Raw genomic sequence first — 88,097 nt, forward strand, 5'->3', positions numbered from 1 at the left:
GCAGATCAACGCCAAGCTGGCCATCCTCGACGTGACCCTGAAGAACCGCACGGCGCAGTCGCCCGACCTGTTCGCGGGCACCTTCACCGTCGGGCTCAAGCCCGTGGGCCGGATCGGGCTGCGGGAACTCGCCGACGCCGGTGACCTGGTGGAGACCTCGTTGCACGCCAAGGCGGCCATCGACTGGCGCTTCACCGTGACGCCCGGGTCGCCGATGCTCCCGGGGCTGTTCGGTGACTTCCACGTGGCCTGGGACCTCACCAAGGGCGGCGCCCCCGACCCGGCGAACCTGAACATCGCCTTCACGAACGTGAACCTGGAGGCCGGTGACTTCTTCCGCACCGTCCTCGGCCCGGTGGTGACCCAGGTCAAGCGGCTCACCGATCCGGTCAGGCCGGTGGTCGACCAGCTCTACGCGCCGATCCCGGTGCTCTCGGACCTGAGCCGGGCCGCGGGCGGCGACGACGTGAACCTGATGACGATCGCCAAGAAGTTCAACACCCTGGGCGGCAACAGCACGACGCAGTTCATCGAGCGGATGACCGAGATCCTCAAGCTGGTCTCCTCCCTGCCCGACTGCCGGGGCGAGTTGCACATCCCCATCGGCGGCTTCACGGTGGTCGGCGACAGGGCGCTCACCACCGAGAACTCGCCGGACGTGGCGGACTCGCTGATCACGGATGTGGCCCCGGAGACGGACGACCTGTTCGCGGCGCTCGACGAGGGCGCCAGGAGCTGCGCCAAGGGCAAGGCGGCGAGCGACGCCGAGCAGGGACCGCTGAAGCACTCCAAGAGCGCCGGCTTCAGCTTCCCCGTGCTCGACAACGCCGGCCGGTCGATCTTCAGCCTGCTCATGGGCAAGGACGTGGAGCTGGTCGAGTACGACTCGGGCCCGCTGCGTCTGGGCTTCACCTACAGCCAGTCCTTCGGCCCGGTGTACGCGCCGCCGCCCATCATGGTCGTCATCTCCGGCACCGCCGGGGTCGAGGCGCGGATCAAGGCGGGCTTCGACACGTACGGCATCCGCAAGGCGATCGAGCAGGGAGAGGCCGACCTCCAGGTCCTCGACAGCCTCTACCTGAAGACCACCGACGAACGCGGCCGGCCCCTACCGGCGATCAAGCTGTACGGACAACTCGAGGCCGGAGCGGCGGTCGACCTGCTGCTGGTCAAGGCGGGCGTGAGCGGCGGCGTCTCCCTGGCCATCTCGATGCTCTGGGCCGATCCGACCAACGACGGCAAGTTCAGGTTCCACGAGTTCACCGGCGTCCTGCTGCGCAACCCGCTGTGCCTGTTCACCATGGACGGCAAGCTCAAGGTCTATCTCAAGGCCTGGGTGGAGATCGGGATCTCGATCTTCAAGAAGCGGTTCGACTGGACGATCGTCGAGGCCACGCTGCTCGACTTCTCGGCCAAACCGAAGTGCGACGAGGATCCGCCCAAGCTCGCCACCGTCAGCGGCGAGGCGCTGGTGCTGCACATCGGGCCGATGCGCCCGGCCAGAGGCGGCAGCACGGCGGGGCCCAGCGACGACGCCGAGCAATGGACCGTCAGCCAGCTCCCCGGCGACGAGGGGTTCGTGGTCAGCGCGCTCGGCGTACGCGAGGAGCACCGTACGGCGGGACTCGACCGGGTGCTGGCGGACGGCCGCGGCGCGAAGGGCAGCCTGCGGCTCGTCTTCCAGGGCTACGCCGACGCGTCGGGCAAGCCGTACCCGTTCGACCGGAAGGTCGTCGCGTTCGGCGGTGAGGGAGACGACCTGATCCTGGCCGGCGCGGGAACCAACGTGGTGGACGGTGGCAAGGGCGACGACCAGATCACCAGCGCCGACCAGTACGACGAGCGGGGCAGGACGGTCGCGATCGTGGCCGGCGGCCCCGGCGACGACTACCTGACCGTGGGCGGCGCGGGCGGCTGGGTGGCCGGAGACGGCCGCCTCACCCCCGCCACCCGGAAGGTCGGCACGGTCGAGGTCGCCGACTGGACCGCCGACGGCCTGCCCGGCGAGCCCGCCGACGGCTCCGGCGACGGCGACGACCGGATCGCCGCCGGGCTCGGCAGGAACCGGCTGTGGGGGAACGGCGGGGACGACACGCTCAGCGTGGCGTCCGACAGCCCGCTGGCCGCCACCGACCCGTCGCCCCGCTACCGCGCCCAGCCGAGCCTGCTGGTCGGCGGGCCCGGCAGCGACACCCTCACCGGCGGATCCGCCGGCGACGAGATCTACACGGGACCGCGCGAGGAGACCGAACCCGACGGCGCGGGACCCGCCGACACCGGCCCCAACTACGTCGACACCGGCGCGGGCGCTGACACGGTGTACGGCGGGCAGGCCGTCGACCTGGTCGCCGGGCACTCCCTGCCCGGCGAGACGGTGAAGATCATCGGAGGTGGCGGCGACGACGTGCTCGCGGGCGGTCACGGCAAGGACGAGATCTTCGGTGGCCCCGGAGACGACTGGGTGATCGCCGAGCCGTCCGACGTCGGCGAGGCCGAGGGCCGCGACGACTACGGCCCGGCCAGGCGGGTACGGCACCTGCCGCTGCCCGCGGGCGTCGAGCCGTCGGTCAAGCTGCTGGTCGGCGGCGACGGCGACGACCACATCGTGGGCGGCGACGGCGGCGCGACGATCTTCGGCGACAGGCGGCGCGCCGAGCCCTGCGAGGAGACCGACGGGAACGGCGACGGCCGCGACCTCATCCTCGGAGGCTCAGGAAAGGAGACCGTCTCGGCCGGCGGCGGAGCCGACCGGGTCGAGGCCGGTGCCGGAGACGACCGGATCTGCGGCGAGCGGGGCGACGACCACCTGTCCGGAGGGGCGGGCGACGACTCGATCAGCGGCGGCTCAGGCAAGGACACCGCCTACGGCGACGACGGGGCCGACGAGGTGGCCGGCGGCTCCGGCGACGACACGCTTTACGGCGGCGCGCAGGACGACACGGTCCTCGGCGAAGCGGGCGAGGACGTCGCGTTCGGCGGCTCCGGCGACGACCTGGTCATCGGCGGCAGCCGTACGGCGGGCAAGGCCGACGGAGGCGACACGCTCTACGGCGACGCCGGAGCGGACCGGCTGGTCGGTGACAACGGCGACGCCACCGGTTCCTTCGACCTGGACGGGACGCCGGAGGACGCCGGTGGCCCCGACGTGATCCACGGCGGCGACGGCGCCGACATCGCCTTCGGCGGGATCGGGGCCGACGAGGTGCACGGCGACGCCGGTGACGACCACCTCGAAGGAGGCAACGGCGCCGACCGGGTGCTCGGCGAGGACGGAGAGGACGAACTCGTCGGCGGCGGCTCCGGGCCGCACCCCGACGCGGGCGACACCCTGCTCGGCGGCGAGGGACCGGACGTGATCGCCGGTGACAACGCGGTCCTGAGCACGTCCGGCACGGCGACCCCGGTCGCGGCACGGGCCGGCCAGCTCCGCACGCATCGGGTGGAACTGCTCGCGGGCGGCTCCGGCGCGGACGTCGCCGACGGTGGCGCGGGCAACGACGCGATCTTCGGGCAGGGCGGCGCCGACCGGCTGCGCGGCCAGGCGGGCGACGACTACGCCGAGGGCGGCCAGGGAGTCGACTGGGTCGAGGGTGACCAGGGCGACGACGACGTGGTGGGCGGCTCGCACACGGCGACGGCCGACGACGACGACGCGCTGTTCGGCGGTCCGGGCGACGACGTCGTCCTGGGAGACAACGCCCTGGTGACGCCGGCGGGTGAGCCCACCCGGGCCACGGTCAGGTCCGGATCGGCCGGCAAGCCCATGACACCGCGCGCGGTCACGCTCCTGGGCGGCGGTTCGGGCGGCGACCGCATCTCCGGTGGGTCGGGTGTGGACGTCCTGTGGGGGCAGGACGGTGACGACTACATCTCCGGCGGCGCCCAGGGCGACTATGTCGAGGGCGGCGGCGGCGCGGACCAGATCCGCGGCGACCTCCCGCTGTCGGCCGAGTCCACCCAGACCACCAGCGAGCCGCTCGCCGACCCCGGCTGGAAGGGCGCCGCGAGCGAGCCAGCGGAGCTGGAGGGCGAGGACGCCACACCCGGCCAGGACGACCTGATCGGCGGCTCGGCCAAGCCGGGCGCGGCCGACAAGGCCGACGCGATCGAGGGCGGTGGCGCGGCCGACGTGCTGCTCGGCGACAACGGCTCGCTCGTACGCACGCTCACCGAGAGCGGCGAGCGCGTCTACACCGAGCGCTACGCGGCGGGGCAGGCGCCCGCCGACGCGACGCGCAGCCGTACGCACGATCCGGCACTGCCGGGAGAGTCCACCAGGTTCTGCACGCAGGCCCAGGCGACGTGCGAGCCGGAAGGCGCCTTCGGGGCCGACCGCCTGTACGGCGACGCGGGCGACGACGGGCTGTGGGGACAGGACGGCGACGACCGCCTGTACGGCGGAGCGGGCGACGACGACATGTTCGGCGAGCTCGGCGACGACGAGATGGACGGCGGCGAGGGCGAGGACGCCATTCTCGGCGACCGCGGCGGCGTGGTGAACGAGCGCATCGACGCCGGGGACGCCCAGCGGCTCGGCTTCACGGTCAGCCTCAACGCCCCGCCGAAGGAGACCTACCGCGGCTTCCCGCTCGGCTCCTACGACCGTCGCGCGGACCTGCTGCACGACGCGGACGGTGACACCTGGGTGAGCGCCGCCATGCCGTACGACGGGTTCGCCAAGGGCGGCGACGACCGCATGCGTGGCGGGCCGGGACGCGACAGCATGCACGGCGGCGCGGGCGACGATCTGATCAACGGCGACAGCGGCGGCGACGAGGTCTTCGGCGACGACGGCGCGGACGTCATCTGGGGTGGCAAGGGCTGCGACCCGGTCCTCGACGCGGCGACCGCCGACTGCCTCAGCGACGGCGTGTTCGACCCGGCGGCCCGGGGCACCGGCGACCGCTTCGTCGACCACGTCTTCGGTGGCGCCGGGGCGGACCTGCTCGACTACAACCCGCGCGGTTCCTTCCCGGACGAGTGCGCCCCCGGCCGGATGCCGGACGGCACGCTCACCACCGTCGTCGACCCCTGCCTCTGGTTCCGGATGACCGACAAGGACAACGCCTCCGTCATCGACGACCAGCACCACCAGGGCGTCGACTGGCAGTACGGCGGAGCGGACCGGGACGTGCTGCAGGGCGACCGGACCGCCAACGGGCCGAACCCGGGCGACAAGATGATCGACTGGAACGGCTCGTTCAACCTCTACACCCACTGCGGCCCGGCCAACGGCGGGCACAACATCGTCCGCCAGCACTCCCCGGCGATGCTCGACTTCCTGGCCAAGGTGGCCTGGGGAGCGGGCGCGGGGCGCGGCGCGGGTGACGCCTCGGGGGCGCGGGAGCTGGCGATCCCCACAGGCGACAGCGGCTCGCCGTATCCCACCTCACCCGGACACTTCGACTCGCCCGTGGCCTGCGCGGGCTGATCAGGAGACACGCATGTTACGCCGACTGACGGCCGCCGCCCTGGTGGCCGCGGGGATCGCCGCGGGACTCACCGCGGCGGCCCCCGCCCCGGCCCTCGCGGGGCCTCCTCCGTGCGATCCGGGCGACTGCTTCACCGTGACCGTGTCGCTCGACCGGGCTCCGGCCGTGGGGCAGAGCGCGACACTCAGCGTCGAGGTGGTCGCCAAGCAGGACGTGCCGGACGCCACGACGACCATCGAGTTGCCGGAGACCCTGCGGTGGGTGCGCCCGCCGGCCGGGCTCGACCGCGCGGCGGCGACGATCGGGCGCAGCCCCGTGGACCGGGCCCGCCGTACCGAGCGGGTCCGGCGCGGCAAGCCGGTCCGCTACGAGGGCGTGGTCACCGCGGTCGCGCCCGGCCCCGCCTCGGTCCGCGTCCAGGCGCGGGACGGTCGGCCCGGCCCGAGCAGCGATGGCCTGGCCTATCTCACGATCGGCGCGGAGTCGTCGATCTTCGGCATGCCGCCGGCCGACGGCGAGCGCCGCGCGGCGGCGCCGCCGGAGCAGCGGACGTCTCTGGCGAAGGACACGTGCGCGCACGGGCGCGTCACTTACGTCAAAGCGGAGGACGGCTCGGTCGGAGGCGTGCCCATGGCGCAGGTCTACGGGTACGACACCGACGCCGACGGCAGCAAGGACAATCTCGGGTGGACCATGACGGACGCCGCCGGCGAATACAAGCTGTGCTTCCCCGGCACCGATGAGGACGGCACCGGCCAGGACCTCTCCATCGAGGTCAGCGCGACGGGCGACTACTGGCGGGTGGTGAATCCCGGCGTCAAGGACCCGCTCGACCCCGCCTACTACGGCGACAGCGCGGTGACCAACGACGTCCCCATCGGCACCGACCAGACGACCATCGACTTCCAGAGCGCGCCCGGCAGCCCGCTCGAAGGCGCGTTCCGGGTCTTCACCGCCGCCTACGACACCTGGAAGGCGTACACCGGCTGGCTGAACGTGCCCGGGAACGACTGCTGGAAGACCGGCCAGGCGAACTGCCAGTCGGTGCTCATCTACTGGGCACCCGACAGCGCCTCCGGCTCCTACTACTGCCTGGGCGCCAGCCAAAAATGCTCAGCGCGCTTCGAGATCCACCTGAACGCGGTGGAGGAGTTGCGCAAGATGACGGTGGCCCACGAGCTGGGGCACTTCATCATGGACTACACCTACGGCTCCTTCCCGCCGGCCCCTGACTGTGATCTTCACTGGATGCGCACGCCCACGAGCCCCGGCTGCGCCTGGACGGAGGGATGGGCCGACTGGGTGGCGGTCCAGACCTACGCCGACACGCACTTCCGCTGGGGCGACGTGGCCTCGATCAATCTGGAGGGCCCGCGCTGGTTCAGCGAGGAGTGGCCGCAGGCGTCCTACTCCGACAAGACGGAGGGCCGCGTCGCGGGTGTCCTCCTGGACCTGGCCGATTTCGGGCCGCGCAACGAGAGGTACTGGGACACCTCCAGCCTGGGACCCGTGGGTGTCGTGGCCGCCTTCACCAAGGCGCCGGCCAACGACATCCACGAGTTCATGAAGCTGATCGAGCCGGCGGACGCGCTCGACGCGAGCTCGACGGCCTTCCAGAACGCCATCTACCCCGAACGCTTCGAGCAGCTCAACGACAGGCAGCCGGAGTACCGGCCCGCGAACGTTCCGCTCCACCAGCGCTACACCTCGACCCCCGACAGGTGGTCCGTGGTGGCGACGGCCCCCTCCCTGGCGGACGGCGACGACGTCGACCTAAAGGTGGCCCAGGCCGCCGATCCTGAGTCGGCCGTCACCAGCTCGGAATGGGGCATCTCCGGCCCGGATTTCGTCGCCGTGCAGCCGGTCCCGGACCGCAAGCTCTACCAGGCCGACGTCACCTCCGGCACCGACTATCAGGAGGCCATGACGGAGGTGGTCACGGCGCCGGCCGACCACCTGGAGAAGGGCACGCCCATGGAGTTCACGATGGGCGCCGACCGGCTGGTGGAGATCCGTACGACGAGGATCGAGCAGGGCGTGCCCGCGACGATCACCGTGGTGCCGCGCAACGGGCAGGACTTCGACCTCTTCGTGCTGGCGCCGGACTCGACCAGGTGGGCCCTGCCGCGCTCCAGCGCCCGCCGTTCCACCAGCGGCGGGCCGAACAAGATCGAGCGGGTCACCATCGCGGATCCGAAGGTGGCCGGCGTCTACGCCGTCGTCGTGATCAGGAGGAGCGGCGCGGGAGGGCTCACCCTGGTGCACACGTGATCCCTGCGGGACCCGGGACGGAAGCACGCGCCGGGCGGGCTTCCTGATCCGACCTCGGCGAACGAGGTGATGCGCGACCGATGAGGCGGCGGAGCTCCACGAGCTCCGCCGCCTCGAACGTGCGGGGGCCGGATCGCCGCACCCGTTCGTGTGCCGCAGCGCGGCAGAAGCGAGGTGAGAATGCGTTCGGAAATAGCGACGTACATGCTCTGACGTGGGTTCCGAGTATGCTACAAGTGAATTTCAAGGGCTATTACAAGTGGATTTCAAGCGCTCCCTCGAAAAATCCCCCCTGACAGCAGGAAACGGGCTCCGGGAACAGGGGGAGGCGGATTGAGAGCTCGCTCGGGTCACCCCGCCTTACTACGCGACATCGTCACCGCCGAACTCGCCCGCGCCGGCGCGGCCGGCTGGTCGATCAACGAGAACGACTCCTGGTGCCAGGTCACGCCGGATGCCTATCCTATGCCCGACCAGGGCTGGAAACTGCACGTTTCGGCGACGATGCTCTCCGCCCCCGTCGTGCTCTCCTGCGTTTCCGGGATTCTGGTCCAAGCCGGATGCGCCTTCAAGTTCCCCGTAGGGCTGACCGAATACTGGAATTTCCTCGAACCTCACTGCAGTCGTGCGCAGGCCGGTAAATTCATCACCGTTTACCCGTGTGACGACGCCGAATCGGTACGGCTCGCCGCGCTGCTCGACGAGGCGACCCGCGGTCTTCCCGGCCCGGCGATCCTCTCCGACCTTCCATATCGGCCCGGCGGAATCGTGCATTACCGCTATGGCGCCTTCCGCGGGCACCGGGTGCTGGGGAACGACGGATTCTACGAAGTCCGGCTGCGGTCCCCGGCCGGGGAATTCGTGCTCGACGAACGGCGTCCGCGGTTCTCCCCGCCGCCGTTCGCGACCTGCCCGTTCGAACCGCCGCCTGCTCGACCGGCCGCGGCCTCGGTGCTCCTGAACGACCGGTTCATGGTGCGCCAGGCCGTACGGCACGCGAGCCGGGGCGGCGTGTACTACGCCGACGACACCTCGACCGGACGCGAGGTGGTCATCAAGGAAGGCCGGCCGCACGCGTGCGGCGATCTGCGCGGCGTCGACGCCGCCGACCGGATCGCGGCCGAGCGTGTGCGGTTGCGGGAGATGGCGTCGAGCGGGATCGTGCCGGCCCTCGTGGACTTCTTCGAGCAGGGCGGGCACGCCTTCCTGGTCGAGGAACGCCTGCCCGGCGTCACGTTGCAGCGCTGGGTTCACCAGCGCGTGGGGCCGCTCGGCGACACCGGGTTCGGCCTCGAAGCGGCGCGGGCGCTGCCTCTGGTCACCCGCCTCGTCGGCCTGCTCCGGGCGGCGCACGAGCGGGAGCGGACACTCGGCGACTTCTCTCCGAACAACATCATGGTGCTGCCCGACGGCGAGCTGCGGCTCATCGACCTGGAGCACGCCGCCGCGCCGGGGGACATCGTCCTGGTCGGCGGCACCGCCGGATACCTGGCGCCCGAGCTCGCGGATCAGGTCGGGGAGCTCCGGCCCGTGCCGGGGGAGAGCGCCGACCGCTACAGCCTGGGCGCGATGGCGTACTTCTGCGCCGTCGGCGGGCACCTGGAGCCGCCGGGCCTCGCCCGGGTCGCCGACGTCGCCACGGCCAATCCCACCCTGGCTTTGCTGCGCCCCCTCGTCGAGGGGCTGCTGGCGGCGGAGCCGGAGCGGCGCTGGTCGCTGGACGCCTGCGACCGGTTCCTGGCCGGGCTCACCCCGGGGCAGGCGGTCCCCGGGGCCGCGTCCCTGCCGCCCGGCAGGACCGCCCAGCTGACCGACCGGCTGATCGACGACGGGCTCGCGCATCTGGTCGAGACGATGGACGTGAGTGAGGGCAGCCCGTCACCCTGGCCCAACGTCACCGACGGCATCGAGGCGGATCCGTGCTCGATCAACGGCGGCGCGGCGGGCATCCTGGGCGTGCTCACCCTGGCCATGCGGACGGCGCCGACCGGGGACGCGGTCGCCGCCCTCTGCCGGTGGCTGCGGCGGCGGCTGGAGGACGAGGACACCTGGCGGCCGGGCCTGTACTTCGGCCGCTCCGGAGCACTGTGGGCGCTTCACGACGCGGCGACCGTGACCGGCGACGCCGAGACGGCCACGTTCGCCGTACGGGCGGCGAGGCTGCTGCCGACCGAGACCCCCAGTCCGGACGTGACGCACGGGCTGGCCGGCTGTGGCATGGCGGTCCTGCACCTGGCGTCGCGGTCAGCCGATCCGGGCCTGCGGGAACGCGCCGAGCGGATCTTCCACAACCTGCACGAGGCACGGTCGTACCTGGACGGGCACCCCCAGTGGCCGACGCCGGACTCCTTCGACTCCGGGCTGGCCGGGGCGAACCACTTCGGCTTCGCGCACGGCATCGCCGGGATCGGCACCGCGCTGCTCCACGCGAGCCGCGCCCTCTCCCGGCCGGACTGGATGGCGACGGTGCACGAGATCGCCCGGACCTTCACCGCGTACGCCGACGTGGACGGGGACACCGCCTGGTGGCCGACCCTGCGCGAGGAGCCGGAGACGGTACGGCCCCGCCGGCCGTACTGGTGCAGCGGCTCGTCGGGAATCGGCACCTTCCTGGTGCGGTACTGGAAGGCCACCGGTGATCCGGCGTCCCTGGACCTGGCCCGCAAGGCGGCGACGGCCGTGCACCGTACCCGATGGCAGTCAGGGCCGGCGCCGTGCCACGGGCTGCCCGGCGACGGGGAGTTCCTCCTGGACCTCGCCGACCTGACCGGTGAGGACCGCTACCGCCGATGGGCGCTGGATCTGGCGGGCTGCCTGGAGCTCGGCGCGGTCGACCGCGCCGGCCGGCTGCTCGTCCCCGGTCCCTTCGGGGACTTCGCACCGACGTTCCTGGGAGGTACGGCGGGCACGCTCGCCTTCCTCCTCCGGCTGCGCCACCGCCACCCGCGGATGTGGCTGCCGGACGACACTCCGGGACTCGCCGCTTCCGACCGGGGGCGGTGACACAGAGACCGGGCCGTCCACAAGGGGGCCCGGCGGCTACGGAAGGGGAAGACCATGTCCTTCAACGTCGAGGACCTGCAGGCGCTGCCGGAGATCGAGGCCGGTGACAGGGAGGCCGTGCGGCTGACCAACTGCAGGACCACCACCGGCTGCACCTTCGAAGCCTGATCCCCATGGCCCCGCCTGCCCGTATGGGTGGGCGGGGCCATGCCCGTCTGCCTGGTCGCCCGAAGTTCGCCGAGGTCGCCCGAGGTTCCCCGAAGGTCCCGAGGTCCCGAGGTCCCCGAAGTTCCCCCAGACAAGGACAGGTGCCGCCGTGCCCGACAGCTCCGGCCCCGCCGCGGAGGCCACGCCGTACCCGCCCGCCTCCTCGGCGCCGAGGACCTGGCGCAGGGTCGCACGGTTGTTCCGGCCCCACCGGCCCGCCGTCCTGCTCGTTCTCGTGCTCGTCGCAGCCTTCTCCGCGTTCAACGCCGCCGTTCCGCTGCTGAGCCAGGTGGTCATCGACCGGGCGCTCTTCGGGCCCGGCGGCCCCGACCTTCCGCTGCTCGCCGGGCTCGCCGCGCTGGCGGCGGCCGCGGCCTGCGCGGTCGGCGCGGTGGATCTCGGACAGACCTGGGTGTCGGCCCGAACGGCGCAACGGGTGGTGCGTTCGCTGCGCGAGGAGATGTACGACCGCCTCCAGCGCATGCCCCTCGACTTCTTCGCCACGACGAGGGGCGGCGAGATCCAGTCGCGTCTGTCAGGTGACACGGCCCAGGTCGAGCACGCGATCAAGGACACACTTCCCGGCGTGCTCGCCGGCGTGCTGGGGTTCGTCGTGGCGGGCGTCGCGATGGTCGCGCTGTCCCCGCCGCTCGCCGGCGCGGCGGTGGTTCTCGCACCCGTCGCCTTCTGGGTGTCCTCCCGTTCGGGACGGGCACTCAAGAAGCTGTCCGGTGTCAGCCAGCAGGCCAGGGCGGAGCTGTCCTCGATCGCCGCGGAGCGACTGTCCCTGGGGGCCGTGATCCTGACCCGGGTGCACGGCAGGAGCGAGGACGAGCGTGCCGCCTTCGCGGCGGAGAGCGGCCGTCTCGCACGGCTGCAGGTGCGCTCGGGGTTGGCGGCCCAACTGGTGCTGAGTGTGGCGCATGTCTTCTTCGTGCTCACCCCCTACCTGGTGTTCCTGACGGCGGGGCTGACCCGAGAGATGACACCCGGCACGCTTCTCGCCTTCATCGTGTTGCAGTCGAGGCTGTACCAGCCGCTGGGGCAGATCCTGCAGATCTCCGCCGAGCTGCGGTCCGTCCAGGGTGCCTTCGAGAGGGTCTTCGAGTACCTCGACCTCAGGCCGGAGGCGCGGGAACGGGAGGCGCGGGAACGGGAGGCGCGGGAACCGGAGGCGCGGGAACCGGAGGCGCGGGAACGGGAGGCGCGGGAACGGGAGGCGCGGGAACCGGAGGCGCGGGAACGGGAGGCGCGGGAACGGGAGGCGCGGGAACGGGAGGCGCGGGAACGGGAGGCGCGGGAACGGGAGGCGCGGGAACCGGAGATCCACCGGCACTGGCCGGGCGCGATGGCCGTACGGGGCGTCGCCTTCAGCTACCCCGTCGCGCGCGCTCCGGGCGGTGAACAGGGCGCTGAAGAGGGCGCTGAAGAGGGCGGTGAACAGCGCGGTGAACAGGGTGGTGAACAGCGGCATGGACAGGGCCGCGAACCGGGCACTGATCACGGGCATGCGGCGCTGCGCGAGGTGGGCATCGACATACCGGCCGGGTCCACCGTGCTGGTCGTCGGGCCGAGCGGCTCCGGCAAGAGCACGCTCGGTCACCTGCTGGCCGGGCTGCGTCGCCCCACGGAGGGGTCGGTCGTGATCGACGGCACGGAGGTGCGGGGCCCGCTCCCCGGACGGCTCTGCATCGTGCCCCAGGACCCCTTCCTCTTCCAGGGCTCGGTCGCGGAGAACCTGCGGTACGCCGATCCCGGCGCCTCACCGGAGGAACTGGTACGCGTCTGCGAGATCACCCGGATCCATGAGCGGATCATGGCCCTTCCCGGCGGCTACGAGGCACGGGTGGGGGAGCGCGGGGCGCTGTTCTCGGGTGGTGAGCGGCAACGCGTCGCGCTGGCGCGCGCCCTCCTGGCCGACGCGTCCGTGCTCGTGCTGGACGAGGCGACCTCCGCGCTCGATCCCCTGACCGAGGCGGAGGTCGTCGAGGCGATACTGGCCGAGCGCAGGGGCCGGACCACCGTGGTGATCACTCACAGGTTCGGCGTCCTCGATTCCTTCGACACCGTCGTCGCGCTGGAGCGGGGCCGGGTGGCGGAGCAGGGCGCGCCCGGGGACCTGCGCGGCGAGCCGCACGGGTTGTACGCCCGGATGGTCCGCGCGCAGACGGGCGCCGCCCGCTGATCACGTGCCACCCGCGTGATGCCACCCGAGCGGGTCAGGGGACGCGCATGGGTGGCCGGCGGGCCCAGGTGGCCCACCGCCAGAGCCATTCGAGGGGGCCCTGCCGGAATCGGCGCAGCCAGAGGGTGGACCACAGCCACTGGGCGGTGAGGATGACGGCGGCGATCAACAGCACCGTCGTCACGGACCAGCTTTCCGGCGGGCCGCCGAGAAGGTGACCGGCCGCCAGGGCGAGGAGCGTGGCGGTCAGGTAGTTGGTCAGCGCCATCCGGCCCAGCGGTGCGAAGACGGTCCGCAGCGCCGGTCGAAGCGGCGTCCTGAGCAGGACCAGCAGGGCGCACACGTACACGCCCGCGAGCAGCAGGCCCGCCCCGGCCATCAAGACGCTGAAGCCCGGGTCGCCGGATCGCGACCCCGCCTGCCACCACAGGACCGGCGCCGCCCCCGCCGCGAGGACCAGGCCCAGCACGACCGGTACCCGGGTGGACCGCTCGATCCGGTCGATCACCCCGTACCGGGTCAGTGCCGAGCCCAGCAGGAACAGCCCGGGGACCAGCGCGAAGAAGCCGCCCCCGAGGATCAGCGACGTCGCGATGAGCGCGGCGGCGAGGCCGGCCACGGCCCACCGTGGCAGCCAGGTCGAGGGCAGCAGCACCAGCAGGCCGACGACGGCGTAGATCGTCAGGATGTCGCCGCGCCACAGCACGAACATGTGCACCAGCCCGATCGCGAGCAGCACCAGGAGCCGGCGCAGCAGGAGCAGTCGCGGGCGGGCGGCGCGGTCCGCGGCGGAGTCGAGCAGCAGCGAGAACCCGACACCGAACAGCAGGGAGAAGATCGGAAAGAAGCGCTGCTCGACGAGCAGCCCCATCCACGCAGCCCCGGTTGTCTCCGGCCCCTTCACGGCGATGACGCCGACGGCGTTTATCGGCTGGATGTTGGCCAGCAGGATCCCGCACAGCGCGAACCCGCGCACCACGTCGAGCGCGGCGATCCGCGGTCGGCCGTGGGAGGCCGTCGCGGTGCCTTCCCTGTCGTCGTGGCGCACGCGGGAACGCCGGTCCCCTTGGGGGTGATCGGGCCGATGACCCGGCTCCACGGGATGTCCGGGTAGCGGTCGGTCAGCGCCTGGCGGCTGCCGCGGCGCCTGGTCGGGCCCTCCGCTTCCAGCACGGGAGGAAGAGTTTCCATGTGACATGGGGCCTCATCCTGCGGGCCCGGACGGGTGGGGGCATCGGCCGAAAGCGCGGTTCGCCGCCGCGAGGATCGTACTTTCGGCCGGTTCGGCGCGGGAAGAGATCTCATAGCCTCGACGATGTGAATGTGCGGGAGTGGGCCACCGGGCGGGCCGGGATCGCGGCCGACATCGGGCTCGGCGCGCTGTTCGCGGCATTGCTCGCCTTCTGGGCGTCACGGATCGCGGAGAGCTGGGGCGGCGGCTACTGGCTGTTCGACTGCGCCGCCGGGGCGGTGGTGTGCGTGATCGCGATGGCGCGCCGGCGCCACAGGGCGTGGGCGGCGGTCGCGGGCCTGGCCGTCGCGGCGGCGGCGATCCTGACCGCCCGGTTCGCGGCCCTGCCCGCCGAGCCCGGCCCCGCCATGGCCGTGGCCCTGTCCGTGCTCGTCGGCTCCGCGGTCAGAGCGCTCCCGGCCCTGACCGCCTGCGCCGTCGCGGCCGGAGGGTTCGCGGTGGTCCTCGGCAGCCTGTTCACCGCACACGCGCTCTCCTCCGGAGTCCCGACGGTGACGGTGCTGAACGGCGCGGGATGGCTCTGCGCCCTCATGATCGGGGCGGCCCCGCGGCTGTTCGACGCGCGACGGCGGGCCATCGCCGAGAAGGTCCGCCGCGACGAGCGCCTGGCACTGGCCAGAGAACTGCACGATGTCGTCGCCCACCACATCACCGGCATCGTGGTCCAGGCCCAGGCCGCCCAGCTTGTCGCCCGCAAGCACCCCGAGAAGGTGGACGGGTCCTTCGCGGGCATCGAGGCCGCCGGCTCCGACGCGCTGGCCGCGATGCGCCGGGTCGTGGGCCTGCTGCGCGACGCCGACGACGCGGCGCCCGCCACGCCCGGCCCCGAGGGGCTCAGCGAACTGGTCGAACGCTTCGACGGTTACGGTCAGGGCCGGGCGGTCCACCTGCGGCTTCCCGACGACGACGACCGGTCGGGGTGGCCGCCCGAAGTGACCAGCACCGTCTACCGGGTCGTCCAGGAGTCGCTGACCAACGTCTCCCGCCACGCCCCGCAGGCTCGCTCGGTCATGGTCAGCGTCGACCGAGATCGGGACGTCGTCACCGTCGAGGTCGTCGACGACGCGCCGCCTGGGCCGGCCCGCTACCACCACCGCGGGGGGTACGGCCTGGTCGGGATGCGCGAGCGCCTGGAGGCACTCGGCGGCACGCTGGTCGCCGGGCCGCGCTCCGGGGCCGGCTGGTCCGTGCGCGCCACACTGCCCGTCGCCGCGCGGGAGCGCGGATGACCATCAGAGTCCTGGTGGCCGACGATCAGGCGATGATCCGTAGCGGCCTGCGGCTCATCCTGGAGGACCAGCCCGACATCAGCGTGGTCGCCGAGGCCGCAGACGGCGCCGAGGCGGTCGACCTGGCCCGGCGGCTGCGCCCGGACGTGTGCCTGGTGGACATCCGGATGCCCCGCCTCGACGGCATCGAGGTCACCCGCGCGCTGGCCGGCCCGGGGGTGCCGGACCCGCTCCGGGTGGTCGTGGTCACCACCTTCGATCTCGACGAGTACGTTCAGGGCGCGCTGCGCGGGGGAGCGGTCGGCTTCGTCCTGAAGGACGCCGGTCCCGCGCTGCTCGTCGAGGCCGTCCGGGCCGCGAACGCCGGAGACGCCCTGATCTCACCGTCGGTCACCCTGCGCCTGCTGCGCCACCTCACGGCCGCCGGAGCCCCGGCCGCACGCGGGCCCGCGCGGCCGCTGTCCGAACGGGAGATCGAGGTCGTCCGGGCCATCGCCAGGGGCCGTACCAACCAGGAGATCGCCGCCGAGCTGTTCATCTCGCTGAGCACCGTCAAGAGCCACCTGTCCGGCATCCAGGCGAAGCTCGGGGTGCGCAACCGGGTGGAGATCGCCGCCTGGGCCTGGGAGAACCGCATGATGGGCGGCGGGTAGCGCGGGCGAGGAGCCCACGAGGTTCCCTGCCTGACCGGCGGTTGACCTGTCCGGGTAAAGAATCCTTTGTCCTGTTTGTCACTTTATGTCCGTATGTGTACCTTAGGTCCACTATCGGAGTACGTACCGACGACTGTGTCGTCACCTGTGTTGCCGTTTCGTTGCCCGGACCGTGCGTCGCCGACGGGGAGTCTTTCCCGTCTTGACGGCGCGTGGGCCGCCTCATCCGCTCCCAGCGGAGCCGGGGACCCATCTCCCGGGGTGAATCGACACGCCAGCCCGCGCTGCGTGCCGTAGGGCACCTCCCCGCCCGAACCCGTCAGCTGACCCGGTAGGCGGCATGGAAGCAAGGAGTCGATCCCTTCATGCCCACGCATCGACCTGCCCCTTCTTCGAAGAACCCCGGCCGGCGCCGTCTGGCCGTGGGGTAGAACACGCCGCCCTCCGCGGGGGGACCGGGTGCGACGGCGCGTGACCCTGACACCCGCTCACCACGCGGACCCCACTCCCCACGGCAGTCCCCAAGCAATGCCTCATAGGAGAAACCAGCATGTCCCTCACCCGTACATTCCGAGTTCTGACCGCGACCGGTCTCCTGGCCACCGTGTCCACCACCGCCGCCCTGGTCCTGTCCAGCCCGGCGCACTCCACCCCGGACGGCCCCGCCCCCGCCGCCCAGGCGGCCGAGGGGAAGGCCTCGCCGCTCATCTACGGCGAGGACGTCTCCGGCCACGAGCCCACGCATGACTGGAGCTCCAGCCCGGCCCACTTCGGCATCGTCAAGGCCACCGAGGGCCTGACCTGGCGCGACGACTCCTTCGCCCGGCACTGGCGCGAGCTGGGCAAGAAGGGCATCGTCCGCGGCGCCTACCACTTCGCCCGCACCTACAACGACCCCATCGCCGAAGCCGACCACTTCCTGTCGGTGGTGAACGCGCAGCCCAGCAAGCCCGGCGACCTGCTGGTGCTCGACCTGGAGACCTCCGACGGCCTGTCCGTCTCGCACGTCAACAACTGGGCCAAGACCTGGCTGGCCTACGTGAAGAAGAAGACCGGCGCGACGCCGCTGATCTACACCGGCTGGAACTTCGCCGAGACCTACGGTCGCGGGCTGTCCGAGTACCCCCTGTGGGTGGCGCACTACAGCAAGGCCAAGGGTGAGGTCACCCCGCCCGCCGACTGGAAGAGCTGGGCCATCCACCAGTACACCGAGACGCCGATCGACCAGAACGTCTCCGCGTTGACCGCCGACCAGCTGCGCGCCCTGGGCCGCCCCGCCGCCAAGGCGTAGCCGACCGGGCTTCCGCCCGCCGTCCTCCGTACGGGGCCGAACGGCCGTCCCGAATGCGGAATCGGCGAGCGGAAGCACCGGGCGCCTCGACGATCGAGCGCTTCTCCTGAATCCCCGGCGGGCGCGCATGGTTCGAGCGCCTGCCGGGGAACGGACAGCTCAGACGACTCGACCAGAGCCATCTCGGTCAGGCGTCGGCCAGGCGCGTACTGCCGGGGCGGTTCGCAACCCCGAGAAGCTCCGGCCTTGGACGGTGGGGCCACGGCACCAGCCAGTGCCCTTCCCGTCAATCTTCTCGTCAGGGCTTGGCCAGTGGGATGATCCTGCGGTATTTGCCGCCGGCCGACCGCTCGGGTGGCTCTTCGGCGCGCTCGAGCGTGATGTGGTCGACCTTGTGCTCGGTCAGCAAATGAGCGATCTCGTCGCGCACCGTCTGCCACACGCTGTCGGGGTCGGTGCCGTCCGCGGGCTTCAGGCGCACCCGCAGCGTGGTGGGCGTCGTCTGGACGAGCTGGAACTGCTCGATGCCGGGAAGACGGTCCAGCAAGGTGCCGAAGGCCATGGGGGAGATGCCGATGTGCTCGCCGCGGCCGGTGGGGAAGGAAAGCATCTCGGCCGCGCGGCCCTGCACCTGAACAGCGGGTAGTGGGCTGCCGCACGGACAGGGGTCGGGACGCAGCAGGACGTTGTCGCCCAGGTTGTAGCGCAGGATCGGCTGGGCCCGGTTGGCGAGGTTGCTCAGCAGGACCGTGTGCGACGGCTGACCAGGGGGGACAGGCCGGTAGTCGGCGTCGACCGGCTCCAGCACGGCCCAGTCGCTGTTGACGTGAAGCCAGTTCTGCGCGCAGCCGTAGGAGAGGAAGCCGCACTCTGTGGCGGCGTAGGCGGAGCGGATCTCGGCGTGGAACGCGTCGGCGATCCGGGTACGGTTCTCTGCCGTCAGCGCTTCACCACCGGCGATGATCACCCCTGGGCGGATGCGCAGGCGGCCGGCTTCCTGCTCCCCGGCCAACAACCCGAGCATGCTCGCGAAGCCGGTGAGGGAGCTGGGGTTGTATCGGTTGAGCTCGGCGGCCAGTTCCGGCAGCGGCTGGTGTATCGAGAATTCTCTCAGCATCCAGCTGAGCCGTGGGTGGTCCCGGCGGAACCGCGCCGCCCCGGCGACGGTGGCGAAGTGGCCGCCGGGTGCGGAGACGATCGCGGTACGGCCGGCGCCGCGCAGGAGACGGATGACCTGGCCGATGCCCAGCCCGCCGCGGGCGCGCTGCCCGACGGCGGTGTGCACGGCCACACTCCGCTCGTCCAGCAGAAAGATGCCGCGCAGCCCGCTGGTGCCGGAGGTGGTGACCAGGAGATACCGCCCCTGAAACCACTCACCCACGAGTGTGGGGTCGTCCACGAACGCCCGGGCCTTCTCGAGCGTCACATTCCGGTCGGTGACCCAGTCGTCGAAGCGGGCCATCAGCGTCTTCTTGTCGGTGACCGGGAGTAGCGCCGGGTCGTCGATCTCTTCCGGTAGCTCCCGGTACAACTCGCGGAAGTACGGCGAGTGGGCGCGGGCGTAGGCCACGATCTCGGTCAAACGGGCGCGTTGCCGCTGGGCGATCGCCGCGGGGCCCTGCCGCAGAGCGCGTCGTGCGTCACGGGCGAGCTGTCGCGCGTTTTCCGTCATGATGGGCTGTTCCTTCCCTCGATGAGCGGACGCCGGTTGTGTCGGATCATCCCATTCGGCACGGATCATCGGGGTGCTAGCCGGGGAAACGGATGAAGGCGGGCGGGACGTGGTCGACCAGCCACACACCGTTCGCGCTGACGCGGAACTCGTGTCCCGCCGCCCGCATCGCGGCGGCGTCCACCGTCAGCACGACCGGCCTGCCCCTGCGTGCTCCGACTCTCGTCGCCGTCTCCCGGTCGGGGGACAGGTGGACGTGATGACGGCTCATCGGCCGCACCCCCTCGGCCCGGATCGCGGCCACATTTCGCGCGACCGTGCCGTGATAGAGGAGTGCGGGCGGCGTGGTCACCGGCAGATCGAGGTCGACGGGGACGGAGTGGCCCTGACTGGCCCGGATCCGTTCCCCCTGGATCACGTACCGTCGCTTGTCGTTGTCCGCGACGACCCGCTCCAGCTCCGCTCGCGAGATCGGGAACCCGTGCGCGGCCGAGGCGGCCAGCAGTGCCTCGACGTCCACCCAGCCGTTCGCGTCCAGCTCGACGCCGATCCGCTCCGGCTGGTGCCGCAGGTGCTTCGCCAGATACTTCGAGACCCGCACCAGGCGCCGTTCGTCCATCGTGTCCTCGCCAGATCGTGGCCGGAGCAATGTTCCGGTGCCGGGGGTGGCCATCGGGTGGGCCGGAGACGCGCCCGGAGCCCCCTTCTCGATCCTCGCACCGTCCGCGCGCGCGGACGGATGGCGCACACCGTTTTCCCTTCGGGCCGGTCACGCCCGCTTTCCTCCGGGCGGATCACGCCCGCTTTCCTCCGGGCAGGCCGGGCCGCGCGAGACGTCTCCTCCGGGCAGATCACGCCCGCGAAGCGCGACACGCTGCTCCGGAAGCGGCGGAGTGCCGGGAACCGCTCGCCGCGGACCTCTCAGAGCGATGACGCCGTGATCGGCTCGCCCGCCTCGTTCGGAGGCGAGGGCACGTGCTCTCTGCGGCGCGACAGGGCGGCCAGCCCGGCGAGCCAGCCGAGCGCGACCCCCCACACAAGCCCCGTGACCAGCGCTCCCCCCACGTATCCGGCGTAGGCGCCGAGGCTCGCGGACGCCGTCTGCGCCAGCACGATGCCACGCAGCAGGTCGGCGAGCACGGCACCGGCCAGGAACGCGCCCCACGTTCTCCAGAAGCCGCCGCGTGCGAGGGCCACCAGGGCGACGAGCACGAGCGCCGCCGCGCTGTCGGTGAGCGCAATGAGCCACGTCGTCTCGCCGACAGGGAGGAACCGCAGGCCGGGGAGCCCGGACGGCAGGCCGAGCGCGGCGGGCACGGCCAGGTAGCCGACCCGGGTGACCAGCGAGACGCCGAACAGGCCGAACGCGGTGACGATCAGCAGGGTGACGATCGCAGGCAGACTGTTGCGAGCATGGCTCATGTTCGGCATGCTAGCCGCGTCCACGTTTCCGGCGGAAGCCCCACGGAGATCAGATGAAGAGAGCTCGGTGGATCGTGTCCCTCGCCGCGGTGGCCGTCCTGGTCGGCGGCGTCCTCTCGGCGACCAGGAACGCGCCGGAGCCGAGCACCCGCTTCATCACCGACGATCAGGGCAGAGCGCTCATCCTGCGCGGGTTCAACACGGCGGGCAGCGCCAAGAGCACCCCGGACGCCCTGCCCGAGCTCACCGAGGCGGACATCGACCGCGAGTACGGGGACATGGGGACGAACTTCGTCCGCTTCCTCATCCAGTGGCGCGCGGTGGAACCCCAGCCCGGCGTCTATGACACGAAATATCTGGACAAGGTGGCCGAGCGGGTCCGCTGGTACGGCAAGCGTGGATACCACGTCCTGCTGGACATGCATCAGGACCTGTGGGGCAGCGGCATCACCCCGACCGGCACCGCGGGCAACGGCGCCCCCGTGTGGGCGACCCACCTCGACGGGCTCCCGGTCGGCACCGACCAGCCCACCTGGGAGATGTACTACCTGGAGCCGGGCGTCATCCGCGCCTTCGACCACTTCTGGAACACCACAGGCGAGCATCCGGAACTGATGGACCACTACGCCAAGGCGTGGAAGGCGGTCGCCGCCAGGTTCAGGGACGATCCCGGGGTCCTCGGCTACGACCTGATGAACGAGCCGTGGGGCGGCTCCGTCCAGGGCCCGCAGTTCGAGACCGGCCCCCTGGCCGCCCTCTACCGCAGGTCGATCGCCGAGATCCGGTCCGTGGACCGGGACAGCTGGATCTTCCTGGAGCCGCAGGCGGTGGGCGTCAACTGGGGCCTGCCCTCGGCGCTCCCGTACTTCGACGACCCCCGGGACGGACAGCCCCGCATCGCCTTCGCCCCGCACCTGTACCCGCTGCCCCTCGACCTGGGCGAGGACTACACCGCGGGGTCGAAGGAATGGACCGATCGCACGCTCGGCTGGTGGCGCGAGAACGTGTTGCGCACGGCGGACCGGCTCCGCGCCCCGGTGCTGCTGGGCGAGTTCGGCCTGGACATGTCCAGGCCCGGCGCGAGCGACCTGGTGGACCGGGTCGTCCGGCTCGGCGAGCGGTCGGGCATGGGCATGGCGTACTGGTCCAGGGACCCCGGAACCTGGGGACCGTACGACGAGGGCGGCAGGGCCACTCCCTTGGTCGCCGCCTACGCCAGGCCCTACCCACGGGCGATCGGCGGCGTCCCGGTGAGCATCGACTCCGACCAGCGCTCACTGACCCTGACCTTCGACGGCGACGACACCGGCCCGACCGAGATCTACCTGCCCGCCGCCGGCTTCCCCGACGGGGGCAGGGCCTCGGAAGGCGAGGCCACCTGGGACGCGGCCAGGCGCATCCTGACCGTCACGACCAGGACGTCCGGGCGGATCACCCTCACGATCACCCCCACGTAGCGGGACGGCTGACGCTCGCCCGGTCCAGACGGCCCCTCGGGCGGTTTTGTCGGAGACGATCTCTAGCGTCTGCGGCATGACGACTGCGACGCAGGCGTGTACCGACGTCTGTCCCTCCACGCTCGCCGGATCCCCGCTGGGACTGTCCGCCTCCGGCGGCCGCGCGCTGCCGCTCTCCCACGCCCACCCGCGCCTCTTCGACGGCCCGGCGACCGCCGTCGCGGCCCGGATCGCCGCCCGAGCCGCCGTGGAGGTGGCCGCGTGAGCTCCTGGGAGAGCGTCCGGGAGGCCATCGCCCGCGGCGACGCCGCTCGAACGGCGGCCGAGGTGCTGCGCCTCGACGCGGCGGGATGCCGCGAGGTGGCCCGCGAGTTGCCCGGCCACATCGGCTCCGCCAGGAAGGACGCCCAGGAACGCTACGAGCGCCGCCAGGCCGAGGCGAGCCGGGCCGAGGAGCGGGCCATGAAGGCGTTCGTCCGCGCGGAGATGGCCCGAGGCCTCTCCAGCGACGACGCGCACGAGAGCTGGTGGACGGGGGAGCGTGTGCGCCGACACGACCACTGGGTCGACTGGAGTGAGCGCGAGAACTGGATCGAGCCCATGCGGGTCGCCGGCGCGGGCACGCTCGGCGGCGCGGCGGCCGTCGCGACCTGGCTCTACCGGCGAGACTTCGCCCGCTGGCGGACGGAGGCCGACCTCGGCCCGCTGCTGACGGTCATCGCCGCCCGCCCGCCGGAGTGGCAGGCCGACCTCGCCGTCCGGCTGGCCCTGCGCCTGCGCGGCAGCCGGGCACAGGCCAGGGACGACAGCGCGGAACTGGCGCTGGAACTCCTGCGCCGCACCGGAGCCGTCCCGCCCGACCATGATCCGCTCGTGGTCGCCTGGGTATCCGCCCCGCCCGACCTGGAGCGCGACCCGCTGACCGAGCACCTGGTCCCCCGGATCTTCGCGGCCGAGGGCGTGGGCCGGGCACTGCGAGAGGACCGGCTCGACCCGCCCGAATGGGCCCGGAACGGGCACTCCTGGCTGCGTTCGCTCCGCGACCTGGCCGACGCGGGCCGGGTCAGCCGCGACCTGCTGGTCGACGGTTGCGTCCGGCGGTTCCTGCTCGGCGGCGGTGCCGCCGACCTGCGTTTCTTCGCCCGCCTGCACGACCTGCTCGACCCGGCTCCCGGCCCGGAACGCTCCCGCGACTACCTGCGGCTGTTGCCCGCCGCGCCGGGGCCGGTGGCCGAGCTGGCGCTGAGGCGACTGCGCCGCGCCGGCGGCCTGACCGGCGAAGAGGTCAACGAGGCGGTGGAGGCGCTGCTGTTCCGACCCGAGGGCAAGCTGGTGCGTGCCGGGCTGACCCTGCTCGACCAGGCGGCCCGCGACGCCGGCGGCGACCTCGACCATCTGGCGCCCGCTCTCGCCTCGGCGTTCCTGTCCGTGTCGTACGAGGTCCAGGAGCGATCGGTACGGCTGGCCGTCAAGCACGCCGGACGCTTCTCGCCGGTCGGCGCCGAGGCCGTGCGCGAGGCGGCGACCATGCTGCCCGCGGACCTGGCGGCGCGGCTGTCCGAGGCGTACGGCGAGGTGGACTCGCCGCCGGTGGAGGACGACGACTTCCAGGCCGTCCCGCTCCCGTCGTTCGAGGCACCCGCCCGTGAGCCGTTCCCTCCGGCGCTCGACGACCTGGCCGGCACGTACGGCCGGCTGCGCGACGGCGTCGCCTTCGAACGCTGGCTCGACGGCTTCGTTCGCCACCCGGAGGCCAGGAATGCGCCGCGCGGCCGGGACGGCCGGAACAAGCTGTACGGCCACCGCCACTGGTCCCACCTCGGACAATGGGCCGAGGCGCTGCTGCGCGAGGCCGCCTTCCCCGGCCAGGAACCGCCCGTTCCCGAGGAGCACGAGGAGCAGGAGGAGCAGCAGGAACCGCGTGACCGGCTGCCCGATCCGCGTACCGTCTCACCGCCGCACCGGGCCATGCTGCTGCGCTGCGCCGAGATCCACGCCGCCCTGAAAGCCGGGGCGCTCCCGCCGTACCTGCTGGCCACACCGACCCTCACCTCGGGCCACCTCGACCCCGCCGAGCTGGTCACCCGCCTGGAGGGCTACGAACGGGCGGGCCTGCGGGCGCTGCCCGCCGACCTGCAGCAGGCGCTGCTGCGCCTGCCCCGGGGGGTTGATCCCGCCGTGACGGACCGCGCGGGGAGGCTGACCTCCGAGGCGGGGACCACGCTGGCGCGCTGGCTGAAGGAACGGCCCGAGCCCGAGACGCGCGTGGACTGGTCCCACGCCGGCGGCGACTACACCCACGACCAGCAGCCGGGGAGACACACCCCCACGCTGCACCCCCGCATCCGGCTGGAGCCGACGGGACTGGCATTGGTCGACGCGCTCCTGGCCGACCCGCCCTCCTCCCGCTGGGACGAGCACGGCGCCTACATGTCGCACTGGCGGCTCCTGCTGCCCTCGGACCGGGAGGCGGTGGCCATGCATCTCCTGCCGCACCTGCTCGACGCCTGGGACCGGCCCGGCCACTTCCACCAGTACGTGGCCGAGCTGTTCCACCAGGACGGGCCGGCCGGTGAGGGGCTGGCGTTGCTGGTCGCCGCCCTGCTGGCCGAGCGCGGCTGGTTCCAGTCGCCTGAACGCGGCCAGGACCTGCTGCTGCGGGCGGCCGCAGACGGCAGCCTGTCCGCCGTGGAGTGCGGCAGGCAGCTCGGCCTCACCCTTCGCCGGGCCTCCGCCAAGCTGAACCACGTGACGTCGTCTCTGGAGGACTGCGCGAGGAAGGGCGCGCACCGGGAGGTGTGGGAGGTCATGACCGGCTTGCTGCCCGTCTACCTGCCGGGGCCGGGTGAGCGCCCGCACTCCGGCCACACCCAGGCGCTCACCTTCGCCGTCGAGGCCGCCCGCTGGGCGGACGCGCGCGGCACGATCCCGATGATCGCCGAGATCGCCGCGCGCGAGGGGACGAGCGGATTCGTCCGTACGGCCCGGCGCCTGCACCAGCGGCTCGATCCGAGTCAGGAGCCGGAGGGACAGGGGGAGATCCGGGGGCGGGGAGCGGGCCTCCTCTCCTGACGCCGGCGTGAGCGGACGCCGTCCGGATGGTCGTGGCGGTGTCCGACAGGGTGTGGCCGAGTCGGCGTTCCGTGTCCAGTTCGCGTCGTGGCCGGTCGTGTGTTGCGAACTTTTGCGGCGGCTTACGGAAGTGACCGCAAGAATCCGTACTGCAGCCGCAAGGGAACGGCACATCTACGTAACTCCTTCACAAAACCTTGTGGGGCCTAGTGCGGGGGACTTACTGTCACCTCACCCTCAGGGCGTCCGCTCCGCCTCGAGCGTTTTCAGGTGTTCACCCCCCACAGAAACGAGCATTCGATGTCACGGAGCATCACAGGAGGTTCGGCTTCAGCGAGATGGTCCGGCGGGCCGTCGCGCAGGGCCGCGGTGGCGGTCGCGACGGTGACCGCGGTCGCCGTCGGGTTCGGCGTCGCGCTCGGCGGTACGGCCCTCGCCGACAAGGGCGCGGCCGGCGCTTCGCCTCCCATGGTGACCCGCGCCGCGATCGACCCGTCGCTCGTCACGGGCCGGGGCGCCGATGTCGGCTTCGTCGAGCAGGAGGCGGAGGACGCCACGACGAACGGCACGATCATCGGCCCGGACCGTACCGCGTACACGCTGGCCGCGGAGGCGTCCGGCCGCAAGGCGGTCACGCTGGCACCGGGACAGTACGTCGAGTTCACGCTGCCGAAGGCGGCCAACGCGATCACCGTGCGGTACAGCGTCCCGGACGCACCGGGCGGGGGCGGCATCACCGCGCCGCTCGACGTCACGGTGAACGGCAGGAGCCGGTCCACCATGACCCTCACGTCGCGGTACGCGTGGCTGTACAACCAGTATCCGTTCACGAACGACCCGAACGCCGATCTGCTGCACCCCGACTGGTGGATCACCGAGTGCTCCTGCGTGCCGGCGGCCACGACCCCCGCCCCGGCGATCACGAAGCCGTTCCGCCCGAACCACTTCTACGACGAGCAGCGCCTCCTACTCGGCAGGACGTACCGCGCGGGTGACAAGGTGCGGCTCACGGTGCCCGCCGGGAGCAACGCCGCCTGGACGGTCATCGACCTGCTCGACTCGGAGCTCGTCGGCCCGCCCCACGTCAGGGTCGTCGCGGCGAACGTGCTGGCGTTCGGCGCCGACCCGCTCGGCCGGCGCGACTCCGCGGGCGCCTTCGGCAAGGCGATCGCCTTCGCGAAACGTCAGCACCTCAGGGTCTACATCCCGCCGGGCACCTACCAGGTGAACCGCCACATCATCGTCGACGACGTGACGATCGAGGGCGCAGGCAGCTGGTACACGATCGTCAGGGGCCGCGAGGTCACGCTCGGCACCCCCGCTCCCGACGGCTCCGTGCACACCGGCGTCGGCTTCTACGGCAAGGACGCCTCAGCCGGGGGCAGCAGGAACGTCCACCTGTCCGGCTTCGCGATCGAGGGCGACGTCCGCGAGCGCGTCGACACCGACCAGGTGAACGGAATCGGCGGGGCGATGAGCGACTCGACCATCGACGGCCTGCACATCCGGCACACCAAGGTGGGCATGTGGTTCGACGGGCCGATGACGAACCTGCGGATCACGAACAACGTCATCGTCGACCAGATCGCCGACGGCCTCAACTTCCACACCGGCGTCACGAACTCGGTCGTCTCGAACAACTTCATCCGCAACTCGGGTGACGACGGCCTCGCCATGTGGTCCGAGAAGACCGCCGACGCCGGCAACACGTTCGACCACAACACGGTGCAGACGCCGGTGCTCGCGAACGGCATCGCCATCTACGGCGGCACGGACAACACCGTCTCGAACAACCTCATCGCCGACCCGATCCGTGAGGGCAGCGCCATCCAGGTCGGGTCCCGCTTCGGAGCGGAGGCGTTCACCGGACACCTGCGGATCGCGAACAACACCACGGTCCGCGCCGGCACCTACGAGCTGAACTGGAACATCGGCCTGGGAGCCATCTGGTTCTACGCGCTCGAGAAGAACATCGACGCGGACATCCAGGTGGTCGGGGACCACTTCCTCGACAACACCCACAACGCGATCATGCTGGTCAGCGACTGGCCGGTGAAGGACCTGTACTCGATCACGAATGTCCACTTCAAGGACATCAGGGTCGACGGCACGGGCACGTCGGTGGTGAGCGCGCGCGTGAAGGGGGGCGCTTCCTTCGAGAACGTGGACGCGCGCAACGTCGGCGCGGTCGGGGTCAACAACTGCGGGTCGTTCAACTTCCCGCCCACCGGTTCGGAGTTCTCGCTGACGGACCTCGGCGGGAACGACGGCGGCGGCACCACCGGGCCCTGGCTCGCCCCGTGGGTCCTGCCGAACACCATCACCTGCGACGACCGTCCGCCGGTCGTCGCGCCGCCTGCCCCGTCCCCCTGGTGAGACTCCGCCAGGGCACGTACCGGCCGGGCCGTCGCGTCAGAAGGGGAACGTCCGGTCCTGGTCGCGTACGGTGACCCACTGGAGTTCGCAGAACTCCTCGGCGGCGAAGCCGAGCCCGAACCGCCCCCAGCCGCTGTCCTTGACACCGCCGAACGGCATGTGCGGCTCGTCGTTGACGGGTTGGTCGTTCACGTGGACGATGCCGGCGTCCAGCCTCGACGCCAGCCGCAGTCCGCGATGGGCGTCGCCCGTGATGATCGAGGCGGCCAGGCCGAGGTCCGACGCGTTCGCGCGGGTGACCGCGTCCTCGGCCGAGTCGACGGCCTCCACGATCACGACCGGGCCGAAGGTCTCGCCCTGCGCGATCTCGGCCTCGTCGGGGACGTCGGTGAGCACGGTGGCCGGGTAGCACGGTGGCGCGGGGACGCCACCGGCCAGAACGCGGGCGCCGAGCTCGACGGCCTCCTTGACGCGGCGATCCAGGAGGGCCAGGGCCCATTCGTTGATCACCGGACCGACGACGGTCGCCGGGTCGGACGGGTCACCGGTCGGCAGGTTCGCCACCTTCGCGGCGAACCGCGCGTTGAACTCCTCGGCCAGCGGACGTTCGACATACACGCGTCTCGCGCACATGCACACCTGCCCCTGATGCATGAAGGCGCCATAGGCCGAGGCGTTCACGGCGTACTCGACGTCGGCGTCGCGCACGACGATGAGCGGGTTCTGGCCGCTGAGCTGGAGCACGACGCGCTTCAGGTGCCTCCCGGCCTTCTCGGCGAGACGCCGTCCCGTCGGCGTCGACCCGGTGAAGTTGATCCGCTTGACGAGGGGGCTCGCGAGCATCGTGTCGCCCACGACGCCGGCTTCGCCCGGCGCGTGGGTGACGACGTTGAACGTTCCCGGGGGCAGGCCGGCCTCCTGGAGGATCTCCGCCCAGAGGGCGCCGCCCGTGTAGGGGGATTCCTCCGAGGGTTTCAGCACGACCGTGTTCCCCAGGGCGAGCGGCCCGACGACGGCCCGGCCGGACAGGGTGAGGGAGGCGTTCCACGGCGCTATCGCCGCGACCACGCCCACCGGACGGCGGACGGCCATCGCCTGGGTGCCCTCGACGTCCGACGGCAGCAGGTGCCCGGTCGGCTGGTAGGCCAGCTGGGCGGCCTGACGGAGAAGCTTCAGCGCGAAGCCGATCTGGACGTCGCCGAAGTGGCGACCGCACCCGGTCTCCGCGGCGAGGGCGCCGAGAACCTCGGTGCGGCGGCCTTCGAGGATGTCGGCCGCGCGCAGGAAGATCTGTTGCCGCCGCCAGGGCGGCGCGCCGGCCCAGCCGCCGAACGCCAGGTGAGCCGCGGTGATCGCCCGTTGCGTGTCCTCGCCGTCGCCGGCGGCGACCTCGCTGAGCACCTCGCCGGACCAGGGGGAGCGGTTCTGGTACGAGCGGCCGGAGTCGGAGGCCACCCAGTCGCCGCCGATGAAGTGTCCGATGTGCCTCTTCTGCCAGGCACTCCCGATGCGCTCCACTCGGGGCATATAGCTCGTTTCTCCTCGTTGCAGTGGTTTGTGCGGTTGTGCCGTCCAGGGGCCGCCCCGGGGGAAGGCCGTGGCGCCGTCCAGTCGAGAAGCGTTCACGCGATCGGACCGGCGGTCAATGCACCGTTCGAGTAGTTAAAACGGTATGCCCGTATTCTGACGTTCGTGACCGTTGACAAGACGCCCCACCCCCGCGGTCGCGCGACGACCGAGACCTCCGCTTCCTTCTCCGTGTCCCTGGAGCGCGGCCTGCGCATCCTGTCCGCCTTCAGCGGGAACCGCTCCGTGCTGGGGATCGCCGATCTGGCGCGGGCCGTCGGGCTCAACAAGAGCACGACGTACCGGTACGTCGCCACCCTGACCACGCTGGAGTACATCCAACAGGATCCGGACACCAAGAAGTACTTCCTCGGCCCCCGGGTGGTCGATCTCGGGTTCGCGGCGATCGACTCCATGGATCTCACGCGGGTCGCCGCCCCCTTGCTCCAGGCCCTGGCCGACGACACGGGGTTCACGGTCAGCATGGGACTGTGCGACGGGCCGGACGTCGTCTACGTGGACAGGAGGCGCAGCGGCCGGCGCAGCTCCCTCGCCATGGACCTCAACCTGCACGTCGGTTCCCGGCTGCCCGCCTACTGCACGTCCATGGGCAAGGTACTGCTGGCGTACAAGGACCCGGCGACGCTCCGCCAGATCCTCGACCGCACCGACATGGCACGCCGGGGACCCAAGACGATCACGAACCGCGAGCAGCTGATGACGGCCCTCGCCAAGGTGCGTCAAAGCGGTGTAGCGGCCAACGACGAGGAGCTCGCCCCGGGTCTGCGGTCGTTCGCGGCGCCGGTGCGGGACCGTTCGGGCGAGGTCGTCGCGGCGGTCAACGTCGCCGTCCATCTGACCGTCGCGCCGACCTCCATCGAGGCGCTGGCGGGACGTCTCGAACCGGGCCTCCGGCGGGCGGCCGCCGAGATCTCGAGGCGCCTCGGATACCGGCCGCTGCCGTAGGTCGCGTCTGACGAACCAAGCCCTGCCGCGCACGGCCCACTCCCTGGCCGCGTTCGAAGAAAGCAAATCGCGTTCGAACTTCTGGAACACCCTGTTGCTCCCGTGTTAACGGGCCCGTACGGTCAGGTCCACTTCCCGGCACCGAGGGTCCGGTGCCGTTCCCGGCCACGAGGTGGCCGAGCGATCTCGGACGACTTACCCATCCCCTGAGCAACCCCGGTGTTCCGAAGGCGCGCGAAGCACGCCCATGGACACCGTCGACACAAGGAGTCTGCGTGAGCGACGCTTCCATGGGCGGCATGGACCGCCGTTCCTTCCTCAGCACGATCGGTCTCGGCGCCGCCGCCGTCGGCGGCACCTCCCTGCTGAGCGCCTGCGGCGGGCTGAAGGGGACGGGCACCTCGTCGTCCGACGTACTCAAGATCGGCTACGTCAGCCCCCAGACCGGTCCGCTGGCCGGCTTCGCCACCGCCGACAACTTCGTGGTCAAGCAGATCCAGGAGGCGATCAAGAACGGCTTCACCGCCGGCGGCAAGAAGCGCAGGATCGAGATCGTCGTCAAGGACACGCAGTCCAACCCGAACCGTGCCACCGAGGTCACCCGGCAGCTCATCAACAGCGACAAGGTGGACCTGATCGTCGGGTCCTCCACGCCCGACACCACCAACCCCGTCGCCGACCAGTGCGAGGCCAACAAGATCCCCAACGTCACCACGATCGCCCCGTGGGAGGCGTGGTTCCACGGCCGGGGCGGCAAGTCGGGCGAGGGCTTCACGTACACGACGCTGTTCTTCTTCGGCATGCAGGAGTTCGCCGACTGCTTCTTCCCGATGTGGGAGCGCATGGACGTCTCCAACAAGAACGTCGCGGCACTGTGGCCCAACGACACCGACGCCAACGCGTTCCGGCAGGGCCTCGGCCCGATGATGGAGAAGTCCGGCTACCGCCCGATCGACGGCGGCGCCTACCAGGACGGCGCGACCGACTTCACCGCCCAGATCGCGAAGTTCAAGGAATCGGGCGCCGAGCTGTTCACCTGCACCCCGATCCCTCCGGACTTCCAGACCTTCTGGAAGCAGGCGCAGCAGCAGGGCTTCAAGCCCAAGCTGGCCACCGTCGCGAAGGTCATGCTGTTTCCGTCGGAGGCCGAGGCGCTCGGCTCGCTGGCCGACAACATCGCCACCGACTTCTGGTGGAGCCCGGCGCACCCCTACACGTCCGTCCTGGACGGGAGGACCGCCAAGCAGCTCGCCGACGACTTCGCCGCGTCCACGGGCAAGCAGTGGACCCAGGCCCTCGGCTCGGTGTACTCGCTGTTCGAGATCGCGATCCAGGCGTTCAAGGACGCCGATGACCCCAAGGACCGTGATGAGGTCGCCTCCAAGCTGCGCTCCATGAAGATCAACTGCATGAGCGGCAACCTGGACTTCACCGCGGGACCGGAGCCCGGCATCGCGATTCAGCACCCGGTCGGCGGCCAGTGGCGCAAGGGCGAGAAGTTCCCCTGGGACGTCGTGATCGTGGACAACACGCCGAACAAGGCCGTCCCGGTCGGCGGCGACCTCCTGCCCACCCACGCCTGATGGGCGAGCCACTGCTGCGCCTCGACGACATCACCAAGAGCTTCGGCAAGGTGACCGTCGCCAGGGACCTCACGCTCTCGGTCCAGCCGGGTGAGGCGCTCGGGATCGTGGGCCCGAACGGAGCCGGCAAGTCCAGCCTGTTCGCGATGATCTCCGGTGACCTCCGCCCGGACAGCGGTGCGGTGTGGTTCGAGGGGCGGGAGGTCACCGACGTCCCGCCCCACGCCCGGACACGCGCCGGCATCGGCCGTACCTACCAGGTGCCCCGCCCCTTCGAGCACCTGACCGTATTCGAGAACGTGCTGGTGTGCGGCTACCAGGGAGCCGCGCTCAAGGGCAAGGAGGCATGGGCGCACACCATGGGGGTGCTCGACCGCACCGGCCTGGCCGACCTGGCCAACACCCCCGCGGGACGACTCGCGCTGCTTCAGCGCAAGCGCCTCGAGGTGGCCCGCGCCCTGGGCACGGGCCCCCGGCTCCTTCTGCTGGACGAGGTCGCGGGCGGGCTGACCGAGCCGGAGGTGCTCGAACTCGTCGAGGTCGTGAAACACCTGCACGCCGAGGGCCTCGCCATCGTGTGGATCGAGCATGTCGTGCACGCGCTGGTCAAGACCGTCGGACGGATGGTCTGCCTCGCCGGTGGCGACGTGATCGCGGATGACGAGCCGATGCGGGTGCTCGCCGACCCGAAGGTGCGCGAGCTCTACCTGGGCGGCGGTCCGGAGGCCGACATGGCCGATGGCACGGCGGATGACAGAGTCGATGACAGGGCTGATGGCACGGCCGATGACAGAGCCGATGACAGGGCCGATGAGGAGACGACGTCATGACGCTGCTCTCCATCCGTGACCTCACCGTGCACCATGGGCAGCTCCGCGCGGTGGACGGTCTCAGCCTGGAGGTCGCGAAGGGCGAGGTCCTCGCGATCATCGGGGCCAACGGCGCGGGCAAGTCCACGCTGTTGCGCGCCCTGGCCGGGCTGAACCCCCCGACCTCGGGAACCGTTCACCTCGGCGGCCGCGACATCACCCGCCTCCCCGCCCACAAGCGGGTGTCCGAAGGAGTCGCCCTGGTGCCGGAGGGCCGGCGGCTGTTCCGGTCCCTCACGGTCGAGGAGAACCTGCTGACCGGCACCTACCGGAAGCGGCCCGGCCCCTGGACGGTCGCCCGCGTACACGAACTGTTCCCGTGGATGGCCGACCGGCGCAGGCAGAGCGCCTCGCAGCTGTCGGGCGGCGAGCAGCAGGCGGTGGCGATCGGCAGGGCGCTGCTGTCCAACCCCGACCTGCTGCTCATCGACGAGCTGTCCCTGGGCCTCGCGCCGGTGATCGTGCGCCGTATCTACGAGGTGCTCCCGGACATCGTCGGCACCGGCACCACCGCACTGATCGTCGAACAGGACGTCTCGCAGGCCATACGGGTGGCGGATCGGGTGCACTGCCTGCTGGAAGGCCGGTCCGTACTCGAAGGGCGGCCCGCGGACCTGACCGCCGAGCAGGTGGAGCACGCGTACTTCGGTATCGGAGCGGCGCTCCCGGCCGGGCAGGCAGGAGAGGGACAACTGACATGAACTGGCTCAACGCCGTCATCCAAGGGCTGATGCTCGGCGGCCTCTACGCGCTGTTCGCGACCGGCCTGTCGCTGATGTTCGGCGTCATGCGGATCGTCAACCTCGGGCACGGCGACCTCGCGGTGGTCGCGTCGTTCCTGGCTCTGGCCCTGATCAGCGGAACGGGACTGCCTCTGTGGATCGTGCTGGTGGTGACCGTCCCGCTTTTCGCGGTGCTCGGCTACCTGACCCAGCGGGTGCTGCTGCAACGCAGCCTGTCCTCCGGACCGCTGGCCACGCTGCTCGTCACGTTCGGCCTCTCCATCGTGCTGCAGAACGTGCTGCTGGAGATCTTCTCCGCCGACACGCGCACCCTGGACGGAGGCTCGTTCGCCACGGGCTCGTTCGAGCTCACCGGCTCGATCTCCGTCGGCTACCTCTCGCTGACGACGTTCCTGTTGGCCGTCGTCGTCCTGGTCGGCATCCAGATGTTCCTGTCGCGTACCGGCCTCGGGCGGATGCTGCGCGCGTCCTCCGACGATCGCGAGACCGCGAACCTGGTGGGTGCCGACAGCCGTCACATCTACGGCATCGCGACCGCCATCGCGTTCGCGACCGTGGCCCTCGCCGGCCTGATGTTCGGGATGCGCTCGTCGTTCGACCCGTCGATCGGCCCGTCGCGGCTGATCTTCGCCTTCGAGGCGGTCGTCATCGGCGGGCTCGGGTCCCCGTGGGGGACGCTGCTCGGCGGCATGGTCCTCGGCGTCACGCAGTCGGTGGGCGCGCAGATCGACCCCGCGCTGACCCTGCTCGCCGGACACCTCGTCTTCCTCGCCGTGCTGGCCTTCCGGCCGCAGGGCCTGATCGCAGGACGGACCGTATGACGATCTCCCAGACGCTGATCTCACGCGCGGCGGCGGCCGTGGACGTGAGCCGCTCGGCCCGGTCCTCGAAGCCGTCGGCCGTCGTCATGCTGGTCGCCGTCGTGGTCCTCGTGGCGCTTCCGTTCCTGGTGTTCACCAACGTCACCGACACGATGGTCAACCTTTTCGTGCTGATCGCGCTGGCGAGCATGTGGAACCTGCTCGCCGGGTTCGGCGGCCTGGTCTCGGTGGGCCAGCAGGCGTACATCGGCATCGGCGCCTACAGCGTCATCGCTCTGGCCGACCAGGGGGTCTCGCCGTTCCTCGCGGTCCCGCTCGCCGCGGTCACCTGCGTGATCTTCGCACTGCCCACCTCGTGGCTGGCCTTCCGGCTGCGCGGCGACTACTTCGCCGTCGGGACCTGGGTGATCGCCGAGGTCTACCGGCTCCTGGTCGTACGCGTCGACAGTCTCGGCGGCGCCAGCGGCAAGGGCCTGGCCGGGCTCTCCGGCATCGACCAGACCTTCCGGGGAGCGCTGACCTACTGGATCGCGCTCGCGCTCGCGCTGGCGACGATCGCCGGGTGCTACCTGCTGCTGCGCGGGCGGCTCGGTCTCGCGCTCATGGCGGTGCGCGACGAGGAGACGGCCGCGAGTTCCGTCGGAATCGACGTACGGCGGGCCAAGCGCATGGTCTACCTCGTGTCCGCCGCCGGCTGCGGCGCGGCCGGCGGGGTGATCACGGTGAGCTCGCTCAGCGTCAACCCGGATGCCATCTTCAGCGTGCAGTGGTCGGCGTACATGATCTTCATCGTCGTGATCGGCGGCATCGGCTACATCGAGGGTCCGCTGCTCGGTGCGGTGATCTTCTTCGCGTTGCAGCAGCTGCTGGCCGACTACGGCTCGTGGTACCTGGTGCTCCTGGGCGCCGTCGGCATCGCCGCCGCGCTCTGGCTCCCGCGCGGGCTGTGGGGCCTGGTGCGCGACCGGACCGGCCTGAGCCTGTTCCCCGTCGGCTACTTCGTCCGGGAGCGTGGTGCCGATGCCGCCTCACGTTGAGACGGCCGCGGCCGCCGCGGCCGCCATCGCCGCCGGTGAGCTGTCCCCCGTCGACCTGGCCGAGCGGATGCTGGCCACGATCGAGACCACCGAGCCGCACCTCCACGCGTACGCCACGGTGACGGCCGACGAGGCCCGCGCCCAGGCGGCCGGTCTCGCCGACGAGCTGGCCCGCGGCCTGCGGCGCGGCCCGCTGCACGGCATCCCCGTCGGGATCAAGGACCTGATCGACACGGCGGGCGTACGCACCGGCTACGGGTCGCCCAGGTTCACCGGCCACGTGCCGGCGCGGGACGCGAGCGCGGTGATCCGGCTGCGGGACGCGGGGGTCGTGGTCCTCGGCAAGCACACCACGCACGAGCTGGCGTGGGGAGGGCGCACGGACAGCGCGTTCTTCGGCCCCACCCACAACCCGTACCGCCGGGGCCGCATCCCCGGCGGCTCCTCCGGCGGATCGGCGGCCTCCGTCGTCGCCGGCAGCTCTCTGGGGGCGCTCGGGTCGGACACGGCCGGCAGCGTGCGCATCCCGGCCGCGCTCAGCGGCTGCGTCGGGTTCAAGCCGAGCCGCGGCCGCGTCCCGCTCGACGGGGTGCTGCCCCTCGCCCCGTCGCTGGACCACCTCGGCGTCCTGGCGCGCACCGTGGACGACGCCGCGCTGCTGATGACCGGGATCGCCGCGCCGGCGCCGGCCGACCCGCCCGCGGACCTGCGGGTCGGCTGGCTCGGCGGCTGGTACGACGCGGTGCTCGCCCCGGAGGTGCGCGAGGCGCTCGCGGCCACCCGGGCCCGGATCGAGGACCACGGGGCGCGCGTGGAGGACGTCGTCATCCCCGGCGAGGAGCTGATGCCGCAGGCCGTGCTCGCCAGGATCCTCGGCGAGGCCGGTGCCTTCCACCGGTCCGCGTTCGAGCGGGACCCCGCCGGGTTCGGGCCGGACATCGCCGAGCTGATGCGGATGGCTCCGCCCGGCGACGAGGAGGTCGAGCGGCACGAGGCCGCGGTCCGCCGCCTCGTGGCCGCACTGCACCGGGCGCTCGCCTCGTACGACGTCCTGGCCGGCGCCACGGTGCCGGTGACGGCGCCCGCCATCGGCGCGATGACCCTCACCGTCGACGGGCGGGAGTGGCCCGTCGAGCTGGTGCTGACCCGGCTCACCTCGCCGTTCAACGCCGCGGGGCTGCCCGCGGTCTCGGTGCCGGTGGCGCTGGCCGGCGGTCTGCCGGTCGGCCTGCAGCTCGCCGGTGCCGCCATGCGCGACGACGTCGTCCTCGACGCCGCGCGCCTGGTCGAGCGGCTGACCCCGCCGCTGCCGCGACCCGCGATCCACGAAGGAGGAACCCGATGAGGGTGACCGCCGCGGTCGTCGACGAGCTCGACGGCCCGTTCCACATCGAGGAGCTCGAACTCGACGAGCCAGGACCGGGCGAGGCCCTGGTGAAGATCGTCGCCTCGGGGATCTGCCACACCGACGCGATCACGCGGCAGGGGGATCTGCCGATGCCGTTCCCCGGCGTGCTGGGCCACGAGGGCGCGGGGGAGGTGGTGGCCGTGGGCGACGGGGTCACCGCCGTACGACCCGGTGACCACGTGGTCATCGGCTGGCCGTCGTGCGGCACCTGCCGCAACTGCCGGGACGGGGAGCCGCGTTACTGCGCCCGCCTCGGTGAGGCGCTCTGCGGGGGCGGGCGGCTGCTCGGCCCGCGTGCCGGACAGACCGCGCTGCGCCGGCCCGACGGGCCACCGGTGCACAGCCACTTCTTCGGCCAGTCCTCGTTCTCGACGTACGCCCTCACCTGGGCCGAGGCCCTGGTCGTGGTCCCCCAGGACGCGCCCCTGGAGCTGCTCGGCCCGCTCGCCTGCGGCATCTCCACCGGGGCCGGGGCGGTGCTGAACACGCTCAAGCCCCGGCCCGGATCGAGTCTCGTGGTGTACGGCGTCGGCGCGGTCGGCCTGGCCGCGGTGATGGCCGCCCGGCTCTCCCCGGCCACGAGGATCATCGCCGTCGACCGGCACCCGGCCCGGCTCGTCCTGGCGGAGGAGTTCGGCGCCACCCACACCGTCAACGCCGACGAGGCCGATCCGGTGGCCGAGGTGCACCGGATCTGCGACGGCCCGGCCGACTACTCGCTGGAGTGCACCGGCGTCATCCCCGTCGTACGCCAGGCTGCCGACAGCGTCGGGATGCTCGGAACCTGCGTGCTCATCGGCGGGGCACCGGCGGGCGCGGAGTTCAGCCTCGACCACCTGTCGACGCTGTGGGGCCGGCGGGTGATCGGCACGCTCGGCGGCAGCGGACGCAGCGAGACGCTCATCGGCACCCTCGTCGAGCTGCACCGGCAGGGACGCTTCCCGTTCGACCGGCTGGTCCGGTTCTACGACCTGGCCGACATCGACGAGGCGCTCGCGGCCAGCCACCGGGGCGACGTGCTGAAACCCGTTCTGCGCATGAGCCACTGAAGACTAGAGGAAAGGACGCCCGCTGTGGGACTTCTCGACAGCGTCGACTGGCAGGGCAACATCTTCAAGAACGGCGAGTGGACCGCCGGACGCGGAGGCGACTACGCGGTCGTCGAGCCCGCGACCGGGAGGGAGCTCGGCCGGATGGGGCGGGCGACCCCCGAGGACGTCGCCGAGGCCGGTGTGACCGCCGCGCGGGCGCAGAGGGAGTGGGCGGCGCTGCCGCACACCGCGCGTGCCGCCGTACTGCGCAGGGCCGGGGATCTCTGGCAGAAGCACGCCGAGGAGATCAGCGGCTGGAACATCCGCGAGGTCGGCGCGGTTCCCGGGATGGCCGGGTTCGCGCTGCACGTCGCGGCAGAGGAGTGCTACGAGGCATCCTCTCTGCCCGGCCGGGCGATCGGCGAGGTCCTGCCGTCGGAGGAGCCGCGGCTGTCCATGGCACGCCGGATGCCGGCGGGCGTGGTCAGCGTGATCTCGCCGTTCAACGTGCCGATCATCCTCGGCATCCGGTCGGTCGCCCCGGCGCTCGCGCTCGGCAACGCGGTCATCCTCAAGCCGGACCCGCGCACCGCGGTCACCGGCGGAACGCTGATGGCGCGCGTCTTCGAGGAGGCCGGCCTGCCGCCCGGCGTCCTGCAGATGTTGCCCGGCGGCGCCGACGTCGGCGAGGCCGTGGTCACCGATCCGAGCATCCGGGTCATCTCGTTCACCGGCTCGACCCCCGTGGGCCGCCGGATCGGCGAGCTCGCGGGCCGGCACCTCAAGCGCGCGCACCTCGAACTCGGCGGCAACTCCGCGCTGCTGGTGCTCGACGACGCGGACGTGGACGCGGCGGTGAACCTGGCCGCGTGGGGATCGTTCTTCCACCAGGGCCAGATCTGCATGACGACCGGCCGTCACCTGGTCTCCGACCGGCTGTACGACGAGTTCGTGGAGCGTCTGGCGGAGAAGGCCGGCGCGTTGCCGGTCGGCGACCCGGCGTCCGGCGAGGTCGCGCTGGGACCGGTCATCGACGCGGGCCAGCGCGACAAGATCCACCGCATGGTCACGGCCAGCGCCGACCAGGGCGCGAGGGTCGCCGCCGGCGGATCCTATGAGCAGCTCTTCTACCGGCCCACGGTGCTGGCCGACGTCCCGCTCACCGCGCCCGCCTTCGCCGACGAGGTGTTCGGCCCTGTCGCCCCGGTCACCCGGGTGTCCTCGGTCGAGGAGGCGGTCGAGTTGGCCGGTGCCAGCGAGTACGGGCTCTCCCTCGGCATCGTGACCCGCGACGTGATGCACGGGCTCGCGGTCGCCGAGCGGATCCCCACCGGCATCGTGCACATCAACGACCAGACCGTGAACGACGAGGCCAACGCGCCGTTCGGCGGCGTACGCGCCTCCGGCACCGGGTCCCGGTTCGGCGGCGCCGCGGCGAACGTCGAGGCGTTCACCGAGACCCGCTGGATCACGATGCGCGGCAAGCCGGCGCAGTACCCGTTCTGACCTCACCTGCCCCGAGAGCAGGTGCCGGTCAGGCCGGCCAGGCGCCGCCTCGGTGTCACCGGTCATCGATCCGGGCGAGCTTGTCGGGGTTGGTGACGGAGTAGATTCCGCGCACGCGGTGGCTGTCGGGAGTCAGGTCCAGTACCAGGACGGCGATCGGGGAAGCGCTGTCGAAGAGCACCGCGGAAGGATCGCCGTTGACTCGCCGGTAGCGGACGACGAGGTCGCGCGCGTTGGCGGCGACGGTCAGCAGGGTTCGGGCGACGGCGTCGCGTCCGCGGACGGGGTGCAGGCTGGTGGCCGGGCCCTTCCCGCCACCGTCGGTCCACAGTGTCACATCTGGCGCGAGGACCTGGAGGAGGGCCTTCAGGTCGCCGCCGAGCGCGGCGGACAGGAACCGTTCGGTCACCTCGCGGCGCAGGCGAGGGTCGGCGTGGTAGCGGGGGCGTCGGGCGTGGACGTGTTCGCGGGCGCGGTGCGCGAGCTGGCGTACCGCGGCGGGGCTGCGGCCGAGCAGGCCGGCGATTTCGGTGTGGGCGTAGCCGAACACCTCGTGCAGCACGAAGACGGCGCGCTCGGCCGGGGTGAGGGTCTCCAGCACCACGAGCAGCGCCATCGAGGCGGAGTCGGCCCTGACCGCGGCGTCGGCGGCGTCGGCGGCGTCGCCGGCGCCGCCGGCGCCGCTGGTGTCCGCCAGCGGGGTGACGACCGGCTCGGGCAACCATTGCCCGACATACGTTTCCCGCCGCCGGTCGATCTCCGCTCGCCTGGCCAGGGCTTGGTTCACCGCGACCCGTACCAGGTAGGCGCGGGGGTTGTCGACTCGCTCGGCGTTCGCCGCCCGGGTCCGGGTCGCCCAGGACAGCCAGGTCTCCTGCAGCACGTCGTCGGTGTCGGCGACGCTGCCGAGGATGTTGTAGACGACCGAGAACAGCAGTTCCCGGTGGCCGACGAAGATCTGCGTGGCGTGGTCGGCCGCCGCGACGTCGGCTGCCTGCCCCTCGGTCATGGTGGAGGCCTCCTTTCCAGGTTCGCATGGTGAGAGGTACGCCGACCGCGGGAGTGTGACACGAGTGAGGGCACATGTGATCTATGTCTCCCGACGTGGTTGTCGTGTCACACTCGCGGACCTGTCCCGCCTCTTGGGTCGCGTAACCGCCGGGGCGGCCCCGCCTCGGCGATCCACGCCGACCAGGAGGACCGATGCGTACCCTGATCCGTGATGTGCGAGTGTTCGACGGTGAACGGACCGTCCCGAGGGCCGACGTCCTCGTCGACGGGGACCGGATCGCCGAACCCGACGGCCGCCCCGCCGACGTCGAGGTCGACGGGTCCGGCAGGACCCTGCTTCCCGGGCTGATCGACGCGCACACCCACATCTTCGACGGCAGCCTCGCCCAGGCGCTGACCTTCGGCGTCACCACCGAGTTGGACATGTTCTGCCTGCCCGGCAACCTCGCCCGCCAGCGTGAGCTGGCCGCCGGCGACGACGAGGTGGCGGACCTGCGCAGCGCCGGGATGCTCGCCACCGCGCCGGGTGGGCACCCCAGTCAGCTGATGGCCGGGTTCGACACCTCGACGCTGGAAGCGTTCGGTGATGCCGTCGGCGGGTTCGACACGGTCGCGGACCCCGGGCAGGCCAAGCGGTTCGTCGAGGCGCGGCTGACCGAGGGAATCGACTACCTGAAGATCGTGATCGACGACGGTGCGGTGCACGGCGCCCGGCTGCCGGCGCTGACGCCACGGATCGTGGCCGCGCTGGTCGAGGCCGCCCACGCCAACGGGCTGACCACCATCGCCCACGCGATCACCGTACGGGAGGCCACGCTCGCGCTGGACGCCGGCATCGACGGCCTGGCCCACGTGTACGCCGACGCCGGGCCCGACGACCCGGCCGGGCACGAGCTCGCCGCCCGGATCGCCGCGCAGGGCGTGTTCGTGGTCACCACGTTGGCGTACTTCGAGGCGATCAGCGGGCAGGCGGAAGCGGCGGACCACGCGCTGCCCGGCTGCGCCGACAACGCCGTCCACGCCGCCCGGACCCTGCACCGAGCCGGAGTACCGCTGCTGGCCGGCACCGATGCCAACCCGTTCGCCCCCGTACACGGCGCCGCCATGCACCGCGAACTCTCCCTGCTCACCGAAGCCGGGCTCAGCGACGAGGAGGCGCTCGCTGCGGCCACCAGCGTGCCCGCCCGCCACTTCGGGCTGGCCGACCGCGGCCACGTCGCCCCCGGACGACGCGCCGACCTTCTGCTCGTCGACGGCGACCCGACCCGCGACATCACCGCCATCGCCGCGATCGCCGAGGTGTGGCGCCGCGGCGTCCGCCAACGCCGCTAGCCGCAGGCATGAAACCCTGCGAGACCGGCCACGGGTGGCCGTGGCCGGTCATCGCGCCGGGTCGTCCTTACAGGTCGGTGGCGATGATCTTTTCGATGTTCCGCTCGGCGAGTGCCGTGATGGTGACGAACGGGTTGACGGTGGTGTTGCCGGGGATCAGCGAGCCGTCGATGACGTACAACCCGGGATATCCGGCGAGGCGGCCGTAGTTGTCGGTGGCCTTGTTCAGAACCGCGCCGCCGAGCGGGTGGTACGTGAGGTGGTCGCCCCAGATCTTGTAGACGCCGAAGAGGTCGGTCCGGTAGATCGTCCCCTCCTTGGCGTTGATCTTGTCGAAGATAGTCTTGGCCATGTCGATGGCCGGCTGCTTCCAGGAGGTCTGCCAGTTCAGGTCCACCGTTCCCGTGGCGGCGTTCCAGGAGAACTGGGCGCGGTGCGGATTGTTGGTGATCGACAGGTAGAACGAGGCGTACGTCTCGATCCCGGTGGGCAGTGGCGCGACCTCGGCGAAGGCGCCGCCGGCGGCCCAGTTGTCGATGCCGCCGCAGGGGATGGTCGACTGGAGCTTGCCGGTCGGGTCCCACAGGTGGTTGGCGCGGCCGCACATGACGTTGCCGTTGTCGCCCCAGCCCTTGCCGATCTCGTCGTTCAGGTCGGGCAGCACGCCGGTGGCCTTCAGCTTGACCAGGAGCTTGCTGGTGCCGACGCTGCCCGCGGCGAAGAACACCTTGTCCGCGGTCACGGTCTTGGTGGCGGTGGTGGCACCACTGGTGTCGATCTGCTCGATGACGACCGTGTAGCCGCCGCCGGCCGTCGGAGCGACCGAGGTGACCTTGTGCAGCGCCGAGACGGTGACCTTGCCGGTGGCCTTGGCCTGGGCGATGTAGGTCTTCTGCAGCGACTTCTTGCCGTGGTTGTTGCCGTAGAGGATCTCGCCGTCCAGCGCCGACTTGGTGACGGTCCCGGCCGCCTCCTGCTTCATGTAGTCCCAGTCGTACACGTCGGGCACGAAGACGAACGGGAAGCCGGAACGCTGGGCGTGTTTGCGGCCGACCCTGGCGTACTGGTAGCAGGCGGTGGAGTCGAACCAGGCCGGGTCGACGGTGCCGACCCCGAGCCCGGCGTTGGCGCGCGGGTAGTAGACGTCGTACATCTCGTCGGGGTTCACCGACGGGAGGATGGCGGCGAAGTTCTCGCGCTTGGGGGTGACCGCCATGCCGCCGTTGACCAGCGAACCGCCCCCGACGCCGCGGCCCTGGTAGACCGTGATGCCGCTGAACTCCTCGGCGTCCAGGACCCCGGTGTAGCGGGAGATGTCCTTGTCGATCGGGTATCCGAGGAAGTAGTTGAGCGGCGCCTTGGTCCTGGTACGCAGCCAGTAGGACCGGTGGTCCGGCGAGAGCGTGTTACAGAAGATCTTGCCGTCGGCGCCGGGGGTGTCCCACGCCATGCCCATCTCGATCATGTGGACGTCGACGCCGGCTTGGGCGAGACGCAGGGCGGCGACGGAGCCGCCGTATCCGGTGCCGATCACCAGGGCGGGGACGTGCGCTCCGGTGGCGATCGAAGCGGTCGCGGAGGCGGCCTGTGCGTGGGCTGCGGGAGCGCGGCCGGTGAGGGCCGCGAGTCCCAAGAGAGAACCGGTTCCAGCGATGAATCCACGGCGTGAGACGCCCTTGGAATCAGAACCGGCCGACGCGCTGTCACTCATGCGAGGTTCCTCACTCTCAACCAAAGGAGAACGGGTTCTACATATCGGGTTGCGCCTTGGGGGATGGGTGACGTGTGTCCGGAGTGCCGCGGGTCGTCTACCGCCTGTCCGAGGGAGAGCGACCGCTGGGCAGCATGCACACGGTGTCGAGGCCCAGCACGTGGTTGAGCCGGCCGAACGCCAGCCAGGAGCCGATGCACATGCTCAGCTCCACGATCTCGACCTGGCTGTAGTGCGCGGTCATCCGCGTCCAGAACTCGTCGTCGAGGTTGTGGTGGTCCAGGGCGTACCGCTCGGCGTACTCGGCGGCCAGCCGGGTGCGGTCGTCGAAGGCGTCGGTGGTGCGCCACCGGGTCACCGCGTCGGCGAACTCCTCCTCGACCTTCTGCCCGTCCCGTTCCGTCCGCCAGTCGAGGCAGAAGACGCACCCGTTGATCTGCGCGATCCGCAGCCGCGCGGCCTCGAACTCGCGGAGCCCGAGGGTCGTGTGGGCGTACACCGCCAGCGAGAGTTTCGAGGCGGCGACCCCGATGCCGGGGACCATCTCGCCCCACACGTACTCGATCGCGTCCCTTCCGTCCGGGATGTCGATTCTCATGATCGTTTCCTTCCGAGCCTGCCGACCGCGGGGCGCAGCGGGACGTCGAGCGCGTCGTAGAGTCCGGGCTCGGCCGCCACGAGCCAGTCGACGGCGCTCACCAGCCGGCCGACCGCGGTGGCGTTCCCGCCCGCGGACCGGTTGCCGCCCTCGTCGGTGGCCTCGACCGTGACCTCGATGCGCGGGCGGCCCTCGATGATCACCCGATGCGCGCCCTCGCCGTCGGGCGGCGTCGGCCAGTCCGGCGCGCAGGACGGGTGGATGCGGGTGACGTGCTCGATGACGATGCGCGGCTCGCCCTCGACGATGCCCTGCACCTCGAACCGGACCGCGCCCTGGGTGCCTGCCTCGAAATCGCCCATCGTCGCGGTGCCCACCGTGGCGGCGAGCGGGCGCCGATCCAGCGTCTCCCGGATCTCGTCGAGTTCGACGCCGAGAGCCCTCGCCATCAGTCGTACCTGGCCGCCCCACACCATGGTCGGGACCGTCGGCGCGATCATCGGCGGCTCGTAGTCCATCGGCTGGCCCATGCCGACCAGGTAGCGGACCGAGTCGGGCTGGTCGTAGGTGGAGTAGTCGAAGATCTCCTGGCAGCGGACCACGTCCACGGTGGTGCCGAGTCCGCTGATCAGCAGTGGCAGCACGTCGTTGCCCCAGCCGGGGTCGACGCCGGAGACGAACAGCGAGCCGCCCCCGTCGGCGATGGCGGCCAGCACCGGTTCCCGCAGCTCCGGCGGGGCGTTTCGCTGGTCGTAGAGCGCGTACAGCGAGGGTGTGACGACGACGGCTCCGGCTCGGATCGCCCTGACGATGTCGGCGAGGGCCTCGTCGGGGCGGATGTCGCCGGACGCCGCGTAGACCACGGCGCGGGGGCCGGTGGCCAGAACCGCGTCGATGTCATCCGTCGCCGCGACGCCCAGACGGTGGTCGAGCCCGCCGAGATCGCCCGCGTCGCGGCCGACCTTGGCGGGATCGTGGACGAGGACGGCCGTGAGTTCCAGTGCCGGATGGGCCTCGACGGCACGGATGGCCGCGCGGCCCACGTTGCCGGTACCCCAGACAATTGTGGACACCATGGGCGGAGGGTAACAAGCGCTTGTTCAACTGTATAGGGCCCCCGCTCGCCCCCTGGCGTACCGCTTCGGGGCCCTGCGGCGGGTGGCGACAACGGGTGTCGAACGGCGGTGACGCGGGCGCGATCCGTTCCCGGGCAGGACGAACTCCGCGCCTGTACGGCGACGCCGTCCGCGCAGGTCACCGGGCCTGCCCGGTTCCTCCCGACTCGCGGGCGCCCCGCCGGGGGAGGGGTCCGGCGGCGCTGCCCCGCGAGGTGCCCGCTGTGTCTACTCGTCCGACCGGACGCCCTCCCGCGCCGGAGCGACCTGATGTGCCTCCGGGGCGGTCAGGGTGGCCATCGCGCGATCCGGTTCCCAGTGGGCGCGGAGCGAGGTGATCGCACCCGCGTCGTCGACGGTGTAAATGATCACGCAGTCGACCGTCATGGTCGTGCCGCCGTCCAGCGTCATGGTGATGGAGGCGACGTTGGCGCAGGACGGCCCGTTGGCGAAGGAGTCCCTGACGTGGAAGTGGAACTCCCGCACCGAGCCGACATGGGCGTCCCAGAACGTCGCGATCTCGTCGTGCCCGCGGTGCCCCTTTCCCTCGGGATCGAGCATCGAGGGGCCGACGGGATCCTCCACGAGAGCGTCCGGGGCGAACAGGCTCAGCCACTCCGCCCTGCGTCCGGCGGTGACCGCGCCCATGGACGCCCACGACGCCCGGCGCGCGGCGTGGTCGCCGTCCGGCGCCTCCCAGGTGACAGCGGGGGAATCGATCATATATGAACTGTAACCTGTTCTTGTTTCTGGGTTAAGGGGTGACTTTGGAGATCACCGACTCGGCGAAGCGCTCAAGGTGCTCGATCTTCTTGGCCAGTGGTTCGGTGTCCGGACCCTTGATGTACGGAGCGCGGAAACCGACGATCACGTCGGTGACGCCCTTGTCGGCCAGTCGTCGCACCCCGTCCACGGTGTACGCGTCGAAGGAGATCACGTGGACCTCGAAGGGCCGGTCGGCCGTGCCCTCCTCGGCGCGCAGGGCGGCCAGCCTGGTCAGCAGCGCGTCCAACTCGGCGGCGTCGCCTCCGCCGTGCATCCAGCCGTCGCCGAGTCGCGCGGCCCGGCGCAGCGCCGCGTCGCTGTGCCCGCCGACCAGGATCGGGATCGGCTCGGTGGGGGCGGGAGACATCTTCACCGGCGGCAGGTCGTAGAACTCGCCGTGGTACTCGAAGTAGTCGCCGCTGGTCAGACCGCGGACCACCTCGATCGCCTCGTCCATCCGCCTGCCGCGCCGCGACCACGGCACCCCCATCAGCGCGAAGTCCTCGGGCCACGGGCTGAGCCCGACGCCCAGGCTCAGCCGGTTGCCGGTCAGGTAGGCGATCGAGCTCGCCTGCTTGGCGACCAGCGCCGGCGGCCGGACCGGCAGCTTGAGCACGAACGGCGTGAACCGGATCGTCGAGGTCACCGCTCCCATGGCCGCGACCAGGATGAACGTCTCGATGAAGCTCTTGTCCTCCAGGAACTCCCGGCCGCCGTCCGCGGTGTACGGATAGCTCGTGGCGGACTCCTTCGGGTAGGCGAGAGAGTCCGCCACGCTCATGCTCGCGTACCCGGCGGCCTCGGCGGCCTGGGCCAGCGGGAGGTAGTACGACGGATCGGTCATGGCCTCGGCATAGGTGAAGCGCATGGAAGCCGAGCGTAATAGAACCGGTTCCATTTTAGAAGCTCGGAGTGCCGGAAAGCCGCCGCGACGCGTCGTCAGAAGGCCGGAGCGGTGTGGACCGGGCGGCCCTCGACGTAGGTGGCCAGCACCGACGTCTCGGCGATCTCGCCCGCCGGGATCGAGAAGGGATCGCGGTCGGCGACCACCAGGTCGGCGAGCTTGCCCTCCTCGATCGTTCCGGTCCGGGTGTCCAGGTGGTTCACCCGCGCGGTGCCGATCGTGTAGGCGGCCAACGCGGCCGTCAGGCTCAGGCGCTGCTCCGGCAGGAACACCTCCGCGCCCTCGCCAGGAGGCGTGCGGTTGACCGCGACGTGGATGCCGAGGAACGGGTCGGGACTGCTGACCGGCCAGTCGCTGCCCGCCGCGAGCGAAGCGCCCGCGCGGGCCAGATCCCCGAAGGGGTACTGCCAGCCCGCCCGTTCCGGGCCGAGGAACGGAATGGTCAGCTCGTCCATCTGCGGCTCGTGCGCCGCCCACAGCGGCTGCAGGTTCGCGGTGATCCCGAGGGCGGCGAACCGCGGCACGTCGTCAGGATGCACGACCTGCAGGTGGGCGATGTGGTGGCGGTTGTCGTTCACGCCGCCCGCGGCCCGCGCCGCCTCGAACGCGTCCAGCGCCTCGCGGGCCGCCCGGTCACCGACCGCGTGCACGTGAATCTGGAAACCCTCGGCGTCCAGGCGGGTGACGTACGCGCGCAGCGCCGACGGGTCGACGAAGCTGAGCCCCTGGTTACCGGTCCCGCAGCCGCAGCCGTCCAGATAGCTGGAGGTCATCGCGGCGGTGAAGTTCTCCGCCACACCGTCCTGCATGATCTTGACGCTGGAGGCGCGGAACCGGCCCGCGCCGCACCTGCGCCCGAGCAACTCGGGGATCTGGTCCTCACCCCTTTCGCGGTCCCACCAGAGCGCGCCGACCACCCGGGCGGTGAGCAGCCCCGACTCGGCCGCCGCCAGGTACGCCCGCTGGACCTTCTCGTCGACCATCGCGTCCTGCCAGGCGGTGACGCCGGCCGAGTGCAGCCGCCGCTGGCCGGCCTGGAGGGCGCGCAGCATCATGTCCGCGGTCGCCTCGGGGACGTGCCGGCCGACCAGGGCGGACGCGCCTTCGTGGAGCGTGCCCTGCGGGCTGCCGTCGGCCTCCCTCTCGATGCGCCCGTCGACCGGGTCCGGAGTGCCCGCGTCGATGCCGCACAGCTCCAGGGCCCTGGTGTTGACCCAGGCTCCGTGACCGTCCCGGTTGATCAGGTGGACGGGCCGGTCAGGGACCACCGCGTCCAGCAGGTGCCTGCTCGGCGTCCCGCCGGGGAACCACTCCATGGACCAGCCGCCTCCGCTGATCCATTCCGTGCCGGGGTTCGCCTCCGCGTACGCGCGGACGGCGGCGACCGCCTCGCCGGCGTCGCCGGCGTCGTGCAGGTCGCACCTGATCATGGTGAGGCCGGCGAGGACCGGATGGACGTGGGCGTCCTGGAAGCCGGGCAGCAGGGCTCGGCCGACCAGGTCGACGACCTCGGTGGCCGCGCCGATCAGCGGCCGGACGTCCGGGTCCTCGCCGACGGCGACGATCCGGCCGTCGCGGACGGCGACCGCCGTGGCCGTGGCGCGGGACGGTCCGAGCATGCGCACCGGACCTCCGCGGAAGACGAGGTCGGCGGGGGTGGTCATGCGACATTCTCCTTGGGATGAGAGCAGAGGATCAGAGCGTTTCGGGGCGGAAGGCCCACGGGCGGACCCGCTCAACAGCGGCGCCGACGTCGAAGACGGTCGCGTCGTCGTAGCTGCGGCCGACGATCTGCACCCCGGTCGGCACACCGCCCGAGGCGCGGCCGGACGGGACGTTGAGCACCGGGCAGCGGCTGGCGATGTTGAAGACCGGCGTCAGCGCGTATTCCAGGTAGTTGTCGAGCTCCACGCCGTTCACGGACAACTTGGTGTCGACGTACTCCTCGCCCGCGCGCAGGCCCGGCGCCCCTGTGGTCGGGCAGATCAGCGCGTCGTAGCGGTCGAGCAGCTCGCCGATGGGCCGGTAGATCGCCGCCTCCATCTCCAGCCCGGTCAGGAAGGCGCCGGGCTCCTCCATCGCCCGCGCGGCGTCGGCGGCGAAAGCGAGGGCGTAGGGGTTGAGCAGGTCGCCGTACTCGGCCGCGACCCGGGTGACCATGGGGCCGAAGATGGCGCCGAAGTGGATGAAGACGGCCGTGAAGACGTCGGCGCGGCGCAGCCCGACCTCGACTTCCTCGACGATCGCCCCGGCCTCCCGCAGGGCGTCGGCGACGGCCTTGGTGTTGGCCGCGATCTCCGGCTCGATCGGCCAGTCGCCCAGGTTCGGCGCGTACGCGACGCGCAGGCCGGTCACGTCGCCGAGCCGCTCGGGGATGTGCACGGCGGGGCGGAGGGAGACCACGTCATGGGGGTGCGGGCCGACGATGACGTTCTGCATGAGCGCGCAGTCGGCGACCGTGCGGGCCATCGGCCCGTCGTGGCAGTAATGGTCGAGGTTGAACGGCGCCATCGCGGGCACCCGGCCGTAGGGCGGCTTGTAGCCGACCGTGCCGGTGTTGGCGGCGGGCAGCCGGATCGAGCCGCCGATGTCGGAGCCGGTGGCGAGCGTGGCCGTACCGGAGGCGAGCGCCGCGCCCGAGCCGCCCGAGGAGCCGCCGGGCGAGTAGTCCAGGTTCCACGGGTTGCGGGTGACGCCCCACAGCTTGGAGTGGGTGAAGCCCGCGCAGCAGAACTCGGGTGTGGTGGTGCGGGCGTGCACGATGCCGCCCGCGGCCAGCAGCCGCTCGATGACCGGGTGGGTCACGTCGGCGATGTGGTCGGCGTAGGCGAGCGAGCCGTCCGAGGCGATCCGTCCGGCGATCGGCTGCTCGTCCTTCGCCGCCACGGGGATGCCCTCAAGCGGGCGTGCCGAGCCGTCGCGGTAGGCGTCCTCGGCCTGCTTGGCCTGGAGGAGGGCCTCCTCGAAGGTGCGCTCGCTGAGCGCGTTGACCCGCGGCTCGACGGTCTCGGCGCGTTCGATGACGGCGGTCATCAGCTCGACGGGGGACAGCTCGCGGGACCGGAACAGCCGCAGGGCCTCGGTCGCGGGCAGGTAGGCGAGGTCGGTCACGGGGTGACACTCCTTCTCGTGGGGGCGGCGTCAGGGTCGTGTCGCGCGGGTTCGGCGGCGGCCGAGGGGGCCGGCGCCTCCCGCAGCGCGGTCGCGAGGGCGCGCCGGTCGGCGGCGATCTGGGCGGGGTCCCAGCCGGGTCGCGGCACGGAGTGCAGCAACAGGCGGGTGTACGGATGCTCGGGGGCGGCCAGCACGTCCCGGGTGGGCCCCGACTCGACCACGCGTCCCTGGTAGAGCACGAGGATGTCGTCGGCGATGTGCCGGACGAGTGCCAGGTTGTGCGTGACGAACAGGTAGCCGACGCCGGTGTCGCGGCGGATCTCCGCCAGCAGGTCGAGGATCTGGGCCTGGATGGACACGTCGAGGGCGGCGGTCGCCTCGTCCAGGATCAGTACCTTCGGCTCCGTCGCCAGCGCGCGGGCGATGGCGACCCGCTGGCGCTGGCCGCCGGACAGCCGCCTGGGCAGCGCGTCCGCCTCCCGCTCGCCGAGGCCGACCCGCTCCAGCAGCTCGTCGCGGCGGGCCCGCCGTTCCCGCGGGCTCATCCCGAAGTGCAGGCGCAGCGGTTCCTCGACGCACTGCGCGACGCTGACGCGGGGGTCGAGCGAAAGGTAGGGGTCCTGGAAGACCATCTGGAGCTCTCGGGCACGGGCCAGCCGGGTCGCCTTGCCGCGGGCCACGTTCGAGCGGTCCCGCCCGACGACGCGGATCCGGCCGGAGTCCGGCCGCTCAAGGCCGACGAGCATCCGCGCGGTCGTCGTCTTCCCTGACCCCGACTCGCCCACGATGGCCAGGGAGCCGCCGGGCTTCAGCGAGAAGGAGACGTCGTCGACGGCCACATGGCCGCCGAACGACTTGCGCAGGTTCTCGACCTCCAGCGCGTACTCAGTCATGGATCAGCTCCTCCGCGCGCAGGCAGGCCACCTGGGCTGCGTCGATCTCCCGCTGGACGGGTTCGTCCTCCGTGCAGCCGGGCCGGGCGTGGGCGCAGCGGGCCGCGAAGGCGCATCCGTCCGGGGCCTCGGCGAGTGACACCGGACGTCCGGGGACGCCGTGCGGCGGCTGGTCCGACTCCAGCCGCGGGGTCGCGGCCAGCAGTCCCGAGGTGTACGGATGACGCGGCCGGCTGAAGAGCCTTTCGGCGGACTGCGCCTCCACGATCCGGCCCGCGTACATCACGTAGATGCGGTCGCAGATCGCGGCGGCCAGCTCCAGGTCGTGGGTGACGAAGAGCATCCCCATGTCACGCTCGGCCTGCAGCCTGGTGATGATCGAGATGACCTCGGCCTGGGTGGTGACGTCCAGCGCCGTGGTGGGCTCGTCGGCCAGCAGCAGCCGGGGCCCTCCGGCGAGCGCGCCGGCGATCATCACGCGCTGGAGCATGCCGCCGGAGAACTCGTGCGGATAGCTGCGCAGCGCCGCGCGCGGCTCACGGATGCCGACCGACTCCAGCAGCTCCTCGGCCCGCTTGAGCGCGTCCTTCTGCGGCACACCGCCGGCCCGCATCCCCTCGGTGACGAAGTCGCCGATCCTGCGTATCGGGTTGATGGAGGCCCGAGGGTCTTGGAAGATCATGGAGACGTCGCGGCGGCGCAGCTCGCGAAGCCGGTTGGAGGACATCGTCAGGATGTCCTCGCCGTCCACCCGCAGGCTGCCGGCGGCCTGCGAGCCCTCGGGAAGCAGCCCCAGCACCGAACGGCAGGTGACGGACTTGCCCGATCCGGACTCGCCGACCAGCCCGACGGCCTCGCCCCGCTCGACGTGCAACGACACACCGTCGAGGATGGGGCGCGCGGCCCTGCCGGCGGCGAGTCGCACGTTCAGGTTCTCGATCTCCAGTAGCCGAGTGGTCATCGCTCCTCCCGCCGTGCGACGCGGTCGGCGATGGACTCGCCGACGAGGCTGAACGCGACCACCGTGATCACGATGGCGACGCCCGGGGCGAGGGCGGGCAGCATCGCGCCCTGGAGCATGGCCGAGGCGCCCTCGTTGATCATCGCGCCCCAGTCGGAGGTGGGCGGCTGCACACCGAAGCCGAGGAAGGAGAGGGCCGCGAGGTCCATGAGCGCGTATCCGAAGTTGATCGCGGACTGGGCGAGGATCAGCGGAGCGATGTTGGGCAGCAGGTGCTTCACGCAGATCACCCAGCCGGACCAGCCCTGCACTTTGTACGCCTGGATGTAGGGGCGGGCCTTCTCCTGCATGGCCACGCTGCGCGCCAATCGGCCGACGTACGGGGCGTAGGCGACGCTCATCGCGATCACCGGCGCGGTCAGCCCGACGCCGAAGACCGCCACCAGGAGGATGGCCAGCAGCAGGGCGGGGAAGGAGAAGACGAGCTCCATCGCGCGCGACAGCACAGAGTCGACGACTCCGCCGTACCAGGCGGCGGCCACCCCGATCAGCATGCCGAGCACCGTCGACACGATCACGACCATGAGCGGGCCGAGCAGTCCCGTCCGGGCGCCGAAGATCAGCCGGGACAGGACGTCGCGGCCGGACTGGTCCGCGCCCAGCAGGTGCTCGGGGGTGGAGCCGCTCAGGGTCGCGGACAGGTCCACGGCATCGGGGTCATGCGGCGAGATCAGTGGGGCGAAGACCGCCGCGAGGATCAGCACGATCAGCACGACGAGGGCGGCCCCGACGAGTTTGTCGCCCCCCGTGATGCGGGCCAGCGGCGCCAGGAACCTGCGCCGGTGGATGGGGACGGCGGTCATCTCGTGCCTCCCTTCGCGTGGGACAGGCGGGGATCGATGAGCGGCTGGACCAGGTCCACGATGAGGTTGGCGACGACGAAGGTCACCACCACCAGCAGGCTGACGGCCTGCACGACCGGGAAGTCCTTGACGGTGACGGAGCTCACCAGCAGTTGGCCGACCCCGGACAGGCCGAAGGCGGTCTCCACGATCGAGGTGGCGACCAGCAGGCCGGCCACGATCGTCCCGGTCACGGTGGTGATCGGGCCGAGGGCGTTGCGCAGCACGTGCCGCCGTACGACGTCCGAGCCGGGCACCCCGCGTGAGCGGGCCACCTCGACGTGCTCGCGTCCCAGCTCTTCCAGCATCGACGTCCGGGTCACCCGGGCCAGCAGGCCGACGAAGGTCAGGGCGAGCGCCGCCGCCGGGAGCGTCAGATGGTAGATCCGGTCACCGAAACCTTCGCCGTTGCCGAAGGCGGGGAACCAGCCCAGTTGGACGGCGAACACCGAGATCAGCCCGATCGCGGCGACGAACGAGGGGGTCGCCGTGGCGATGCCCGTGCCGACGAGCACCGCCCGGTCGACGACGCCTCGCCGCAGGGCGGCCAGTGCCCCGGACGCCAGCCCTCCGATCAGGATGAGCACGCCGGCGTAGCCGATGAGCAACAGCGTCGTCGGCAGCCGGGCGGCGATCAGACCGCCCACGTCCTGCCGGAACGTCGCGGACTTGCCGAAGTCGCCGGTGACGACGCCGCCGACCCACTTGGTGTACTGGACCAGGAACGGGTCGTTCAGGTGGTATTGCTCTTTGATGGCCGCGACGGCGGCGGGTGACGCCGAGCGCCCTCCCAGGAGGAAGGACGCCGGGTCACCGGGCGCGAGGTGGACCGAACCGAAGACCAGGAACGACGTGACGACCAACGTCACGGCGATCCCTCCGATTCGGCGGAGGAGGAAGCCTGCCATGGTCGAACTCAACCGGCCGAACCCAGAAGAGCGGCCCACGGGTAGACGAGCTGGGAGATGCTGGTCGGCGCGCCGGTGAGCCGCTTGTTCATGAACATGTTGTGCGGTGGCTCGTACAGCGGGATCCAGACCACGTCCCGGACGGCGATCTCCTGCAGCTTGGCGACCGTCGCGGCACGTGCGGCCGGGTCGGCCTGGGCGTTCGCCTCGTGGACCAGGGCGTCGTACTCCGGGTTGGAGTAGCCGCCGTAGTTGGAGAAGTCGCCCGTCTCCAGGATTCCGTAGAACTCCAGCGGGTCGGGGGTGTTGTCGTACCAGATCGTCATGACCAGGTCGATGCCCTCACGAGCCTTCGGGTCGGAGAACAGTGCCGTGTAGGCCTCGGGGGCGACCGCCTTCAGTTCGACCTGCAGGCCGATCGCCTGCCCGGCCGACTGCACCGCGTTGGCGATGACGCTGATGTCGGGGGAGAGCGTGCTGGTCGCGATCACGACCTTCTTGCCGGTGGCGCCGGCCTCCTCGATCAGCTTCTTCGCGCCGGGGATGTCCTGGGTGAGGGCCGGAAGCTTGTCGTAGTACCCCTTGGCCGCCTCCGGGGCGATTCCCCAGGCGCCGAGTGCGCCCGGCGCCTTCGCCGGTGTGCCGGCTCCGCCCGAGGCGGCCTTGATGATCCCGTCGCGGTCGAGCGCCATGGACAGCGCCTTGCGGACCTTGACGTCACCGAGCGTGCCCTTGAGGTTGGTCGGGATCAGGTTCACGGCCGTCGTGTTGGGACCGAAGTAGAGCGTGCCGCTGCCGGCGGTGCGGAGCTTGGGGAACCCGGGGGGCGGCAGCAGGTAGCCGCCGTCGACCTCGCCGGCGAGCAGCGCGTTGACGCGGGCGGCGGGGTCCGGGATGAACACCATCTTGAGCGTGTTCACCTTGGGCATGAGCGAGGCGTCCCAGTAGTCGGCGAACTTCTTGAAGTTGAGCGACTGGCCCTTCTGCCAGCTTTCGAGGGAGAAGGGGCCGGTGCAGTTGACACCGACGTCCGGGGTGCCGTAGCCCTCCTTGGCCAGCCAGGCGGCGCTCTCGATGGTGCCGGCGGAGGTGCCCATCGACTCGTTGAAGAGCTGGTCGGGCTCCTTCAGGTGGACCGTGACCTCCATCGGCCCGGTCTTCTCGACCTTGTCGACGTTCCTGTAGACCGAAACCCAGTACGAGCCGACCTTGGGGTCCATGTGGCGGCGCATGCTGGCGACGACGTCGTCGGCGGTGAGCGTGGAGCCGTCGTGGAACTTCACGCCGTCGCGGATCGTGTAGACCCAGCGCTTGGGGTCGGGGTTGGCCGCCGCGCCGGCCAGGCCGGGCTCCACCTTCAGGTCGGGGGTGACCCGCATGAGCTGCTCGCACACGTTGGCGAGCACGGTGTTGGGGTGGTAGTCGAAGGCGTACGCGTAGTCCAGGGACTGCGGTTCGGCGTAGAGCGACCAGGTCACCGAGTCCACGGGACCCTTGGCGGGCGCGGTGTCCTTCGTGATCTCGAAAGCGGCGGAGCCGCCACCCTTGCCGGCTTGGGGAGCGCCGCCGCAGGAGGCGACCGCGAGTGCGAGTAGCGCTGTTGCGGCGGCGAAACGGGAGGTGCGCATCGGACCACCTCTTTCTGAACGGGCCGCAACGATCCGGTATGCGGCTGAGGTGGGTGCGAGTATTCGTGAAGGAACGTTCCTGCACAAGGGGTGGGAGGAACGATTCTGCAAAGCTGGGGCCGGGGTGGCGAGCCATCCGGTCAGATGACAGGATCCGCTCATGAACCAGTCGGATCGCAGTGCGCGGGTCCGCCTCGTGGACGTGGCCCGCGCCGCGGGCGTGTCCAAGACGACCGTGTCGGACGCGCTGAACGGAACCGGGAGACTCCCCGCGGCCACCCGCGAGCACGTGCAGAGGGTGGCGCGAAGTCTCGGCTACCGCCCGAACGCCACGGCACGGCTGCTGCGCGCCGGGCACACCCGGTTGATCGGCGTCGCGGCGCGGGAGCACGTCGAGACGCCGTGGGTCTACGCCGAGCTGGCGTACTTCGTGCAGCTCGTCACCGCGACGACCCGCGCGGCCCTGGTCCACGGATACGGCGTCGTCCTGCTGCCCACCACCGGCCCCGGCGACTGCTGGCTGGACATGCCGCTGGACGGCGTGTTCGTCGTCGACCCGGTCGAGGGAGACCCGATGGTCGGCGACTTCCTCGCCGCGGGGGTCCCCGTGGTCTCCGACCGCCGGGCACTGAAGGAGGTCGCGAGCGGGACCAAGGAGGCCGGCCGGTGGGTCGACTTCGACTACGGCAGCGCCGCACGACAGGTTCTCGACCATCTGGAGGACGCCGGGGCCGAACGCGTCGCGGTCGTCGCGGCCGCGACCACGGCCTGCTTCCATCAGCAGTCGGTCGACGCCTACCTGGACTGGTGCGCGGAGCGGGGCCGTGAACCCCGCATCGCCTACCTCCAGGGTCCCGGCATCCAGAACGTGCTCGACGCGGTCGAGGGGCTGATCGACGACGCCGACGCGCTCTTCACCCTGGTCGAGGGCAGCCCGGCGCTCCTGCTCGACACGATACGAAAGTTCGGCCGGTCCGTCCCCGATGACCTGCTGCTCGTCTGCACCACGGAGGACCCGACGGCCCTCTACACGGATCCGCCGGTCAGCACGCTCAGCTACCTGCCGGACGAGACCGCCCAGGCGGCCGTGGCGCTGCTCGTCGACAGCATCGAAGGCCGCGCGGGCGACCATGGCCGCCTCTTCTCGGCCGACTTCCAGATCCGCGCGTCCTCGGTCGCACCCGGGCGCGGGCCCGCGCGGCGGACGGCGGCGTCCCCCCTCACCCCGGGGTGACGCCTGCCGCTCTCCAGCACGATCGCCGCCATGGAGCGCCGAACGGACGGCCCCGTACCGGCTTCCGGTGCGGGAACACTCCATGACCACACCGAAGCGGCCATCGCGCGATCATCGCCGAAACTGCGTAGATCGGCCGGTGGCCGCTGCCATGCCCACTGAGCGGCGGTCACGGAGCCGCAAAAGACGATCACCCGAAATGCCGCCAAATGCGGAGATCCTTAATGCGATGACCTGACCGCGTTTATACCTCTTTGTCGTAGCGTGAGGTTCGCCCATCCCAGATGACGGAGGAACCGGCGTGGATATCAAGCCAGCGGCAGTTGTCATCCCCAAGGAAACCGACCATCTAGAGCAGGGGAAATACGGCCCCGTCTTTCCCAGGACCCCGGCGTGTTACGGATTCACCATCATCGCCGAAGTGAAGCCGGGCCGGGCCGAGGCGATTCGCGGCTACGGTTACACGCTGGCCAAGGCGCTGGAAGGCGACCCGGACCTCCTCGCGCCGCTCAAGCTGCACTATCTGCGCTGGGTGCTCTTCGACGACGACACCCGTTTCATGTACCAGGGCATCTTCGACACCGACTTCGACAAATACACCGAAGACGCCATCATGCTGTTCGGCAGGGCGGGGGTGAGCACGGCCTTCGAGAATCTCGTCGGTTTTCCCGAAGACTGGCGAACCAACCCCGAGGCGTTCATCAAGTTCGTCCGCGAGCACCACTGCCCGAGCTTCATCGAGTACGGGGAATATCCGTACGTCACCGCCGACGAAATCAAGAAGGCCCTGCGGATCAAGCACTCCCTGTCGGAGATGCTCGACCAGCTGCAGTGACATTCCAGCTGCGGCCGAATTCCTGCTGCGGCGACATTCCGGCTGTGGCATTCCTGCTGCGGCGATATTCGGCCCAGCCTCCCTTATATCCCGTGTAGATCGGAGATGGCATGAACGAGTTCAGGACCGCGCGCGTCTACAACCAGAACCATGTGCCCCGCGGATACACCCCCGGCCAGCGGCGGGTGAGCATCTACGTCGCATGGAGCTACCCGGCCGAGGCCGGCAGGAACCCGGCCGAGCTCGACAACCGGTTCTCCACGATGACCGAGGTCCGGCGCGTGGCCTGGCCCGCCTACGAGGATCCGAAGTGGTCCGACCCGATGCGGTTCCAGCAGGGCATCGCGGGAACGCTTGAGCTGTTCTTCTGGGCCTGGGTGCCGTTCCAGCAGTTCGTCCAGGAGACCACGGGACACACCGTGCCCGTGTACCAGCGCGTCGATCAGGCCGGTTTCCACACCCCGCTCGACGAGCGGGTGCTGGCCGACACCGACACCCTGTTCGTGTGGGGGCTGGATCACATGATCACCGGGCAGGACGCCGCGCCCGAGGAGATCGAGGCGCTGCGCGAGTTCCTCAGCCGGGAGGGAACCTGCCTGGTCCTGGGGCCGCATCACGACGTGGGGGCGACCGACGACCTGGCCGTGCGCAACGTCGAGTACCTCCACCACGGCGACCTCCTCGTTCCGCGCCAGCAGCGGTTCGGCAGGTACACCCGATCCCTGATGGAGGGGCTCGGCGTGCCCGTCGAGAACCGGTATGGGCTGCGTCCCGCGGTGCGGGAACCGGGAAAGATCGCCCCGCTGTCCATCGCCAGGGACCTGGACACCAAGGGGTGGCTGGACGGTGTGACCACCTTCAACTTCCACATGCACCTGCCGCACTACGCCGTGACGACCGACGACCCGGATGCCATCCACGTGCTGGGCAGGCAGCCGATCGACGCATCCCGGCCGCACCCGTTCACCGAGGCAGGGAACACCGAGTTCAACATGTTCCTGTGGATGCCCCCGCGCGACGAGCGGGCCGGCGACATTCTCATGGCGGACTCCACGATCTTCAGCTCGCTGTTCGGCGGTGACGAGAGCCTGCGCAATTTCTGGAGAAACCTCGTCACGCTCAAGTAGTGCCTCGGGAAAGGAGGATCCGTGACCGAGCGAACGCACGTCACGCTCGAACTCGACGACATCCAGCGCGGGGTTCTCAGCCCTCGGCCGACCCCGTACGCCGCGACGTACATCCTGTTCCGGATCGACGACCGCGCGCACGGGCGGGAGCTGATGCGGCGCGCGAGCACGGCGGTGACCTCGGCCGCCGACGCGATCAGTCCCCTGGGGGAGACCTGGGTGAGCGTCGCGGTCACCTACCAGGGCCTCATGGCGCTGGGGGTGCCACGGGAGTCGCTGGAGACGTTCCCCTGGGAGTTCCGGCAGGGGATGGTCGCGCGGGCGAAGGCGCTGGGCGACACGGGCGAGAGCAGCCCGGAGAACTGGGAGGCGCCGCTGGGCACGTCCGACGTCCACGTGGTGCTCACGGCGCTCGCGCCTGACAGCGCGCGGCTGGAGGCGGCCATCGACCGTGCCCGCCCGGTGTACGGCGACCTTCCCGGCGTGACCGCGATCTGGCGGCAGAACTGCTACGCGCTGCCCACCGAGGCCGAGCACTTCGGCTACCGCGACGGCATCAGCCATCCGGCGGTCGAGGGCAGCGGCATCGCCGGGTCGAACAAGCTGGAAGTGCCGCTCAAGGCCGGCGAGTTCGTGCTCGGCTACCGCGACGAGATGGGCGGCGTCCAGACCCTGGAACCCGAGGTGCTGGGACGCAACGGCACCTTCGTGGCCTTCCGTAAACTCCACCAGCGTGCCGCCGCCTTCCGGCGGTACCTGAGGGACAACTCAGGCGGCCCCGAGGAAGAGGAGCTGTTGGCGGCGAAGATCATGGGTCGCTGGCGCAGCGGCGCGCCGTTGGCGCTCAGCCCGGCGCACGACGATCCCGACCTCGGGGCCGACCGGGGCCGCAACAACAGCTTCCTCTACGAGGATGACGATGCGGCGGGGTTCACGACTCCGTGCGGCAGCCACATCCGGCGGGCCAATCCCCGCGACGCCGCGGTGGCCGGAGCGCCGAGGCTGCACCGGATGATCAGACGCGGCACCGCGTACGGCCCGTTGCTGCCCGACGGAGCCCTGGAAGACGACGGGGCCGACCGAGGACTGATGTTCGCGTTCGTCGGAGCGCACCTCGGGCGGCAGTTCGAGTTCGTCCAGTCCCAGTGGATGAACGACGGCGTCTTCTTCGGCGCGGGCGACGCCAAAGATCCCATCGTCGGGACCAACGACGGCACGGGGGACTTCACGATCCCCCGGCGGCCGGTACGGCGCCGCCTGCCGTCGCTGCCGCGGTTCGTCGTCGTGCGCGGCGGCGAGTACTGCTTCATGCCCGGCCTGCGCGCCCTGCGCTGGCTCGGCGATCTCGAAGGTTGAGGTGCGGCGACGGGCTCCGCCCGGGGCACGGTCGCCACCGGTGTGGAAGGGGCTCATGGATACGCTGCATCTGGTGTCCAACGCGGTCACCGTGATCTTCATCGCGACCACGATGTTCGCGGCCGGTCTCGGAGCCACGCTGCCGGCGTTGCGTGCCATCTTCGCCGACCTCCCGCTGCTCCTGCTGGCGTTGCTGGCCAACCTGGTGGTCATCCCGCTGCTGGGCTGGGGGGCCGCCGCGCTGTTCGGCCTGTCCACGGCGCCTTTCATCGCGCTGGTCCTGGTGGCGTCGTCGCCGGGCGGGCCGCTCGGGGCGAAGCTGGGCATGGTGCAGAACGGAGACGTGGTCGCGGGGGCGGCGATGCAGGTGCTGCTCGCCACGGCGGGCAGCATCACCTTCGGCCTGACGGCCAACGGCATCCTCACCGCGGCCGAGGTCGGCGGGGGAATCTCCCTCGACGTCGCCGCGCTGGTGCGGACCGTGGCCATCCTGCAGCTCGTGCCGTTCGCCGTGGGACTGGTACTGCGCCATTACGCGCCGCCCACGGCGCGATCATGGCATCCCTTCGCCGTGAAGGTGTCGAACGTGACGTTCATGATCGTGCTGGCGGGCATGCTCCTGGGCAACTGGCGGGACGTCGTCGAGTTGCTCGGCTCACGCGCGCTGCTCGCGGGGTTCGTCCTGTCCGTCGCCGCGTTCGCGACCGGCACATTGCTGGCCACCGGATCGCCGGTGCGCCGCACCACCATGGGGAGCGTCGCGGCGGTGCGCAACGTGGGGCCCGCGCTGGCCGCCGTCGGCATCGCCTTCCGCAACGAGCCGGCCATCATGGGAGCGCTCGCCGCCGTACTGCTCAGCGGCCTGACGGCGGCCATACCGATCGCCGCGGTGCTCAGCCGCCGGCGGAGCGGTGGCCCTGTTTCCAGCTCAGCTGAGCTGGGGTGACCGAGCGGTGCCGTACGTGGCGTCGGCGACGAAAACCGATTGCCGCGGTCGGCGTGGGGCGGTCAGTGTTGACGGCGATGAGCACCACGAAGATGCACGCCGACGAGATCCGGACCGACGCCGCACTCGTTCGCCGGTTGATCGCGGGGCAGTTCCCGCGGTGGGCCGATCTGCGGATCGAACCGGTCGAGTCCTACGGGACCGACCACGCCATCTATCGGCTGGGCGACCACCTGGCCGTTCGGCTGCCGCGCATAGGGTGGGCCACCGGGCAGGCGGCCAAGGAGGCGCGGTGGCTGCCGAGGCTCGCGCCGCACCTGCCGCTGGCGGTGCCGGTGCAGGTGGCGATGGGGGAGCCGGCCGGGGGTTATCCCTTCACCTGGTCCGTTTACGAGTGGCTGCCCGGCGAGAACGCCAACGGCACGATCCACGATCTGGATCAGGCGGCGGTCGATCTCGCCGCGTTCGTGAAAGCGCTGCGACAGGTCGACACGGCCGGTGCGCATCCACGTTCCCCACATTCTCGCGGCGGGCCGCTCGCCGAGCACGACGAGGGTGTTCGTCGATCGATCGCCCTGCTCGGCGACCGCATCGACGCCGACGCGGCGCTCCGATCCTGGCAGGAGTCGCTCGGCGCCCCGGCATGGGAGGACTCGGAGGTCTGGGTGCACGGCGACCTGCTGCCGGGCAACCTGCTCGTCGTCGACGGTCGCCTGTCGGCGGTCATCGACTTCGGCGGACTCAACGTGGGCGATCCCGCATGTGATCTTCAGCCCGCGTGGAACGTGTTCGCGGGTGACAGCCGCCTGCGCTTCCGAGCCGAACTCCGCGTCGATGACGCGTCGTGGCTGCGCGGCCGTGGCTGGGCGCTCTGCCAGGCCGTGATGGCGCTGGCGTATTACTGGGACACCAATCCGGGGATGGTCCGCCAGACGGCACACGCTCTGGCACAGGTCCTCGCCGACAGCTCCCCGTGAGCAGCGGGCGATGAGGCCGGAGTCGAGCAGATCGTGCCGCCCGGGCGCCGCCGGAACCGGAACGCGCCGCCCCCGCGCCACCGAGACCGGAAGAGACCATCTCGTCCGGCCTGTGCCATGGCGGTCGGGTCAGCCGCCTTGGGTGTAGACGGTCTTCCAGCGCGAGCACTTGTTGACCGGGCGCTTCGAGTTCCCCCGGCACACCTGGACCCTGATCTGCAGGACTCCGCCGACGCTGGTGCGGAAGGAGCCGGTGCCGGTGGCGCAGTTGTAGACCCCACGCGTGCGCCAGCGGCCGTTACGGGAGTTCTGGTACCGGATGAGCGCCCACGAGCAGCCCTTGCCGTAGGTGTCGTCGAGGTTGCCCGACACGATGAGCCCCGACTGGCCCACGATGACCTTGCCCCAGGCGGTCGCCATGCCGTCGGTCGAATGGATGCGGCCCCACTTCCAGCTCGTGGGGTCGGCCGAGGCCGGGGTGGCCGAGGCGGTGAACGTGACAGCGGCGCCGGCCAGGCCGGCCAGGACGCGGATGAGGAGATGGTTCGTCACCCGTCCAGAAGTAGCGCTCCGCACTTGTGATCGGCTTGAGGGACATGGTCGCGCGCGGGCCGCCGCCGCACGGCCCGCGCCCGGTGACCGGCGCGGGCCGTGCGGTCGAACAGGTCGTACGGGTGTCAGACCCGCGAGATGCGGACGGCGTCGGCGATGACGTAGCCCGTGCCCGAGGTCCAGCGGCTGACGCCGACGGCGTTGTACGTGCCGGCGTTGAGGGAGAACGTCCCCAGGCTGTGCCAGGCGCCACCGCCGGAGCGTTGGTCCACGAAGACCGTCTGGTTACCGCTCGACGTCGCCACGATGTAGGGCGCCGAGGAGTTGTAGCCGGGGTCGGACGGGTACCACACCTCGACGCGGTAGTTGCCCGCGCTGGGGATGCTGGCCTGGAACCAGGCCGGGTCGCTGGCCGCCACGGGGTCGACGAAGCGGTAGTCGGCGCCGTAGCGCTGGCTGGAGTAGGACGAGGTGCCCCAGTTCGAGCTGGCCGTGAACTGGGCGCTCGCGTTGTCGACCGTGGCCGACCATGACGGGGTGCCGCCGCCGGTCACGTAGTTCATGTACGTGTTCCAGTTCCAGTACGAGCCGGGGTCGGTGTGCGTGGCGCCGGGCACCTCGTTGTGTCCGATGATGTGCGCGCGGTCCTTCGGGATGCCGTACTTGTCGCAGATGGCGCGGGTCAGGGCCGCCGAGGCGCGGTACATGGCGTCGGTGAACCACGAGGCGTCGCTGATGTAGCCCTCGTGCTCGATGCCGATGGAGCGGGTGTTGTAGGTCCAGTTGCCCGCGTGCCAGGCGACGTCCTTCTCCCGGACCATCTGGGTGATCTCACCGTTCGACGACTTGACCACGTAGTGGGCCGAGACCTGGGCGCTGGGATTCTGGAACCAGGAGATGCTTCCGGCGTACGAGCCCTGGGTGACGTGGATGATCACCCGGTCGATGGCGTAGCTCGACGGGCGGCTGGAGGCCGTGTAGTTGCTGGAGCTGGCGGGGACCCACGCCGCGGGCGAGTAGTCGGCGCTGAGCGCCCCCACCTGCGCGTTCAGGTCACGGGCTTTGGCGTAGTCGCCCCGGTCGGCCGTGACCTCCTGCGGCTTGACCGTGACGCCGCGGGCGTCGATTCCGAGCCCGAGCTGCTCGTAGGCGGCGTCGGCGTAGAGGCGGGCGACCTCCGGTGAGGAGGCGTTGCCGTACGCGGCCACGGCCTGGTACCAGCGGCCCACGTCCTTCCTGGCCGCCTCGTCGAGGCCGAGTTCGTCGGCGTGGGCGCGCAGCACGGCGGCGCCGCCCATGATGTTGGCCTCGGTGTCGGTGCGGAGCTTCTCGACCGGCAGCCCGGTCAGCTCGGCGGCCTTCTCCAGCACGTGGGTGCCGGGGTTGCTGACCAGGTGCATGACGCCGTAGCCGCCGTTCGCGCTCGGCTTGCCTTCGTGGGCGTCCAGGTGGGTCTCGGCGTAGGCGATGGCGACCAGCAGGTCACGCGGCACGTCCTGCGCGGCGGCCGCGCGGGCGAACGCCGCGGGGAGCGGGATCTCCTTGGCCGCCGTCGCGGGCTGTACGGCGAAGGCGGCGAGTGCGACGAGGGCGGCGAGGGCGGAGGCGATGAGAGCGGTTAATCGGGCGAGGGGGAGGGTCATGGGGGCTCCTGATCGGGGGGGTTACGGCTGCACCGTATGGCACTCCTGACTCGATGTCGATAATTGACATACGATCTCTGTTAGAAGAAACTTTTCGCCCTCCTTGGCGTCGGGGGCGCCGAGCGCCCTCCGGACGGGACGCGAAGGGCCGTCGGTCCGATCGCGGGGCGGCATCGGGGACGCCGAGATGTTCGAGGCGCCCGGGTTCGCCGGCTCCCCGAGATTTGGGCCCCCCGGGTCGCGTGAAGACTATTGCGCTACGAATGCGATTTCTTGAAACTTCTTTTCGTGACCGCGCTTCTGCGTACCCTCCTGGCGATGTTCACCGTCGCGATCGTCAACCTCGTCATCCCCACCCCGGCCACGGCGGCGGCCTGCGCCACCGACCCCGCGACTCCCAAGCGACAGCTGCGCGCCATGTGGATCTCCACGGTCGCCAACATCGACTGGCCCAGCCGGACCGGCCTGAGCGCCTCCGCGCAGCAGGCCGAGCTGCGCGCCTGGCTCGACCTGGCCGTCAGCAAGCGCATGAACGCGGTGATGATCCAGGTCAGGCCGACCGCCGACGCCTTCTGGCCCTCGCCGTACGAGCCGTGGTCGCAGTGGCTGACCGGCACCCAGGGCGGCGACCCCGGCTACGACCCCCTCGCGTTCATGGTCGCCGAGGCACACGCGCGCAACCTGGAGCTGCACGCCTGGTTCAACCCGTACCGGATCGCCAACCACGACGATCCGACCAAGCTGGTGTCCACCCACCCGGCACGGCAGCATCCCGACTGGCGCTTCGCCTACGGCGGCAAGCTCTACTACAACCCTGGAATTCCGGAGGTCCGCGGCTTCATCGAAGACGCGATCATGGACGCGGTCACCCGGTACGACATCGACGGCGTCCACCTCGACGACTACTTCTACCCGTATCCGGTGAGCGGCGAGTCCATTCCCGACTCCGCCGCCTACAGCCGGTACGGCGGGGGCTTCTCCGACATCGGCGCCTGGCGCCGTGACAACGTCAACCAGCTCGTACGCGAGCTGGACCAGCGCGTCCACGCGGGCAAGCCGTGGCTCGCCTTCGGCGTCAGCCCGTTCGGCATCTGGCGCAACTCCTCCACCGACCCCCTCGGGTCGGGCACCTCGGGCCTGCAGTCCTACGACGCCATCTACGCCGACAGCAGGCTGTGGGTGAAGCAGGGCTGGGTGGACTACATCGCGCCGCAGATCTACTGGCACATCGGGTACGGCCCCGCCGCCTACGAGGTGCTCACCGCGTGGTGGTCCGACGTCGTCAGGGGAACCGGCGTTCACCTCGTCGTCGGCCAGGCCGCCTACCGCGCCGGCGCCAGTGGTCAGGACGCGGCCTGGCAGGACGCCGCCGAGCTCAGCGACCACCTCTACGACAACAGGAAGCACCCCGAGGTGGCCGGCGACGTGTATTTCAGCGCCAAGGACGTCAAGGCGGACCGGATCGGGAGCATCTCCGCCCTCGTGTCCGCCCACTACTCCAAGCCGTCGCTCCCGCCCGCCCGAGGCACCGGAAGCGCGCCCGCCGCCCCCTCGATCACCTCGGCCACCCGGTCCTCGAACGGCGTCGCCCTCTCCTGGCAGGCCACCGGCTCGCCGACCTCGTACGCGGTATACCGGGTCGGCGGCACCCCCTCGACGGCGGACCCGTGCTTCTTCGCGGACGCCCGCAATTTGATCGGGACGACCAGGCAGACGAGCTACACGGACACCGCGCCGGGGGACACCGCCACCTACTACGTCACCGCGCTCGACCGGTGGCAGCAGGAGAGCGCGCCCAGCACAGGAAAGACGGTGACGTCCTCCGGCGCGTTCAGCGTCGTGGTCGACAACGCCGATCCGTCGTTCACCGCCGGCTCCGCCTGGGGCACCTCGGCCTACTCCTCCCAGCTGTACGGCGCCGACTACCGCTTCGCCACCCCGGTGGCCGCCAGCGACCCGGCCTGGTTCACGGCCACCATCCCCGGCGCGGGCAGCTACCGCGTGGAGGTCTGGTATCCGGCCAACTCCGGCTACAACAGCGCGACGCCGTACATCGTGGCGGCAGGGGGCGGTAACCAGGTCGTCTCCGTGGACCAGCGCACGGGCGGCGGCCAGTGGCGCTCGCTCGGCACTTTCACGCTCGCCGCCGGGACGTACCAGGTGGTGGGTGTGAGCCGATGGACCTCCACGACGGGCTACGTCATCGCCGACGCCGTCCGTATCACCAAGGTCTGACCACCATGCCCCGGGTGGCGCGGGTCGGGGTCGTGCGGGAGAAGTGACTCACGGCCGGGCGTCGCCGTCTCGATGGGCCAACGCCGTGACCATCGTGAGAGAGAGCCGTACCCCGGGCCCGCGAATTGATCCCATGTGGGGCGGTTTGTCGGGTTCGGGGGAGGGTAGCGCGGATCTGGACCATCACCACGTGAGAATCCGGAGGCATGCCGAATGCCCTCCAAAGTCACGGAGTCCAGCGTCGTGCAATGCCCGAACTGCGGGCGTAGGAACCGGCTGCCCCGTACCGCCTCGGGGGTCCCACGCTGCGGCGACTGCCACCAGTCCCTGCCCTGGATCATCGAGGCCGGGGACGACGACTTCACCGAGGTCGCCGAGGCGGCGCGGATCCCGGTCCTCGTCGACTTCTGGGCCGAGTGGTGCGGTCCATGCCGCATGGTGACCCCGGCGCTTGAACAGGTGGCGGAGGAGCTGGCGGGACGCATCAAGCTGGTGAAGGTGAACGTCGACGAGGCGCCCGGGCTCTCCGAGCGATTCGGCGTCCAGACCATCCCGACCCTCGCCGTACTGAAACAGGGGCAGGTCGTCGGCCGGCAGCGGGGCGCGGCACCGGCGTCGGAGCTACGCGAATGGGTCGGCGACGCGCTGGCCCGCTGAACACGCCGAGCCCCCCGCGGGAGGTCGCGGCGGTCAAGGAATACGGATTCGACAACCAGGTGATTCGCCCCGCCTCCGGCGGCGGGGCCTGGCGTCGCTCGCGCGGGAACGACGCCAGGCCGGGCGCGCCGGCCATCAGGATGCGCGGTATCGTGCCGGCCGGGCAGCGGCTTGTTTTCGGCGAGGGACGTGAGGCGGTTCGCTCACGGACGCTCTCGCCTTTCACACCGGCGCTTTCAACGTCAGGGCTGGGCCGGGCCCTCCAGCGTTTCGACAAGGCCGAGCAGGGTGGCGGCGCCTGCGGCGTTGCCGTCGCCTCCGTTGCCGCCGTTGGCGTTGTTGTTGCCGCCGCCGGCGATCGCGCCCCCGTTACCACCGTTGCCCCCGCGTGCCGCGACGAGCTGGGCGAGGACATCGGCGGGGATCTCGAAGCCCCGGTTCTCCCTGACCTCACGCTCCCGCCGCTGCTCCGGCTGGCGGACGCGGATGTTGTTGATCACGTGCTGGCGCTGCCTCTGGTGCTGACGCTGGTCGTCACGCTGCTGCTGGTGGTTGCGATTGTGGTTGCGGTTCCAGTTACGGTTCCGGTTGCCTCGGCCCCAGCCGCCCCCGCCCCAGCTGGCGAAGCCGCCCGCTTGGACGACGGACGCGCTCGCCGCAGTGGCCGTGGCGGCGGCGCCCAGCGCGACCGCCCCACCGGTCATCGCGGCGCTCACGGCGAGCAGCCCGACAAAGTTCTTGAACTTGGACATAGCGATTCTCCCCCGAAAAGGAATCGATTCCTATCGACGCTCGGACATCTCCGCCATCCATGCCGAAGAATGCCCCGGATAACCCCTGATAGGGCCATTTCCGCATTGTCTGGATCTCCGGAAATGTGAGACGGCAAACAGTGCTATACGCTTCTTAGGCGGCTCTTGTCCTGTTATTGATCACGCCCCGCGAGCCGGCCGTCGTGTCACCTTGTGGAGGATCCGCTGCGGATGTCCAGGGCCACGGCGATGCGGTTGATGGGTAGTCGCCGCCCTCCGGTGCCGAGGCCACGCGGGCGATGGCGCGGACCTTGGGCGCGCGCCTCGCCTCGGAGGGCCTGGCGATGATCGTGCGGTGCCCGCTGACGCCTCTGCGAGCCGCGTCGCATTCATGAGCTCGAATTCGCCGGCGTAACAGTGTGATCTGGCAGTGGTACCAAGGAGATCCCAAGTGATCCGCAAGGGCCTCCGGTTACCGTCAGCACGTCCTGAGTCGCCAGGCTCGTGATCGACAGACCGGCCTTTCACACATGGGGTCCTTCATGTCACCTGATCGGGGCGCAGCCCCGTCCGTGGACGGTCTGTCAGTCAGTGTTAACCCCTTCAGGAAACCTTCGCGAGGAATAGACGTGATCAAGAAGTTCGCCGCCGGCGCCGCCATCGCCCTGGCCGCGCTGACCGCGCCTCAGTTGACGGCTCAGACTGCCGACGCCGCCACGAGTTACAAGACCCCATGCCAGGGGATCCGTGGTTGTGAGGCCGCGATGCAGGACGGCGAGGGGTGGATGGTGATCACTCGCGAGAAGAACTGGAAGAAAGTGATCTACCAGTTCAACCACCTGGAGAAGAGCGCCAAGAGGGTCTGCGCGAAGCAGTATCCGCACCTGACCATGTGGCTCAACAATCCGAGCTATTCGCGGAACAAGACCGTCACCATCAAGGCATCCGGAAAACTTCCGCGCGCCGCGTGCTCTTATTAGGGCTGATCGCGAAAGTAATAAAGGCTATGGATGATCGCTCGCCATGGGGCGTGGGGTCTGACAAATGGCCAATGGGTGCCGCTTGTGCCCGTTGTCGCCGGTGGGAAAGAAGCCAGATGGGCCGACCACGTGGACGCGTCGGGGCTTGAGCTGCTGGTAGGCAGATTGTCATTTCGTTGGATGTGGTGTTCGGGCTGGCGGCGGGGTGGGAGCCTGCAGGAGGTGGCGCCAGTCGGCGGGCCAGTTGGCCAGAGCGAGGATGCCCATGATGACGCGATGGGTCGGCGCTGCCCAGCTTTCCACCGCCGGGTCGTGGTTGACGATGTGGGTGGTGACCGCGCCGGTGAGCACGAACATGAGGGTCGTGGCGCCCAGGAAGCGCTGTTCGCCGGTTGGGGATCACGAGCAGGACGGCGGCGACACCTTCCAGAGCGCCGACCACGAAGCGCATCCAGGACGGGTAACCCCAATCGACGGACTTCGCGGAGTACGCCGTGCTGAATATCCTGTCTCCCGGCCAGTACTTGGTCACGGCGCCCAGCGCGAACTCAAGGGCCAGGAGCCAGTACGGACCGGTCTTTAGGCGTTTCGACATATATTGGTCCCTTCCGGGGGTGGACAGGGCCAGGCCTCCGCGCGGCGATAGCATTGCCGACGGAGTCATTTCTTTCGGGTTTCAGCCCTGCAGGGTGGCGATGGCCTTCTCGATACGCCGCTGGCGCGTCTCGGGCTTCTTCGCGCTCTCGATGGCGCGCATGTGCTCGCGCTTGTAGCTGTACGCAAGATTGTCGTAGGCCCCGCGGAATCCGGATCCCTCCGCGGAGACGCCGGCGTCCTGTGCCGCTGCCTCCCATTCGTAGAGAGCCAGCTGCGGGGATCCCTTGCCCAGGCCGAACCAACCAGCCCGACGACGTCCGCGACTGTGCCTTCCTCGAATCGGTATGACAGGCCGCGACGGAGGAATGAACGACACGGCGAAAACTTCGTCGGCCGACCGGCAGGCGATCGAGGACAAGATGCGGTGCAGGAGGCGTGGCTGCGGGTCAAGCCGCCGTGCGGCCTCCCCGGCTCTGGTTGCAGATGAGCACTGCCACTGTCTACTCCCACCGCTTCGACGCGCCCAACGACGAGGCGACCGGAGTGCTCGGCGGCACCGAACTCGGCGTCCCGGGCTACTGGACCTACAGCGTCGAGATCGCGAAAGCGTGGGAGCGGGCGCAGGATCGAGCCGAAACCCCGTACACGCGCAAGGTCGGCATGCGCTCTGCCATGGTGATGAGTCCTGATCGCGGCGGCATCTTCGACGTCTTGCTGCGGCTGGCGCGGTTCGGCCTCGGCGGCCCGGTCGCGGGCGGCGCGCAGTACGTGTCCGGCGCGTTCGCGCTGCGCTCGGACACCGAACTCCTGTTGAAAAGCCGTCGAGTCGTCCCCAGCCGCCTGCTCGAAGCGGGCTTCGCCTTCGACCACGCCCAGTGGCCGGAGGCCGCCGACGATCTCGTGCGGCGCGTGCGCGGCGGGTCTGGCTTCACCGGGTGAGCCGTCGGCTCCTGTCGGCAGTCAGCGGTCTCGCCGTTTCGCATTCCGCGGGCCCGTACGAACAAGCTCACCCTCCGCTGCCGGGCGGGGTGGTGCCCTACCCCAGAAGGCTGGGCTGGTCGATCACCCACAACCACGTGCTGTCGGGCTGGCGGCGAGCCACCTCGACAGTGACACCGCCATCGGCCAGCCGCACCGAGGTGAGCGCCAGGTCGCCGTTCCGCAGCGTGGGCTGCTGCCGGCCAGGAGTGAAAGTGGGCCTGTCCGCGACCAGGTGCTCGTACGCCTGGCGGATCTCCTCACTGCCTGTGGCGACCCGGCCGTTCGGCAACGCCAGCACCGCGTCCGGTTCATACAGCGCCACCAGCCCTTCGACGTCGCCCGCGTTGAGCCGCTCCACGACGAACCGGCTGAGATCCTCCGGTCGGGCAGCACGCTCCCGGAGGTCATCCACGCTCACTACTCGTCACTCCCATCAGAACAGGCCAGGTGGCCCCCGGCAGCAAACGATCATGGCAGGCGCGTACGACGAATCCCCGGACGAGCCGGCGTCATCGTCTGACAGTGATGATGTAGGTGTCCCGGCGGGGTCTGACCCGTCGTCTGACTGACACCCCGTCGGGGATGCCCGACCGGGGTGCCGCCTGCGTCAGTGCACGTGCGCGCGGGGGATGTCCTGGGAGCTGAGGAGCCGCTGGAGGCGTTCCAGCCCCGTCTGGAGACTCTGGTCGTCCAGGGCGTAGGAGAGGCGGAGGCAGCCGGGAGCGCCGAAGGCTTCGCCCGGGAGGAGCGCCACGGAGGCCTCGTCCAGGATGAACGTCGCCAACTGGGTGGTGGTCGTGAAGGAGTGGCCGAGGATCGACCGGGTGAGCAGGCGCTTGACCGAGGGGAAGCAGTAGAAGGCCCCGGTGGGGGTGGGGCAGTCGACTCCGCGTATCCCCTGGAGTACGTCGACCATGAGCCGGCGGCGGCGATCGTATGCGGCCAGAACACCGTCGAAACCCGGCCGGCCCGCGCGCAGTGCCGCGATCGCCGCGACCTGGGCGACGTTGGCGACGTTGGACGACATGTGCGACTGCAGGTTGACGGCCGCCTTGACCGCCGCGGCAGGGCCGTACAGCCAGCCGACCCGCCAGCCCGTCATGGCGTACGTCTTCGACACGCCGCCGATGACGATGCACCGATCCCTGATGTCCGGGGCGGCCACCGGCATGGACTGGGCCACCGCGCCGTCGTACACGAGGTGCTGGTAGATCTCATCGCTGATCACCCAGATTCCCCGCTGCGCCGCCCAGTTTCCGATGGCCCGGGTCTCCTCCGGCGTGTACACGGTTCCCGTCGGATTGGCGGGGGAGCCGAAGAACAGCACCTTGGTCCGCGGGGTGATGTGCGCGTCCAGGAGTTCGGGCGTCACCTTGAAATCCTGGCGGGCATCGCTGTGCACCGGAATCGGCGTCGCGCCCGTGAGGCGTACGGCCTCCGGATAGGTGGTCCAATAGGGGGCCGGTACGAGCGCCTCGTCGCCGGAATTCAACAGGATCATGCAGGCGAGATATACGGCCTGCTTCGCGCCGTTGGTCACGAGCACGTCCGTGTCGTCAATGGCGAGACCCGTATCCGCCAGGACCGTCTGGGCGATGACATGGCGCAACTCCGTCAGCCCGGCCGCCGAGGTGTATCGATGGTTGACGGGGTCCGCGCAAGCCCGCTGGGCGGCTTCGACGATGTAATCCGGGGTCGGGAAATCCGGCTCGCCCGCGCCGAAACTCACAATGCGGTATCCGGCCGCGCGCAACTCGGCCGCCCGGGACGAAACCGCCATGGTCGCCGAGCCGGCGACCGCGCCCGCTCTCTCACTCAATCCGATGGACATGGCTCTCCTCTTACTATGACGACAATTCGAACAGGGCCTTGAGGAAGACGTTGTTTTCATCGGGATGTCCGACGGTCACCCGCAACCAACCGGCCGGGCCCACGTCACGTACCAGTACGCCTCGTCCGGCCAGTCCCGCCGCCATCGTGGAGGAATCGGTGCCGGTGTCGAAGAACAGGAAGTTCGCGTCGCTCGGCATGACCGCGTGGCCGGCGTCGACCAGGGCATCGCGCATTCTCCCGCGTTCGGCGAGAACGCCCGGGATATGCGCCAGCAGTTCATCGGCCTGCTCGAGGGCGGCGAGCGCGACCGCCGCCGTCAGCGTCGACAGATGGTACGGCAGGGCGACGATACGCAAAGGGCTCAGCACGTCGGGTGAGGCGAGCAGGAATCCGACGCGTATCCCCGCGAATCCGAATGCCTTCGACATGGTCCGGGAGATCACCAGCTGTGGGTGCTCGGCGAGGAGACCCGCCTGGGTACCGATGGCGGAGAACTCGACATACGCCTCGTCGAGCACCACCAGCCCCGGCGCGGTGCGCAGGATGACGTCCAGCGTCGCCCGGTCAAGGGGCGTCCCGGTCGGATTGTTGGGCGCGCAGAGGAAGACGATGTCAGGCCTGTGCTGTTCGACCGCGGCGGCCGCCACCTCGTGGTTCAGGCCGAAGTCCGAGCCGCGATCAGCCGATGTCCACCGGGTGCCGGTGATCGTCGCGATCTGCTCGTGCATCGAATAGGTGGGCACGAACCCGAGGGCCGTGCGGCCGGGCCCGCCGTATGTCTGGAGCAGGTGCAGCAGCACCTCGTTGGAGCCGTTTCCCGGCCACACCATGTCGGCTCGCACGCCATGGCCGGCGTATCGTGCCAATGCGGATCGGAGCGCGGCGAGGTCGGTGTCCGGATAACGGTTCGCGGTGGCCAGCGCGCGGGAAGCCGCTGAACACAATGTCTCAAGGTGGCGTCCTTCTGGAGGACGTGGACTCTCGTTGTTGTTCAGCAGCGCGACCGGATCGCCCATCGAAGGAAATGGCCGGGTGTTGTACGGGCGGACCGCACGCAGATCATCCCGGACGGGCAGGGCTGGCATTCATTCTCCGCTGGTGTCTTGTGATCCGGTGATGCGCGCGACGAGGCGGTGCATGGACGTTTTCCAATTGCTTTCCAGCTCGCGCGTGGCCGTCGGCAAATCCTTCTCGCGCAGGGCCACCGCGATACGCTTGTGCTGGTCGATCGACTCACGAACACTTTGCGGATCGCCGAGGTAGGCATGCTCGTAGCGATGGACGATGCGCTTGGTGTCGCCGATCATTTCGAGCAGCCGGCTGTTCGGGCAGGCCGCCAGCAAACTCGCGTGCCACTCGTCGTCGGCGTTTTGTACATCGCGGACGTCTCCGGTCGGCGCCATTTTCTCCGCGAGTTCCATGAGCTGCGGGGCGCGCCGGGCGAGTTCTTCGGGATCGGAAAGCGTGATCGCGAGCACTTCGAGCTGGGCGATGATCGGATAGGTCTCGCGGACTTCCTGCTCGCTCAGGGTGGAGACCCAGTACCCCCGGTTCGGACGGGCATCGAGAATGCCCTCCTGTGCCAGGCTCGCCAGCGCCTCGCGCAGCGGCGTCCGGCTGACGCCGATCTCGGCCGCGAGATGCACCTCGTTGATGCGGGTGCCCACCGGATATTTTCCGCGGAGAAGACGGTCGAGTATCTCGTCCCTGACCTGCTCGCGCAAAAGTCTGCGGGCGACCGCCATTTTCCCCTCCAGTACACGTTTCTGCCTGACGAGTATGAGCATACTACATACTGAACTCAGAGTGCAGAGCGCGCTAGGCTGACGGCGATTCCATCCCCCTCACTCTCCGGAGGCCGCGTCATGCCTGGCTTCGCCCTCGTCCGATCACCGATAGGCGATTCCCCTCATACTCTCGGTGACGATCCCCGTGACGCTCCCAGAAGATTCCACCGATCGATGCCGGGCTACGCCCGCACCCCTCTTGTCGCGTCGCCCGAACTGGCGCGGCGGACGGGAACGGGGCGAGTCCTCGTCAAGAACGAGCAGTACCGCCTCGGGCTGCCGTCGTTCAAGATCCTCGGCTCGTCCTGGGGGATCCACCGTACGCTGTGCGAACGCCTCGGCCTCGACCCGGCGATCTCGTTCGAGGAACTGCGCCGGGCGGTCGGGCCGCTACGCGACCACGTGCTGACGTGCGCCACGGACGGGAACCACGGCAGGGCCGTGGCTCACATGGCCCGGCTCCTCGGCATGCGCGCGCGCATCTACGTTCCGGTCGACGTGTCGGCGTCGCGGTCGGCGGCGATCGAGAGCGAGGGAGCCGAGGTCGTCCGGGTGTACGCGAGTTATGACGACGCCGTGCGCTATGTCGCCGTCCAGGCCGATCGTGACTCCCGCGCCATCCTGGTGTCCGACACGGCCTGGGCCGGATACGAGACGGTGCCGCGGCGCGTGATCGACGGCTATTCGACGATCTTCCAGGAGGTCGACGAGCAACTCGCCGAGCTGGATCTCGATCCCGAGGACGCTGTGGACCTGGTGATCGTCCCCGCGGGAGTGGGCGCGTTCGCCGCGGCGGTCGGCCTGCACTTCGGCTCCCGTGCGGCGACGCGTATCGCGACCGTGGAACCCGATGCCGCCGACTGCGTTCACCGCTCGCTCGCCGCCGGCGTCCGTACGACGGTCCACGGCCCGCACCACTCCATCATGGCGGGCCTGAACTGCGGCGAGACGAGCGTGGTGGCCTGGCCGATTCTGCGCGGCACGGTCGGCGCGACCATCACGGTCGACGACGACGCGGTGCGCGAGGCCATGCGGATCTTCGCGGGCTGCGGGATCGAGTCGGGGGAGAGCGGTGCGGCCTCGCTCGCGGGCGCGCTGCTGGTGACCGCCGACCCCGGATTCCGCGAAGATCTCGGACTCACGCAGGAGAGCACGATCCTGCTCCTGAACACCGAAGGAGCGAGCGACCCCGCGAGTTATCTCAGCATCGTGGGGGACCAGGGCGCATGAGCGACTGACGCCTTCTCGGCCTGAAATCACGGCTCCGGGCCGGGCTGAGTGAGGCCCGGTCGCACCGTTCCGCCCCTCCAACGGGATGCCGGTTTGCCCAGGAACTTCCTCTGTTCATCTCCTTGACACCACTAGATCCATCTCTGCATTCTGTGTACAGCACGCAGTTGGAAGCGCGTGGGGGAACTGCCTCGGCTGCCTGTGTCACACGACCGCCGGTTCCGGCGTCATTGACGATTCGCTAAAGGTGGGATGACTGTGTTCCTACACATCAGAGGCATGGCGGCCGTCGGCATAGCGTCTGTCCTGTTAGCCTCGGTCGCCTCGTGCGGCGGCTCCGAAGCCGGGAAGAAGACGGGGGCGTTCTCCGTCGCGATCCTCGAACCGTCCTCGCTCATGCCGGCCAACTATTCGGAGGTTTACGGGGCGCAGGTGGTGTCCGCGCTCTTCACTCCGCTGGTGACGTTCGACATCAAGAGCAACGAGACGCGTCTGGAGGTCGCCGAGAGCATCGAGAGCGCCGACAACAAGGTGTGGAAGGTCAGGCTCAAGCCCGGCTGGACGTTCGGCAACGGCGAGGCCGTGACCTCGAAATCGTTCGTGGACGCGTGGAATTTCGCCGCGAACAAGAAGTCCGCCCAGTTGAACGCGTACGTCTTCGGGGAGATCGAGGGCTATCGAGAGGTCGCCTCCGGAGCCGCGGAGACGATGTCCGGACTGCGCGTCGTCGACGACCGGAATTTCGAGATCACGCTGGTGCGGCCGTGGTCGCAGTTCAAGCAGCTGCTCGGGTATCCCGCGTTCTCGCCGCTCCCCTCAGTGGCGTACAAGGACCCCAAGAGCTTCGAGCAGCGGCCGATCGGGAACGGCCCGTTCGTCATCGAGGGCGCCTGGCAGCACGACCAGCAGATCACGCTGCGCCGCAACGAGTCCTACGCCGGCACGAAGGCCAAGGCCGGGGAAGTCCAGTTCAAGATCTATCAGAGCTTCGACACCGCCTATAACGACCTGCTCGCCAACAATCTCGACGTCCTGCCCGCCGTTCCGACCGCGAGGATCACCGAGGCCAAGAGCCAGCTGGGAGATCGGTTCGGGGAGTCGCCGAGCGGCCGCATGGAATACCTCGGGTTCCCCGTGACCAGCGAGAAGTTCACGTCACCAGGCGTGCGCAAGGCCATCTCGATGGCGATCGACCGGGACGCGATCACCAAGGCGATCTTCAAGGGAACCCGCACACCGGCGACCGGATTCGTGCCGCCCGTCGTCCCGGGCGCGGCGCAGGACGCGTGTGGAGCCCTGTGCGTGCACGACGCCGCCGCGGCCAAGGCGGCCTTCGACGCGGCGGGCGGCATTCCCGGCAACAGTTTCACCATCGGCTACAACAGCGACGCCCCGGAGAACAAGGAATGGGTCGAGGCGGCCGCGCGGCAGATCTCGAAGGACCTCGGCGTGAACGTCGAGACGCGGGCCTATCCCAAGCTCGCGGTGCTGCTGGGAGATCTGGGCAGCGGGAAGGTCGACACCGCCTTCCGTACCGCGTGGACCTTCTACTTCCCCAGCCCGGAGAACTACCTCAAGCCGTTGTTCACCCAGGACGCCGGTGAGAACTTCTCCGGATACCGGAACGACACGTTCGAGAAGCTGTTGCGTGACGGCGCGACCGCCAAGGACACCGAGGCCGCCAACGCGAAGTACGCGGAGGCCGAGAAGGTGCTCCTCGACGACATGCCCTACGTGCCGCTCTGGTACCAGGGCGTCATGGCCGGGCACTCCAAGCGGGTCGGCGACGTGAGCGTGGATTCCTTCCGCAGGCTGCGGATCGAGTCCGTGGTCGTGAAATAGCCAGCGAAGGATGCGACATTGCCTCGTTACATCACGAGCCGCGTCCTGCAGGCGGTGCTGGTCCTCGTCGGCGCGACTCTCGTCATCTTCGTCATCACCTTCGCCCTGCCGGGCGATCCGGTGCAGGCCCTCGCCGGCGAGCGGGCCGCCGACCCGGCGTTCGCGGAGGCGATCCGGGCCCGTTACCACCTCGACGAGCCACTCCTGCAGCAGTACGGCCGCTTCCTTCTCGGGGTCGTCCAAGGCGATCTGGGACAGACCTACAGCGGTCAGGACGTGGCCCAGATGCTCGGTGAGCGGATCTGGGTCAGCGGCCAGCTCGCGGCGTTCGCCCTGGCATTCCAGATCCTCATCGGTGTCGGCGCCGGGATCCTGTCCGCGCTGCGCCGCAACGGCCTCGCCGACACCGGGGTCCGGATCTTCACCCTCGCGGGGCTCTCGATCCCGTTCTTCGTGACCGCGTACGTGCTCCAGCTCGTGGTCGGCGTGAAGCTCGGCTGGCTCCCGGTGGCCGGAACCGAGGATGGGTTTCTCAGCTACATCATGCCCGGGTTCGTGCTCGGGTCGTTGTCGACCGCCTATGTCGCCCGGCTGACCCGTGGCCAGCTCACCGAGGCGCTTCGAGAGGACTACGTCAGGATGGCCACGTCAAAGGGCCTGACCCGCGTCCGGGTCGTGGCGCATCACGCGCTGCGAAACAGCCTGATCCCCGTCGTCACCTTCCTCGGCCTCGAAGTGGGCGCGCTGCTCAGCGGCGCCGTCATCACCGAGAGCATCTTCAACCTCCCCGGCATGGGCCAGGCCATGGCGCGTGCCGTCTACCTGGGGGAGCGCACCACGGTGGTCGGCGTGGTCACCGTCTTCGTGCTCGTCTACGTCGTCGTGAACCTGCTCGTCGACCTGCTGTACGCCGTACTCGATCCGAGGATCCGCTATGCCTGAGCTCGTTTCGGCCACCGGTGTCATGGAGCCGCCGGCGATTCCGCAGAGGAAGCGGCGCGGTCATTGGCAGGCGGTCCGGAGACGGCTGTCCCGCAGCCCGCTCTTCTACCTCTCCGCCACCCTGCTGGTGGTGATGGTGGGCATGGCCGCCGTTCCCGCCCTGTTCGCGACGGCCGATCCGCACGACTGCGACCTCGGGCGGACGCTGGCCGACGCGGGCGCGGGGCAGTGGCTCGGAAGGGACCTTCAAGGCTGCGACGTGTTCTCGCGCAGCGTGTACGGCGCCCGCGCGAGCCTCGGCATCGGCATCGCCGTCTCCCTGGTCACCGGGCTGCTGGGCGGAGCGGTCGGCGCCGCCGCCGGCTACTTCGGCGGCTGGGTCGACGCGACCCTGTCCAGGATCACCGAGATCTTCCTGGCCATTCCGCTGCTGCTGGGGGCGAGCGTTCTGCTGACGCTGTTCGGCACGTCGGGCAGCGGCACGTGGACCGTGATCATCGCTCTGTCGGTCCACGGCTGGCCGCAGGTCGCCCGTATCACCCGGTCGTCGGTCCTGGAGGCGAAGCAGCAGGACTACATGCTGGCCGCCGCCGCCATCGGCTGCTCGCGGCTGAGGGCACTCGCCCGCCATGTCGTGCCGAACAGTCTCGGCCCCTGGCTGGTGGTCGTGACGACGAACCTCGGCGTGTTCATCACCTATGAGTCGATCATCTCGATGCTGGGGATCGGCCTGCGCCCGCCGACGATCTCCTGGGGGCAGATGATCCACGACGCCCAGGCGCGGTTCCTGGAGGCGCCGCTGCCGCTGCTGGGCCCGGCCGTGTTCCTCAGCGTCACCGTCCTGGCCTTCATCCTGCTCGGCGACGTCGTCCGGGACGCGCTCGACCCGAGGAGCCACTCGTGAGCGCCGCGACGCCGAAGGGGAGGGCCATGACGTCCGAACACCTGCTGGAAGTGCATGATCTGCAGGTCGAGTTCGGCGGCGACGACGGCCCCGTACCTGTGCTGCGCGGGGTGAGCTGGCACGTGGACCGCGGAGAGACGCTCGCGATCCTCGGGGAGTCTGGATCGGGCAAGAGCATGACCGCTCAGGTGATCATGGGGATTCTCGACACGCCCCCGGCCAGGATCAGCGGTGGAAGCGTGCGCTGGAACGGCCGCGACCTGCTCGGTCTTCCGGAACCCGCCAGGCGCGAGGTCCGCGGGCGCGGTGTCGGCATGGTCTTCCAGGATTCGCTGTCCGCCCTGAACCCCGTCCTGCGCGTGGGCCCGCAGATCGGAGAGACCCTGCGGACCCGCCTCGGCCTCTCCCGCCGGGAGGCCCGCGACCGGACGGTCGAACTGATGCGGCAGGTACGGATCCCGGACGCCGAACAGCGTTACCGGCAGTACCCGCACCACTTCTCCGGCGGTATGCGGCAGCGCGCCGTGATCGCGATGGCGCTCGCGCTGTCGCCGGACGTGCTGATCGCCGACGAGCCGACGACCGCGCTGGACGCCACCGTCCAGGTCCAGATTCTCCGGCTGCTCCAGGCGCTCCAGGAAGAGTCCGGCATGGGACTGGTCCTCATCACCCACGACTTCGGCGCGGTCGCGTCGATCGCCGACCGGGTGGCCGTGATGTACGCCGGCCGCGTGGTGGAGACCGGGGTGGTCCGCGACATCTTCCGCCGTCCCGCCCACCCGTACACGAAGGCGCTGCTCGACGCGGTTCCGCGTGCGGATCGCCGGGCCGGCCGGCTCGCCGCTCTGCCCGGTCAGCCGCCGGTGCTCGGCAAGGAGAGCACCGGCTGCCCCTTCCGCTTCCGATGCCCTCTCGCCGAAGCCGTGTGCGAGGAGCGGGAGCCGGTGCTGAAGGAACACGCACAGGGCCACTGGAGCGCCTGCCACCTGGGAAAGGACGTGATCGCTGATGTGCTCACAGCCCATTCTTGAGGTCACCGACGTCACCCGCCACTACGCGTCCGGACGCCGGTGGCCGTTCGGCCCCGCGCCGCGGGTACACGCCGTGGACGGGGTGTCCCTGACGCTCGGCGAGCGGGAGACGCTCGGCCTCGTCGGTGAGTCCGGCTGCGGGAAGTCCACGCTCGGCCGGATGCTCGTCGCCCTGGACCGGCCCACGTCGGGGACGATCCGGTACCGGGGTGAGGACATTCACCGGCTCAGCCGCGCCGGGCTGAAAGCCCTGCGGCGCAAGATCCAGATCGTCCTGCAGGACCCGTACACCAGCCTCGACCCGCGGATGACCGTCGGCGACATCGTCGCCGAGCCGCTGGTCGTGCACGGTGAGGGGACGCCGGCCGAAAGGCGGCGGCGTACCCGGGAGCTCTTCGAGCTGATCGGGCTCAATCCCGATCATGGGAACCGCTACCCGCACGAGTTCTCCGGCGGGCAACGCCAGCGCATCGGCATCGCCCGCGCGCTCGCCCTGGGGCCCGAGGTGGTCGTCTGCGACGAACCCGTCTCCGCGCTGGACGTCTCCATCCAGGCGCAGGTCCTCAACCTTCTGGCCGAGCTGCAGGAACGGCTGAACCTGTCGTACGTGTTCATCGCGCACGATCTCACCGTCGTCCGCCAGATCAGCCACCGGGTGGCCGTGATGTACCTGGGGAAGGTCATCGAGGTCGGTCCCGAGGACGCGGTCTACGGACAGCCGCGGCACCCGTACACGCAGGCGCTGCTGTCCGCCGCGCCGCCCACGGATCCCGACATGGCCCGTGAGCAGGAAGTGATCATGCTCGACGGCGATCCGCCCAGCCCCGCCGCGCCGCCCAGTGGTTGCCGGTTCCGCACCCGCTGCTGGAAGGCGGAGGAGGTGTGCGCCGTGCACGAGCCCGAGCTCGTGGAGGGCGCGACCGCCCGCCATCAGACCGCCTGCCATTTCCCCACCGCCGCCCCCGTGCGCGTGGGAGATTGACCCGCTACTGTATTCTGTACACAGAATTTTGGAGGAACGCATGAATCAGCCCCTGAACGACCGCCAGTTCGCCGTACGCGCCTCTCGTGTCCTGGACCCCGCGACCGGCGAGTACTACGAGAACGCGAGCGTCGTCATCGCCGACGGCCGGATCGTGTCGGTCGTCGACAACCCGCCCGCCGATGCCGATCTCATCGACGTGGGCGGGCTGACCCTGATGCCCGGCCTCGTCGACTGCCACACGCACATGCTGCTGCGCCCCGAGGACCAGGTGTGGCCGCCGGCGATCCTGTTCAAGACGCAGGTCTACCGGGTGATCGAGGGCGTCGCCGCGTGCGACCGCGCGCTGCAGATCGGCTTCACCAGCGCCAGGGACACCGACAACGAGCAGGTGTGGCACGGCGACACCGCGCTCCGGGACGCGATCGAGGCCGGCATCATCCCCGGCCCGCGGATGGCCGTCGCCTCCGACGGCATCTCCATCACCGGCGGCGACATGCGCATCGACGACAAGGTGAATCCGGAACTCAACCTCCCCGACGTGGCCGGCATGGTGGACACCCGGGATGAGCTGATCAAGGAAGTGCGCCGCCAGATCAAGATCGGCGCGGACTGGGTCAAGATCTACGCGACCAGCACCCGCAAGGACGTCGAGCCGGAGGAACTGGAGCCCCTGCACCAGTTCACGGTGGAGGACATCGCCGCCGTCGTCGCCGAGGCCAAGCGGTACCGGCGCGACGTCGCGGCGCACGCCTACGGCAAGGACGGCGCGCAGGCCGCGATCCGCGGCGGTGTCCGCACGCTGGAGCACGGCCCTCTGCTCACCGAGGAGGACCTCCAGGCCATGCTCGAGTTCGGTACCTTCTGGGTGCCGACGATGGGCACGTACTACAAGCGCCAGCACACCGAGTTCGACCGGCGCTTCGTCAAGCGGCACGAGGGCGCCTTCAAGCGCGGGCTCGAACTGGGCGTCAAGATCGCGTTCGGCACCGATGTCGGCTCCTTCCCCCACGGCGAGCAGATGGACGAGTTCAGCCTGATGGTGCAGTACGGCATGAAGCCGCTGGACGCGATCAGGTCGGCCACCGTGGTGGCGGCCGAGGTGCTGCGTAAGGAGGGACAGATCGGCACCCTCGCCGCCGGCGCCCACGCGGACCTCGTCGCCGTCGACGGCGACCCCCTCCAGGACATCGAGGCGCTCAAGCGGGTGGGATTCGTGATGAAGGGCGGCCTGGTGCACCGGGACGACGTCGCCGCGACCGCGAAGACGCCCGAGGTGCTGTGGCAGCCGGCGCGCTGAACACCTGGTGACGGCGGCGACCGAGGCGGAGGGCCATGAACCGGCTGCGGAACGAACTGGTGGTGTACGCGGGACGGCTGCGTGTGGATCCGTGGGCGCGTGACCTCGGCCCCGCGTGGCTGCTCATCAGGGACGGCCGCTTCGAGGAGATCGCACCGGGCCGTACCCGGCCGGCGGAGTGGCCCGACGCCCGCCCCGCCCTGGATTTGGGCCGGGCGGTGGTGCTCCCGGGGCTGGTGGACTCCCACGTCCACCTGACCGAGTCAGGCGACGGGACCGGCGAGGACGTCGCCGCGGCCCGTACCGACTCCGAGCGCGTGGAACTGGGCGTCGAGAACGCCCGGACCGCGCTGCGCGCGGGTATCACCACCGTCGCGGACTGCGGCGGCCCGCCGGAGGCCGTGTTCGCGGTGCGTGCCCGGACCGCCGCCCTTCCCGACTGCGCCCGGACGCTCGTGGCTGCGGCGCCGATCACCACGCCGCGCGGCCACACCTGGCGCTTCGGTGGTGAGGCGCGCGACGCGGCGGCCGTACGAGAGCTGGCCGAGCGGTTCGCCCTCGCCGGGGCCGACTTCATCAAGGTCATGGCCTCCGGCGGGGGCACACCCGGGGCGCCCGCGTGGGAGCCGAGCTTCCCCGAGGAGTCGCTGCGCGTGGCGGTCGAGACCGCCGCGGCGCTCGGCCGCCCCCTGAAGGTCCACTGCCTGTCCGCCGGCTCGATGCGTACCGCCGTCGCGGCGGGCGTCACGCTGATCGAGCACGGGAAGTTCCGTACCGCCGGCGAGGACGGCGGCGGCTTCGATCCGGCCGTCGCGCACCTGCTCGCGGAGGCCGGCGCCGTCATCTGCCCGACCCTGTCCGTGGGCCATCACGTCCTCGCCGCACCGCCCGACGTCTCCGGGGACGCCGGCACACTGTGGCGACGGCGTCATCCGCACGACCTCGACGACTTCCGGCGCCTGGTAGAGAGCGGTGTCCGCATGGTGAGCGGCACGGACGCGGGCTGGCGGTTCACCCCGTTTCACGCGCTGCCCGGCGAACTGCGGCTGATGGCGGGCGCCGGGATGACGAACCGGGAGGCCCTGGCCGCGGCGACAACCGGCGCGGCCGCCGCGCTCGGGATGGGAGACCGGATCGGCCGGATCGCGCCCGGTTACCAGGCGGATTTCATCGCGGCCGACGCCGATCCCGTGGACGACCTCACCGCGCTGGACCGGCTCCACGCGGTGGCGCGCGACGGGCATGTCATCCGATGACGCGTACCGACCCGATGACCTGTTCCGACCCGATGACCGTCCTGCTCGAATGGCAGGCGGCCGCGCGGGAAGCCGGTGACCCGCAGGCGGGGCTGATGGCGCTGAGCACCGTCAGCCCGGCCGGCGAGCCGAGCCTGCGTACCGTCTCGGTGAAGCTGCTGGAGAGCCGCCGGATCGGCTTCGTCACCGACAGCCGCTCGCCGAAGGCGCGCGACATCGCCGCCTGTCCCCGGGTGACGGTGATGTTCACCTGGATGTCGCTGCGCCGCCAGGTCACGGTACGCGGCGACGCGGCGCGCATGAGCGCGGAGGAGGCCGGACGGGAGTTCCGGCGCCGTTCCCGGCCCGCCCAGCTCGGGGCCTGGGCGAGCCACCAGTCCTCGCCCATCCTGGACCGGGGCGTGCTGGATTCGGCCCTGGCCGCGGCCGCCCGCCGCTGGCCCGAGGGCACGCCCGTGCCGGTTCCTCCGCACTGGGCCGGGTACGTGATCACGCCGACGGAGATCGAGTTCCTGCGGGCGGGCCGCCCCGATCGCCTGCACGACCGCAGCAGGCACCGGCCGGCCGGGGACGCGTGGGTACAGCACGTGCTTGGTTCATGACCTGTCAGAGATCCCTCAGCTCGTCATCGGAAGGCAACAATGAAGCGTCGCGAATTGCTGGTGGGCTCCGTGCCCGGTGTGATCGCCGTCGCCGCCGGGGGAATGTCCCTGGCGGACGACGACGGCATCCGGGTGCGCGAAGTGGGCAGCTTCTACGCCGGTGGAGAATCGATCACCCTGCACGATGTGGAGTCCCGGGACGCGTACGCCGCCAAGGGGCAGACGCCGGTGCGCGTGAACCCCAACGGGGACTTCGAAACCGGCCAGGTGTACGTACAGTACGTGCGGCTCGCCCGCCCCCGCAGTTCGCCGCCGCTGCTCATGTGGCACGGCGGCGGCCTGACGGGGGCCTCCTTCGAAACCACGCCGGACGGGCGGCAGGGATGGCAGCAGCACTTTCTCGCCGCCGGCCATGACGTCTACCTGGCCGACGGGTTCGCCGGTGGCCGCGCCTCGTGGCAGCGCTATCCGGAGGTCACCCCGTCAGAGCCGCTGTTCCGCACCAAGCAGGAGCTCTGGGAGCTGTTCCGCATCGGCCCCCCGGGCTCGTACGCCACCGACCCGGCCAAGCGCCGGCCGTACCCCGACACGCGGTTCCCCGTCGCCGCGTTCGACGAGTTCGTCAAGCAGGTGGTGCCGCGCTTCCGCGCCTACGACCGGTCCACCCAGGCCGGCTACGACGCGCTGGTCGCCAAGGTCGGGCCGAACGTGATCCTCACCCACAGCGCCGCCGGGCCGCTCGGCTTCGCCGCGACCGTCGCCGCCCCCGACCACGTCCGCGCTCACATCGCGATCGAGCCGTCAGGCGCTCCCGACCCGTCCACCGTGGACCTCGACCGGCTCCGCCGGATCCCGCATCTCATCGTCTGGGGCGACCACCTCGACTCGGACAGCTCGTGGACCGAGCTGTACACCTCCACCAGGCGCTTCCACGACGCCCTGCGAAGGGCCGGTGGACGATCGACCTGGATCGACCTGCCGGCCGAGGGCCGGCGCGGCAACTCCCACATGATCATGATGGATCGTGACTCGCACAAGACGGCCCGCCTGATCACCTCCTGGCTGGACGCGAACGTGAAGGGCTAGTGCCCCGCGGTCCACGCCGCACGCGCGAGTTCTGGCGCGCGGTACAGGGGTCAGGAGAGCGCGGCGCCGGCGTCGTGGGCCGCGCGTGCGGCGAGCAGGTCGGGCAGGTGCGTGCTGGTCCACATGCAGGCGGCGGCCAGGGGGTCGAACAGCGTGCGGCCGAGGGAGGTGAGCGCGTACTCCACGCGGGGCGGGTTCTCGGCGTACGCGGTGCGGGAGACCAGGCCGTCACGCTCCATCGAGCGCAGCGATGCGGCCAGCGTCTTCGGCGTGATGCGGCGCAACGGCACCAGGAGCTCCGAGAAGCGCCGAGGGCCGTCGGCGAGACAAATGATGATCTTCACGGTCCATTTGCCGCCGATCTGGATCGGCGGCCTGCCAGGGGCGCATCCCGCGAACATGTCGGGATCCAGGGGCCGGGTCACCGGTCCATCGTAGGCACGTATCGTTGCGGAAACCGGCACCCCCCGATCTACCGTCTGCGCAGCGGCCGGCGACCTCATCGCCGGCCCCTGCCGAACGGAGCATCCATGATGAACATCGATGTGATCGTCGTCGGAGCCGGGCCGACCGGGCTCATGCTCGCCGCCGAGCTGGGTCTCGCCGGAGTGCGCGCCGTGGTCGTCGAACGGCTGACGCGGCGCAGCGGGCAGTCCAAGGCTCTCGGCATCCAGCCCCGCTCCGCGGAGGCGCTCGAACTGCGAGGCCTCCTGGAGCCCCTCATGGACCGGGCGATCCAGCGGGTGGCCGGTGGGCACTTCGCCGGGCTTCGGCTGGACTACACCGCCTGGGACACCCGGCACCCGTACTCGATCGGCATCCCCCAAGGGCGCGTCGAGGCGCTGCTCGAGGAACGGCTCGGCGAGCTGGGCGTGCAGGTCCTGCGCGGGCACGAGGTGACCGCGCTGTCGCAGGATGCCGACGGGGTCGAGGCGACTCTGCTCGGGCCCGGGGGCGAGTCACGGCTCACGGCCCGTTTCCTGGTGGGCTGCGACGGCGGGCGCAGCACCGTCCGCGAGCTGCTGGGCATCGGCTTTCCGGGCCTGGACGGGAAGCTGTCCTCGGTGGTCGCCGACATCACGATCTCCGACCCGGACGGCGCCGTGCCGGAGACCTGGACCCTGCCCGTCATGACGCCGAACAAGACTGGCAAGGGCTACATCGCTCCCATCGGTGACGGCGTCCACCGGTTCCTGTTCTACGGGGCCGAGCAGCAGGGGCTCTCCCGCGACACCCCGATCACCGAGGGGGAGGTGCAGCGGGCCCTGCACAACGAGTTCGGTCCGGGGGTTCAGCTCACGGGCATCCGATGGGCCTCCCGGTTCACCGACGCCTCGCGGCAGATCGAGCGGTACCGCCACGGGCGGATCCTGCTCGCCGGAGACGCCGCGCACATCCACTCGCCCGCGGGCGGGCAGGGGCTCAACCTCGGCCTGCAGGACGCGTTCAACCTGGGGTGGAAGCTCGCGGCGGAGATCGGCGGGTGGGCGCACGAGCGGCTGCTCGACACCTACCACGCCGAACGGCATCCGGTCGCCGCGCGCGTCCTCGCCAACACCCGCGCCCAGGCAGTCCTGCTCGTCCACGACGAGGAGAACCTGGCCCTGCGCGACATCGTCGAGGAACTCGTGCGGGTGCCGGAGGCCAACCGGATCGTCGCCGGGATGATCTCAGGGCTGAACATCCGCTACGACCTGCCCGGCCGTCCCCACCCGCTGCTGGGGCGCCACCTCCCCGATCTCGACCTGGTGACGCCGTCCGGGCCCGACCGTGTGGCGCGGCTGCTGCGCGACGGCCGCGGCCTGCTGCTTACCACCGCCGACGAGGCCGCGTTCGCCGAGGCCGCCGAGCCGTGGTCGGCCCGGATCGGCCGGGTGCACGTGAAGGGCGAGCTCGGTGCGGACGCGGTGCTGGTACGGCCCGACGGTTATGTCTGCTGGGCCGGTTCCGCCGCCGACGTCTCCGGTCTCGCCGACGCCCTGGCGCTGTGGGCGGGCGCGCCCGCGCAGTAGACGGCCGCCGCGATTCCCCTGCCCGGCCGCGTCCGCCGGCCCTCGCCGTCGATCGGATGGATCCCGACAGCGAGGTCCTGTGGTGCCAGATCACGACGTGGGGGAGCGGCGAGTCCCGGCTGCCGGCCGCAGGAGGCGCAAAACGGCTGGTCCGGCACGTCGGTGGGGTGCCAGACTCACCCGATGCGAGCGACTATCGAGGACATGGCCCACCGCCTGGTCGAGGTGCCGGGGGTGACGGGGGTGATGCTCGGCGGCAGCCGGGCGCGTGGAGAGCACCGGCCGGAATCGGATTGGGATCTCGGCGTCTATTACCGGGGCGACATCGATCTGGGCGCGTTGCGGGCACTGGCCGGACCGGAGGTCGAGGTGGCCGGGCCGGGCGGCTGGGGACCGTGGGTGAACGGCGGCGCGTGGCTGAGGGTCGATGGCGTGGCGGTGGACTGGATCCTGCGGGATCTGGACCGGGTGGAGCAGGTCTGGGCGGACTGTCGCGACGGCCGATATGAGGTGGGCGTCCAGGCAGGCCATCCGCTCGGGTTCTGGTCGCCCTGTTACGTGGGCGAGGTGGCCCTCGGCCAGGTTCTGGCCGATCCGTCCGGCGAGCTGGATCGCCTGCGGCGCCGGGCCGCGACCTATCCCGAGCCGCTGCGGGAGGCGCTGGTGGCGGGGGCCTTTGAGGCGACGTTCCTGGTCGGCATCGCGGCCAAGGGCGCGGCGCGCGCGGACACGCTCTATGTCGCGTTGTGCCTGTCACGGGCCTTCGGCGTACTGGTGCAGGCGCTTTTCGCGGCGAACAGGCGATGGTGCCTCAACGAGAAGGGCGCGCTGGCCGTCGCGGAGGCGCTGCCCGGCGCGCCGGAAGGCTTCGGCCGGCGCGCTCGCGGCCTGCTGGGAGCACTCGGCGGTACGGCGGAGTCGCTGGCGGCGGCGGTGGCCGGGGCGCAGGCCCTGGTCGACGAAACCCGCGCCGCGCTCCCCGCGACGTACCGTCGGCCAGGGTGAAGGATCGGTGACCGGATCGGATCACTGACCGTCACGGATGCTGACGGTGCGTTTCCGCGCGGGTGGGGAATGACCGCGCGACCCGGGCGCGGCTCCACGCCCGCCGCGTTGATCCGGTGGACCGACCCCGTCTCCCGCAACTGCCTGACCGCGTCGGGGTCGTTGAGGCGCATGGGAGTGAGCGCCTGGAGCCGTGCGGGCGATGGCGGCCTACGAGGGGACGGTCGGCAACGTGCTGTCGGACTCCCCGGCGGAGCTGTGGCGGCGCGCCGTCGAACGCTGGCACGATGCGTTCGTGGTCGGCACGCTGGCGCCCGTGCGGACGATGCGGGAGCGGGCGGAGGCCACCCGGAAGATCGACTACCACTTCGGGTCCGAGGCCGACCGCGCGCGTATCGATCGCCGACCGGAGTTCGACCCCGCCTAGGTCCTGTTTCTCGGATCTCCTGACGTGATCACGGTGTCGTCTTCACCCTGGGTGGCATGGGTGGCCGAGGAGACTTAACCAACGCGGAGTGG

The 88,097-nt window shown here is 70.7% G+C and carries 72 protein-coding genes and 1 riboswitch (1 of these 73 only partly in view); of the genes, 44 read left to right on the plus strand and 28 right to left on the minus strand.

Annotated features, from left to right (window positions below; genetic code table 11):
* The 4 genes from AB0I59_RS30535 to AB0I59_RS30550 all read left to right on the plus strand — a co-directional run.
* Nucleotides 1-5,431 carry the 3' portion of a hypothetical protein gene (locus AB0I59_RS30535; protein WP_358138397.1) on the plus strand. Its footprint begins 3,926 nt before the window's first position, so the window shows 5,431 of its 9,357 coding nt (coding positions 3,927-9,357); its start codon lies off the left edge, out of view; its stop codon occupies nt 5,429-5,431.
* A gap of 13 nt (nt 5,432-5,444) precedes the next feature.
* Nucleotides 5,445-7,703, plus strand: a complete 2,259-nt coding sequence (locus AB0I59_RS30540; RefSeq protein ID WP_358138399.1) for a hypothetical protein — start codon at nt 5,445-5,447, stop codon at nt 7,701-7,703.
* 333 nt (nt 7,704-8,036) lie between these two features.
* Nucleotides 8,037-10,706 carry a class IV lanthionine synthetase LanL gene (gene lanL / locus AB0I59_RS30545; RefSeq protein ID WP_358138401.1) on the plus strand — a complete coding sequence of 890 codons (2,670 nt, stop codon included), beginning with the start codon at nt 8,037-8,039 and terminating at the stop codon, nt 10,704-10,706.
* A 316-nt stretch (nt 10,707-11,022) separates the two neighbouring features.
* The gene (locus tag AB0I59_RS30550; RefSeq protein ID WP_358138403.1) at nt 11,023-13,098 is read left to right on the plus strand and encodes an ABC transporter ATP-binding protein; all 2,076 of its coding nucleotides are present in this window, start codon (nt 11,023-11,025) and stop codon (nt 13,096-13,098) included.
* A 34-nt stretch (nt 13,099-13,132) separates the two neighbouring features.
* On the opposite strand, the gene AB0I59_RS30555 is transcribed toward AB0I59_RS30550, so the two are convergent.
* The gene (locus AB0I59_RS30555) at nt 13,133-14,146 is read right to left on the minus strand and encodes a DUF418 domain-containing protein (protein WP_358138405.1); all 1,014 of its coding nucleotides are present in this window, start codon (nt 14,144-14,146) and stop codon (nt 13,133-13,135) included.
* Between the two features lie 269 nt (nt 14,147-14,415).
* Between AB0I59_RS30555 and AB0I59_RS30560 the strand changes: the two genes are divergently transcribed.
* From AB0I59_RS30560 to AB0I59_RS30570, 3 genes are all read left to right on the plus strand, one after another.
* Nucleotides 14,416-15,579 (plus strand): sensor histidine kinase, encoded by a 1,164-nt coding sequence (locus tag AB0I59_RS30560; protein ID WP_358138407.1) that lies wholly within the window; start codon nt 14,416-14,418, stop codon nt 15,577-15,579.
* Entirely contained in the window at nt 15,576-16,232 is a 657-nt protein-coding gene (locus tag AB0I59_RS30565; protein WP_061261134.1) for a response regulator, read from the plus strand. Before AB0I59_RS30560 ends, AB0I59_RS30565 begins: the two co-directional genes overlap by 4 nt.
* A 208-nt stretch (nt 16,233-16,440) precedes the next feature.
* Nucleotides 16,441-16,585, plus strand: a riboswitch (cyclic di-AMP (ydaO/yuaA leader).
* A gap of 197 nt (nt 16,586-16,782) precedes the next feature.
* Complete coding sequence (locus AB0I59_RS30570; protein WP_061261135.1) at nt 16,783-17,523, plus strand: glycoside hydrolase family 25 protein; 741 nt, start codon at nt 16,783-16,785, stop codon at nt 17,521-17,523.
* A gap of 298 nt (nt 17,524-17,821) precedes the next feature.
* Here AB0I59_RS30570 and AB0I59_RS30575 read toward each other — a convergent pair whose 3' ends face one another.
* The 3 genes from AB0I59_RS30575 to AB0I59_RS30585 form a co-directional block, all read right to left on the minus strand.
* Nucleotides 17,822-19,195, minus strand: a complete 1,374-nt coding sequence (locus AB0I59_RS30575) for a phenylacetate--CoA ligase family protein (RefSeq protein WP_358138409.1) — start codon at nt 19,193-19,195, stop codon at nt 17,822-17,824.
* A gap of 76 nt (nt 19,196-19,271) precedes the next feature.
* The gene (locus tag AB0I59_RS30580; protein WP_061261137.1) at nt 19,272-19,814 is read right to left on the minus strand and encodes an RNA 2'-phosphotransferase; all 543 of its coding nucleotides are present in this window, start codon (nt 19,812-19,814) and stop codon (nt 19,272-19,274) included.
* A 302-nt stretch (nt 19,815-20,116) separates the two neighbouring features.
* Entirely contained in the window at nt 20,117-20,617 is a 501-nt protein-coding gene (locus AB0I59_RS30585; RefSeq protein WP_358138412.1) for a hypothetical protein, read from the minus strand.
* A 53-nt stretch (nt 20,618-20,670) separates the two neighbouring features.
* Between AB0I59_RS30585 and AB0I59_RS30590 the strand changes: the two genes are divergently transcribed.
* The 4 genes from AB0I59_RS30590 to AB0I59_RS30605 all read left to right on the plus strand — a co-directional run bounded on the left by AB0I59_RS30590 (nt 20,671) and on the right by AB0I59_RS30605 (nt 27,522).
* A complete protein-coding gene (locus AB0I59_RS30590) occupies nt 20,671-22,074 on the plus strand; it encodes a cellulase family glycosylhydrolase (RefSeq protein ID WP_358138414.1) in 1,404 nt (467 codons plus the stop codon).
* A gap of 76 nt (nt 22,075-22,150) precedes the next feature.
* Nucleotides 22,151-22,339 carry a hypothetical protein gene (locus AB0I59_RS30595; protein ID WP_061261140.1) on the plus strand — a complete coding sequence of 63 codons (189 nt, stop codon included), beginning with the start codon at nt 22,151-22,153 and terminating at the stop codon, nt 22,337-22,339.
* Nucleotides 22,336-25,146, plus strand: coding sequence for a DUF7824 domain-containing protein (locus AB0I59_RS30600; RefSeq protein ID WP_358138416.1), 2,811 nt, complete (start codon nt 22,336-22,338; stop codon nt 25,144-25,146). The genes AB0I59_RS30595 and AB0I59_RS30600 overlap by 4 nt, the downstream gene beginning before the upstream one ends.
* A gap of 369 nt (nt 25,147-25,515) precedes the next feature.
* Entirely contained in the window at nt 25,516-27,522 is a 2,007-nt protein-coding gene (locus AB0I59_RS30605; protein WP_358138418.1) for a glycosyl hydrolase family 28-related protein, read from the plus strand.
* Nucleotides 27,523-27,558: 36 nt separating this feature from the next.
* On the opposite strand, the gene AB0I59_RS30610 is transcribed toward AB0I59_RS30605, so the two are convergent.
* The gene (locus AB0I59_RS30610) at nt 27,559-29,049 is read right to left on the minus strand and encodes an aldehyde dehydrogenase family protein (RefSeq protein ID WP_358138420.1); all 1,491 of its coding nucleotides are present in this window, start codon (nt 29,047-29,049) and stop codon (nt 27,559-27,561) included.
* Nucleotides 29,050-29,214: 165 nt separating this feature from the next.
* Here AB0I59_RS30610 and AB0I59_RS30615 point away from each other — a divergent pair, with 165 nt between their 5' ends.
* The 9 genes from AB0I59_RS30615 (at nt 29,215) to AB0I59_RS30655 (ending at nt 39,052) form a co-directional block, all read left to right on the plus strand.
* Nucleotides 29,215-30,054, plus strand: coding sequence for an IclR family transcriptional regulator (locus AB0I59_RS30615; RefSeq protein ID WP_358138422.1), 840 nt, complete (start codon nt 29,215-29,217; stop codon nt 30,052-30,054).
* A 275-nt stretch (nt 30,055-30,329) separates the two neighbouring features.
* Nucleotides 30,330-31,637, plus strand: a complete 1,308-nt coding sequence (locus tag AB0I59_RS30620) for an ABC transporter substrate-binding protein (RefSeq protein ID WP_358138424.1) — start codon at nt 30,330-30,332, stop codon at nt 31,635-31,637.
* Complete coding sequence (locus AB0I59_RS30625; protein WP_358138426.1) at nt 31,637-32,467, plus strand: ABC transporter ATP-binding protein; 831 nt, start codon at nt 31,637-31,639, stop codon at nt 32,465-32,467. The genes AB0I59_RS30620 and AB0I59_RS30625 overlap by 1 nt, the downstream gene beginning before the upstream one ends.
* On the plus strand, nt 32,464-33,207 hold the full coding sequence (locus AB0I59_RS30630) for an ABC transporter ATP-binding protein (RefSeq protein ID WP_358138428.1): 744 nt from the start codon (nt 32,464-32,466) through the stop codon (nt 33,205-33,207). Before AB0I59_RS30625 ends, AB0I59_RS30630 begins: the two co-directional genes overlap by 4 nt.
* The gene (locus AB0I59_RS30635) at nt 33,204-34,070 is read left to right on the plus strand and encodes a branched-chain amino acid ABC transporter permease (protein ID WP_061261417.1); all 867 of its coding nucleotides are present in this window, start codon (nt 33,204-33,206) and stop codon (nt 34,068-34,070) included. Before AB0I59_RS30630 ends, AB0I59_RS30635 begins: the two co-directional genes overlap by 4 nt.
* The gene (locus tag AB0I59_RS30640; protein WP_358138430.1) at nt 34,067-35,107 is read left to right on the plus strand and encodes a branched-chain amino acid ABC transporter permease; all 1,041 of its coding nucleotides are present in this window, start codon (nt 34,067-34,069) and stop codon (nt 35,105-35,107) included. The genes AB0I59_RS30635 and AB0I59_RS30640 overlap by 4 nt, the downstream gene beginning before the upstream one ends.
* Nucleotides 35,091-36,452: an amidase gene (locus tag AB0I59_RS30645; protein ID WP_358138432.1), complete on the plus strand. Its 1,362-nt coding sequence runs from the start codon at nt 35,091-35,093 to the stop codon at nt 36,450-36,452. Before AB0I59_RS30640 ends, AB0I59_RS30645 begins: the two co-directional genes overlap by 17 nt.
* Nucleotides 36,449-37,564, plus strand: a complete 1,116-nt coding sequence (locus tag AB0I59_RS30650) for an NAD(P)-dependent alcohol dehydrogenase (RefSeq protein ID WP_358138434.1) — start codon at nt 36,449-36,451, stop codon at nt 37,562-37,564. The genes AB0I59_RS30645 and AB0I59_RS30650 overlap by 4 nt, the downstream gene beginning before the upstream one ends.
* 24 nt (nt 37,565-37,588) lie before the next feature.
* Nucleotides 37,589-39,052, plus strand: coding sequence for a benzaldehyde dehydrogenase (locus tag AB0I59_RS30655; RefSeq protein ID WP_358138436.1), 1,464 nt, complete (start codon nt 37,589-37,591; stop codon nt 39,050-39,052).
* Nucleotides 39,053-39,107: 55 nt separating this feature from the next.
* On the opposite strand, the gene sigJ is transcribed toward AB0I59_RS30655, so the two are convergent.
* Nucleotides 39,108-40,061, minus strand: a complete 954-nt coding sequence (sigJ, locus tag AB0I59_RS30660) for an RNA polymerase sigma factor SigJ (protein ID WP_358138438.1) — start codon at nt 40,059-40,061, stop codon at nt 39,108-39,110.
* A gap of 194 nt (nt 40,062-40,255) precedes the next feature.
* Here sigJ and AB0I59_RS30665 point away from each other — a divergent pair, with 194 nt between their 5' ends.
* The gene (locus AB0I59_RS30665; RefSeq protein ID WP_358138440.1) at nt 40,256-41,395 is read left to right on the plus strand and encodes an amidohydrolase family protein; all 1,140 of its coding nucleotides are present in this window, start codon (nt 40,256-40,258) and stop codon (nt 41,393-41,395) included.
* Between the two features lie 67 nt (nt 41,396-41,462).
* Here the strand turns inward: AB0I59_RS30665 and AB0I59_RS30670 are convergent, their stop codons facing one another.
* From AB0I59_RS30670 to AB0I59_RS30725, 12 genes are all read right to left on the minus strand, one after another.
* A complete protein-coding gene (locus AB0I59_RS30670; RefSeq protein ID WP_358138442.1) occupies nt 41,463-43,106 on the minus strand; it encodes a GMC oxidoreductase in 1,644 nt (547 codons plus the stop codon).
* Between the two features lie 97 nt (nt 43,107-43,203).
* Nucleotides 43,204-43,704 carry a carboxymuconolactone decarboxylase family protein gene (locus AB0I59_RS30675; protein WP_061261425.1) on the minus strand — a complete coding sequence of 167 codons (501 nt, stop codon included), beginning with the start codon at nt 43,702-43,704 and terminating at the stop codon, nt 43,204-43,206.
* Complete coding sequence (locus AB0I59_RS30680; RefSeq protein WP_358138445.1) at nt 43,701-44,780, minus strand: NAD(P)H-dependent amine dehydrogenase family protein; 1,080 nt, start codon at nt 44,778-44,780, stop codon at nt 43,701-43,703. The genes AB0I59_RS30675 and AB0I59_RS30680 overlap by 4 nt, the downstream gene beginning before the upstream one ends.
* A gap of 267 nt (nt 44,781-45,047) precedes the next feature.
* Nucleotides 45,048-45,542, minus strand: a complete 495-nt coding sequence (locus tag AB0I59_RS30685; protein WP_061261427.1) for a nuclear transport factor 2 family protein — start codon at nt 45,540-45,542, stop codon at nt 45,048-45,050.
* Between the two features lie 31 nt (nt 45,543-45,573).
* Nucleotides 45,574-46,452 (minus strand): TIGR03619 family F420-dependent LLM class oxidoreductase, encoded by an 879-nt coding sequence (locus AB0I59_RS30690; protein WP_358138447.1) that lies wholly within the window; start codon nt 46,450-46,452, stop codon nt 45,574-45,576.
* Nucleotides 46,453-46,523: 71 nt separating this feature from the next.
* Nucleotides 46,524-48,152: an amidohydrolase gene (locus AB0I59_RS30695; protein ID WP_358138449.1), complete on the minus strand. Its 1,629-nt coding sequence runs from the start codon at nt 48,150-48,152 to the stop codon at nt 46,524-46,526.
* Between the two features lie 31 nt (nt 48,153-48,183).
* Nucleotides 48,184-49,599, minus strand: a complete 1,416-nt coding sequence (locus AB0I59_RS30700) for an amidase (protein ID WP_358138451.1) — start codon at nt 49,597-49,599, stop codon at nt 48,184-48,186.
* Nucleotides 49,596-50,495 carry an ABC transporter ATP-binding protein gene (locus tag AB0I59_RS30705; protein WP_358138453.1) on the minus strand — a complete coding sequence of 300 codons (900 nt, stop codon included), beginning with the start codon at nt 50,493-50,495 and terminating at the stop codon, nt 49,596-49,598. The genes AB0I59_RS30700 and AB0I59_RS30705 overlap by 4 nt, the downstream gene beginning before the upstream one ends.
* On the minus strand, nt 50,488-51,456 hold the full coding sequence (locus AB0I59_RS30710) for an ABC transporter ATP-binding protein (RefSeq protein ID WP_358138455.1): 969 nt from the start codon (nt 51,454-51,456) through the stop codon (nt 50,488-50,490). The genes AB0I59_RS30705 and AB0I59_RS30710 overlap by 8 nt, the downstream gene beginning before the upstream one ends.
* On the minus strand, nt 51,453-52,319 hold the full coding sequence (locus AB0I59_RS30715; RefSeq protein ID WP_358138457.1) for an ABC transporter permease: 867 nt from the start codon (nt 52,317-52,319) through the stop codon (nt 51,453-51,455). The genes AB0I59_RS30710 and AB0I59_RS30715 overlap by 4 nt, the downstream gene beginning before the upstream one ends.
* On the minus strand, nt 52,316-53,266 hold the full coding sequence (locus AB0I59_RS30720) for an ABC transporter permease (RefSeq protein ID WP_358138459.1): 951 nt from the start codon (nt 53,264-53,266) through the stop codon (nt 52,316-52,318). Before AB0I59_RS30720 ends, AB0I59_RS30715 begins: the two co-directional genes overlap by 4 nt.
* Nucleotides 53,267-53,274: 8 nt before the next feature.
* Nucleotides 53,275-54,894, minus strand: a complete 1,620-nt coding sequence (locus AB0I59_RS30725; RefSeq protein ID WP_061261435.1) for an ABC transporter substrate-binding protein — start codon at nt 54,892-54,894, stop codon at nt 53,275-53,277.
* 160 nt (nt 54,895-55,054) lie between these two features.
* Here AB0I59_RS30725 and AB0I59_RS30730 point away from each other — a divergent pair, with 160 nt between their 5' ends.
* The 6 genes from AB0I59_RS30730 (at nt 55,055) to AB0I59_RS30755 (ending at nt 61,369) form a co-directional block, all read left to right on the plus strand.
* Nucleotides 55,055-56,128 (plus strand): LacI family DNA-binding transcriptional regulator, encoded by a 1,074-nt coding sequence (locus AB0I59_RS30730; protein WP_061261436.1) that lies wholly within the window; start codon nt 55,055-55,057, stop codon nt 56,126-56,128.
* 301 nt (nt 56,129-56,429) lie between these two features.
* Entirely contained in the window at nt 56,430-56,963 is a 534-nt protein-coding gene (locus AB0I59_RS30735) for a hypothetical protein (RefSeq protein WP_061261437.1), read from the plus strand.
* Nucleotides 56,964-57,073: 110 nt separating this feature from the next.
* On the plus strand, nt 57,074-58,090 hold the full coding sequence (locus AB0I59_RS30740) for a hypothetical protein (protein WP_082777646.1): 1,017 nt from the start codon (nt 57,074-57,076) through the stop codon (nt 58,088-58,090).
* 21 nt (nt 58,091-58,111) lie between these two features.
* On the plus strand, nt 58,112-59,446 hold the full coding sequence (locus AB0I59_RS30745; RefSeq protein WP_358138462.1) for a Dyp-type peroxidase: 1,335 nt from the start codon (nt 58,112-58,114) through the stop codon (nt 59,444-59,446).
* Nucleotides 59,447-59,501: 55 nt separating this feature from the next.
* Entirely contained in the window at nt 59,502-60,392 is an 891-nt protein-coding gene (locus AB0I59_RS30750; RefSeq protein WP_061261439.1) for a bile acid:sodium symporter, read from the plus strand.
* A 77-nt stretch (nt 60,393-60,469) separates the two neighbouring features.
* Nucleotides 60,470-61,369 carry an aminoglycoside phosphotransferase family protein gene (locus AB0I59_RS30755; RefSeq protein ID WP_358138465.1) on the plus strand — a complete coding sequence of 300 codons (900 nt, stop codon included), beginning with the start codon at nt 60,470-60,472 and terminating at the stop codon, nt 61,367-61,369.
* A 129-nt stretch (nt 61,370-61,498) separates the two neighbouring features.
* On the opposite strand, the gene AB0I59_RS30760 is transcribed toward AB0I59_RS30755, so the two are convergent.
* Entirely contained in the window at nt 61,499-61,921 is a 423-nt protein-coding gene (locus AB0I59_RS30760; protein WP_061261441.1) for a hypothetical protein, read from the minus strand.
* Between the two features lie 125 nt (nt 61,922-62,046).
* Nucleotides 62,047-63,564 (minus strand): golvesin C-terminal-like domain-containing protein, encoded by a 1,518-nt coding sequence (locus tag AB0I59_RS30765; protein WP_358138467.1) that lies wholly within the window; start codon nt 63,562-63,564, stop codon nt 62,047-62,049.
* 288 nt (nt 63,565-63,852) lie between these two features.
* Here AB0I59_RS30765 and AB0I59_RS30770 point away from each other — a divergent pair, with 288 nt between their 5' ends.
* Nucleotides 63,853-65,799, plus strand: coding sequence for a family 10 glycosylhydrolase (locus AB0I59_RS30770; protein ID WP_358138469.1), 1,947 nt, complete (start codon nt 63,853-63,855; stop codon nt 65,797-65,799).
* 213 nt (nt 65,800-66,012) lie between these two features.
* On the plus strand, nt 66,013-66,456 hold the full coding sequence (trxA, locus tag AB0I59_RS30775; protein WP_228648715.1) for a thioredoxin: 444 nt from the start codon (nt 66,013-66,015) through the stop codon (nt 66,454-66,456).
* A 242-nt stretch (nt 66,457-66,698) separates the two neighbouring features.
* Here the strand turns inward: trxA and AB0I59_RS30780 are convergent, their stop codons facing one another.
* Complete coding sequence (locus AB0I59_RS30780) at nt 66,699-67,208, minus strand: hypothetical protein (RefSeq protein ID WP_061261445.1); 510 nt, start codon at nt 67,206-67,208, stop codon at nt 66,699-66,701.
* A 629-nt stretch (nt 67,209-67,837) separates the two neighbouring features.
* Between AB0I59_RS30780 and AB0I59_RS30785 the strand changes: the two genes are divergently transcribed.
* Entirely contained in the window at nt 67,838-68,188 is a 351-nt protein-coding gene (locus AB0I59_RS30785; RefSeq protein WP_061261446.1) for a hypothetical protein, read from the plus strand.
* 168 nt (nt 68,189-68,356) lie between these two features.
* Here AB0I59_RS30785 and AB0I59_RS30790 read toward each other — a convergent pair whose 3' ends face one another.
* Together AB0I59_RS30790 and AB0I59_RS30795 are read right to left on the minus strand one after the other, a co-directional pair.
* A complete protein-coding gene (locus tag AB0I59_RS30790; protein WP_358138472.1) occupies nt 68,357-68,539 on the minus strand; it encodes a hypothetical protein in 183 nt (60 codons plus the stop codon).
* Between the two features lie 325 nt (nt 68,540-68,864).
* Nucleotides 68,865-69,203 carry a YdeI/OmpD-associated family protein gene (locus tag AB0I59_RS30795; protein WP_358138474.1) on the minus strand — a complete coding sequence of 113 codons (339 nt, stop codon included), beginning with the start codon at nt 69,201-69,203 and terminating at the stop codon, nt 68,865-68,867.
* A 65-nt stretch (nt 69,204-69,268) separates the two neighbouring features.
* Between AB0I59_RS30795 and AB0I59_RS30800 the strand changes: the two genes are divergently transcribed.
* Nucleotides 69,269-69,724, plus strand: a complete 456-nt coding sequence (locus AB0I59_RS30800) for a DUF1731 domain-containing protein (protein WP_358138476.1) — start codon at nt 69,269-69,271, stop codon at nt 69,722-69,724.
* Between the two features lie 97 nt (nt 69,725-69,821).
* Here the strand turns inward: AB0I59_RS30800 and AB0I59_RS30805 are convergent, their stop codons facing one another.
* From AB0I59_RS30805 to AB0I59_RS30820, 4 genes are all read right to left on the minus strand, one after another.
* Entirely contained in the window at nt 69,822-70,178 is a 357-nt protein-coding gene (locus AB0I59_RS30805; protein WP_358138478.1) for a YybH family protein, read from the minus strand.
* 195 nt (nt 70,179-70,373) lie between these two features.
* A complete protein-coding gene (locus AB0I59_RS30810) occupies nt 70,374-71,597 on the minus strand; it encodes a pyridoxal phosphate-dependent aminotransferase (RefSeq protein WP_358138480.1) in 1,224 nt (407 codons plus the stop codon).
* Between the two features lie 13 nt (nt 71,598-71,610).
* Nucleotides 71,611-72,684, minus strand: coding sequence for a histidinol-phosphate transaminase (locus AB0I59_RS30815; RefSeq protein WP_358138482.1), 1,074 nt, complete (start codon nt 72,682-72,684; stop codon nt 71,611-71,613).
* The gene (locus tag AB0I59_RS30820; protein WP_082777647.1) at nt 72,685-73,386 is read right to left on the minus strand and encodes a GntR family transcriptional regulator; all 702 of its coding nucleotides are present in this window, start codon (nt 73,384-73,386) and stop codon (nt 72,685-72,687) included.
* Between the two features lie 78 nt (nt 73,387-73,464).
* Between AB0I59_RS30820 and AB0I59_RS30825 the strand changes: the two genes are divergently transcribed.
* The 10 genes from AB0I59_RS30825 to AB0I59_RS30870 all read left to right on the plus strand — a co-directional run bounded on the left by AB0I59_RS30825 (nt 73,465) and on the right by AB0I59_RS30870 (nt 84,561).
* Nucleotides 73,465-74,616, plus strand: coding sequence for a diaminopropionate ammonia-lyase (locus tag AB0I59_RS30825; protein ID WP_063819016.1), 1,152 nt, complete (start codon nt 73,465-73,467; stop codon nt 74,614-74,616).
* Between the two features lie 252 nt (nt 74,617-74,868).
* Nucleotides 74,869-76,458: a peptide ABC transporter substrate-binding protein gene (locus AB0I59_RS30830; protein WP_063819017.1), complete on the plus strand. Its 1,590-nt coding sequence runs from the start codon at nt 74,869-74,871 to the stop codon at nt 76,456-76,458.
* 18 nt (nt 76,459-76,476) lie between these two features.
* Entirely contained in the window at nt 76,477-77,400 is a 924-nt protein-coding gene (locus AB0I59_RS30835; protein ID WP_061261454.1) for an ABC transporter permease, read from the plus strand.
* Complete coding sequence (locus AB0I59_RS30840) at nt 77,393-78,304, plus strand: ABC transporter permease (RefSeq protein WP_061261455.1); 912 nt, start codon at nt 77,393-77,395, stop codon at nt 78,302-78,304. Before AB0I59_RS30835 ends, AB0I59_RS30840 begins: the two co-directional genes overlap by 8 nt.
* Complete coding sequence (locus AB0I59_RS30845) at nt 78,301-79,335, plus strand: ABC transporter ATP-binding protein (RefSeq protein WP_358138486.1); 1,035 nt, start codon at nt 78,301-78,303, stop codon at nt 79,333-79,335. Before AB0I59_RS30840 ends, AB0I59_RS30845 begins: the two co-directional genes overlap by 4 nt.
* A complete protein-coding gene (locus AB0I59_RS30850) occupies nt 79,313-80,317 on the plus strand; it encodes an ABC transporter ATP-binding protein (RefSeq protein WP_061261456.1) in 1,005 nt (334 codons plus the stop codon). The genes AB0I59_RS30845 and AB0I59_RS30850 overlap by 23 nt, the downstream gene beginning before the upstream one ends.
* A 40-nt stretch (nt 80,318-80,357) precedes the next feature.
* Nucleotides 80,358-81,617: a metal-dependent hydrolase family protein gene (locus AB0I59_RS30855; RefSeq protein ID WP_061261457.1), complete on the plus strand. Its 1,260-nt coding sequence runs from the start codon at nt 80,358-80,360 to the stop codon at nt 81,615-81,617.
* 35 nt (nt 81,618-81,652) lie between these two features.
* Nucleotides 81,653-82,873, plus strand: coding sequence for an amidohydrolase family protein (locus AB0I59_RS30860; protein ID WP_061261458.1), 1,221 nt, complete (start codon nt 81,653-81,655; stop codon nt 82,871-82,873).
* Nucleotides 82,870-83,475, plus strand: coding sequence for a pyridoxine/pyridoxamine 5'-phosphate oxidase (locus tag AB0I59_RS30865; protein ID WP_358138489.1), 606 nt, complete (start codon nt 82,870-82,872; stop codon nt 83,473-83,475). Before AB0I59_RS30860 ends, AB0I59_RS30865 begins: the two co-directional genes overlap by 4 nt.
* 39 nt (nt 83,476-83,514) lie before the next feature.
* Complete coding sequence (locus AB0I59_RS30870; protein WP_358138491.1) at nt 83,515-84,561, plus strand: alpha/beta hydrolase; 1,047 nt, start codon at nt 83,515-83,517, stop codon at nt 84,559-84,561.
* Nucleotides 84,562-84,611: 50 nt separating this feature from the next.
* Here the strand turns inward: AB0I59_RS30870 and AB0I59_RS30875 are convergent, their stop codons facing one another.
* Complete coding sequence (locus tag AB0I59_RS30875) at nt 84,612-84,986, minus strand: winged helix-turn-helix transcriptional regulator (protein WP_061261460.1); 375 nt, start codon at nt 84,984-84,986, stop codon at nt 84,612-84,614.
* 105 nt (nt 84,987-85,091) lie between these two features.
* Here AB0I59_RS30875 and AB0I59_RS30880 point away from each other — a divergent pair, with 105 nt between their 5' ends.
* From AB0I59_RS30880 to AB0I59_RS30890, 3 genes are all read left to right on the plus strand, one after another.
* Nucleotides 85,092-86,573, plus strand: a complete 1,482-nt coding sequence (locus AB0I59_RS30880) for an FAD-dependent monooxygenase (protein WP_358138493.1) — start codon at nt 85,092-85,094, stop codon at nt 86,571-86,573.
* Nucleotides 86,574-86,756: 183 nt separating this feature from the next.
* On the plus strand, nt 86,757-87,578 hold the full coding sequence (locus AB0I59_RS30885; protein WP_358138495.1) for a DUF4037 domain-containing protein: 822 nt from the start codon (nt 86,757-86,759) through the stop codon (nt 87,576-87,578).
* A gap of 202 nt (nt 87,579-87,780) precedes the next feature.
* Entirely contained in the window at nt 87,781-88,005 is a 225-nt protein-coding gene (locus AB0I59_RS30890; protein ID WP_061261462.1) for a hypothetical protein, read from the plus strand.
* Nucleotides 88,006-88,097 lie beyond the last annotated feature (92 nt).

The organism is Microtetraspora glauca, assembly GCF_040656155.1.
Lineage (GTDB): Bacteria > Actinomycetota > Actinomycetes > Streptosporangiales > Streptosporangiaceae > Microtetraspora > Microtetraspora glauca.

Coding starts and splice junctions, on each gene's coding strand:
- AB0I59_RS30540 (WP_358138399.1), top strand. CDS start 5,445: ATGTTACGCCGACTGACGGCCGCCGCCCTGGTGGCCGCGGGGATCGCC.
- AB0I59_RS30565 (WP_061261134.1), top strand. CDS start 15,576: ATGACCATCAGAGTCCTGGTGGCCGACGATCAGGCGATGATCCGTAGC.
- AB0I59_RS30570 (WP_061261135.1), top strand. CDS start 16,783: ATGTCCCTCACCCGTACATTCCGAGTTCTGACCGCGACCGGTCTCCTG.
- AB0I59_RS30575 (WP_358138409.1), bottom strand. CDS start 19,195: ATGACGGAAAACGCGCGACAGCTCGCCCGTGACGCACGACGCGCTCTG.
- AB0I59_RS30580 (WP_061261137.1), bottom strand. CDS start 19,814: ATGGACGAACGGCGCCTGGTGCGGGTCTCGAAGTATCTGGCGAAGCAC.
- AB0I59_RS30585 (WP_358138412.1), bottom strand. CDS start 20,617: ATGAGCCATGCTCGCAACAGTCTGCCTGCGATCGTCACCCTGCTGATC.
- AB0I59_RS30590 (WP_358138414.1), top strand. CDS start 20,671: ATGAAGAGAGCTCGGTGGATCGTGTCCCTCGCCGCGGTGGCCGTCCTG.
- AB0I59_RS30595 (WP_061261140.1), top strand. CDS start 22,151: ATGACGACTGCGACGCAGGCGTGTACCGACGTCTGTCCCTCCACGCTC.
- AB0I59_RS30610 (WP_358138420.1), bottom strand. CDS start 29,049: ATGCCCCGAGTGGAGCGCATCGGGAGTGCCTGGCAGAAGAGGCACATC.
- AB0I59_RS30625 (WP_358138426.1), top strand. CDS start 31,637: ATGGGCGAGCCACTGCTGCGCCTCGACGACATCACCAAGAGCTTCGGC.
- AB0I59_RS30630 (WP_358138428.1), top strand. CDS start 32,464: ATGACGCTGCTCTCCATCCGTGACCTCACCGTGCACCATGGGCAGCTC.
- AB0I59_RS30635 (WP_061261417.1), top strand. CDS start 33,204: ATGAACTGGCTCAACGCCGTCATCCAAGGGCTGATGCTCGGCGGCCTC.
- AB0I59_RS30640 (WP_358138430.1), top strand. CDS start 34,067: ATGACGATCTCCCAGACGCTGATCTCACGCGCGGCGGCGGCCGTGGAC.
- AB0I59_RS30645 (WP_358138432.1), top strand. CDS start 35,091: ATGCCGCCTCACGTTGAGACGGCCGCGGCCGCCGCGGCCGCCATCGCC.
- AB0I59_RS30650 (WP_358138434.1), top strand. CDS start 36,449: ATGAGGGTGACCGCCGCGGTCGTCGACGAGCTCGACGGCCCGTTCCAC.
- sigJ (WP_358138438.1), bottom strand. CDS start 40,061: ATGACCGAGGGGCAGGCAGCCGACGTCGCGGCGGCCGACCACGCCACG.
- AB0I59_RS30665 (WP_358138440.1), top strand. CDS start 40,256: ATGCGTACCCTGATCCGTGATGTGCGAGTGTTCGACGGTGAACGGACC.
- AB0I59_RS30670 (WP_358138442.1), bottom strand. CDS start 43,106: ATGAGTGACAGCGCGTCGGCCGGTTCTGATTCCAAGGGCGTCTCACGC.
- AB0I59_RS30675 (WP_061261425.1), bottom strand. CDS start 43,704: ATGAGAATCGACATCCCGGACGGAAGGGACGCGATCGAGTACGTGTGG.
- AB0I59_RS30680 (WP_358138445.1), bottom strand. CDS start 44,780: ATGGTGTCCACAATTGTCTGGGGTACCGGCAACGTGGGCCGCGCGGCC.
- AB0I59_RS30685 (WP_061261427.1), bottom strand. CDS start 45,542: ATGATCGATTCCCCCGCTGTCACCTGGGAGGCGCCGGACGGCGACCAC.
- AB0I59_RS30690 (WP_358138447.1), bottom strand. CDS start 46,452: ATGCGCTTCACCTATGCCGAGGCCATGACCGATCCGTCGTACTACCTC.
- AB0I59_RS30695 (WP_358138449.1), bottom strand. CDS start 48,152: ATGACCACCCCCGCCGACCTCGTCTTCCGCGGAGGTCCGGTGCGCATG.
- AB0I59_RS30705 (WP_358138453.1), bottom strand. CDS start 50,495: ATGACTGAGTACGCGCTGGAGGTCGAGAACCTGCGCAAGTCGTTCGGC.
- AB0I59_RS30710 (WP_358138455.1), bottom strand. CDS start 51,456: ATGACCACTCGGCTACTGGAGATCGAGAACCTGAACGTGCGACTCGCC.
- AB0I59_RS30715 (WP_358138457.1), bottom strand. CDS start 52,319: ATGACCGCCGTCCCCATCCACCGGCGCAGGTTCCTGGCGCCGCTGGCC.
- AB0I59_RS30720 (WP_358138459.1), bottom strand. CDS start 53,266: ATGGCAGGCTTCCTCCTCCGCCGAATCGGAGGGATCGCCGTGACGTTG.
- AB0I59_RS30725 (WP_061261435.1), bottom strand. CDS start 54,894: ATGCGCACCTCCCGTTTCGCCGCCGCAACAGCGCTACTCGCACTCGCG.
- AB0I59_RS30730 (WP_061261436.1), top strand. CDS start 55,055: ATGAACCAGTCGGATCGCAGTGCGCGGGTCCGCCTCGTGGACGTGGCC.
- AB0I59_RS30740 (WP_082777646.1), top strand. CDS start 57,074: ATGAACGAGTTCAGGACCGCGCGCGTCTACAACCAGAACCATGTGCCC.
- AB0I59_RS30750 (WP_061261439.1), top strand. CDS start 59,502: ATGGATACGCTGCATCTGGTGTCCAACGCGGTCACCGTGATCTTCATC.
- AB0I59_RS30755 (WP_358138465.1), top strand. CDS start 60,470: ATGAGCACCACGAAGATGCACGCCGACGAGATCCGGACCGACGCCGCA.
- AB0I59_RS30765 (WP_358138467.1), bottom strand. CDS start 63,564: ATGACCCTCCCCCTCGCCCGATTAACCGCTCTCATCGCCTCCGCCCTC.
- trxA (WP_228648715.1), top strand. CDS start 66,013: ATGCCCTCCAAAGTCACGGAGTCCAGCGTCGTGCAATGCCCGAACTGC.
- AB0I59_RS30780 (WP_061261445.1), bottom strand. CDS start 67,208: ATGTCCAAGTTCAAGAACTTTGTCGGGCTGCTCGCCGTGAGCGCCGCG.
- AB0I59_RS30800 (WP_358138476.1), top strand. CDS start 69,269: ATGAGCACTGCCACTGTCTACTCCCACCGCTTCGACGCGCCCAACGAC.
- AB0I59_RS30810 (WP_358138480.1), bottom strand. CDS start 71,597: ATGTCCATCGGATTGAGTGAGAGAGCGGGCGCGGTCGCCGGCTCGGCG.
- AB0I59_RS30815 (WP_358138482.1), bottom strand. CDS start 72,684: ATGCCAGCCCTGCCCGTCCGGGATGATCTGCGTGCGGTCCGCCCGTAC.
- AB0I59_RS30820 (WP_082777647.1), bottom strand. CDS start 73,386: ATGCTCATACTCGTCAGGCAGAAACGTGTACTGGAGGGGAAAATGGCG.
- AB0I59_RS30825 (WP_063819016.1), top strand. CDS start 73,465: ATGCCTGGCTTCGCCCTCGTCCGATCACCGATAGGCGATTCCCCTCAT.
- AB0I59_RS30830 (WP_063819017.1), top strand. CDS start 74,869: ATGACTGTGTTCCTACACATCAGAGGCATGGCGGCCGTCGGCATAGCG.
- AB0I59_RS30840 (WP_061261455.1), top strand. CDS start 77,393: ATGCCTGAGCTCGTTTCGGCCACCGGTGTCATGGAGCCGCCGGCGATT.
- AB0I59_RS30850 (WP_061261456.1), top strand. CDS start 79,313: ATGTGCTCACAGCCCATTCTTGAGGTCACCGACGTCACCCGCCACTAC.
- AB0I59_RS30855 (WP_061261457.1), top strand. CDS start 80,358: ATGAATCAGCCCCTGAACGACCGCCAGTTCGCCGTACGCGCCTCTCGT.
- AB0I59_RS30860 (WP_061261458.1), top strand. CDS start 81,653: ATGAACCGGCTGCGGAACGAACTGGTGGTGTACGCGGGACGGCTGCGT.
- AB0I59_RS30865 (WP_358138489.1), top strand. CDS start 82,870: ATGACGCGTACCGACCCGATGACCTGTTCCGACCCGATGACCGTCCTG.
- AB0I59_RS30870 (WP_358138491.1), top strand. CDS start 83,515: ATGAAGCGTCGCGAATTGCTGGTGGGCTCCGTGCCCGGTGTGATCGCC.
- AB0I59_RS30880 (WP_358138493.1), top strand. CDS start 85,092: ATGATGAACATCGATGTGATCGTCGTCGGAGCCGGGCCGACCGGGCTC.
- AB0I59_RS30885 (WP_358138495.1), top strand. CDS start 86,757: ATGCGAGCGACTATCGAGGACATGGCCCACCGCCTGGTCGAGGTGCCG.
- AB0I59_RS30890 (WP_061261462.1), top strand. CDS start 87,781: ATGGCGGCCTACGAGGGGACGGTCGGCAACGTGCTGTCGGACTCCCCG.